We start from the raw sequence: 109,698 nt of genomic DNA on the forward strand, positions 1-109,698 counted from the left end.
GCAATCGTGCCAGACATCATAAATGAACGTCGCGTGACCATTTCGATCGACTCCAATGGTTTGCACCATCATGGCCGAAGGACAATCAACATCAATGATGTTTCGGTAACGTGCACGTAACATTCTCGCCGGAATCTTAAGGTTCTATGAAAAAAGTCCTTCCAATAGGAACCAAATCAGTTTAGACGCCTACTGGTGATCTGCGTTGACGCCGGACCTTTGGACAGGGAACACTCGCCGGGCGCATGGGAAGAGCTTCACGGCTTCCCGCCATGGAAAACTATTCACCAAATTCAGATGTCAACAGAGCTTAGTTCGTCCTCGATCTTCTTTCGATTACCGTTATGTTTTTTGACGAGATCCTGAGCACGATTCCTACTGATATCGAATTTCTTCATGAGATGCTCGATCTCATAGTCTTCGCTCCCGGAAACCCTCGATCGGTCCCGATTGTCTCGCTTGGACTTATCGTCTGTCATTGTGTTACCTCCCTGTTCTGGAGATAATAAAAACTTCAATGATTGGTTCCCGGTCGTACTATTGGTTCAAACTTCAGTTTCGCAGGGTGGCGCAGTTCGGTAGCGCGCTTGGCTCATAACCAAGAGGCAGTCTGTTCGAATCCGGCTCCTGCAACCAAACAGGCGGAACTCTCGGCCAAACGATCAATTGAGCAAAGCCTGGCGCAGGTCGTCCAGCATTGCCAGGGTCATTGGGCTCGCCTTTTCTCTAGCCAGTTCCATGTAGCTATGCAGCGCGGCTGGATACTGACCAGGTTCAAGAGCCCCGTTGGTTTGAAGGCAAAGTACAAGTGTCTGGAAAGCTGCTGTAACGGCATGCATGTGAGCAGCAATGACTTCGTGATCCGGTGAAATATCGGGCTTCGGCATGACGTTTTCTCCGTGCTTGACCGCCACACTATCATAGTCCCAGAGGCTCATTATGAACATCGCTCTTGCTCGCGAGATGATGGTCTATGCTGCCGATCTGCTGAAATACCGCTGCCCGAATGATCCGCCTGAGATTAGGGTCGAGCCTGACCTCAAATGCCTGGGGCAGATACGTTGGTCGTGGCTACGCCCGCCGGTCATAACACTACGCCATTGGCGAGACGGCAACCTGAAGGATCAAGGCGTTCTCGTGCATGAGCTAGCGCACCACGTGCAGCGTGAAAACGGCGTCGATATGACCGACAACGTCTCCTACCAGTACGACAAGACAGAGGTGGAAGCGATCACAGCGCAATGCCGCTGGCTGCAATCGAAAGGTGAAAACCCGCGAGACCAACTGTCCGAAGCCTCCATCTTCAAGATGACAGGCGATCGTGAGTTCGCGAAGATGGAATGGCTGGACAGTCAACCGATCGGAGCGCGCTTTAACACACGTCGGATTAGCGGCGATTTCGCTCTGCGCTGACTTGGCCATCATTGAAACTTCTAACGAGCGGTATGAACTGCCAAAGGGCCGAAAGACCAACAAGCACATAGACTAGTCGAGCCAAGGCGGAGTTTTGCCCACCAAAGATCGCGGCAACAAGGTCAAATTGAAATAGGCCCACAAGTCCCCAATTCAAACCGCCGACTATGATCAAGAGCAATGTGATGATGTTCAGTGCACGCATGCCGTGTTCCCCCAAGCGTCAGATCGCCCCGAACGCCGTGGGACGTCGTTCGTTCCTCACTTGCAACGTGTCATCTTTATAAAGAGGAATTCTGTTTGACTGCTTCCCGCCACTGGCTTGCAACAGCCTCAGGTTCTTCTTTCACCAGGATACAGAAATGGCTCGGACTTTGTGGTCCTAAAGTGTGAATGGTTGTGTGTTCCGCATCGCCATATTTCTGAACCGCTACGATTGCGAACGGATTGACGTAAACAGGCTGCCCTTCGGCGGACATGAATTTGAGCATTTCCTAGTCTCCTGATTTCTGCGTCTCAGCAGTAAGCAACTCAAGCATGACAATTAGGTTAAGCAACTGCAGGACATACGAAACTGTGATCATGTCGCGCCGCCCGATGCCTCCGGAGAGCATCACATCCATAGATGCCAAGATATGCTTTGCTCCGGCTCCGGAGTTGGTTGAGTGGGCAATGGCTACATTCATCGAGGATGATGGCGAGCTACACAACCCGGATCACTTCCATTTGCAGTCTGCCTCGATCGGCATGCTCTGGACCAATGTCAGCAACAGCCGCAAGGGACGTCGCATCGTCGGTCAGTGTGAAGAGGGCCAGCCTTCGGGCATGATGGGGAAGTGGGGCAAGGCCCGGGCAGAAGAGCAGATCGTCGGGTGGTTCGGCCACGTGCCGAATTTTATCCTGACATTCGAGGCCGAGTACGCCATGTCCTGTAGCGACGCTGAATTCTGCGCATTGGTCGAGCACGAGCTCTATCACGCCGCACAAGAGACCGATCCTTTCGGCGCTCCGAAGTTCCATAAGTCGACAGGATTGCCGGCATTCACTCTACGCGAACACGACATCGAAGAGTTCATAGGTGTTGTCCGCCGCTATGGGGCAGATGCTTCACATGTCCGCGCGCTAGTTGATGCTGGCAACGCAGGTCCTGAGATCGCGAATGTCCGTATCGCTCATGCATGCGGTACCTGTCAGCTGCATGCTGCTTAGCGTTCCAAGTCGGCGATCAGAAGATCCAGTTCTGTCAATAATGCCGGCGTAGCGCCATTAGACCAGAACAATCGAGCTTCCTTGGCAAGCCGCAAAACGGTGCTCCGCTTTGTCCGCAGTCCGTGCATCTCGACCACCGCAGCGATTTGCGACCAATAGCCGTGCTTATTGTCCTTGTTGTTAAGTATAACCAGAAGCTCTCCTAGACGTGCCCACTCACGCTGTGCCTGTTCTCGACGAAGCGTTAACGCTCGATCCACCGCAGCCCATGCCCAAGCAACCGCCGAGCCAATCAGCGGAACCACCGTCAACCAGTTACTGAACAGCCAATCCATCTTTTCATCCCTGACCGGACCCTGACATAGCAATGGCAAAAGGCAAGCTCAAAAACGACGTTCAAACCTTCATCGTGCAAAGCCTCGCATGCTTCGATACACCATCGGTCGTCGTAGATGCAGTCAGGAAGGAATTTGGGGAGACTATCACTCGCCAGTCGGTTGAGGGGTACGACCCGAACAAGAAGGCTGGCAGCAACCTAGCTGAGAAATGGAAGGCCTTGTTCGAAGAGACGCGTAAGACTTTCCTCGAGGATACGGCGACCATTGCGATCTCTCATCGCGCCGTCCGCCTTCGCGCTCTTCAGCGCATGGCTGAGAAGGCAGAGAACCAAGGCAACATGGTGCTTGCCGCCAACCTGATGGAACAGGCTGCCAAGGAAGTCGGGGACAGCTTTACGAACCGGCGCGCTCTTGTTGGCGCAGACGGTGGCGCCATCGAGGTTCGGACACTTGCAGACTTCTACGGCAACATTAAATCCGGTACTTCGTGACTTCTGGCTGACACCGGCGCGCAACCGGGTTCTGTATGGCGGTCGCTCAAGTTCGAAGTCATGGGATGCTGCCGGCTTTGCAGTGTTCCTTGCCACCCAATGCAGGATCCGCGTTCTTTGCGCCCGTCAGTTTCAGAACAAGATTGCGGAATCAGTCTACACGTTGTTGAAAATCCAGATTGGGCGGTTTGGGCTCACCAACCAGTTCATCATTACCGAAAACTCGATCAAGCATAAGCTGACCGGTTCGGAGTTCATGTTCTATGGCCTCTGGCGGCACATCGATGAAATCAAGTCGCTCGAAGGTATCGACATCTGCTGGATCGAGGAAGCTCACAACCTCACGCAAGAACAATGGGACATCCTTGAGCCGACGCTGCGCAAGGAAGGCTCGCAGTTCTGGATTATTTTCAATCCGCGCCTTGTAACTGATTTCGTCTATCGCCGGTTCATCTCAAATACGCCTCCGGACACGATCAAGAAGCAGATCAACTACGTCGACAACCCGTTTCTGTCCGCGACCATCCTCAAGGTCATTGAGGCGAAACGGAAAGAGGACGAGGAAGAGTTCCGGCATATCTACCTGGGCGAGCCGTTAACGGACGATGATGCCGTTATCATCAAGCGGTCCTGGATTCTTGCCGCCGTTGATGCGCACAAGAAGCTCAAGATCGAGCCCACAGGCGTTAAGCGTGTCGGGTTCGACGTTGCGGACAGAGGCGACGACAAGTGCGCTACCGTGGCAAATCATGGCTTTCTTGCCACACATGTTGATGAGTGGAAGGCGAAAGAGGACGAACTTCTGAAATCAGCGGGCAGGGTGCATGCCATTGCCCGTATGCTTGAAGCCTCGATCGATTATGACAGCATTGGTGTCGGAGCTTTCGCCGGCGCACACTTCCAGGCGCTCAACCAGGAGCACAAGGTCAAGATACCGTACTTCCGGTTCAATGCTGGCGGCGCGGTTCTCAATCCCGAGCGGCGCATTGATCCCAAGGATCCGAAGTCACCGCTGAACAAGGACTTCTATTCGAACATCAAAGCACAATCGTGGTGGGAAGTCTCACGCCGCTTCCGCAATACCTTCAACGCGGTGGAGCGTGGCGAGCAGTTCGCACCAGATGAGCTGATTTCGATATCGAGCGAATGCGATCATCTCGACAGGCTCATCGATGAGCTTTCGACCCCTCGCAAGGACTATGACAACAGCGGTAAATCGAAGGTCGAAAGCAAGAAGGACCTGGACAAGCGGGACATCCCGTCTCCGAACCTTGCCGACGCCTTCGTAATGGCCTTCGCGCCGCGCACCTCGCACACCTTCACGCTCGCGAACATTGGTTAGGACCATCATGGGAAATGTGATCACTATGGCTCGCGATAGCCTGGTCAGTTTTGTTTCCCGCCTGGGTACCGAGCGTGACAAGGCAGCGACTGTTTTTTACACCCAGCCGATCCTGAGCGATGACCAGATCGTTGCGGCGTATCGTGGTTCATGGTTGCCCAGGAAGATCATTGACATTCCCGCGCTGGATAGCTGCCGCAAATGGCGCGATTGGCAGGCTGATGATAAGCTGATTGAACTAATCGAAAAGGAAGAAAAGCGGCTTAACGTCAAGGGCAAGCTCCTTGAAGCATCGAAGAAGGGCCGCTTATTCGGTGGCGCTGCGCTTTACATTGGGACTGGTGATGAGGATCCGTCGCGGCCGCTCGACCCTGAGAAGATGGGCAAGGCTGGCCTCAAGCACCTGACGGTATTGACGCGTCGACAGCTGAAGGCAGGAAGGATCGACCGAGACCCTGAATCGGAATGGTTTAACAAGCCCCAGAACTACTACCTGACCGGTCTGAACGGCAAGCAGCTGATTATCCATCCGTCGCGCCTGGTGCTCTTCAATGGAGCAATGGCTCCTGACGACGATATCAGCGGCATGACGCAAGGCTGGGGCGAGAGCATCCTGACTGCCACTCTCGACGCAATCAAGAATGCCGACAGCACCGCCGGAAACATCGCCAGCCTCATCTTCGAAGCCAAGATCGATATCATCAAGATACCTGGTTTCACGGAGAACATCGGCAACAAGGAATACGAGAACGCCATTCTTCAGCGCTATACGCTGGCAAACACAATCAAGGGCATCAATGGTACGCTTATCCTGGATGCCGAAGAAGAATATGAGAGCAAGAGCGCTCAGCTTGCCGGGCTCACAGACATCCTCATGGCCTTCATGCAGATCGTTTCAGGTGCGGCTGATATCCCAGTTACGCGCCTTCTTGGCCAGTCTCCAGCCGGAATGAACGCCACTGGCACAAGCGATATGAAGAACTATCATGATCGCATCCAGTCCATTCAGGAGCTTGAGCTGACGCCAGCAATGGCACGTCTTGATGAATGCCTCATCCGATCCGCTACTGGTGCACGCGATGAAGCCATCTACTACGAATGGGCGCCGCTCGAGCAAATGTCCGAAAAGGAACGGGCGGACATCTTCAAGACCAAGTCGGACGCCGCACGCGCATTGATCGGTTCATCGTCGGGGCAGGAGATTATCACCCGAGAGGCGCTGTCTGACGCTTTGGTGAATACCTTCACCGAAGACGGCAGCTTACCTGGACTTGATGGCTTTATCGACGAATACGGGAAGCTGTCCGAGCAGGAACCTGATGAAGTGGAAATTCTGGCGGCGGCGGGAGTGGTACCTGCAACTCGACTGGAGCGGAAATGAGGTCCCACTCTTATTCGACGGCATCTATTTCGAGACGGAAGTTTGCCTTATCGCCGAAATACCTAGTGAATGCGGTGTTCAGGTCTTTCATCAGGCTCTGTGCATCCGCTAGATCGCGTGCGCAGAACTCGGCCATCTGAAGTATGAGGCGATTGAGCGTGTCCATCCGGTATTTGGCGGGCGTCTGAAGGTTAGGCGGAATGGCACTGGACATAGCACCACTTGTAAACGAGCTCAATGGCAGGAGGAACTGCTCTAGTTCAACGCGTCTTCTACTGTACTCCGCGAATGCTGCTTCAAGAGAATCTAGGCGTTCAGCAAGCAGAAGCGACCGATGAACAACGTCCGCACTCTTCGCTTTGATGAAGGGGGTAAATTCTCTAGGAGAATAGCGAAGCGGCGGACTGCCCGGACCCGCAGAGGCCTGCAAGATTTGCCACGGCTGTATGCCGTTGAGTGGCGTTGAAGCTCTTTTTAAGTCTTTGTCGAGCGTGAAGAGCCGGTTGGCGGCTTGCATGGTTGTCACCATACAACTTAATGCTTGGGCATGTTCATTCGCCAGCAGTGTTTCCTTTTCACGCGCTGCTGTTTCGCGCGAAGCCTGTTTGGCAATGAAATAAGAGATCAAGCCCCCGGCCGCCGCACCACCTAAAGCAGACAAAAGAGTTACGAAATTCGCTGAAATTAGTACGCTTTCGAAAGCGCTCCCCCATCTTTCAACGACACCCGATCCAAAGATTGCGCCCATACCTATTCCCCCGAGGCTGAGCCAAACTCGTTCAACACGGTGATCCATTTTTTGTCCCCACAGTCGGTCGCTGGAGCGGCTGATTCGTACACGTTATTACGACACTTCAGCTAGTAAAACCCGAGGTCTTAGCGATGCAATTCACAGATGCTGTAACTGTCGCGGGAACGCGTCGGCGTGATGACGGCTACCTTGTTGCCGATGCTCGTATCGCGCGTACTGGTATCCAGAACTATCACGGCTCGGAAGTCGGCAAGCCCGACATGGCCCTGGTTCGTGTCTATCGCCCCGGATCGGAAGTGTTCAGCGATGAGACGCTGCGGAGCGCCGCACATCGTCCTGTGACGAACGATCATCCTGACGAGCATGTCACCTCCAAGAATTGGAAAGATTATGCAGTCGGACAAACCGGCGATGAAGTAACGGGTGAGGGCATCTTCATCCGTGTCCCGCTCATGGTCAGCGACGAAAGCGCGATCAGCGACATCGAGGCGGGCAAACAGGAGTTGAGCGCCGGATACACCTGCGATCTCGATTGGACTGCTGGCACCACGCCGACCGGCGAGGCCTACGACGCCATTCAGAAGAATATCCGTCTCAACCACGTTGCCATCGTGCAGCAGGGCAGGGCCGGAAACGAGGTTCGCATCGGTGATGCGAACGCATGGGGCGTCGCCCCGATCACCAATGATCAGACACCAGAAAAGGAAAAGATCATGACCTTGAAGACGGTTACCGTCGATGGCATCCCGGTTGAAGTAACCGATCAGGGCGCCACGGTGATCGGCACGCTGCAGACGCGGCTTGCCGATGCCAACACGAAGCTTTCGGACGCAGAGAAGGCACACCAGACCGCCCTCGCTGCCAAGGATGCTGAAATCGCGAGGAAAGACGCCGAGATCGATGCGACGAAAGCCAAGGTGCTTTCGGATGCCGATCTCGACAAGCGCGTCCAGGCTCGCGCCGATCTGATCACCGTGGCGAAGGCGATCGCCCAGGATGTTAAGACGGAAGGCCTGACAGATGCGGCCATCCGCAAAGCTGCCGTTGTTGCCAAGCTTGGCGATGAAGCAGTGAAAGATAAGGCTGACGCTTATATCGACGCTCGCTTCGACATTCTTGCAGAAGACGCAAAGAAGGTTTCGGACCCATTCCGCACCGTTGTGCAGAACGGCATCCAGAACAACGACAGCGCGCAGAATTCCAATGACGCCTACACGGCGATGCTCGCTCGCGATGCAGCCGCATGGCAGGGCAAGAAGGAGTCCGCATAATGGCTTTCCCAACCGTATCCTATTCGCGTGATACTCCAGCGGGTTATCCCGGCATGATCGCGACCACGGAACCGCATCACATCATTTCGATGATTGTGAATGCGACTTCCGGCAACATCCCTTTCGGTAGCGGCGTCCTGTTCGATACCGTTGAGGACACAGTGAAGCTCCCAACGGCTATCGGCAAGTTTGCCGGCGTGGCTGTTGTTGATCGTACGCTGCCCTTTGCCAATGGCGAGGTTTACAAGCCTTACGATCAGATCAGCGTCATGAAGAACGGCTCCATCTGGGTTACTGCGCTCGTCGCTGTTGCTCAGGGTGATCCAGTCTACATGACACCGACCGGCGGTTTCACCAACGTTGCGAACTCTGCCGCAAACCAACTCATCGAAAATGCCGAATGGGCAAGCGTCACGTCTGGTACCAACCAGCTTGCACGTCTCCGCCTTGGCGTCACCAAGTAAGGAGAACGAGCATGTTCACCACAGACGCGCCTGCGCTGGCGCTGAACTTCCTGCGTACCGCGCAGAACTACATCGAGCCGGGTATCTATGCCCGTCAATATCCGGATTTCCAATATCGTGAACTCGTTCCGGTCGATAACTCGGCGCCGGACTGGACTACGGCTATCGACTTCTTCTCGATGGGCGATGATGTTGGTCAGGCTCGCGAAGTTTCGGCTGATGGCGATGACATCCCGTTCGTCGACTTCAAGCTCGACAGCGGCAACAGCCGTGTGTTCATGGCCGGGATCGGCTACCGGTATAACCTCCAGGAGCTTGCCCACGCACAGGCCTACGGCATTCGACTGGAGAGCGACCGAGCTGACGCCGCTCGCCGCAAGTACGAGCTGTTCGTCGACAACGTTGCTTTCCTGGGGCGTCCGAAGCTCGGCATGACGGGGTTGCTCAACGCCACCAACGTGACCGCGTTGACCGCAGCGAACGGTGCGTCCGGTACAGCCACGTGGACGACGAAGACCGCCGACGAGATCCTCGCGGACGTCAACAGCGTCCTAAGTGTCATCTTCACGGCGTCAAACGGTATTGAACAGGCGAATACAGTCCTGCTCGATCAGGATCGTTATGCCCTGATCGCGACCAAGCGCCTCGATGCGACCATGACGACGACGGTACTCGAGCACATCCAGCGTGCGAACATTTATACGCAACGCACTGGATTGCCTTTGACAATCCGCGCAGTGTTCGGACTGGAAACTGCTGGTGCCGGCAGCACACATCGGCTCGCCGCATATCGCCGCTCGCCAGACGTCGTCAAAATCCACATCCCGATGCCACTACGTTGGCTGCAGGCCGAGCAGCGGCTGCTGAAGTTCGAGGTACCTGGTATTTTCCGGCTTGGAAGCGTTGAGATCCGCCGTCCCGGTGCCGTTCGCTACCTTGATGGAATCTGAGGAGAAACACATGTCCAAGATCACAATCACGAACAACCGTCCCGGAGGCTTCGGCCTTCCGGGTGGTCCGGTCATCGCTGGCAACGGTGGCAGCCTTGAAGTCGAGCAGAAGGATTGGGACGGTGTCAAAGACAGTCCGGTCGTCAAAGCTTGGCTTGACGCCAATCATCTGAGCGTCTCGGGCGCAAAGGCAGAGAATAAGAAGGACGGTGGTAATGGTACAGAGGAACCTAAGGCGGCTCTGGAGGTGCTTGCCATGGCAACCGGAACCGATGTGCCATTCATGGCCTTCAAAGCTGCTGCGACCAAGCTACTCGGCGACAAGACGCCTGCGAAGAAAGACGAGATCATCGCTGCTCTCGAAGAGCTCGCAACCCAGCCATAACAATCTGCCCGGCGGGAAACTGCCGGGCACCTCATTTGATCGGAGATGACTATGGCCGCATACGGCACAAAAGAAGCGTTCCTGCAATACGCAGAGGACCACGGCTATGTGATTTCCGGTGGAACAACCGATGCGCAGATCGTAGCCGCCATGTTGCGCGGCTCTCTCTTCATTGATCGATATGAACCCAAGTTCTCGGGTACCCGGACCGGCGGATTTGACCAGGAGCGTGCATGGCCACGAACCGGCGCCGTCACCTATTATGGTCAGGCGATCCCATCTGACGTCGTGCCCCAAGCCCTCATTAAAGCCTCATATGAGGCTTCATTTCTTGAGTTGATCAATCCGGGCATCCTTTCGCCTGTCGTCACCGGTAACTCGGTCACCAAGCGTGAGAAGGTCGGCGAGCTCGAAGTGGAGTATGCGGTGTCCGGCAACAGCTCATCGGCTGAGGCGGTGGCAGCTGCCACGCCGGTCGTGACCATGATCGAGGGCTTGCTCTGGCAGTTCATGCGCGTGCGCATTCCTGGCATCCTGGCGGTGTAAATCTAAGGAACGTCATCCTGTGCAACGACACCGCCTTCGTTTTCCAGTGTTGCTATGCGTCTGGTATCCGACCTGTTGAACTTCAGGCGAACACCAATCCCGCCGCTGTCACCATCTGGAATGAAAACGGCTCCAGCTTTTTCAAGTGCCGCCTGTAGAGCGTTGACGTCCACACCCGTGGCGTTCTCGAGACTACGCTCGAACTTCTCAATGATCTCCGGGCTTACGCCAGAGGAGATTGCGAGCCGTTCTCTGCTGTATTCAACCAGAGCTCGAGCGGCACAACACTGAGAACTAGTGATCATATTGGATCTCCGTTTGCAGACAGGATCGTTCAATGGTTGCACAGGGTCAATCGTTCAATTATGCCCGCGCTCAGACAACGGCGCTGCGTCTGCTCGAGAAGTTCGGTCAGTTCGGCGAGATATGGCGCGACGTTCCCGGCAGCGGTCCTGTCTGGGATCCGGGGGAAACAACGATCCAGAAGACGCCTTGCACACTTGCGGTCCTCCGGTTCGACAACAGGGACATCGACGGCTCGCTGATCAAAGCGAGTGACAAGAAGGTCTATATCGCTGCCAAAGGCTTAGCGATTGTTCCTGTCACCACAGATAAACTGATGATTGGCGGCCTGTCTCATTCACTTGTTCGTGTTTGGCCCCTTAATCCGGCCGGAACCAACGTCTATTTCGAAGTGCAGGCCCGAAACTAAAATCGGTTCATGCCCTGTTAACAGTCAAAGGCGCACCTCTCACCGCACTGTTAACAGGAGCTACTATGAAAAAAATCGTTTCTACATTTATCGCCGGAATCATGGCCGTCTTCATGGGCGTGACATCGCTTGGTACGGCATCGGCAGCGCCGTTTGCCGCACAGGTTCCTGTTGCTTCGAACATCGTGCAGGTACAGCACAATGATAATCGTCGCTACGAACATCGGAATGACAGAAAGAAGCGTTGGGACCGTCATGATCGGCGCCACGATCGGTATGAGAACCGTCGCGACCGCCGTGGGTACTGGAACGGTCATCGTGGTTACCGCGAGCATCGCCGCGGCTACCGCCGTCACAGTGACGGATATTGGTACCCATTGGCTATCTTCCGCCTCTGAAAATTAGTCTACTGCTCTGAGTAGCTGAAGGCGGTCCTTGCGGGCCGCCTTTTGTATGGGAGAGACCGATGCTCAAATATCCTCCCATATCTAAGAAGTTCAAATGATGGCAAGCAACCGCAGCATCTTCGAGCAGCTGCTCGACAAGTACGACACAGCCCTTGCCAAAGCCTTCTTTAAGGGCCTTGATGCGATCAAGTCTGATGTGACGCTTCGCATCGTGGTTGAACGGCTCGAGCGTGGTGATATTCCCGGGGCGGTCGCGGCTATTCAGGTTGAGCGCGAAGCGTTCTCGGGCTTGGAAATGGTTTTGGCAGAGGCTTACAACGCCGGCGGCATCAGCCTGGTAGAGAACCTGCCAAGGCTGAAAGACCCTGAAGGCAACCGGGTTATTTTCCGCTTCGGTGTGCGTGACTACGCGAGCGAAGCATTCCTTCGTGACCATTCGGCGGAACTGGTCACCCGGATCGTAGAGGATCAGAAGGTCGCCATTCGTCAGGCACTGGAAACCGGCCTATCGGAAGGTCGCAACCCTCGGTCCACGGCTCTAGACGTGATCGGGCGGATTAACCGCGCTAGTGGCAAGCGGGAAGGTGGCATACTCGGCCTCACCAGCTCTCAAGAGCGATTTGTAGCGTCGGCCCGCGAAGAGCTGCTTTCGGGTGATCCGAAGCTACTGCGCCACTATCTGAGCAGACAGCGCCGGGACAAGCGCTTCGACAAGACGATCGCTAAGGCCATTCGGGAAGAGAAGCCGTTGACGGCAGAGACGGTGACACGGATGGTGGGCCGCTATTCAGATCGTCTGCTTGAGCTCCGCGGCGAGATGTTGGCCCGCACAGAGACGATGATAGCGCTCGGAACGTCCCGAGATAACGCAATGCGCCAGCAAATCGATAACGGCAAAGTCGGTGCTTCTGACGTCAAGAAGATATGGCGATCGGCAGGCGATGGGCGGGTGAGGCACACACATCGAGTACTGAACGGCAAGGCAGTCGAGATCGATGGCGTTTTTCACAGCGCGTCTGGTGCTGTTCTTCGCTATCCCGGCGATCCGCAGGCACCTGCCAGCGAGATATCCGGCTGCCGCTGCCACATGGAATACAAGGTCGACTATCTTGCTTCAGTCGTTCGCAGGGCAGCATAATGGTTAAGCTCTCGTTCAGTGCCCAGGTTGCAGCCTTCGCCGAGAAGATACCCGGTGCAGTCGAAGCCGTGTTCAAGGAATCAGTGCAGGAACTCGTTGCCGAGATGCAAACGCCCATCGGGCAGGGCGGGCGGATGCGAGTAGACACGGGCTTCCTTCGTGCCTCTCTCATGGCATCGACTGCGGCCATGCCTGCGATCAGTCCGAACAGAAAGCCGGTTGACGGCCAGTCATATGGCTATGATGCCGGTCAGATCGAAGCGGTCATCCTTGGTTCGGACATCAACGACACTTTGTTCTTTGGGTATTCGGCCGCTTACGCCGGTCATCGCGAATATGGATCGAACGGTCAAACGCCGGATGCTTTCGTCCGGTCAGCGGCGCAAAGATGGGATTCGATTGTCGAGATGAAAGCGAGAGAACTTAAATCTCGGTTGGGGCTTTGATCGCAACATTCTTGTCACTGGCGTCATCCATCGCCTTGAGCAGTCCCAACTGCAGCAGTGCCAAGGCCTGACGAGCAGCTTTCAGGCTGGTATCGCCGCGAACGGTCTGACCTTCCTCCTTGCCGAGGGCGAGAAGGGCGGAATGCAACCGGTCGTAGGCTTGCTCATCATTCAGTTTATCGGCCATTGCCGGAAGGATTATCACGATGGCCGCTACTGTTGAAGCCACAATCGCCGAGCTGCTGTTCGCCAGGCTTACCTCATTGGTACTATCGCCAGTACTGCTCGTCTCCTATCCCGGCCTGGCATTCACGGCTCCGGTGGAAACGGCTGAACCAAACCAGGGCAAGCCTGCCCCGTACCTTCGCGCCGATTTCATTCCCAACCGTACCGATAACCTCGGGCTCGCGAACGATGCCAGTGCAAGGCATCAGGGCATTCTGCAGGTCATGACGATCTATCCGGTCGGGCAGGGCGTGATCAAACCAACGAACACTGCAGGGCTTATCGGCGCGCACTTTGCCAAGGGAACGATCCTCTATGGCTCGGGCGTCAGTGTGAAGGTCTACGCGAAGCCCTCTGTCGGCGCTCCCATCATCGAACCTGACAAGATCAGCGTCCCGGTTACCATCCTCTATCGCAGCTTCAACTGAACCCCGGACACTCCGGTATAACCCGCCCCGTTCCGGGGTTTTCATGAAAGGAAAAACCCATGGCCATCACCACGGCAACAGGTGCGAAATATTATATCGGCGGGACAACCGCTATCAGCTATGCGTCGGATGCGATTGCTATCGCTGCTTTCGAGGCCCTGACGTGGGTCGAGATCAAGGAAGTCGAAGACGGCGGCGAAGTCGGTGACGAGTCCGCCGATGTGACGTTCCAATCTCTTGGAGACGGTCGCGTCCGTCACCTCAAAGGCGCACGCGATGCCGGCACCATTGCCATGGTGGTTGGCGATGATCCGCTTGATCCCGGCCAGATTGCCATGCGCGCGGCGGAAAGAACGAAGTTCCAGCACAACTTCAAGATCGAGTACGAAGACGCGCCGAGCGAGCTCTACGAGAACAGCGTCGACTACTTCCGCGGGCTGGTCATGTCAGCACGCAAGAACATCGGCACAGGCGACAATGTGCTTCGCCGCACCTTCAATGTCGGCATTTCTACGGAAATCCTCACCGTCGATACCGCGCTCCTCCCATAAGCTTCAACGGCCGGTCTGACGCCGACCATCCTTTCCCTTGGAGTACTCCACATGACATTTGAACTGTCGCAGTTCGACGGCATTGCTGCAAAGCTTGAAGAAGGCTTTGACCTCGATATTGTGCATCCTTCTACGGGCGAGAAGACCGGCCTAGTGATCAAGGTCGCATCGTATCGCTCGGAGCGGGTGAAGCGTGTTCAGCGCCGCCTTGCCAATGCCGCCATACGTGAGGGCAAGAAAAATCCGAAGAAAGTCGGCACGGTCGAAGAGATCGAAGAGAAAACAAACGAGATCGTTGCTGCTTCCGTCATCTCCTGGAACCTGACGAATGGCGGCAAGCCGGTCGAATGCACCCCGGAGAGCGTGTTGAAGGTCATTTCCAACCCGGATTATTTCTTCATCTCAGAGCAGATCGACAAAGCCGCGGATGAAGACGCGCATTTCGTGATGCCCTCGCTGAAGAGCTGATCGGCTTCGCGAGGGCGCATTTCACTCCGCGCCGCAAGAACGATCCTGTCCCGGAAGCTCCGGAATATACCGATTACATCTGGGACTGGTTCGTTCAACTCCATAATTCCCGTGAGACAGGCTTCAGCGCCAATCCGATCAGTTTCCTTGAAGTCGAGGCGTTCTGCCGGCTGACGGGCGCTCTCATTGATCCGTGGGAGCTCTCGGTCATTCGCAGGATGGATCAGGCGGTACTCGCGATAATCAACAAGACCGGCAAGCACGAACCGAGCGAAAGCCAAGCCACAGCGGCAGACGTACAGGAAGCCAAGCTCCGGATCAGGGGAGCGGCAACCAACCGGCGCGTCGTGGAACGCAATAAAGGATAGACATGCCAGACATTGCATCACTCGGTGTTGAAGCCAGGGCATCAGGCGTCGATCAGACAGCCAAGGCTCTCGATCGGTTGACCGGCGCTGCCAAGCGTGCCGAAGCTGCGACGGAAGCCATAGGACCGGTTTCCAGCAAAGCCGGAGCAATGGCATCACAGGCGGCCAACGCCCATGCAACAGCGCTCAATGCAGAAGCCGCGGCTGCTATGCGCGCTTCCAGTGCGATGAAGGCACATGCAACGGCTGTCAGCGCCAGCGGACGCCAGCTAATCGGCGCGAACGCCAACGTTGCCAATCTGGCTGCGCAGTTTCAGGACATCGGCGTCTCGGCTGCCATGTCGATGAACCCGCTCCAGATTGCTTTGCAGCAGGGTACACAGATCGGCGCCGTCCTCGGACCAATGGGCGCGGCTGGCGCATTGAAAAGCCTCGGCTCGGCCTTTCTGTCGATTATCTCACCAGTCAGCCTTGCCACTATTGGATTGGTTGCCGCGGTTGCCGCCGGTCTGCAACTCGTGAACTGGGCAAAGCTCGGCGCCGCCGCTCTCGTCGGTCTTGCCGACTCGCTTCAGGTCGTTGCACCCTATGCGATAGGAGCAGCCGCGGCGCTCGCGCTGCTTTATTCGCCGGCGATTATCGTTGGCATTGTGCAGGTCATTGCGCTGCTCGGGCGATTGGCTGTAGCAGCGACCATTGCCGCAGCGGACATGATTGCAGCCAACCCAGGGCTTGCCTTCATCCTCGGCATTGCCGCTGCTGTTGCCGCAGCAAACGTTTTCCGGGACGAACTCACCAAAATTTTCGGTGTCGATATCGTCAAGGCTGCGAAAGACGGCGTCAACGCGCTCATTGCAACGTTTGTTGGTGCCTATCAGGGCATCAAGGCTACCTGGCGGCAGTTGCCGGCTGCGATCAAGTCGCTTTCGCTCAAGAATGCTATGGCCAATCAGGTGTTCTCGGTCGGTGATCTTCTCTCATTCGATTACGGTTCCAACCCGGTGCGCCGGGCCATGCACCGCATCGTCGAGGCCTCAGTTGCCAGCGGTGCAGGCGTAACGCCGGTATTCGAAGTTCGCCCGCATTTCCGCGTGGGTGTGGCCATCGACATCGTCGTCACGGTCATCAAGCCAGCCGTCAAAATGCGGATTGTGCCGGGGACCTTGGATGAGGGAAGCGACACGGAAGTCACGACGACGCTTTCGTTCCAGGCGAGACAGACAATATGAAGAACCTTGATACCGCCACGCGTGACTATCTGCGCGGCCGCAAGGCCTTTATCCGGCATAACCTGTTCTGGATTACTGCCAAGAACCGGGAGACCGGTGCCGAAGAGAGCATGGGTTTCTGGGACGGGTATGACAATCTGAACATAGCAGTCCTCTCCAGCATCACGGGAACGGTCATCAACCGGGATTACTTCGCCTTTGGTTCACTGCTCGGTGTCAGTCCCATCCCGCTTGTGTCTGATCTGACAATCCGCAACGTGACGGTCTCCCTCAGCCATTTGAGCCCGGAAGTGCAGGTTGCATTCCGGCTCTATGATCCGCGCCTTGCTCCCGTTGAGATACACCGGGTTTTGTTGCACGAGGATACGATGCTTCCGGTGGGCCCGGCGCATCCGCGCTTCATCGGCTATGTCAACGAGGCGCCGATCGAGCGCCCGGCCGTTGGCGGTGAGGGCGGCATTTCGGTCACCTGCGTTTCCCACACCCGGCAGTTGACCAAAACCAATCCGGGCAAGCGCTCGGATGAAACCCAAAAGCTGCGCGGCGGCGATCGCTTTCGCAGGTATTCGACCATCGCAGGCGACGTCTCATTCTGGTGGGGAGAGAAGAAGGGCAGCACTGCCGGCACTGCCATCAAGGCCATCAACGAAATCTACCGGCGCGGATAATCTCTTTCATGATCAAGCTTTCTTACTGGCGTCCGTCGCTGACGGCGTACCTGGTGCAATCTCGCGCGCGTCCCTTCAAGTGGGGTGAGCACGATTGCGCCCTGTTCGTCTGTGGCGCGATCGAGGCGATGACCGGGGAAGATTTGGCCAAGCCCTATCGTGGTCGCTACAAGAGCGCCGCGCGCGGTCTGAAGCTTATCAAAAAGGATGGCTACAAGGATCATGCCGAGTTCGCCGCGGCGTTCCTGACCGAGCTCGATCATCCTTCGCAAGCCGCTGCCGGTGACATCATCGCCTATCAGGTCGAAGGCGGTACCGGCATTGCGCTCGGCATTGTCAACAATGACCGCTCCTATGTGTTGGCGCCGGATGGCATCACGACCGTTCCGACCTTGAGTGCAATTCGCCTGTTCAGGATCCCATAATGAAAAAGACGCTTGGTATCCTGTTCGATGCGGCGACGATCTTTCTCAGTTCGACTGCGATCGCGGTCGCTGATCCGATCAGTGGTCTCATCGTTGGCCTTTCGTCAACGCTGGCCGCCGGTGGCATCGGTGCAGCCGTTCTCAAGGTCGGCATCTTCGTTGCCCTCTCGGTCGGCAAAAGCCTTCTCACCAAGGCTCTGACGAAGAAACAGACGGTACCCGGCATCAATGGCCAGATGAAGATTGGCGGCGATAATCCGCTCTCCTTCATTGTCGGCACCTATGCGACTGCCGGAACGCTTGAATACGTCAACACGTCGGGCAAGGCTGGCAAGACGCCCAACGCCTATCTTACGCAGGTCATCAGCCTGTCTGACTTTCCGGTCGACAGTCTTTCCAGCATCCTTTGGGTGAACGGTCAAAAATGTGAGATCGACTTCGCCGGCGGCCTCGATGGTGCTGATCAGGTTGGCTACAAAGTCAATGAGTTCATCGACAATGGCCAACCCTACCTCTGGGTTCGGTTCCACGACGGCCATTCCAACGTCGGCGACACCTTCCTTTATAACAAGTTCAATTCGGACAGCGTTCGGCCCTGGTCGAATGACATGATCGGCGAGGGCATCGCCTATGCGGTGATCACGGCGCGCGTGAACCGCGAGCTGCTGCCCGGTGTGCCGCAGTGCCGGTTCGGCATCCGCGGTGCTCGGCTTTACGATCCGCGCAAGGATTCGACCAATGGCGGGTCAGGCGCGCATCGTTGGGACAATCAGGCGACTTGGGAATGGACCGATAACCCAGTCGTCATCATCTACAACATCCTGCGCGGCATCTATTATGATGGCGAGTGGTTCTATGGCTTGCAGAAGATGATCGCCAGCCGGTTGCCCGTTGGCAACTGGTTCGCCGGCATGAATGAATGCGATCGCCTCATCACCAATGCGGACGGCTCGACTGAGAAGCAGTACCGGTGCGGCACCGAGATTTCCTGCGATCAGGAACCGTTGCAGATCATTGATGAACTGCGCAAGTCATGCAACGCCCGCATCGCGGAGATTGGCGGCGTCTATAAGATCCTCGTCGGCGCTGCTGCCATGCCTGTCTACGCGATGACGGATGAAACCGTTGCCGTGACCGAAGGGCAGAACTTCACGCCGTTTCCAGGCTTAGAAAGCCTATATAACGGCGTCCACGCCACCTATCCGGAGCCGGAAGAGAACTGGGGAACGAAGGATGCTCCGCCCATCTATCGCTCCGATCTCGAAGCGCAAGACGATAACCGACGTCTCATGGCGGATGCGACCTTCCCGTACGTGCCTTTCTCCCGCCAGGTGCAGCGGCTTTCCAAGGCCATGATCGAAACGGAGCGGCGTTTCCGCACTTTGAAATGGACGCTACCGCCCGAGCTCTATGAATATGAGCCGCTGGACACGATATCGGTCACCAGTGCCGAGAACGGCTTTGATGACAAGTATTTCCTGATCGAGTCCATGGATGACGGCGATAATGGCAATCAGGGCGTTGCCGTGCGCGAAGTTGATCCGGCGGATTATGACTGGAACGCCGGCACCGATGAGCGTCCGACAGTCATCGGCTCGCTCGATCCAATCCGACCCGCTCCGCAGTACGTGCAGGATTTTCAGGTGTTCCCCTACACACAGGTGGACAGCGGCGGAAAGTCCCGCCGTCCTGCCATCCTTCTGGTTTGGAACGGAGAAGAGCAGGACGAGGTGATCGGCGTTCAATATCGCATCCGAAAATCGTCATCGCTTGTCTTCGATTACATGGGACAAACCTTGGATGTGCCGAAAGGCGATCACATTATCTCCGAGTTCGTGCTTGCCAGCCAGCCTTATATCGTCAATGCCCGCTGGATCGGTGCAGAGCCCAATCGTGAGTTCCAATGGGGTGATGCTCTTCCCGTCACTGCACCCAATGTTTTGCTTGGCTCGCAGGACATCATCGTAGAACTTCAGGCTGTGCAGAATGACATGCGCAACGTCCTGGAGGGGCTTCGCGACGACCTCCAGCACGTCCAGGACAAGATTGAGCGTGTTGCGACCGATGCAGCAACCGGTACCGGGCAGAACATCGTTGATCGCAAAGTCATCGCGAAGGCGGTTGCCAATGCGACGTCGAGCATTATCGAGGAAAGCAGACAGCGTGTTGAAGAGAACCTTGCGATGTCCGAGCGCACGACGTTGCTCCAGTCGAAGGTCACTGATCCTGTCACGGGCAACGATGCTCTTTCGACGGCATTGTTTACCCTCAACACGGTTGTCGACGGGCAGGGCGAGGATATTACCGCTCTTGCGGAGGCCATCCTCGATGTCGAAGCTAGCGTCGGCGATATCTCTGCCGGCGGGCTGATAAGCTTCAAAGTGCAGATACCGCCACCGGCCGGGGTGCTTTCCCAGATCAACATCCTTGCCCGCGCAAACACCGCATCTGCCTTCATCCAATCCGGGATGGTCATTCAGGTTTATGATTCCGGCGGAGGCGTGCTCAAGAGCAAAATACTGATGCTGACTGATCAGTTTGTCATCTGGGATGGGACAACGCAGAACCTGCCGTTTGTCTATGCAGGTGGCGTCCTCAAGCTGGCGGTCGCAAATATCGGCCTGGTCACAGCGGGCATGATCCAGTCTGCCAACGGCAAGTTGCAGATCGATCTCGATAACGTTCGCATCCTTATGTCGGATTGATAAAGCATGGTAACTCGCACACTTATCGGATCATATCCCACGCTTGGCGGCGGGGCGCCGCGCATCCGTATATCGAAACCGCTGAAGGACGTTTTGTCGGCAGGGCTCAATGTGGAGGACCTGGCCTTTGACAGTTCGTGGAACGATGCGGCCGTCGTCTACAGGACCGGGATTGTAAACGTTGTTGCCCCTAAACCAGTGTACGTCAATTTCGGGGAGACATTGCCGACCGCGCCATTTTGCATCGTCTTCAGAGTGTTGAGTTCGGGCGAGTTCTGGATGGGTTCGACGGACGACACAGGCCCGAACAGTTTTAACTGGCACGCCGAATGCACGACAAGCTATCTAAGGTTCCACGGCTACCATTCCCTGGCTAACGACTACATAGGCGGGTATGTAATATTGCGGGGTCCACTGTAATGGTCCGGCGGCTTCTTATTGGCAATCATCCGACGCACGGCTTGGGCGGGTATGTCTCTGTCCCCGGCATTGACGTCTTCGCCGCGACCAAGTTCCAAATGATGTGGTCGACGCAGCAAGAACAGCTTCAAATCGTGCAGTCGGGATCGTTCTTCATAAATGGCAATGGTGAATTTGATGCTCCGGTATGGCAACCTATCTCGTGGCCGGCCATGTCGTTCATCCCCTTCGTCATGGTTGGTTCCGACCGTTATGAAATTGTCTTCCAATATCTTTCAGCGACGTCAGGGCGAGCGAGTCGCGTTCGTATTCAGGACGCTATGGTCACGGATTATCCGTCAGGAGAAACGACGGGCTATTACATGATCACAAAGACACCAAAGCCGTTTTGAGGAAGAATGAATGACCAGACGACTTTTGCTTTCTGCCGGGGTGTTCAATCTGTCCCGGGAAGGGTTCGACGTCCTTACGGCTAACGACGCGCAGTTGCTTTTTTCGTCGGACAGAGGGACACCGGCCCGCTTCGTTCGCGGCCAGTACGCCGGCAGCGTCGGCAGTGGCGGCGATGATGACGATCACACCGTATTTTTCGGCAAGACTTTCTCGGTTGTCCCCTTTGTCATTACGTCACTCTATGGGGGAGCCGGAACGTCGCGCCCGGGCAACTTTGTTCCGCAAAAGGGTTTCGGCGGTTCCCATCAGCCTTATGGCGATTTTGCCTTCAGCTTCACGCGCTTCGACGTCGATGTTTATGTGGATCACATGTATCTGCAGATGACGAGTTTGTCCTCTGCGTTCGATTATGCCGTGGACTATCTTGTATTCGATTACAGATTGGGGTTTTGAATGCTTTACCAAGTCAACAAGGATGGCAGAATTGTCCATATCACAAGCGAGCCTTCTGGCGACGGCGCAGAGGAAGCCGTAGCCAGAATCAAAAGCGATACGAGGAATGGCGAATGGTTCCAAATCTTGCCTATCCCGTATCCCGAAGAGCCCGTCATTCGCCCAGACGGCCAATATGAACTCGATCCCGATGGCAATGTCCGCATGCACGTTCCGGGCTACAGCCATCCGGACGTCTCGCTCTTTACGCACTATCACAACAAGAGAGGCGAGCTTGCGGAGCGGCCGAAAATACCGGAGCTGGTGAAAACGCAAATCCGCGCGGATGGAAAAGACTTCGTGCCGATCATCGGTCTGCCCGAACCGGTCACGATCTACGTGGATGGCGAGCCCTACGAAGTAACGGGCGGACGTCTCGACTTCACCGCGGAAGAGCCAGGGCGCTACAAGATCGAGTTCCGCTGGCCGGTGCAGGATTTCCATGGGGAGATCGTCGCGAAATGAAGATGACGTTCAGCAAGTCGATCGACAAGGAACGACTGCGGGGCAGGGCCTCCATTGACCGGTTCTTCGTGCCGCTGATCAACAATATCCTCGGTGACAAGCACGTCCTTTATGCAGCGAAATACACAGCAGCTCTTGCGCATCTATCCGGTACGCCAAGCTCTCTCATCACGGATGATCAGGAAGCCCGCGAAATCATCGTTCGCCACACCGCATCATTGGATGCCGTCGCTTCGGTCGAACAGCGCCGCCAGGCGCTTCAGTCCCGCATTGATGCGTGCAACACCGCCGCAGAGATTGACGCTCTTCTGGCCCGCGTTCTGACCACAAAGAACTAACCTCCCTTCTCATTTCTCTGCCTGCAAGACAGGTTTCAACCATTGAGGTCTCTCCATGGCACTATCCGACTATTTCTATTCGGACGGCACAATCACGGTCACCAATGGTTCAAAGGTGATAACAGGCGTGGGCACTGCTTGGCAGCTGCGCCATGCTGTGGGAGCGATCCTGTTCGTCGGTTCAAACTTTGGGTTTGTCGAAAGCGTCTCTGCTGAAGGCGCAGCTCTGCTTAAAGATAATTGGGTTGGTGCAACGTCCGCCGGCGCTGCCTACACGATGTGGCTGGTGCCGTCAGAAGCCTCGCAAAATCTTGCGAATAATCAGCGGCTTTCGGAAATCATTCAGTCGCTCGCGGCTGCCCAGGCGGAGAGCGATATTCTGACGGCTATCGGCAATCTGGTGTTTGAGGTAGACGACCTAATTGTTGCCACCGGGGCAAACACGTTCCGAGTGGCAAGTAAGCTCGAATTCACAAACGGTGCGCAGTACAACAAGCTGGTCAATACCCTTGCGGCCCGGGCGGCCTTTGATCTTCAGGTTGCCGGATATTCAGTCCTGGTTGCAGACGTTGGCGACGGACGCTCAGCGATCTATTCCAAGAACTCGGCAACTTCCGCTGATTGGTCTAATCCTGCCTATCTGACTGGTCCAGTTGGTCTTACACCTGATCTGACGATCGGCACGACGACAACGCTAGCGCCTGGCGCAGCGGCTACCGCAACCCTTACCGGAACGGATGACGATCCTGTTTTGAACCTCGGCATTCCAGCCGGTCGAGGTCCAGTTATAAAAGGGGCCTACAATCCAGCCACGGCTTATGTCTTGGACGACCAGGTTACATATCTTGGCTCTTCGTGGATAGCGCGCGGTCCGACCACTGGAAACGCGCCACCTGCTTTGCCGACGGAGGTAAATACATGGTGGCAGCTTGTCGCCAAGAAGGGCACTGACGGCTCGGGTACCGGCGATGTCGTGGGGCCTGCTGTGGCTGTTGATGGTCGCATAGCGGCGTTCGACACAACCACTGGCAAGCTCATTAAGGATGGCGGAAAGCTGGTCGCGGATGTTGTTACAGGCCCTGCGTCATCCGTTGATAGCCGCATGGCTGAATTCAGCGGAACCACAGGGAAGCTCTTGAAGGATGGCGGAGTCGTTGTTTCTGCCTACGCCAAGACATTGCTTGACGATGCGAATGCGGGGGCAGCACAAACAACGCTGGGTATATCGGCTTTCGTAAAAACGTTACTGGACGATGCCGATGCGGCCACCGCGAGAACGACGCTCGGCGCCCAGGTAGGGGGAAGCTATCAGCCAGCAGGCAGCTATCAGGCAGACCTGGGATACACGCCGGTGAACAAGGCCGGCGACACCATGACGGGAGCGCTTGGGCTGCGGACGGCGGGAACTAACACCTACCAACTTGACGCTAGCGCTTCGGTTTTGATCGCCAACGCCGCAGGAATTACCTTTAGTTCCGGTTCCGGGCTACTCATCTTACACGACAATAACAATGGCATGGTGGCAATCTTTATGCTGGGCGGGGGAGTCGTGACGTTGGTTAGCCAAACCGGGACGTCATACACCACAGTCGCGAACACGTCCGGAACGGTGAACGTGTTCTACGAAGGAGGCTTAGGCCGATATCAGGTGCAGAACGTCCGCGGCGGACCCATATTCTTGTCGACCTGCTTCATACGCACGCGAACCACAACATAAGGATGCATAATGACATACAATATCGGGGGATTTACCACCGTCGCTGGTGAGAACAGCCAATGGATTGACGCCGCTGGTACTCTGTTCATTGGCCGCGAAGGCCAAACCCTTGCCTCACTTGTGGACGAACTGAACACGCCTTGGGAGGACACAGCTCCTGAGAGCGTTATTCCTACTGTCGTGTCCCGTCGTCAGTTCAAAATGCAACTGGCGATCGCAGGATTCTCAACTCAGGTAAACGCATGGATTTCTGCGCAACCGGAGCTCGTCCAGATAGCTTTCAACGAGTCAGGTTCGTTCAATCGAACTGACGAAATGCTGGTGCTCGGCTTCGATGCACTCGGTTTCACTGTCGAGCAGGTGGATCAGTTCTTTACGGCTGCTTCTCGTATTTAAAGGCGCGCGCCTGACGATTTGCAATCGGTAGTTGCGTTTCAGTCATTCCATAATCCTAAGATCTGCGTTAAGCGGGTCTTCTTAGAGGGGTGGGGTGGGATGACTGACGCCAATTCTGTGCGCAATGTGTCGCGTTTGAAATTCAGCTACAGGCCACACATAGATGGCCTGCGGGCCATTGCTGTGCTGGGTGTGGTGCTCTTCCATTTTGGTTTGGAAGAACTGCCCGGTGGATTCATAGGAGTCGATATATTCTTCGTGATTTCGGGGTTCCTTATCTCGAAATCAATCTACAAGGAGGTGGAGTCGAGGCGTTTTTCCTTTTATTCCTTTTACGAAAGACGGGCGCGCCGAATACTTCCAGCATTCATCGTTGTGTCTTTATCTACAGCCTTGGCGGGATACTTTATTCTGTTCCCTCAAGAGCTGGCGGAATTATCCAAATCGTTAATTGCCGCTACCCTTTTTTCTGGGAATATCCACTTCTACGCGACATCCGACTACTTCTCGCCTGGCGCCAGCCAGACACCACTGCTGCATCTTTGGTCACTTGGGGTTGAGGAGCAATTTTATATCGTCTTCCCCGCCCTCGTGCTCGCAGTACACAAATGGTGGCCAAGGGCTATGGCCAGCGTAATCGTCGGTCTGATCGTAGCATCTGTGGTCGCGTCACAGATTATGTTGAGTTTGAGCCCTTCAGCCTCCTTTTATTTACTCCCATTTAGGGCTTTCGAGATACTCATCGGGAGTTGGCTCGCATTGCCGCGGCGAACCTTTCCATCTGGAAATTTGGCTCGAGTGGCCGCATATGGTGGTCTCGCCCTCATTTGCGGAGGGATGCTCTTCATAACTGCTAAGTTCCCGTTTCCTGGATTGCTTGCTTTGGTGCCTTGTGTAGGAACAGCCCTAGTAATATGGGGATGCGAGAGTACCGTGGGTTCTGTTTCCAGAGTTATGGGCAGTGGACCTATGAAGTTTTTCGGCAAAATATCTTATTCTCTGTATTTGGTGCACTGGCCCATTGCTGTGTTCGCGATCTACATTTTTCGCGACATCAATAGGTGGGAATATTTAATCTATGGAGTGGCTTCATCAACCATCTTAGCGTGGCTTTCTTACCGATACATCGAACAGCCAGTAAGGCTTCGGAAGGACTTTTGGTTTCCGTCTAGATTGATAGCTACCAGTGGTTGCGCTTTGGCTGCGTTTCTAGTGGTCTTTTCCGGTATCAACGCCGCTCAAGGATTCCCTGGAAGGGTTGTCGGAAGCGTAAATGACGTTCTGGCTTATCTAAAATACGGTGGTTCGGAAGAGATGTTCCAAAAGGGCACATGCTTCATGAATCCAGAACAAACTGCTAAAGACTACAAGGCTGATAAATGCCTCCCAAAGGGGCGTCCTAGCGTGATCTTGTGGGGTAATAGCCATATCTCACAATTTCACTGGGGCTTAAGGGCACCACTCGCCAAGCGTGGGTATGAATTAGGACAAATAACATCTTCAGGTTGTCCGCCCATAATCGGCTTGGAAGTCGTGGCGAGACCAAATTGCGGCGCATTTAACGACTTCGCAATCGCAGAAATAATGAAAACCAAGCCCGATCTACTTGTAATCGGAGGGGTATGGAATTCGTCGCCGGATGATATGGCAGTGTTCGACAAGACACTTTCAAGGCTTCACGCGCAAAACATCAAGGTCGTCGTGTTGGGTCCGCCTGCGCTTTTCAAGCGACCGGTGCCAATTATAATTGCCGATAGGCTAACCAAGGGAATCGATCTTGCATCAGATGATGACCTTGAGCGATCTCTGATTTTTAGTCGCGATGAAGCTTTGGCAAAACACTTCGCGGGCAGCTCAATGGCAACGTATGTATCGATCCTGAACACCGTTTGCAAAGACAAACAGTGTCCTCTTTCCTACTTCGGAATTCCACTGCATTTCGATATTGTGCACTTAACGAAGGAAGGCTCCGTGTACTACGGAGAGGCCCTTGCGGACAAAATCTTTCCGACGGACTAAACGATAGGTGAGGCCCGCCTCATGGGCCGCAATCCCGACGAAACGAGCCTCGCGCTGAAGGTTGAGCTCTCCGACCCGCACCAAACCTTGACGTCGGCTTAATGTTCCGGCACTCGAACCCATAATTCACACCAAGGAAATCACAAATGAAACCCGTCCGTAACTGGCGCGCGGTGCTTCGCTATGCGTGGAGCATCCGACTGATGCTGCTTGCCGGTCTGCTGTCCGGCATCGAAGCCATCCTGCCGCTACTCGACGGCGTTCTCCCTGTCCCGCCGCGGCTGTTTGCTGTGCTGACCTTTCTCACGGTTGGCCTTGCCTTCGTTGCCCGGCTCATTGCCCAGAAAGGCATCTCAGATGAAAAGTAGAATTCGCAACGCCCTTGTTGGCATCACAGCTCTTGGTGCGGTCGCGGTCGGCTATGTCGGCGGCAAGGAAGGCCTCAAGCTCTACAGCTATCCGGACATCATTGGTGTGTGGACCGGCTGCTATGGCGAGACCAATGGCATGCACAAGGGCATGAAGTTCACCAAGGGCCAGTGCGATTCGATGCTCGTTGACAGCCTGGTCGACCACGAGACGGGCATGCGCAAGTGCCTCAAAAACCCCGACGCCATTCCTGACAAGTCGTATCTCGCCTTTCTCTCCGGAACTTACAACATCGGAGTAGGGGCATTCTGCCGATCGAGCATGGCGCGCCTGGCGAACCTCGGGGATCTACGCGGCGCATGCAATGCGCTGATGCTTCACGTCAACGCGGGCGCAAAGAAGAAGGTGCGCGGCTTGGTTCTGCGCCGAACAGATGAAAGGGCGATGTGCCTTGAGGGACTGAAATGACCGTCGTGGCTATTTTACGTGCGCTCGGCATTCCGCTCTGCATCTTCCTCGTGATGCTTGGCTACTACGAAGGTGTGCCGGTTCTCCGTGACATACCCTTTGCCGATCGCGTCCCGGTTGTGCGCGAGCTGATCGCCGGCCGCGTGCCTTCCGAGCGAGCAAAAGCTGCGGACGCGGCTAGACAGGGCTATGTGACGGAGGCGCGCGCTACCGCAGCAGAAGCCAAGACAGCCGAACTGCAGCGCCAGGTCAATGCCGGTCAACTCGTCATCTCCAGCTATCAGAAAATTGCCAAGAACGATCGAGCTAGAGACGAGCAGATCGCGGCGGACACCGAAACAAGGATTCGAGACCATGAAAAACTCCTACGCTCTGCTGGTCGCAACTGCGATCTCAATGCTGATGATATCCGGATGTACGAGTCTCGATAAGCAATTGAGGACTGCCGCCACTCAGACCGGCACAGCTCAGGCGCGCGTCACTCTGCCTGCCTATCCCGATGATTGCCGGGTGAAGGAAGCCCATGCAGCGCTTGTCGTGGGTTCCGAGGTGCGATCGGTCCTCAAACGGGAAAGGCTTGCCCTCGACCGACAGAACAGTCGCACAGACCGATGCGCTGGCTTTTACGACAATATCAGCAAGACGATTCAATAGCGTTGCAGGAAAGACGGGCAGGGAATGGCACTAGGAAACATGGACATGCCAAATGGAAACGGAATGCTCAGCGAGGAAGCGAGGTTCGCGGCACTCTCGCAACGGGTTACAGGCATTGAGACCAGTGTCAGCGGTCTTGCTCAGCAACTGTCGCAGTTTGTCGCCAAGTTCGATGAGCGGCAGAGAACGCCTTGGGGGCTGCTTGTTTCAATAGCGTTGGCAATCCTCGCGTACGTGACCACGATCGGCGGTTTGGCCTATGCTCCGGTCTGGTCTGCCATTTCCCGGATCGAAACAACCCAGTCGCAGAGCCAGCAGCGGCTTGAGACGGCGCTCACCAGATTCAGCGAAAGCGCGGTTTCCCTCGGGTCATTCACCGATTTTAAAAACACCTATGAGAACAACCGGATTATCTCGCGCAATGAGAACATCGATAAATTCGGCGTAATCAAGCAGGATATCGACAAGATCAAAGACGACCAGGTACCACGCAAGGAGCATGAGCGGGTTTGGCTCTCCTACGATGCGCAGCTCGCGGCCGATCGGGAAGCCCGCATGGCTGCAAGCCAGAACCTCCAGCGTCAGATTGACGAGATCAAGCAGACGCAATCTGGCTTCTTCGGTCAGCGAGATCTGAACATGCAGGTACTCGACAGACTGGAGCGCATCGAGAGAGACCGGCGTGCCGCCAGCCCTTGAATAGAAACTGAATATATGATGATCGTTTTACAAATGAGCCCCACTGTCCTTCGGGATGGTGGGGCTTTTTGCGTTTCTGGCGGAACCGATTGCTAGCCCAATTGTTCAGTAGAGGACAATTCAAGGAAAATGAGATGACTGAGAAGCCAGGGCAGGTGGTAAGGCTGGAAGCATTCAGGCCAGAATACCGGTTCGCTCTTCGTTTTCGTTTCCGCGTGTGGTGGGACTTCAAGTTTTTGCCGCTGCTGGACCGCCTGAAAACCATAGAGAACCAACCTCAAGCCCGCCGTCGCGGCTTTCGTTTATGCCACCGGAAGGGCTTGCCAACCCGCGGCCCACGCTCCGGCTCATCAACGTAATTGCCGTGCTGCCTGGTTGAAAGCGAAGCGTGCTGCGCCGGGTGACAGTTCTCCCTCAAGGCTTTGAGCTGCGCGTGCTGGGAGCAATCTGCATCTCGCAAGTCCAAGGCGCTCTAGGATATTGCATTAATTGCGCTTTCGATGTTCCACAGATATTCTTCCGTTGCTGCCTGCCCATCCACCCCAATACTTATGGCAGCACTAGGCCGAAGCCGACGAAGCAGACGCGTACTGTACCGCTTTTGCTTTGGCGCTTCGGCCACTTTTTCCACAAGCTCGACCGGGCCGAACGAAGAGGCCCTTCTGTTTTATCGTTGAGCTTGTCCGGCAGGTGAAGTCTCGAACGAGATCGGTATGCCGTCGGGATCGCTGAGGGCTTTCTTGATCGCATTGAGAAATGCCTCGGGATCATCGATCACCACCCGCACAGTTTTGGGCTTCTTGAAGGCATTCAGCCCAGAAAACCTTAAGGTGGCCGTGCGTTCGTCATATCGGATCGTTTGGAGTTCGCGCATACGCATGGCCCGGTTCCTCAGTTGGCAGACACCACCGGGATTCCAAACTCTTCTGTCATAATCAAGTGTGCTGAATGTCCAAAGCGACGATTGATGAGGCCCGACGCTCATCAAAGGGGCTTTGCTTCAACGTCGGGCCTCGTGGCGAGGAACTGGCTTTCCTCGCTGATGCCGCAGCGAAATAAGTGTTCCGGCCGTCCTCAATTCTAAGTCCGCCCGCGGACAGTGCCCTGTCGTTGGAACAATTTTCAGCTCGTGATGGTTGGCAAATTCGACCTACCGCATACGAGAGCTATTCTTTGCCACTGATGCTTTTCCAGAAATTGCGGCGTTTAGCGTGGCATGGTGGAGATATCTAAGATTCTGCCTCGTTTGTTTCGAGGTCAGACGCAGTTATCGCGGCTGCCAATTGTTCCGGGCCCCCGTTTGCCAATTCGTGCACCTGAAGCGGATCCTGATCGATCCCTTCGATTTGGCCATTGTCCAGTCGAAATGCGCCGTTCAACCCCCCTTGTGAGAAGAAATCGGCTTCCAGCTCGCTCCAAGACCCCAGGTACTCGCTGCAGCTGGTGCAGTGGATAGGCGTGTAGGCAGTTACGTCTTCTGGGATTTTCAAATAGATCGTTTTACAGTTCGGACAGTCCAACTTGTGGTCCAGTTCCTGAGACATGTTGGGACCCTGTGAAAAGAAGCATTCTTGAGGATGAAGATATTCCCATCCATAAACTTTGCTACCGATGGTCGCACCTCAAATGATATCGCCAGATGGTGCGCATTTCCGCCTATGTCACAAAAAGCCCGATCAGCAGGAAGGGTGTGATCAGCTGATCGGGCTCTTGGCCCTCACAAGGACCTGCCGACGGAGGTCGGACCAAAAAGATAACATCCATTCCGAGACGGACAATCAGACTGATGGCGCAAGAGGTGGTGGCAAAGGTCTTACAGACGCTTTCTTCGACGACGCATTAGGAGATAGTTGCAAAACAGTGTACACTGATTGCTTCAGGGAAGCGACTCAAGACGATTGAGCTCAATTATATTGTCCGACCTTTCTGTGGCGATAACGTATTCCAATGACTGCGACATGTCCCAGGATCGATGTTCGGTCCTGAAGCACCGGGTCCATATTGCCTGGTGGAAAGTTTTTCATGACCATTCGACAAACGGCGACTACCAACAAATTACTCAATGGACTTACCACTACTGATTTCGCTCTGTTGAGCCCACACCTGCAACAACGTAATTTTGCACTAAAAGAATATCTCGAACGCGCGAGCCAGCCTATAAGCTGTGCGGTCTTCCTTGACTCTGCCATCGCGTCAACGGTTGCGAGCAGCCCAGCTGGTGAAGATGTGGAGGTCGGCTTGAGCGGCCTTGAGGGAATGACCGGTACGGCGCTGGTGTTGCAAGGAGAAACGGCTCCGCTCGACATCTATATTCGATGTGCGGGTTTCGGTTATGCCCTGCCAGCATGCGTCCTTGTAGCGGCGTTGAAGCAGAGCCGCACTCTGGAGACCAGACTGCTGAGTTACGTGCAAACCATGATCGTCCAGGCGGCCTCGACGGCTTTGGTCAATGGCGTAGCCGATGCCGAGACGCGGCTTGCCAGGTGGCTGCTGATGCTGCACGACCGCAGCGCCGGCTCGAATATTTCGGTCACTCACAAGTTCATGGCGGTGATGCTTGCGATGCACCGGCCATGGGTTACCGAGACGCTGCACGTGCTTGAGGGCAAGCGTTTGATCCGGTCCACGCGCGGAAATGTGCACATACTTGACCGAGCCGGTTTGATCGCTGCGGCGAAGGGCTTTTATGGCATGGCGGAGAAAGAATACGAGAGGATCATGGCCCGGGCAAATGCGGGCCTGACCTGCGGCTCGTGAAAGGATAGCTCTGTCCGCCAGAGGACAGCAACCTTTCAAACTGTCGCTGGTTCGGGGCGAATGGACGAACTCGCATTTCTAAATGTCTCGATTTTGGGTCCGCGCTCGGGAGAGCATCGGGTGATCAATTCCGTGTCTGCAGCTCTCGCGTTCATGCTGGAGCGTTGGCCGGGTGAAACAGGACCCAAACGCCAGATCGCCCTTGAAGCCTTGGAAAGCGCTATTGCCGGGGACACGTCTGCCGAAGACGCAAGAACCGCCTTCGTCTATGCAGCTGACGAGGCGGGAATTCTAAAACCTTTAGATAACCGCAGAGCCCCTGCATAGGACACTAGCAGGCGATACTGTCCCGCTGGCTGCCGATAGCCGAAACCAGCGTCTCCTGATCTGCCGCAGCAACGGCGATCTCCTTTGGATCGCGCAGCCCTTGATCGAATAGCTTCATGACCATCCGGGCAAGTCTGTCTGCGTTCTCGTGGGTGGTCGGATCGCGCTGAAGTATTGCAGAGGCCATCATGTGGGCTGTCTGCATCGTCATCCAGTCGTCGTTGGAGTAGGTGAGACTATCAACTATGCCTAACATCCTAGTCCTCCTCATTCGAAAAGGCAGAGAGCACAAACTTTGTGACACTCACGATCCCGGCAGCTTCGAGCACTCTCCCGTGGTTGGGCTTTCTGCTCATTGGTCAACGGATTGGCGCCGCGCCACTCTCTCGCGGCTGCCTTGGATTTGCCAGCGGCCTTGATCGTATAATCGTCTCCGTTTATTTGTGCAACGCAGCAACCTTCTCGCACGTGCAGCATTTCAGCTGATACTGGGGTTGTATTGCGAAGGAGCGTCTGATGAGGAATATCGCCGACACGATCCGACGACTGAAGGTGAAGCAACTTGTCAATGACTCCGGGCGCATCAGCACGAACACCCGCCTGAGTATCCTCCCGGATTTTGGCTTGAACCCAGGAAGATTACGCGCGTGGAAGTATATACCGGCTGTTCTTCCTGCCAATGCTCCGCTCGTGGTCATCCTCCATGGCTGCACGCAGACGGCAGCGGAGTATGATCTCGGCTCGGGCTGGTCAGCACTTGCCGACAGATTTGGATTTGCCTTGCTTTTCCCAGAACAACAGCGGGTCAACAATCCCAACCTTTGCTTCAACTGGTTCTCCCCGTCACAAACCACTCGGGGTCATGGAGAGGTGTTGTCCATCAGGCAGATGATAGAAACCGTTATTGCGGAACACTCGCTGGATAGCCAGAGGACTTTTATCACCGGCTTGTCCGCGGGGGGCGCTATGACCTCGGCCATGCTGGCTACCTACCCCGAAACATTCAAAGCGGGTGCGATCATCGCCGGATTGCCCTACGGAACTGCATCAACCATTCCCGAAGCTTTCGATCGCATGCGAGGACACGGTCTGGAAGATAGTAAGACACTTGCAGACCGTGTCAGACAGGCCTCCGATCATAAGGGACCTTGGCCCTCTGTATCTGTTTGGCACGGGAACGCAGTAAAACCGTTGTGCCCGTCAACATGGAGGCAATCATTGCGCAGTGGCATTGCGTACATGCGATTGCCGAAAGACCGGTGGTCAGGATCGTCGATGGTCACACTCTTCGCCAGTGGAGGGATAGCAACGGGACCATTGCTATCGACGCGTATACGATAGCGGGGATGGGACACGGAACGCCTATCAGCGTCTCGGGGCCAAACAGTTGCGGAAGAGCTCAACCCTTCATGCTTGACGCGAATATTTCGTCAACTTGGCACATCGCCAAGACTTGGCGTCTGCTGGATATGGAGCGAGAAACGACGGAAGTGCCCGAGCCTCAACAAACAAGCGAGTTGGCTTCCCAAATTCCACCCGTGAAAAGTCGCTCCGCGGAAACCATAGAATATGCACTGCGAGCCGCAGGTCTGATGAAATAGTGTGAGATAATTTCCAGCGCACCTAGTTGCCGTTCAACCGGTAGGCGCGGGTCAGATGAACGATCTTTCAGGACCGAATGTGGTAGAACTTGTCGTCAGCAGTCGGTGCCGACTGCGGGAGTGGCAGTCTGGGAGATCATCAGCGGGAAATCTTGCGTGGCGCTTTTTACGAACTTGCCGCGGCTTGCCTAGAGCTTTCTATCGGGGAAATCGATCTGGCCATAGAACAATACCTCGAGCGACGGCTCCGCAGTCCAAGGCTGTCCTCTGGATTGAAGTTTTCGGTTAGCTACTGTCGTGCCCGACCAATAATGGTCGCAGATTGACCCAAAGGTTTCCCGATCCAGACTGTGGTCCAAACGAAGAAAATCGATCCAAGATGTGTCATGCAGTGAAAATCGATATTTTCCGGCCGTTCTGCCAACCTTCAATATCCTTCCTCGAACGTGTTCGGGGTGAGATCTGGCGTACTGCTCCGCGTCATATTCAGAATTGAGCAGATATAGCGCGTGAAGCCTTGAAGGGAGATTTCTGTCCCTGTGCCAACGATGCACATCGAGCTCATACTCAATCGCATAATGCTTCATTACATTCGTATGGAAGGGTGTCAGCATGATTTCATGCTTTATGGGGTTTGGCTGGTACGGTAGCTTTGATGGGTCGTCGTCAGCAGGATCCAGCGGTCCGCCGATGAAACAACCAACGCGCACAAGGTTGTGTTGAACCAAAGGGTTTTCCGGCGGTACCCACACAAAAAAGTCCCTCGGGTCTTCAGCCACAACTACCGGCATAGCTGCACCTTGGGTGCAGGATTGATTGTTCCGGCACTTGAAACCATCCGAAAGTGGGCGCGGTGCCCCGCCACGCGTAGAGCGTCCGGTTGATGCTGTTGCCGGCACGCCGTCAGGGTTCCCATTGCTCCCGATCCTTGAAATCTTATCGGTGTTTGCGCTTGGAAACCTCTTGCTCGATCCTTTGCCGGTTGCCGTTGTATTTGAGAATGAGCTGCTCCGCGTCGTCACGGCCAAGCTTCAGCGCTTGCATCAGGTAATTAACCTCGTATTTCTCTTCTGCGGCAACCGTGCTGCGGTCGCGTGCACCTCGTTTGGTCTTGTCGTCAGCCATCGCCTTCCTCCTTGGCAGTTAGATCAAACACCTTCGCATGGTCGGCGACTTCCCGCAGTCCCTTGAAGGACGTGTGTCGGAGCTTGCCGTCATGTGCGCCGAACGTAACTTCGGCAACGAGTCTTGGTTCCGTGAAGACGAGTGTTTTGCCTTTGACTGGTGCTTACTGGCTGCCAGCAACAGGCTGGCGATCGAGCCGCGCACCTTGATTGAAGGCTCATAACCGATGACGGCAAAGCTCTCGCTCGTGTTGCATTTGATCTTGAGCCAGTCGCCCCAACGGCCGGAGCGGTATATCTTGTTTCTGTCCTTGGCGATAATGCCTTCAAGCCCGAGCTTGCACGCATGCTTCAGCAAGGCCTCGCCATCTCCCTCGATCTCTTCCGACAACCGGATCGCGCCATCTGCATTCTCTAGAAGACTGTTCAGCAGGTGTCGGCGCGTCGATAGCTCGGTGCCGGTCAGGTCGTGACCGTCGAAATACAGAAGGTCGAAGGCATAGAGGAGGGCATTTCATACGATGCGCAGCTCGCGGCCGATCGCGAAGCACGAACGGCAGCAAACCAAAACCTCCAGCGTCAGATCGATGAGATCAAGCAGACGCAATCCGGGTTCTTTGGACAGCGCGAGCTGAACATGCAGGTGCTGGCCGGAGCGATAGAGAGAGACCGACGACAATCACTGCCACCACCCTGAAACCTTAGTTATAAGTCAACCAAGCGTACCGTCCGTAGGGATAGTGCGGCGCTTTTCTGCGTTTTACGCCCTGCGACGCGGCTTGACAAAGCTCGGACGCTTCAGGAGTCGAGAGGATCGCGTCCGGTACGGAGAAGGCTGGCGATGGCTCGTAGCGTCCGTTCTGCAATAATTTTTGCATTGACAAATTCCCCGAACCCTAGTGGAAAGGCATAATGCAGAGGTTCATAATCCACTTTTTGGGTAGCCGTTCAGCGCCGTTTAAGGTTCTGCTTGCTCTCACATTGCTTATCATGACCTCAATGCAGTTTGCGGCCTACGCGCAAAACAGTGCAGATATTTTGCAAGCATATAGCTCTGATCAAACGCGAATGGACGGGCATTCTCATGCCGTTGGACATCATTTTGCAGATATAGATGAACCTGCAGTCTCGAAATCCGGCTTGTCTGTCGAAAAGCATTCACCCAATCATCCTTCCGCAGACACGGACTGTGAAGTTTATTGTTCACCGCTTGCCGCATCTGCTCAGAGCTATTTTCGGCCATTGCTTCAGCCCAAGCGCAGTTTCGAGCCTGTTTCGCATCGTGTCCTCACATCGAGCGCCTACGACGATCAGTCTCGCCCCCCCAAACACCTGATCTGACCCTTCCGTCTGTCGACGGTGAACTCTGCGCCAACGTCTGTTCGCGCGGCTTCAAGACCTCGTTCAATTCAGGTTTGAGCATGAAAATCGCTGCATTACTTGCGGTGGCATCGGCGCTGGTTGGCGCTGGATGCGCTGCAACACCACGGCTTGCTGATATGGCCGCCGAGCCAGCCGCCAACCCGTCATTTGGCACTGCATCAGTCAACTATCGATCGGTGTTGGGTTCTTATCAGCACCGCGAGCCCGTCGATCCGAAGAACTGGAGACAGCTCAACGAAGATCTTGCTCCGAAGGGAGAAGATTCGTGAGGTGGCCGACTTTGAAAAACATCGTCGCTGTCGCAGCGTCTCTGGTGGTCTCGGGCTGTGTGACGTCGGGCACCAGGCCCGATGTTTCAGATCCCGCCGCCGGGTTCAGCAAGGTTCAAGCCCGGACTTCGGGCGCGATTGGCAAACAGGCGGTCTGGGCACAATCACAGGCAGAAACTCGGGCGCTTGCGGATCGGACTCGCAGTCTCGTCTACAAGAAGACCATCGGCCCCGATACGGCTGTTCAGGTGGCGTTGCTGAACAATCGGGGACTGCAGGCGGCCTACGCCGAGGTGGGACTGTCAGCCGCTGACGTCTGGCAGGAAACAATGCCCGTCAATCCGACCGCTTCCGTCAGTTATAGCTCCATCGGCATCGGCCGCATCATCGAAACGGCGATTACGGGCAACATCCTTGCATTGATGACACAATCCAGACGCGTCGGCGTAGCCGATGCACGTTTCCGCCAAGCGCAATTGAAGGCGGCGGAGGAGACCCTGCGGATTGCTGCCGACACGCGGCGAGCCTGGATCAATGCCGTGTCGGCGTGGGAAACGGTTTCCTATCTCAACCGTTCACAAGTGGCGGCCGATGCTGCATCGGAACTTGCGCAAAAACTCGGAGAAACCGGAGCGTTTTCCAAATCCGGGCAAGCGCGAGAACACGTATTCAATGCCGAGCTTGCGGGCGAAACTGCAAAAGCGCGTCTGAATGCAAGGCTCGCCAAGGAAGAGCTGACCCGCCTAATGGGGTTGTGGGGGCAGGACGTGGACTACAGCATCCCCAACGCGCTCCCCGCGTTGCCGAAGGGACCGAGGAACAAATCGGGCATCGAGGCGGAAGCGCTCCGCAACCGGGTCGATCTTGATGTGGCGAAACTTGAACTTGAAGCAACCGCGAAATCGTACGGTCTCACCAACGCCACCCGCTACGTCAGTGATCTCCAGCTAATGGGCGGCGTCGAAGTCGAGCGCGAAGAGGAAGAAGGCGAAAAGAGGGACGTGGTTTCCGGTGCCGCCGAACTGGAATTCACGATCCCGATCTTCGACACCGGAAAGGCGCGCATGCGGAAGGCCGAGCTCTCGTACATGCGGGCGGCAAACCTTCTGGCCGAAAAAGCTGTGAACGCCCGGTCTGAGGTACGTTCCGCTTACCAGGCCTATCGTTCCAACTATGACATTGCCCGCCATTACCGCAGCAGCGTCCTGCCGCTCAGGGCAAAAATCGAAGAAGAGTCGGTGCTCACCTATAATGGCATGATCACGAATACCTTCGAACTTCTGGCCGACACCCGCGCCAAGATCAGCTCCAATATCCTCGCCCTAAACGCCAAACGCGAATTCTATCTTGCCGAAGTCAACCTCGGGACCGCCATTTACGGTGGTGGTTCGTCTGGCGGTGGCGGCGAAACCGAAGTCGCTTCTGCCGAAGCAGAGACAGGTGAAGAATGAACAAGGAACCGATAATGCTATCAAGACGCCAACTATTGGGCGCGGGTGCTGTTCTTGCAGGTGCCACCGCTTGGACCAAGACTTCGGCCATGGGCCTGCCCGATGCTCCGACGATGGAAGCGCCCGAAACCCAGCCGCCGCTGTTTCCGGTTTCGGGTCCGGATTATCAACCCGTCGCCACCATCAACGGCTGGACCTTGCCGCACCGCATGAACAACGGCGTGAAGGAGTTCCATCTGGTGGCGGAACCCGTGGAGCGGGAGTTCGCGCCCGGCATGACGGGTTATCTATGGGGCTATAACGGCCAGTCACCAGGTCCCACGATTGAAGCCGTCGAAGGCGACCGCGTCCGGGTTTTCGTGACCAACAAGCTGCCGGAACACACGAGCGTGCACTGGCATGGGATGATCCTTCCATCCGGCATGGATGGTGTAGTCGGACTGACCCAGCCAGGCATCCCGTCAGGGAAGACCTTCGTCTACGAGTTCGATCTCGTGAAGAGCGGCACCTTCATGTACCACCCGCACGCCGACGAGATGGTGCAGATGGCCATGGGCATGATGGGTTTCTTCGTCATTCATCCAAAAGACCCGAAATACATGCGCGTCGACCGGGACTTCGTGTTCCTGCTTAATGCCTACGATATCGACCCCGGCTCTTACGTTCCCCGCGTCATGGAAATGACCGATTTCAACATCTGGAGCTGGAACAGCCGGATATTCCCGGCGATCGATCCCCTGGTGGTGTCGATGAATGACCGGGTACGGGTGCGTGTCGGCAACCTCACGATGACCAATCATCCGATCCACATGCACGGATATGATTTCGAGGTCACCTGTACGGACGGAGGGTGGGTCCGCCCCGAAGCCCGATGGCCGGAAGTATCGATCGACATCCCGGTCGGTGCCATGCGAGCCTATGAATTCGATGCGGCTTATGCGGGCGACTGGGCCATCCACTGCCACAAGTCACACCACACCATGAACGCGATGGGGCACGACGTGCCGACGTTCATCGGCGTCGACAAATCAAAACTCGCCGACAAGATTCGCAAGGTGCAGCCGGAATATATGCCGATGGGGAACCGCGGCATGGCGGACATGGGCGAGATGGAAATGCCTCTGCCCGACAATACGATCCCGATGATGACGGGGACGGGTCAGTTCGGTCCGATCGAGATGGGCGGCATGTTCTCTGTCGTCAAGGTCCGTGAGGGCATCTCTGCCAAAGATTACGCGGACCCGGGATGGTATCAGCACCCGAAAGGTACTGTTGCCTACGAGTGGACTGGTGATCTGCCAACTCCCGAAAAAGCTGCTGGGCCTGAAACTCAAACTCCCGACGCCACCAAGCACTCCCAACGGCACAAAGGATGAGGAACTGCATCAACAACCACACGGAGACCGAAGCATGATGATTGAATTGAAATTGGTATTCGCCTTGATGGCGGCAATTGCCGTCACTCCCGCATTCGCTGCCGGCAATCACGCCGGAGGCCATGATGTCATGGAAATCGGCAAGCCCGGCACCAAGGCAGCGATAAAACGTACCGTCGTCATCTCAATGAAGGAGAAAGACGACGGCTCGATGGTATTCGAGCCGTCGGTATTGAAGGTCAAAAAGGGAGAAACCATTCGCCTCAAGTTCAACAACATGGGGGAAACCGACCATGAGTTCGTCATGGACCGCCACGAAGGCATTCAGGAGCACAAGGCTCTCATGCAGAAGTTCCCGGAGATGGAACATGCCGACCCCAACTCCATCCGCCTTGCCGCCGGAGGCAGCGGCGAAATCATCTGGACTTTCGCCAAGGCCGGTGATTTTGGCTTCGCTTGCCTCCTTCCCGGTCATTACGAGTCTGGCATGAAGGGCGAAATTACCGTCGCTCCATAACCCCCACTCCCAAATCAAACATGAACGAAGGAAACGGATATGAAGTTCGTCATAAAAATTGCATTGATCGCCGTTGCTGCAGCTGCCATTTCGACAGCATCAATGGCAGCCGAATTCACCAAAGGCGAAGTCAAGAAGATTGATCTGAAACAAAAGAAGATCACCATCAAGCATGAGGAACTGAAGAAACTCGAAATGCCGGCAATGACCATGGTTTTCGTCATCAGCGACGAAGCACTGCTTTCAAAGGCCAAAAAGGGTCAAACGATAGAGTTTGTAGCAGAGAAGGTGAATGGCAAGCTCACCGTTATTGACATCAAGTAAGTTGTCACCACCCGGCATCCGCATCTCAAAAAGCGGGCCGGTGTTGGGAATCCCTGGCCCTGAAGCTGGGATTTTGCACGTCGTGGCAACATCGCTGATAGCAATCTCACCTGCGGTTCGGTTTAGCTGCATGCAAAAATAGTAACCTTGGGGCTGCCTTCGTCTTGCGCTTGCTGCTGGTCACCCTCCGAGCAGTATGAGGCCTGTCATTCTGCTGGTCGTAGCTATTGATGGCAGCCCTATGACTGGTGGTCATTGTTGTCGAGCACCGAGGGTTTTACTCCAGGCGGGACTTTGAAATTGCCATAACCGCGCGCTGACACGTCGGTGCAGCAGTTTCACGAGACTGCTGCGCCAACTACCGCTAGGTGGTTTCCTATCCTGGAACCGGCCGCCGTTTTTTAGCTCTAGCCATGAGCGTCCAGCCGAGATCGAGCGATTCAACGAAACGTTCAAAGCGCCTTCCGACAAAAGCGCGGATTGGCCGGTTGACCGTGCGTGAATGCAATATTCGCAAAATCCCTTTGTTAGCTCGCGGTGTCACTGAGAATAGCTCCATGACTTCAAAGTCTTTCGACAACAACGTCGTCAACTCGTCTCTATCTACCCATAGTCGCAGCTGCCCCGGACCGGGCGGGGGGATGCGGTTATATCTTCGCAGAACAGGTCCGTTCTGGGTTGCCAGCATGAGTTGGCCGCCTTTCCGTAGGAGCGCCGCAATTTTGGCGACGAAGGCTGCCTGATCCTCCACGTGCGATAGAACTTCAAGTGTGACAATCACATCGAATTCTTCCAGGCCAAAGTCCAGCTGCATGAAGTCGCCGGCAACAAACTTGACGGATGGCAAGCGCGTTCGCGCTCGTCCGAGAACCTGGTCTGACAGATCTGTCGCCGTTACGTTGCCATATGCGGCCAGTTGCCCGCAGAACCAACCCGATCCACAACCAACCTCCAGAATCCTGAGATTGGTGCTATCTATTTGCGACAGCCAACTAGTCACGACCGCCGCTTGGCGGAAAGACACCTCATCAAGGTGCACCTCCCGGGTGGTTGCATTCCAATGGTTCCAAAAGTTCTGCTGTAGCGAGAGAGGGGGTTTCATGTCTGGGCCTTCCGAGTTCCGACGGCGGCCAAGGATGGAGTTTCCTTACAGGTTCCTTCTTGACTGTAAACATGCAAGTCTCCTTCGTCGTCGTAAGGCGTGCCATTGAAGCTTTGCTGGTGCGAAGGGATGTCCCGCCCGGGCTGCTTGGCAACAACCGGATACATTTTCGCAAACTGGTTCAGCAAAAGGTGTTGCTGCTCCTCAAGTTGTACTTGAACCAAAGCGTTTGTTCTGGCGAGTTGCGCAGTGATTTCATCGCTGTTGCCAAGAACCGCATTGGTATGCTGTTTTAGCACTTCGAAGTCGAAGCTCTCGATGTGCTGGCAGTAGTGCTGCCCGAACTGCGCCAGCAGGTAGTCATTCTTCATGTTGTAGCTCAGGGATATTGTGGGGCGGTCGAGTTTCAGCGCACAGACGACGTTGTGATAACGCGATACAACAACGGCGTCAGTCTGTGCGATTTCGGCCATTAACTCGTGGAGCGAACCACCGCACCCGACAGTGATCCGTTGCCGTTCGACATCTGGCCACTGCTCGACCACCATTTTAAGAACATCGTCTACCGCCGTCATGTCATGAACGTCTCCAGTAAGGAGCCGGACATCGTGTCCCTGTTCGATTAGCCAGCAGATGTAGGAAGACAATTTGCCCAAGTAGGACAGGTAAATGCTATCGCCCTCGGCGTTGTCCTTTGACCAACCGTGATAATCCATCACGCCAACGCCTACCACCTTGCGCTTATTTGCGATTGGCGACAGCTGCGATGGAAGCGGCAACCCAAAGGCGAGATCCGGGAAGCGACGGTCAAGGCTGACATCGACGCCATTATCTTTGAGGTATTGGTACGAGTAGTCGTCCCGGTAAGACCGATACTTCGCCAACCGCACAGCAGATTTGAGGAACCAACGGCTCAAGGAATTTTTGATTGGTCCTGCCCCGATACTGACAAAAGCGACTTGCACGCCTCTCAGGCGAGCCGCCAGACACCATCGGAACACGACAAAGGGCCAGCCGAATGCGGTTTCCTGGAAGTCATCCAATATGCCAGTTCCGGGAATGACAAGCACCCGCACGCCACGCAGTGTCGCAAAAAGATGGATGATGCTGAGCATGTTTCGGGGGAGGTCCCCCAGCATTCGGCTCATCCGGGCAGCACGATGGCCAGTAATGTCTACCCGGCCCTGCCTGACTGCGGCAACGCCATACCGGCTTGTGACGGTTTCCGGATTCGGACAGATACACAGCAGTTCGGCATCGGGTCGTGCCTCGCGAAGGAAACTTACCATCGCCTCGAGCGAGCCGTCATTGCCGGTGTTGCCGCTACCGAACATTCCCAGCATAGCAATCTTTGGCTCTTTCGTCTGAGCATTCTGAACGGCTGCGGGGTTTTTGACCGATGATGATGTAGTGCTGCTTTCCGCGTGGCGGACGCGATCGACGACTGTTGTGTGTTCAGTACTGGCCCCGCAAACTGTCTGCTCGCGTGTTAGCGGATTTGTATCGAGGGCGCGGCTGGATGAGGCTGGGGACCGCTGAGAAATTCTTCTCAACGCCCCTGTCATAGCTGGTAAGGCTTTCATTGATCTGATCCGTATCGTTGATGCTTGGGGCGACTTATCGACAGCTACGGTCTTGGTGGCCGATCAATGTTAAGGAAAGAATCGAAGCTTAAAACAGCCTGTGGCTTGGCAAACCAGGCCTGAGAGACGGGAAATAGGATCAGATTGAAAGACTGAGCCTGAGATGGCATCTCGTGAGATTGGAATGGTGAATGAGCATGATCGGCGCCCGGTAAACTACAGTCCGCATGGCAATGGGCCCGAACCTCTTGATGTTCGTCTTCACCCGAAATCGTGTGTTCAGCGGAATTACTGACGACGAATGAAGGCACTATCGAAGCCAATTGAAACATTGCCATGCCGATGCATAGCACAAACAGTACTAGCATTCGCGGGTAAGAAATGGCCGACCTTTTGGTCATCGAGTCGAAGTCCCTGAACAAGGCTGAACTATGGAACCATCTGCCGGTGACATCCATCCGCCACAAGGGCTGATATTTCACCATATCTAATTAGGAGAGGAGTTTTTCGTCCCTCGAATTTCTTAATCCGGTGCAACTGGAGACCGACACAATCACCCGGCTCGGCTCCCTTTCCGTTCGGGGAGATAAAGGCACCCGCCATTGCCGTCTATGTGTTATCGGCCGTTACCAGAACCTATGGCCGCATGATGATTGGACGTTGTGGTGCCGATCGCCAATTGGTGCGGAGTGACTCTCGGCTTTGCTCAGCGCGTTTGCAGTCAACCGAAGTTGGACGGCGTGAGCCGCCCTTCATTCCATTCTTATCGGTGTTTGCGCTTGGAAACCTCTTGCTCGATCCTTTGCCGGTTGCCGTTATATTTGAGAATAAGCTGCTCGGCGTCGTCCCGGCCAATCTTCAGCGCTTGCATCAGGTAATTGACCTCATATTTCTCCTCTGCGGAAACCGTGCTGCGGTCGCGTGCGCCTCGTTTGGTTTTGTCGTCAGCCATCGCCGTCCTCCTCGGCGGTTAGATCAAACACCTGCGCATGGTCGGCGACTTCCCGAAGTCCCTTGAAGGACGTGTGCCGTAGTTTGCCGTCATGCGTCCAGGCGCCGAACGTAACTTCGGCAACGAGTCTTGGTTCCGTGAAGACGAGGGTTTTGCCCTTGACTGGTGCGGCGGGCTTATCGGTACGAATGCCATCCAGTTGCCGTTTGAGGTCTCTGGCGAGTTTTGCCGAGAAGCCGGTTCCGACTGATCCGACATAGACAAGGTCATCGCCCTTACGGGCAGCGAGCAGCAGGCTGGCAATCGATCCTCGCACCTTGATTGAAGGCTCATAACCGATGACGGCAAAGCTCTCGCTCGTGTTGCATTTGATCTTGAGCCAGTCGCCCAAGCGACCGGATCTATAGATCTTGTTCTTGTCCTTCGCGATGATGCCTTCAAGCCCGAGCTTGCACGCATGCTTGAGCAGGGCTTCGCCATCTCCCTCGATCTCTTCCGACAACCGGATCGCGCCATCTGCATTCTCCAGAAGACCGTTGAGCAGGTGCCTTCGGGTCGATAGCTCGACGCCGGTCAGATCGTGACCGTCGAAATACAGAAGGTCAAAGGCATAGAGGATGGCGTTCCTTGCAGCGCGTGTCGCTCGGCGGCCGCCGAGGTCCTGTTGCAGCAGGCCGAAGTTCGGCAGGCCTTTCTCGTCGAGTACAACCGCCTCGCCATCGAGGATCATGGTCGCAGGTCCAAGTTCCTTCGCAGCGGCCACAATGGCCGGGAAATACGATGTCCAGTCGTGACCGCCTCGGGTGATGATCCGTATGCGCCTCGGTTCAATGTGTACGGCAAGCCTATAGCCGTCCCATTTCACCTCGTAGAGCCACTGATCGCCACTTGGTGGCTTCTTGACGAGCAGGGCGAGGGCGGGTTCGATCCGCACCGGCATGGGATCGAACGCAAGTTGGGCCTGGCGCTTGTCGCGCGGTTTAGCCGGTTTGCTCTTGAGTGCGCCATCGGCCTCGGAGAGAAGGCCTATTGTTTTAGGCTTTCGAGATGAGCTTCTTGCCATGCCTCTATTGAGGCAGAATTGAAGAGCAACGTAAATTACTCATAGTTCTTAGGGTTTCCAGAAGGTTTCGGGTGTGGTGAGGCCCGACGGGGTTGTGGTGGGCGGTCTACGCCGGGCCTCTTGCCGGAGTTGTCAACGCCCCGGCGGAAAACCAACCCGTCCTTCTGACCCACGTTCCGGGATTAGTACTAAGTGGTTAGCTGAGATGCCGCCCTTGGCTCCCGCCAAGCAGCAACTTCTTCATCTGGTGCGCGTTTAAAGCTTCGGGAGGAACTGCATGCAAATCTAGACACCGGTGACAAACTCAGTTCGCTACAACCGGGCGATCCTGTCAAAGTGCTCCGAGAAGAGGTGCAGGCAACTGTCCTCTCAAGCTCCGAAGCTGGCGTGAGCGTGACATACTCGGATGATGATCAAGAGGTGATACCTTGGGATTCCGGCCGCATTTGCGGACCGGAAAGCAAACCGTTCGCATAAGCCCAGATCGGGCTGTATTCAGTCACGGATCGCCATGGGACGTGGCGGACGGAGCGACCGGGCATTCCACCCCCCTTCCGGATAGCGTCACGGTTCCCAACTTGTTGTGGTGTAAATCTGCACGTTGACGGTCGCGGTCCCGTGGTCAAATTGGGAGGCGTTTTCAACCATCCAAATGAATGGAGCGACTATGGCTACGAAACTTGCAGATTTGAAATTGACGACTGGGCTTCTCATCGAGCTCAACCAGTGCGGGTATGAAACCGCTCAAGACCTAGCCGCGATGCGCTCTGCAGAGATACTTCGCCTTCCGGGGGATGGGCGGGGCCAACTTTCGACGAGATTGCTTCTGCTCTTGGCCGGCATCCTCGAAAATGGGATGAGCACCTGTAAAGGGCCGCACTTGCGCTATGTAGCCGCCGCCGGTGATCCGGTTGGCGGGCGGGTTCAGGGAACGTAAGCTGCCACGCGTTCCAGATGTAATAAAAACCAACCGATCGCTATAGCGATGGCAAGTGCAGCAAGGAATACCGAGCCGTAGAGGAAGTAGGGCGGGTCGCTTCGCCCATTTTCCGGATCGTCCTCAAAATGTGTTCGCATTGGATCACCCCTTTCGAATGATCTGACCATCATGCCAACAATACCATGCTGTCCGCATTGCTGGTTAAAATCTTTCGAGCTCATCCCAGCGGCCAAGGAGAACCCCAACATAAAGTGCAATAAATCGGAGTGTGGCTCTCAACGCCTTCTGCGAGTGCATTATTATCGTTGCTATACCCCGGCTCTCACCGCTGATACTCCGGAATATAGCTAGGCCGAGCTTACTCGGCAGTGGCTTGCTCTTGTTCCAGCGGAAGGGCTTGTTCACCGTGGACCACGTTCCGGCTCGTCAACGTAGTTGCACGCTTCCATGGCTGCTTGATGAATGCGAACCGCCCGCCTGAGAGGTATCCATCTAGGCACTTGAGGAGAACGTGGTGCTTAGCCGCCAGTACTCGGCTTTACACTAGAGCAGGTCAACGCGTTCTTTACTGCGGCATCCCCACTGTAAGCGGGTCCGTGAAAAACGTCACCAAGGCGAAGTAAACGACCGCAATCAGAATGATGACGAGTATGCAGGCGACCAGGGCAAACATTCTCATAACGGCTCGTCCTCCAGAAAGTGAGGCCCGCCGCCTGCGGTACACTACAGGTGCGGGGAGGGTGACGGCGAGCCTCTGTCGGAGGTGTGGGCGTTCCGACCGGCATCGAACTGTGGCCCCGGATTAATGTTCCGGCATTCTTTTGAGAAAGTGAGGCGACGCCGTCCTTGGGCTCGTCAGCGGACGACGCCTCGGCCCGAAGGGTTTAGCCTTGCACGATGGAGTTGACTTTAACGACATGCGTCGGAACTAATGCCGGTCTACAAAATGCTGCCAATTAACCCGAGCTCCAAGGCTTCCGGGGCGGTGATGTAGTAATTTCCCCTGGCGCGCTGATATAAGGTAGGCAGATCGATATTGCTGCCTTCAATCAGATTCTTGAAGCCCTGTTCCTCGATCCTTTGAGCCGTTTCCAGTACGGCCAGATGCTCACGTATGATCTGGATGTTGGCTTGCATGGGACCATCGAGCTGGATCGTTTCTTTCGTGCGGCGCTCGTGGACCAGTAGCGTGGTGTCATAGGTCAGGGCGCGATTTGCTATTGGGAATGCGGCCATAATTGTTATGCCCGCCGAATAGACGAAGGACTTACCGACAAAGTAAGCTTGCCGTCCGGAGTCGCGGATAAACAAGGAAATCTCCAGGGCAATCCTTCTTGCAGTATCGGCATCGCCGCCTTCAGTGGATAGTTCCAGCACCAGATCGTCTGGCCCAGAGCGAATCTGTTCCAGCTGGTTAACGACATCCCAAAACGTGCCAGTCCCGATAAGACCGAAAATTCGGATGTTGGGCTGGCTGAGTAATGCGTTTGGAGCGAGCATGCGTGTCGACTTCCTTTCGAGATTGCTGGATTCCTTTAGATGTTCAACTAATCAGGCGTACTATGTCTCGCGGAACGTGAACCCGCTTGCGGCGACAATGGACCGCGGCCGATACCATTCGCCTTTCTTTTGGATTTCCTTTCGATGATATATTTTTTGTTCGCAGCCATGCCGGCAATTAGCTCGAAGTCGCGAAAGCCCTTCTCGAAAAGCGCCACTACCATCCGTCTAAGATGATCGGCGCGGGGATGATCCGTGTGGGGGTCGCGGCGCAACCGTCGTGATGCACGATCGAAAGCCAAATCTAGAATGCGCTGCTCGGTTTCGGTGTACCGCATCTGCCACCCGGGTTTTGTTACGGCACTGCGAAACCGGCGTGGTTGAAGTTTGTTCCATTCGCTACCTGAAACTGTGGTTGTAATTACTGTGGAGGGCGGCTGCTGTGATGGAACGGACTTGCTCGGCGGACATTCGGCGGACGCTGAATGTGACGAGCAATTCCTCATCTTTCAGGCGTCTGACTTGCTCGCTGTTCATGCTGATAGGCGACTTTCCCTCAGCGCCGCGATGTTTGCGAGTAATTCTTCCTGCTCCACTGCCGCAAATGCAATGACCTCTTCATCACGCAGACCCCGGTCGTAAAGCGTCATTATACGGCGCGCCAGCCGGTCGGTAAATTCGTGATTTGGGCCGCGTCCAAGCTGCCTTGAGGCCTTGAAGAGGGCGCTCTGCATGACGTTCCAGTCTTCACGCGTATACAGTAGTTTCGTTAAACGATGAGAATAGTAAACCTCCGCGATTGATGCGGCGGGAGCACTCAACATCTCTCAATCGCAGGTGTGCCATTGCAAAAAAGACCAGCGACCCAGTTATTAAAAAACTCATCGTCAAGAGCGTCAATGCTATGTCTGCCGGTGGACGAAGCCTAGGCATGCGCATCTCATAAAGAACAGCATCAACGCTCTGACATGGGTCTGTGCTTTGCATCTGTAGAGTTTAAAAGATTACTCAAATCCTCTGCCTGTTCGGGAGGCATATCGATGGTAAAGAAGCCATTTACCACAGCCGGCAGCCCAGTGGATACATCATAGATAGCCCACTTTCCGTCCAATTGCTGCCTTGGCTCGTATTTCTTCTCCGCCATGCGGTACGTTTATTCCGGTCGCCTGAGCGGTGCAACCCTCATGGTGGTGTCAGCGGGTGAGCGACTGCAATCTCGTTTCATCGGATCTTGTTGCCGTGCGGTTGATGATAGTACGTCCCTTAGCGTCTCTCATCAGGTAACGGCCATCCTTGATGCGTTCACTCATTCCGTTCACATGGCGAACCTCGATAGGTCGACTCTCTAGTGTTCCTGGCTGGCCGACAACTCCTGTGTTGCCCTTCTTACCCGCGTTTGCGCCTTTTCCGTTGGCTCCCTTGCCACCAGAATTCCCGCTGCCGCTGTTGCTACCAGAATTACCGCCACCATTTCCGGCGTTCCCACCAGCATTGCCGCCACCGTTGCCCCCGCCGTTATCCTTTGCCAAGGCCGCCTGTAGCTGCAATCGAAGGACGTCACCATCAAAGGTGATATTGATAGGCGCCATGACGAGGCCGAGCACAATCGTCACGTTGCCAAGAGCTGGAATAATTCTAATACGAGCCAGCGTCGTAACCATCGTGCCTCCTCTCATTGGCCATCAAGTAAATGCCAGTGTCGCGGGAGAGGGGCCTTTACAAGCCTGATCGACCATCGTGGCCAGCTTCATCAACGCGCCGCAGGCGAGCTTTGTTCCGAATCTAATGGTCCGGACCTAGGCCTTTTGGACGATAGCCGGATGGCCACACATACCGCAGGCCGGAACGGGTGTATCTTCTCCATCACTGATCGGATAATTTTCCCTCCGTTTTAAATAACGGTCAGCTTGCTTGGGAGAAGAACGGAGAGTTGTCTCAGTGCTCGCGCAAACATCTTCCTCTTCTCCCTCATTGATGTGGACTATTCTGCGCCCTTTTCGCCAGGCGGCGGCACTGCGGGTGCTCATAGACCTCGGGATAATGGTTTTCGCATGGACCACAACTTTGCTGTCTTTGCTGCGATAGTAGTTGGAAGGAAAAAAGCTCAGATCAAAGAGCATTTGGCATCAACCCAATAAGGCCCGTGCGCGCCACATGTCCTGAAATGCGGAGCGCTCGTGACAACGCTCGTACCATGCCACGACGTTTGAATTGGATCTGGTCAATACGTCTTCCGTAATCGCGTAGCGCAATATTTCCGCAACATTCAGATCGGCGACCGTGAAGCGATTTCCGACGAGATAATGTTGATCAGACAGATGCTGATTGAGGATTTGAAAAGGGCGCTCGAGCATGCGGGACGCAGAGGCAAGCGTTTCTTTTCCCGCGCGCGTATCCTGCTCACCGGCATCGTGAACGTAGACGATTTTGATTGCGTGCTGTTCAATTTCATTGACCGCCCAAAAAGACCACATTTCGATCAGCCCTTCTTCCTGCAGGTTCTGAGCGCTGATCGATCCGCGATGCTTTCGCGCGAGGTAGAGGTTAATTGCGATAGATTCCCACAATACCAGTCCATCGTCATCTACTGTCGGAATCTGGCCATTCGGATTGACCCGGAGAAACGCTGGAGAAAGACTGTTGAACTTTGCGTCGGAGGCATGTGGATCATCGAGCAATCTTGCCTGAATCACGGGTATGCCTTTGAAATCGATGCCTAGTTCCCTCACCATCCAATAATTGCGTGATGCACGCGATTTGTAGACGCCATAGATTGTCAGCATAGATCGAACCCCCATCAAAGCTGGTCAAAAGAAAAATTTACCAAATTCACCTCCAACGCAGATAGAACCGGCTCCGGACTAGAACCCTACAGCCGGCATGTGCCCGGCTCGAGGGGCGGCGGTCTTCCGACGCCGAACCTCAGCCTAATAACCGAGCCAGACGCGGTTACGAATGCCCTTGGATATGTCCGACAAGGCGTTCTGCTTCCTCGGCAATCGCCAGGATGATGCCCGACTTGCGTGTGGAGGCAAAGTCCAGGCCTGCGAAGTAGAGGCCCGGCAGGGAACCGATGCCATCCGTGTGAGCAGGTTGTCCCGCGCTGTCGAGCGCGCGGGGAATCCTTATCCAACCGAAATCGCCCTTGAAACCCGTGCACCAGACCACACTCGTTACGCCTGAGCGGAAGAGATCGAGCGAATTGATCTTGGGATTGGGCCGACGCAGCGCGACTGTCTCCGCTAAGTCAGGCTCCGCAACGGGTGCATCTATCCCGGTGCGGCTGATATAGTCGTCGATATGGCGTTTGACATTGTCAGAGGCGTCATCCGCAAAGCGGGCATTGGCTTCGAGATCATCAGCAAACAAGAGGCTGCCGCCATCCTCGATGCTAGTGAGACGCCCAAGAAGTATGACAGCCTGAGTGCTCAGCGACTGAAGACTTATGGTACGCACCGACCCGAGCACACCCCGCGGAGGGATGCGGCCCGCTAGGCGAATGATTTCCTGCCGAGGCACGTCGAGAAACCCGCTATCGAGCAGCCAGACCATGATATCTCGGCCCCGGTATCGCCGTGGGAGCCGTCCGACGCGACTGGTCGCGAGGAAGACCGTTCGACCCGCTTCCGCCAATTCCTCCGCGATCTGAGCACCCGATTGGCCGCTCCCGACCACCAGCACCGCTCCGTCGGGTAGGTCCGATGCGCGGCGGTAACCGGAAGCATCGATCTGGCTGAGAGTTGGCGGCAAGGCGGCGGCCAAGACCGGTCGCACCGGACAATTCAGGCTGCCGCTTGCCACGATGACGTTGCGCGCCCAAAGCCTGCCCTGTGAGATGGTGATTCGATAGGCGCCATTCTCATAAGCGAGTTCGTTTACTGCGGTATCCGGTTCGATCGGCAGCGCATTGCGAAGGGCGAAACTCTCGAGGAGATCCACGAACTGGTCACGCGTCAGAGCACCATCCGGATCCGGTCCGTCATAGCTGTCGCCCGGCATAATGGTCTGCACGTTGGGAGTATTCATCCGAAATGAATCCCACCGCTGGGTGCGCCAGGTCTCTCCTACGCGGCCCCGCTCCAACACGCTGTGGCGCAGGCCTCGTCGCGCCAGCCAGTAGCTGACACCCAGACCGGCCCAGCCGGCGCCGATGACGACAGCATCCAGAACATCGCCGTCATTACTTAATTGCTGCAGTGATCTCATAATCGCCCCGGCAATCTTGCCACCCCGCAGCATTAAGCCTTGTCCGCCGCAATGAGTCCAGCACTGCCGCTACTAAGGCAGGATTGGCGTGGACGGCCGGAGCTAACAGCGCATCTCCACTAAGACTCCGCTTAAGCGAGGGAGCTATTCCAGCCGACGCCGGAATGAGGCCCAGCGCCGCCCATTTAAGGACGTTCTTCTCGCGCCGGACCTCTGCCAGAGATGGTGAGCTCCTCAGGCGGGCACGAAACAATCTGACTAGTAGAATGTTCCAGTTATGAGGAGCTGACGTTTCAGCTCTGTCCGCTATAGGACAGCAACTTTTCCTACTGTCGCAAGTTGGCGTGCGAATGGACGAACTCGGATTTCCAGATGTGGTGGTTTTAGGTCCGCGCTCGGGAGAGCAGCGGTTGCTCACCTCAGTGCCTGCAGCGTTGGCATTCATGATGGAGAGATGGCCTGGCCACACGGGGCCGAATAGACAGATAGCTCTTGATGCGCTGAACCTTGCCCTTGCTGGCAAAGGTTCTGCTGAAGACGCAAGAACCGCCTTCGTGTGCGCAGCTGACGAAGCAGGAATTTTGGCGCCGCTTGTTTAACGTTGTGAACGCTTTGACGGACAGACGTAGACTGCTAGACGTCCGGTGCGACTTCCTTTTGAGGCTCAGACTCAATCAACGCCGCTCGAAGTTGCTCTGGGCCACCGCTCGCCAGTTCATGGGCGTGCATCGTGTCCTGATTGATTCTCGTAATTTGGCCCTCATCAAGACGAAAAGCGCCGTCCATTCCGCCTTGCGAGAAGAAGTCGGTTTCCAGCTCTTCCCAGGTGCCAAGGAACTCACCGCACGTCGTGCAGGTGATAGGCGAGTGGCCTGAAAGCATGTGGGGAATTCTAAGGTAGATCGTCTTGCAGTTGGGGCAGTCCAGCTTGTGGTCCAGTTCCTGAGACATCTTGATGATCCCATGAAAGAGGCACTGACTCGCATACGAATATTCTGAAACTTGCGGTTTGCAAGTATGTGTCTGCTACCAGACACTGCTCTATGACCCATTATGCCAACGACTCATCAATCACACCGGTTCCAGCTTCAAATTGCAGTCAAGCGGAGGGCATGTAAGCGCCCTACGCCTTTTGGAGGATGTCCGGATAGCTACACATACCTAGGGCGGCAATGGGTGTATCTTCTCCATCCACTGATCGTATAATTTCCCTCCAATCGAGATAACGGTCAGCTTACTTGGGAGAAGAAGGGAGAGTTGTCTCCGCGCCCCGCGCGAACCTTTTCCTCTTCTCCCTCTTTGCCAGGCGGTACTACGGGTGTTCATAGACCTCCAGATGATGGTTTTCGCATGGATCACAACTTTGCTGTCTTCGCTGCGATAGTGGTCGTTGCTTATTTCTTATTGGCGATCTATCTCCCACCCTGGCCTAGGTAGCTGTGCACCAAGCCTCTTTTATGATTTCGGGGATTGGAGAGCCGACGGAAACGGATGTACTCTGTCATTTCCTGGCCGACTTGCCCCTTTCATTCACCGGTCAGGCGCTTCGGGAGGGAGAGAAAGAGACTGCTGCGGTGGGGGGCCTCCGCTTGTCGTGTCTTCACTCCCCTCCCATCAAACGCCAACGGAGCATTGGGCCACGGCTCACGGTCCAATCCACCATGAAGCGGCGGCGTGCTCAAAAACACCTTTAAATTACAACGAACCCTCTCAAATGATTGTTCATCATTCTGTGCATTTAATGGTGAATGAGAAGATGGCGCTTTCGTCACATACAACGTCTCAAGGCCTTTCTGCAGCGTTTTGCTGAGGAGGATGGCAACGTAGCTATTATCTTTGCGCTTTGCCTGCCACTCGTTATCGGTGGTGCGGGATTGGGTGTCGAAACATCTTACTGGTTTTACAGCGATTTGAAATTGCAAGCGGCGGCAGATGCATCTGCATATGCCGGTGCCCTAGAAAAGGCATCAGGATCGGGCACGCCCGCCATAGTTGCCGCCGCCACGTCTTCTGCGACGTCAAACTATTTCGAGACCTCGACAGGCGAGATCGAGGTCTTTACCCCTCCGTCGACTGGGCCGAATACGACAAAGCGCGCCGTAGAAGTGATCCTACACCAAAGGCTGGGCCGGTTCTTTACGTCGATCTATTCTCAAACCCCTGTCCTCACGCAGGCCAGAGCCGTCGCACTTATTGCTGAGGCGTCCAAGGCCTGCATTCTCGCACTTGATCCGTCCGCTTCCAATGCGGCCCTTTTTTCCGGCAGTTCAGACGTTAAGCTGAAGGGCTGTTCGGTAATAGCTAACTCGATAGATCCGAACGCGATCAAGGTACAAGGTTCCGCCAAACTCGAAGTGGATTGCCTCATCTCAGCCGGAGGCGTGGACACGGGCAACGGCGCTGTCAAGACTGTTTGTGCAGCGCCTATTACAAAAGCATCGATAGCGTCTGATCCCTTTGCCGGCATCGCCGCACCGCAAGCCTCGGCAACATGTCAGAACGCCAAGGCCAATTCGCTCAAGCCCGGGACATACTGCAGTGGACTTGCGCTCAGCGGCAACGTAAGCCTTTCTCCCGGCGTTTATGTCATCAAGGGCGGTGATTTCAAGATAAATGCAAATGCACGTGTCCAGGGGGACGGGGTCACAATTTACCTGGCGGAAGGTTCGCGTGTGAGCATGAACGGTAACGCAACCGTTCAACTTAGCGCTCCAACGTCCGGGGTTTATTCGGGCATATTGTTCTTTGGCGATCGATCGAGCGTCGGAGGATCCAACACGTTCAATGGAACGGCGGATTCACTACTTACCGGGGCGCTCTATTTTGCCGTGCAACAGGTCCGGTATCTCGGAAACTTTTCAGGAGAGGGCGGGTGCTCGCAAGTTGTCGCCGGAACCATCGAGTGGACAGGAAACACAGGCATCAACCAGGATTGTAGCAGCCTCGGAATGCGGGATATTCCGGCGGCGCAGTCCATCCAGCTGGTGGAGTAAAATGAAAACGCGCACGCCGCGGAAGTTTGGATGCGAGTCGGGCGTTGCGGCAATAGAGTTTGCCTTGATTGCTCCCATCCTTTGTCTGTTGTCACTCGGCATCATTGATGGCTGGTCCCTGGCATCAAGCGCATTGTCCATGCGCGCAGGCGTAAAAACAGCGGCCAATATGGTGATGCAAGGTGCTTCGGATGATGCGGCGATCGAACGGGTCGCGCTTGCAAGCTGGGACAGCCGTCCCGCGGATGCGCAGGTTCTGTTAACCCGTATATACATGTGCGGCGACAGCGTAGTCACGTCATCGATGTTGTGTGAAGGCTCAAAGACACCCTCAATCTTAATCCGCATTCAGGCGCAGGCGATGTGGACCGCACCGTACGACCTCGACATATATCCGGTTTCACGCGAGCTAAGTCATGAACAGGTGATACGTGTCCGGTAACCTTTCCTTCAAAGACGATGAGAGGGGAGGAACCGCGGTCGAGTTCGCACTCGTAGCGCCATTGCTGATGATGTTTTTGCTGGGCATTATTGTGTTCGGGTGGAGCATGAACGCAATGTCCAGCGTCCGGTACGCCCTCGAGGAGACCTCTCGGGCACTCCAGCTAAAAAATTCGCTGAGCCAAAATGAAGTCGAGGCGCTAGTGCGGGAACATGTAAGCCAGTTACGATTGCAAAATATCTCGGTGTCGTTGGCATTTGACCAACCTGACGGCGGGTTCAGAATGGCGCACGTTACTGCCACATACGCCTTTGTGGTTGAGATACCTTTGATCGACCAATATCCAGTGAGTTATGCTGCCTCTATAACAGTGCCCATGATTGCGCCGTAGGAGGCCGTCTGATCGATACCTTCAAAGGCCTGGTCGGCCACTGAGCCCTCTTTTGGCGAATAGAGTCTCGGAGGCCCGCAGGTGTTTCCCGGAGTTAGCGACCGTTTTTTTAGCGCTCCAAAGGAAACTGACACAGGGATTGCAGTGATTTAACCGCGTCGGACCTCCTACTCGTGTTTTCACCGCTCGTTGTTAAGAAAGCGATAGACGATGAGGCCAAAAGCCGATAGCGCCTGTATGGGCGTGACTTCAAGGCGCAAAGCAAAAAACCTAGCGGATCTAGGCAGGCAGTTTAAGCGTGAACCGAGTCGAGGCGTGATCAGATGATGCAGATAACGTTCCGCCATGTGCCTGAGCAATTTGCGCACAAATGTATAGGCCAAGGCCAAGACCTTGGTGACTTGCCCTTTCAGCCTCACGTTTGAATGGTTGGAACAGGTTTTGGAGTACGGAAGGTGGGATCGGAAGCCCGGTGTTTGCGACTGTTAATTCAAAACCCGATGCGTTCTGTGTAGCGGTTATGGAAACGGGCCCATCGTGCGCACCATGGGTCAAAGCGTTTGCGACCAAGTTGGACACGAGCTGCGACAATCGCCCGGGATCGCATAGTGCCGGGAGAGGAAGATCAAGCTGAGTTTTGATCTGCCTGTCAGGGTTCGAGATCCGAAGTTCTTCAATTGCGTGTAAAAGAACTGGTTCGAGAAGCACCGGATGCAGGTCGAGCGAAATCCCGCCACCAAGTCTCCCCCGTGCGAAATCCAGAATGTCATCAATCAACGCTGCCATGCGTATCGTGCTCGATCTGACAAGATCAACGATAGCAACTGCCCTTCGATCGAGCGGTCTCTTGGCGAGCAGCCGGATGCCAGCATCGATGGATGCCAAAGGGTTGCGGAGATCGTGGCCCAGAACAGCGATGAACTGCTCGCGCAAGGCGGACACCTCTTGCTCCGATCGAAGGCCTTTGACGGCCTGTGCTCGTTCCTCACGAAGGTTCTGCTCATATTTTCGTCGATCAACCGCGCGAAAGAATGTGAAGCGGACGAACATGACAGAGCCCTGTTCGTCCTTTCGCTCCATGGCGTTGGCAATCACCGGAAGTCGCTTGCCGTGACTGCCAATCAACTCGAGCGCCACCTCGTCGAACATTCCCTGCATGTGGAGCAAGGGACGCAGGTGTGTCTCGAAAAAGATCTTACCTCCTATACTGAGAAGGTCGGTTACGTTCATTTTTGTGAGGTCTTCAGGGTTATAGCCCAACCAGGCACCCACACGGGCGTTCGCCCGCAATATCACGCCCGTGGGTGATGCTATTACATACCCGTTGAGCGACCGATCAAAGAAGTCTTCGAAGTCGTCTATAAGGCTGTCATCTGCCTGTTGAGAGTTCATCCAGATATTCTTTGATATGTGCTATGGTTTCCTCAGGTGCGCTTAGATTCGGACAATGGCCAGTCGCTTTCATAACTACAAGCCTGCTGCCGGGAATATTCCGGTGGACGTATTCGCCCACCGCTTCCGGCGCAATCACATCATTCGAGCATTGGAGAACAAGAACCGGGATGTCGATCCCCGAAATCTCCGGTCGCGTGTCGGATAGAAACGTCGTGTGGGCAAAGTGCTTGGCGATGGCAGGATCGGTCCGGCAGAAGCTGTTGGTCAGTTCCTCAACCAGTTCAGTTCGATCTGGATTGCCCATAATTACGGGTGCCATTGCTGCGGACCAACCAAGATGGTTGGTATCGAGAAACTCCAGCAGTTCTTCCATTTGCGGCAGCGTAAAGCCGCCAACATAGCCGTCATCGTTGATATAGCACGGGGACGGTCCAACCAGGACAAGCGCCTTGAACATTTCACGGGCTTTCTTGGCAGCAATAATACCGATCATTGCACTGACCGAGTGGCCTACGAAAACGGCGTCCTTTATTGCAAGTTCACGACCGATCTCGACAATGTCGTCGGCATATCCCTCAAGCGAACCATACTTCTCGTAAGAATATGCTGACAGATCCGATCCGCCAGCGCCGACATTATCAAACAATACCGTCTTATATTGGTCTTCGAAGGCTGGAGACACATAGCGCCACATGGCCTTATCGCAGCCAAAGCCATGCGCAAACATGATCGTACCAGGACCTTCCCCGTACACAGACACGTTGTTCCGTTCAAGGATACCCATCAAAGCTCTCGCGTTACTGCATTAGGAAACATAGCGTATTGAAGAGGATAACATACGTCATCGCGCAACTGCTGCAATACTCCTGTTGATCACGGCGGCATCGTCGAACAATCGGGCCTCTTAATGTCGTTGCAATAATTCTGATTGCGATTGGGCTCGCTTTGGCCATCTCCCAGCTACGTGAGCGCTTACGGGGACCTTGTTAGCCTCCCCCTACGTCTGAGATCTTGGTTATTAAGAAGGTCGACCAGGTCGTTCGCTTCCTCGGCGCTCATGCCGACACCGAACATTTCCAACACCAGCGTAGGCGAACCTGTGAACACGTCATAGACCGTCCAAGTGCCATCGACTTCTTGTCCAAGGTCATACCTTAGAGTTGCCATTGATTCACCCGTCAACTCAATGTGGCTCGCGGCATCGAACGTTCGCTCACGAGGAACAACTTAGTTGCTCGACACTTTCCAACGTCAAGGCGCTGTCCGATGCTGGAACCATGCTCACGCCGCTGTCAGTTGGGGCGATGTAGGCTGTGCGGGTGGAGCAACTTTCGGAATGCTCGGCTGATCGGTCTCCGCGAGCCAGCCATACGCCGTCTGTATTTCATTCTAAGAAAGTTACCAAGCTTTGCACCACTGTTTTTCATGACACCCTCTATTCGCCAGCATCTCCCTTGTGCTCGCTGCAATACCACTCCAGGCCATAGCGCTTGTCAAATCCGAATGCGCCCCACGACTTGCAGCCCGGATGCATGCAGTAGTGTTCGAACAAACCGGCTGGAGCTTTCTCCATATGTGAGGGGTAGAAAGGTTTGGACGGAGTTTCGGTCATCAAAAGGGTTTCGATAGAATTGGATCAAAGTGGAATGCGATGCCGATGAGGGTGAGGAAAAACATACTCAGCAAGACAACTCCAATCACTTGGCATAATGAACCGCGCGGGCATCGCGACACTTGAGATTTGTCAGCCCATTCCGCTTCCGTCTCAAGCGGCTCTTTTTTGTCGTTTGGGAAGCTCATAGCAGCAGCGGCTCTTCCTCGGCAGGGTCTGGCTGCGGCAAAACGATCAAACCCTCATCAGGCAGCGGCCTTTGCAGCTGCAGCGCTTCTTCGGCCGGCGCATTCATCCAGATATCGATTTCCTCGGCAGTCGTCAGAATGACAGGCATGGCCCTTTCGTGGATCGGCTTGACCACCGCGTTCGGCTCCGTCGTCAGGAAGGCAAAAATGTCGGCCTGCACCGGTCCCTCTTTTTTCTTTCTTATACTGTACCAGGGCGTCCAGATGCCGGCGAACCAGAACAGCGGCTTTTCTTCGTTGAGGGCAAACCAATAGAGCGGCTTCTTCTTCGTCATCGGATCCGGCTGCGGACCATATTCGGAAAAGCTCGTTGCCGGAACAACACAGCGGCTTTCCGGTCCGATCCAGCGCCGCCAATGCGGTGACCGCGGATTGCGGATATTGGTCACGCCGTAATCGACATCGCCTTTGATGAACTGCGGCGGCGTCGGCATGCCCCATCTGGCAATTGCCAATTCCCGCTCGCCGCTTGCATCCTTGCGGCCGATCGGGGCAGGATAGTCGGGAAAGACGTCCATCTGCGGGGTCAGCCGGTTGGTCAGGTCATTGACCGGCAGGAACAGCTGCCGCATCGCTTCGTGGGTGGTGCTGGCGTTATACAAGTTGCACATGGTTCGGATGATAAGCGATCGATGCATGTTCACAAGCCGTCTGTTGCCGACGGCGAAACGTTGGTAGATATAGCCTCGTTTAATCCACCGGTTCGCCTTCGGGATCACCTCGACCGAGTTTGTTGGGAAGTGGTTGCCCGTTGGGTGTGAACGCGAGAGATCCTGAGTTTATGCAAAAGCGCTCGCCGGTCGGAGGCGGGCCGTCTGGAAAGACATGTCCTTGGTGCGCACCGCAACGGGCACAAACGATTTCCGTTCTGGTCATCCCGTATCGGGTATCCTGGACCCTACGCAGGTGACTGCGAGCGACCGGCGCGGTGAAACTTGGCCAGCCGGTGCCACTCTCGAACTTTGATACCGCCTTAAACAGCGGCAGCCCGCACAACCGGCAAGTGTACAGACCCTTGCGCTTCTCATCTAGGAAAACACCGCAGAACGGTGCCTCTTCTCCATGTTCGAGCAGGAGTCGCCGCTCGTCCTGGCTGAGGTCGGCTACCAGCTCCCGCATTTGCTCCTGAGTGGGAGGCGTCAAGTCGAACAGCAGATCCAGTGTATCGCCCATTTTGATGTCTCCTTGCTCCTGAATAGGACCGCGCGCGCATTTTCGCGCGCCGCCCAATTGAATCTCAGCGCAGCGAACGGAACGCTGCCCAGAGGTCTTTTGACAATAGCATCGGCTGTTCCCAGGCGGCAAAGTGACCGCCTTTATCAACCTTGTTGTAGTGGATCAGATTGGGAAATGCCTTTTCTGCCCAACTGCGCGGCGTCTGATAGAGTTCGTTTGGAAATGCGGTCACAGCGACCGGAACTTTCACGCCCTTGGGGGTGAAGAACGGAAGCTTGTTCTCCCAATAGAGGCGTGCCGCCGATACGCCGGTATTGGTCAGCCAGAACAGGGTGCAGTTGTCGAGAACATCGTCAGGGGACATACCCTCAGGCTGGCCGTCGAACGAGCGCGCAATCATCGCCAAGCTCTCGTGATCATGGTCGATCAGAAAAGTGGCCAGACCAATGGGCGAGTCCGCAAACGCGACCCCTGTTTGTGGGCGTGTTCCCATCCAAAATGCGTAATAAACCTTCTTGTAGAAGGAAACTAGCTGGTCATATGTGCTTTTTTCTTCATCCGTGAGACCAGCCGGTGACGGTGCTCCACCGAAAGCTGGTCCATTGATATCTTCAGGTACTGCTCCAGGCATGTTGACGTGAATGCCGGCCAATTCCGGGGGACCTCGCACACCAATCATTTCGGTCACGAGTGCGCCCCAATCGCCACCCTGCGCCACATACTTCTTGTAGCCGAGCCGCTGCATCAAGGTTATCCAAGCATCGGCGATGCGCTCTGGCCCCCAACCAGTCGTGGTTGGTTTGCCGGAGAAGCCATAGCCGGGCATCGAGGGAATGACCACATGGAAGGCATCCTCGGCACGCCCGCCATGTGCGGTTGGATCAGTGAGTGGCCCGATGATCTTCAATTGCTCGATGATGGAACCCGGCCATCCATGCGTTACAATGATTGGCAGTGCATCTTCATGCTTCGAGCGGACATGGATAAAATGAATATCCAGGCCGTCAATCTCCGTGAGGTAGTTTGGCACTGCATTAAGCCGAGCTTCGACCTTACGCCAGTCATACTTGTCACGCCAATGCTCCAGAACTTGCCGGACAGTCTTGAGAGGAACGCCTTGGGAAAAATCGTCAACAGGTTCCTCCTCTGGTAGTCGAGCGTGGGACAAGCGCCGTTTTAAGTCCGCGAGGGCCTCGTCGGAGAAATTGATTTCAAACGGTCGAAGAGCGTCTATTACTGCTTGGTCTGCCATTGCAATGCTCCCGTTGGTTAAGCCAAAAGCAGAGAGACATATTCCTCAGTATAGCAACCGCAGCATCTCGTGTGCTCGGTGGATTTGGCTGTGAAGGTGAGCGCCGTGATGCTGGTAACAGGGCCGGAGCGACGCGGGCGGCAACCTGCTCTCGAAACTTGGAAAGGGCAAGCTTGTTACGGTAACATCCGCACTTGTAGGCCGACATCCCTGCCTACAAGCATGCGCACGTTCTTTGATCGCCATGTACCCTTCTTCCGCTCTGCCGGAGTGATCCACTCACCATCGAAGGCCTTCAGGAAGCACTCAGCACCCTCCTGCCTTGAGAAGCGATAGATGATGAAACCCTCACCATCTACAGACAGACTCCTGTGCAGTCTCCAAGATCCCAGCTTTTCAGCAAGGAACATCACGTTCTCAAATCGCCAGGATACCTCGCAGGCAAGCACTGCGATCTGAAAGGGGTACTCCCGGTCAATCAATCCCTCAGGTGGTTCGCCTCGGCTTCTGCTCATGCGTGATTTTGCTCACATTGGGTAACTTAAGGAACTTGGATGTTCCATATTTGTTCCGGGTCGAGCATGGAGTCAATGATGGCTTATTTGACTGAACTGAGCAGACGGGAACAGCATCAGAAACTTCTCGCAAACCTGAATATTATTGGCGTACCAAAGGCAGGACCAGTTCGCAGTTGCCATCCGATCGCGCTCGCCATTCCCCGATCTCTATCGACTTGCCGTTATCGTCTTCCAATTCAATAAATCTAGCACCCTTGGGCGAGGGGAGGCTATCAAAGACGAGATGATATGACGAACCAGGCGCATCGAGGATTGCACGAAACACAGTGTCTACCTCATCGAGATACGACATCCAGAGGGGCTTACCCTCAAACTTCGCCATTTCGACATTGCCTGCTTTCCGGCACAACGCCCGTGCGGCACGCTCTCGTGCATCAACCATGATCATCCTCCCCAAGATTACCCCCGCGTTTAGCGGTGGCTAGGTGTGGCCGAGCGTATTGTCCATTCCGGGCGAGGCCTCCACAGGAACCCCCAGTGGCCACCATTGATTGGAACATCGTATCAGTCATTATGGCCCTGGCAAATCTGTCAGCAGCACGGGGATATTCGGGTGGGGTAATGGCATATAAGACGACCATTGTGAATGAGAGTAATGCTTACGAGTATGTGTGGCGGCGACTGAGGCAATTCCACGATATCGAAACAACAGTTTCCCGCCTTTCGTCAGAGCGCTCGATCGGAAAAGACCAGCACAAAAACCTCCTTAAACAGATGGCGCAATTGTCATACTGTTTGACCCAGGCTTACGAGTTCGCTCAATCGGCAAAAACAAGCGGATCAACTACCAGAGCGCTGCAGGCCTATTATAGCGTGACGGCACTTGCCAATGCCGAGATATTATGGCGCGGTGATGGAAATGTCAGTCTTGACCGGCGAGATAAAAGATATCACCGTCACGGGTTTGATCTCCGTATCGGTAGCTCGGTAGAAGATTTTTTAGCTGTTCCGCAAGTTCACGAGGACGGCAAGATTGATGGGTTGTTCGGCCTTTGGCGTGACCATTCGAGACACGTCCCCCAGTATGCGGAAGAAACGATAATGTACCCAGGTGGCACAGCTAGCACTTCACGTCGAGTAATCTCATCCATCACGCCATTGTCCGACATTCCAATTAAAACTAACGGATTCAGCATGATGGACTGCTTCAAGCATACGCCACTCATGTACCAACACCTTTATTCTATTGGCATAGTTCCCGAATTGGCGAGAGGGGTAATAACGTCCACTGTTGATGCTGGCGATGAGCAGAATAGAACATCCAGCCGATTGACGACGATCATTCACCCTTGCAATGATCGAGTTCGCGAGGAGGTCCTTGAATTCTTCATGTATCACCCAAATGATTGGGAACAGTTGGAAATCAATTCACTGCCCGGAGGCGCGATTTTTTCCGTCAATCGTGAGTTTTCCGGTGATTTTAATCATCGCAACGGGCATTCAAATTCTTCGCCCGAGTCTTTTTCTCTCCTTAAGAATGAGATGTATTTTGTTGGCGCGGGCGCCCTCCTCAATGAATACGGATACTATTTTTTAGGGCTGTATATTATGGGTATGATCTCGCGCTATCATCCTCAAAAATGGATAAAGGAAATTCAGAGAAACTCGGCGATCACGCATTTGGTAGATCAGTTCATAGATATTGCACTGCTTAGAACACCTCTGTTGATCTTGGGGCAAATGGAAGATGAAGTTCTCCTTTTTGACTAACGAGATATCCGATTTAGGTTTCAAATTTTGCAGCTTTTACCGCGGGTTATTACGCGCGGATATTTAAAACTTTTGTCGATTTAACACTATCGGCCTGTCACACCGGAAGTTTTAAGGCGAGATGGACAACAACCGTTTACGGTTACCCAACTGCCTGGGGCAGCACTGCGGCGCGTCACGGAACGACTTTGACCGGCAGACGTTGCGCCTAGGGCACCAGTACGGAGAACGACATGAACACGCGCTTTTTCGCGCTGGGTCTCGTCGGCGGGCTGACGTGCCTGACGTGCCCTCTCGCGCTTGCCCAGGACGATGGTCAGACCGCTTTCAACAACAGCTGCCGTACTTGCCATACGGTGAAGGAAGGCGACAACCGGCAAGGTCCGAACCTCGCCGGCATCGTCGGCCGCAAGGCCGGCTCATTGCCGGACTACAACTACTCGTCGTCGATGAAGCAGTCCGGCATCACCTGGGACGAGGCAAATCTCGACCAGTTCATCGCCAATCCCGACCAGGTGGTAAAAGGCAACAGCATGAAACCCTATGGCGGCATTACCGATGCCGCGCAACGCAAGACGATCATCGAGTTCCTGAAGTCGGGCGACTAATCTGTTCGGCATGAAAACGTTTGGCACACCACATTTCGTTCCACATTTCGCGCCACCTAGCATAGGAGAGAGGCGGGAAAATACGGCAAAAACAATAAACACGCTTTCCCTCAGAAGCCACCCGTCCGTACCATCACTGAAAGCTGGCTGGTTTGGGTTCCATTTTCCGCGCACTTTGGGCCACATAATGCGCCACATAATGCGCCACAAGAATGGTGCGTTAAACGGAAACCATCAATGATTTCAGTAGTGCGGTGAAAAGGATGGTGCCCTCTATCCGCACCACAAGTTTCCGGATTTTTTTGACCAAAGTAATCCTATGCCTTCGTCGCGGCGTATGCGCTACCCCTATCTTCGCCAGGCAATGAGGCGCGACAAATTGAAAACCTTGTTGTTCCACGCAGCGCGCCAGATACTTTCTTGACGTAAGTTCAGAAGGTGTCATACTTCGCATTCTAGGCATCTACTTGAGGGGGTACTGCCATGGAACATGTATCAAACAAGATGGTGAATGCTCTTACGCAGATTAGTGAACGTGAGAGGCAATTCTCCTCATATCTCAGTCACCGCTGGTCTGCAGTCAAGGCCGCTTCCGTTGCCGTCTATTGTAGGATAGTCGACTCTTTATATTGATGCTGACATTCCGCTTGAAAGTTTATGGCCGGTACCAACCAAAACTGCGTAGCCCTGCAGGGTGGTGGTGAATGTTCGTTTCAGTCGAGAAGAACTTCATCTTCGTCCATGTGGCCAAAACCGGCGGCCAAGCGTTAAAGCGGGCTTTGCGCCCTTATGCCGTTAAGAAGGCTTCCGGCCAATGGCGGCGGTTGCTCTCACATCTGCCGGTTGAAGAGGGTTTCGACGTTCAGTTTGGACCTCACGCTTCGATACGCTGGGCAAGGTTGAAATTGCCCCGCGCCTTCTTTGAAGGCGCCTTCAAATTTGGGCTCGTGCGCAACCCGTACGACCTCGCCGTTTCCCGATATGCGTTCGTCAGCGGCAACTGCAAGCACCACCGACACAAAGACGCGCAGACGCAGAGCTTTGCCGATTTCCTTCATCAGGAGCGGCGTCGCGCCTTGTGGCGCCCGCGGGATCAAACCTCAATGTTGTGCGATTTCGGCGGAAAGCTGCTGGTCGACCGGGTCTACCGCTTCGAGCAGATGGAAGAGGCGTTCACCGACATCGTCACCCGGCTGGGCCTGCCTGAGAGCCCCGAGCTGACCCGCAAGAATGCCAGCCGGCGCGGTGCCTACCAGGATTATTACACCCCGGTCGAGCGCAAGCTGGTCGAGAAGATATGGGCCCGGGATCTCGAAAAATTCGGTTACGAGTTCTAAAAGCCTGCGCCAGGCGATAACAGGCGTCGAACTAAGCGCACATGCTGCTCTTTGTCATGTCACAGACGCCTCCCGCTGCCGCACATCGTCCATACCTTCGAGGACGCATTCGACAGCCTAGTGGCCACCCAATACCAAAGTCTGGACCGGCAGCATCAGCGCCTGCATTCGCAGGATCATCGCATGCACGATCGCGACCGCATCCACGACGTGCAGGAATAGCCAGCGTGAGGTGCTGATGTCGGGAGCAGCGAGAGCATCGTGGTTGTTGGTGTAGGCGTTCGCGATGCAGCTGCTGCCCGGCGGAATGCCTGCAAGTTGCCCAGGATAAAGCGCCTCCAGGAAGACCGTGAGAGTGCCGGGCCGCGCCATCTGCTGCACATCGATCAACTGGTCCGTCGGTCGAAGCTGTCCGGCAGCGATCACATCCTGAACCTCGGTCACCACCATTGGAATGATCGCGAAGGGGTTCCCGATACATGTTGCTTCAGCAATCATGCCCTTCTTCATCACCTGTGCTTCGATTTGTCCGAAACCCGCAATGAGAGCTACACGTCCAGCTTCTTGCGGGACCAGGATGCCTGCGGGCCGGATCATAGTGTTTACAATGTCACCGGGGCGAAGGGCGAACTGCTGAACGGTTCCCGCCACACCGGCCCGGACCACGGTCTTGTTCAACTCCACCTGAGCCTGCTTGAGGGCGGCTTCTGCACTCGCTTTCCGGGCAGGGAGGAGCGTGGACAGTTTCGTTTCTATGGTCCGCTTGTTGGCGATCGCGGCGTCGAGCGCTCCCTTCCGGCCGTCAGCGGTGATTTGCAATCGCTCTACCTCTCGAACCGAGACGTCTGCCCTGCGCCGCAACAGTTCTTGCCTGGTTGCGAGTTCATCGAGAGCTTGCTGGTATGCACCTTGCGCCTGCTGAATGAGCCCATCCGCCCCCGCCAATTCCGTTTGCGCCACCGCGGTCTCGGCAATTGTCTCATCGATTTGGCGTTGTGCCGTTTCGTGCGCCGCCTCCTGTTGTGAACTATCGAGCCGGAAGAGCGGTGCACCCGCTTCGACCTTTGAATTGATCCCGACGAATACTTCGGCAACGCGGCCGGTGGTTTCCGGGAGAATGGTTACGGTCCGGAAAACCGCGCTGACGTTTTTAGTCGAAGGATGGTAGTAGAAGATGAGCGTTATCAACGCTACGGTCAGTAGCAAGCACGCGGTGATACCCCAGCGCAGCTCATACCAAACCGTATACAGAGTAATCTCCCGGCCGATACGTCGCCCTTGTACATAACGCCGGTAAAGGTAGTCTGGAAAGACTGTTAGCAGCGAACAGAGAAGCAGCTCAAACATAACTCAGATACCCCCGCCTGCGATGTAAGTTTTCGGCTGCGGTTCGGGCGGCGAGACTACTGCCTCATCCTCACTGGTTCTGTCGCGCCCGGAAAGTTTCTCGAGCGACTGTGCAATTGAAGCCATTGGCGAGGAGAAATCCGGGAAATCAATCAAAGCCAGCAACAGGCCGGCGATCCAGAAGATATGGTTGTGGGTGAAAAGGGAAATGAGCGCTAGGACGGCCACAATCTCCATTTGCACCTTTTTTCCCCGATGCGCCATTTGCTCCGGTAGGGCATGCAGTCGGAAATAGAAATTGCCCAGGACGAGTACCATCGCCAACAAAACGATGACGACTGCGTTGAACAGCCAGTCGGTTTGGTTTGGGCCGGTGATAAAAACCGGCAAGTGTTCTATCGCTGCCGGATGGATTGAATCGGCCATAGTTCATTTCCCCAGACGACTGATTTACCGCGCCAGCTACTCATCTGCCGGCAGTGTCCGGTTGAACATGCATGCTGACTTGTGTTCGATAAAGTACGTAACAGTAACTATGACGGCATGATCTCCGGGCGGAGCTACGGCCATCCGATAGTCGGGCTAAATGACGCGAGGCCCGTAAGCCTCGCGTCCTTCGTTATTGAGCAGGAACTTCCTCGACCGCCGGCTTGCGCTTGTATCCGAACGACCGCAACGCGACGTAGAATACCGGTGTCAGGAAAAGGCCGAAGAATGTGACCCCGAGCATGCCGGAGAAGACCGCAGTGCCGAGCGACTGACGCATTTCCGCACCGGGGCCTTCAGCGATCATCAATGGCACGACGCCGAAAATAAAGGCGAAGGCCGTCATCAATATCGGACGCAGGCGCAGACGGCTGGCCTCGATTGCCGCTTCAACTGGTGTCGCACCTTCCTCTTGATGCTGTCGCGCAAACTCCACGATCAGAATCGCGTTCTTGGCCGCCAGACCAATCAACACCACAAGACCAATCTGAGTCAGAATGTTGTTGTCCATGCCGCGCAGGTGCACGCCGATGAGCGCGGCCAGCACCGCCAGGGGAACGATGAGAACAATTGCCAGCGGCAGAACCCAACTTTCATATTGCGCCGATAGGGCCAGGAAGACGAAGACCACCGATAGAGCGAAAATGAGGATCGCAGTGTTGCCGGTGCTTCGTTCCTGCAACGCAAGTTCGGTCCATTCGAAGGTCGTGCCAGACGGGAGCGTCTTGGCGGCAAGCTCCTCCATCTTGTCCAGGCCCGCCCCCGTCGAAACACCGGGGGCGGAGTTTCCCTGCAGGGGCACGGACACGTACATATTGTAGCGTTGCACAAGAGATGGACCCGTCGTGTCCCTGATCTGAACGAGGGTACCCAGCGGGACGAGCGCGCCGGTAGCCGATCGCACCTTCAAGGCAAGAATGTCCGCCCGATCGACGCGGAACTGCTGATCGGCCTGCGCCCGCACTTGATAAACACGGCCGAACGCATTGAAATCATTCACGTAGGATGTGCCGAGGTTTATCGACAGGGCCTCGAAGATATTGGGAATGGGTACGTTAAGCGCCCGTGCCTTGTCGCGGTCGATCTCGAGGAAATATTGCGGGCTCGACGCCGAGAAGGTGGTGTAGACGCCAGTAAGGCCCGGTGTCTGGTTGGCCTCGCCCATCATCTGCTGCGCCAATGCCAAAACCCGTCGCATATCGGAGCTGTCGCGATCGAGGATCTGCATCTTGAAGCCGCCAGCATTGCCTACGCCGCGAATGGAGGGTGGTGGCACGGCAATGATGAAGGCTTCCTGTATGCTTTGCAGGCTTCCATAGATCTGGCCAATGATGGACGTTGCCGACTGGCCATTCTTGATGCGTTCGTCGAATGAATCGAACGGTGCAAAGACAACGCCCGCATTTGACGCATTGGTAAATGTAGCGCCGCTGAATCCCGCGAAAGCTACCGAATTTCTGACGCCCGGAATTTCGCGTATGATCTTCGAGGCTCTTTGTATTACCGCATCGGTGCGGGCGAGGGAGGCTCCCTCCGGAAGTTGAACGACGACGATTGCATAGCCCTGGTCCATTTGCGGGATAAAGCCGCGCGGCACGATGGTCGACATGTACCACGTGGCGCCCAACAGTCCGACGAACACGACCAATGATGCGATGAGGCCCACCGCCGATCCGACAAGGCGCCTGACGATCCAGGAGTATCCGGATGCCATCTTGTCGAACCCCGTGTTGAAGCCATTGGCGAGACTTCGTCCGAAACGGGCCACCGGGTTGTTCGAGCGCGCGTGGTCGTGGGGTCGAAGCACAATGGCGGCCAGTGCCGGCGAAAGCGTCAATGAGTTGAGCGCCGAGATCGCGGTTGCCGCCGAGATCGTCACGGCAAACTGCAGATAGAACTGACCTGAAATGCCGGGAATAAAGGCAGTCGGCGCGAACACCGCAATCAAGACCAGCGATATGGCTATGACGGCGGTGCCTACCTCGTCCATGGTGACATGCGCTGCCTGTTTCGGCGTCATTCCCGCGGCCAAGTTGCGCTCGACGTTTTCCACGACGACGATCGCGTCATCGACCACGATGCCGATGGCGAGAACCAGACCGAAGAGGGTCAACATGTTCAGCGAGAAGCCGAATGCCAGAAGCACGGCAAATGTGCCGATGAGTGAGACGGGAATGGCAACGATGGGGATGATCGCGGTTCGCCATGATTGCAGGAAGACCAGCACCACCAACGCCACCAGAATGACGGCCTCGAAGATCGTGGTGTAAACGTCGTTGATCGACTCGGAGATGAATTCCGTCGGATCGTAGACGATGTCGTATTTCAATCCGGGCGGGAAATCCTTGGCGAGTTCCTGCATGGTGGATTTGATCGTCGCCGCTGCGGCGAGCGCATTGGTGCCGGGCCTGCTGAAAATACCGAGAGCGACGGCAGGACTACCATCGAGATAGCTGTTCGTCACATAATCTCGCGCGCCAAGCTCTATACGCGCCACATCCTGCAATTGCACAAGGCGTCCGTCAGTGCCGGTCTTTACAATCACATAGCGAAATTGCCTTGCATCGGCGAAACGGCCCTGCATGGTGACGGTGTACTGGAAGGCATTCGTGCCTGAGGTGGGCGGACCGCCGATTGCGCCGCCATTGACCTGGACGTTCTGGTCACGCAAAGCCTGAACGACATCGCCCGACGTCATGCCATAAGCGGCCAGCTTCTGCGGGTCGAGCCAGATACGCATGGAATACTGGCGCTCGCCGAAAATCGTTATGTCGCCGACGCCGTCGAGCCGCAACAGCACGTCGCGAATACGAGTATTGGCATAGTTGGAAGCGTAGAGCTGATCGTATCGGTTATCCGGCGAAAGCACGTGGACGACCATCATCAGATCCGGCGAGCTCTTCGTCGTGGTTATGCCATTGCGCTGAACGTCTTCGGGCAATTGTGGTACAGCGATTGCCACCCGGTTCTGTACGAGAACCTGTGCCTTGTCGAGGTCGGTACCAAGCTTGAAAGTGATGGTCAGCGCCATCGAACCATCGGCGGTCGAATAGGAAGACATGTAAAGCATGTCCTCGACGCCGTTGATCTGCTGTTCGATAGGAGTAGCCACCGTGTTGGCGATAGTTTCGGCGTCGGCTCCCGGATAGGCTGTTCGCACGACGATGGTCGGCGGGGCGATTTCCGGATATTGGGCGACGGGAAGCTGCGTATAAGCGATGCTGCCGACAAGCAGAAGGACTATCGAGAGGACGGATGCAAAGATCGGCCTGTCGATGAAGAAATGCGCAAACCTCATTGACTGGCCTCCGTCGTCGGCGCTTCCTGCGGAAGCTGCACGAGTTCGGGATTGACCTTGATACCGGGACGAACGCGCATCAGTCCGTTGACGACGATTGTCTCATCGCCGTTCAGACCTTCTCGAATGACGCGATAACCGTAGAGCTTGGGCCCCGGGCGAACCGGTTTCGTGCTCACAGTGCCATCTTCGCCGACCACATAGACTACTCTTTCGTTCTGGTCCGAACCGACAGCCTCGTCAGGCACGAGGATGCCCTTGTATTTATTCGACGCGGCTACATCGACGCGGCCGAAGAGACCGGGTTGCAGAACGAAGTTGGGGTTGGGAAAGCGCGCACGGACGCGCATCGTTCCCGTTGCCTCGTCGAGGCGGTTTTCGGCGAAATCGAGCTTGCCCTTGAACGGCGGCTCGTTTGAATCCGCGAGGCGGACCGTTACCTCAAGTCCGCCGCCGCCCTCCTGCAGGTTCTTCCCATTCTCCCGCGCTGTCTTCGCATAGGCAAGCAGGTTGCGCTCGTCGACGTCGAAATAGAAATCGATCGGATCGAGCGATACGATCGTGGTCAGGATCGTATCATTTGCGTTGACCAGGTTTCCAACCGAAATCAGGCGTCGCCCGATACGGCCTGCTTGAGGCGCAGTGATTTGCGTATAGGTGAGATTGAGCTGGGCGCCGTCTACCGCTGCCTGAGCACCAACTACGTTCGCTTGACCGGCCAAATAGGCACGCCGCTGGTCGTCCAGCGTCGACACGGATAGCGTGCCGCTGCCGGTGAGCGATTCAGTGCGCTTGAACTGCGCTTCCGCGTAGGTGAGCGTTGTCCTGGCCACCTCGAGCGCCGATTTTGCCTGGTCGAGCGCAGTCACAAATGGCCGCTGGTCGATGGTGAATAGCGGATCGCCCTTCTTCACCAGTGCGCCATCGGTGAAATGAACCGAATCCAGATAGCCATCCACACGGGAACGGACAGCGACCTGGTCGACTGCTTCGAATCTTCCAATGAATTCGTCGCTATCCACCACATCGCGCACAACCGGCTTTGCAACCGTCACGGTGGGCGGCGGGGGCGGCGCAGCCGCTTCCTGGGCGAGTGCCGCAGATGCTGATAGGACAGCGGCAGTAAAACCTAGCTTGAATGCTGTAATCAACGCTCGTGACAAGGGCGGGACTCCATAGCAGTGAGACTTCCAGGCCATGCGGAGATAGATGCCCTCAATCGATTTGAAAAGCTCGAAGCCATGTCCCCGCGGACGATTCATCTGTTGTTGCAAGTCAACCGGAGAGCTTCGACGCGATGCACATATGGCGCCTTTCAGACAAGACGCCGCCATAGTCAATCTGTCTCACAACCCCGAGGAAGGCAGATTTGCACAGTTCGATTTGGTTGTCACCCTGCAATCGCAGGTGGCAATTGGCAGGCAAAATCCAATTTCGTCCCGTGCGAAGCTACCATTGATTTTTACCCATAAGGCAAGTAAAGGGAGCGACCAGTCGGTTAGGGTGCAATTTCTTCCGCAACTTTGTGTCACATTCTGTGCTACAATATGTGCCGCGAATTGAAGGTTGAGTTAGAGATAAAGCAATAAAATCAACGTGGATGGCAGGGCATTGCTCGCTCCATCCGCACCAGAAGCCACAATGGCAGCAGTTTTTCTCCCGCAATGAGGCTAACGAGCCGGCAACGGCGGGACCAATGTTAAAAAAGTGAAGGTTTGACATGCAGGTTACTGAAACGCTCAATGAAGGGCTGAAGCGCGAGATCAAGGTCGTTGTTCCGGCCAAGGATCTGGAAGCGAAGCTTTCCGAACGCCTCCAAGGCGCCAGCGCAAAAGCGCGCATCAATGGTTTCCGGCCGGGCAAAGTGCCGATGAGCCACCTGCGCAAGATGTATGGCAAGTCGTTCATGGCCGAAGTCGTCAACGAGATCCTGAGTGATTCTTCACGCACCATTCTTGCCGAGCGCAACGAAAAATCCGCGACCCAGCCAGAAGTGGTCATGACTGAAGACGAGAAGGAAGCCGACAAGGTCCTGAGCGGCCAGGCCGATTTCGAATTCTCGCTCAACTACGAGGTTCTGCCTGCCATCGAGCTGAAGGACACGTCGAAGATCAGCGTTACGCGCGAAGTGGTCGACGTTTCCGACGAGGAAGTCGAGGAGCAGGTCAAGCGCGTTGCAAGTTCTGCCCAGACCTTCGAAACGAAGAAGGGCAAGTCTGAAAGCGGCGACCGCATCACCATGGACTACGTCGGCAAGGTCGATGGCGTTCCCTTTGATGGCGGTGCTGACACCGACGCGACGCTGGTTCTTGGTTCCGGACAGTTCATCCCGGGCTTCGAAGATCAGCTGATCGGCTCCAAGGCCGGCGATGAAAAACAGATCAAGGTTACGTTTCCTGCAGAATACCAGGCCGCGCATCTAGCGGGCAAGGATGCGACCTTCGATGTGACCGTCAAGGAAGTTGCCAAGCCTGGCGCACTCGAAATCAATGACGAGACCGCCAAGAAGCTCGGCATCGAAAGCGCCGACCGTCTGCGCCAGGTTATCCGCGAGCAGATCGAAAGCCAGTATGGCAAGTTTACCCGTCAAAAGGTGAAGCGCCAGATTCTGGACGCGCTCGACAGCGAATACCAGTTCGAGTCGCCGGAACGTCTCGTTAACGCCGAGTTCAACAACATTTGGGCGCAGATCGGCCATGACCTGCAGGAAGCCGGCAAGACGTTCGAAGACGAGGACACGACAGAAGAAGAGGCTCGCGACGAATATCGCAAGCTCGCCGAGCGCCGTGTCCGTCTCGGTCTGGTTCTTTCCGAGATCGGCAACAAGGCCGGTATTGAAGTGACCGAAGAGGAATTGCAGCGAGCGGTTTACGATCAGGTTCGTCAGTATCCGGGCCAGGAACAGCAGATCTATGAGTTCTTCCGCAAGACGCCGGAAGCAGTCAACAACCTGCGCGCTCCGATATTCGAGGAAAAGGTGGTCGACCACCTTCTGTCGAATATCAACGTCACTGACAAGAAAGTGACCAAGGAAGCGCTGATGGCCGACGACGAGGCCGACGGCAAGTCGGACGAAGCCAAGAAGCCTGCCAAGAAGGCAGCGCCGAAAAAGGCCGCCAAGAAGAAGACCGACGACGAGGCATAAGCTTCAATCAATGATCTGAAAAAGGCCGCTTCGAGCGGCCTTTTTTGTTGCGGATGCCGTTAGTCAACTGCTCCAACTCAATGATCGGGATTGAACCCGCACGTAGCAGAGACCGGCACCGCGTTCGATCGGCTTTGCGGTACAGCTAGAAAAGCTTCAATCCCTTGAGACTGGCATGACCGTTCTTGCCGATGATGATGTGGTCATGCACGACGATTCCCATCTGCGCACCGATATTCGCGATCGTCTTGGTCATGTCGATATCGGCTTTGGATGGCGTCGGATCACCGGAAGGATGATTGTGCGCCAAAATGATGGCGCTTGCCGCAAGCTGCAGCGCCCGGGCAATAACCTCGCGCGGGTAAACCGGCGTGTGGTCGACCGTGCCGACCTGTTGCACCTCGTCGGCGATCAGGGCATTCTTCTTGTCAAGGAAGAGGATGCGGAACTGCTCGCGTGGCTCGTAGGCCATTGCCGCGACGCAATAGTCCATCACCTTGCTCCAAGAGCTTAGCACTGTCTTTTCACGTATGTCGCTACGGATCACGCGGTGAGTCAGTGCGGCAACGAGCTTCAGGTCGAATGTCACAGCCGGGCCGCACCCCTTTACCTCGCGCAGAAGATGTTCCGGAGCCCCCAATATTTCCGCAAGCGAGCCAAAACGCGCCATCAGGGCCTTGGCCAAGGGCTTGGTATCACCTTGCCTTATCGATCGATAAAGCAGCATCTCCAGCATCTCGTAATCGGCGAAACCCGCATGGCCGACATTCTGGAAGCGTTCCTTCATGCGCTCGCGATGGCCAAGGTAGTGGGGTGTCTCTTCGTCGGGTTCGTTCTTCTGCTCCGCGTTGCGGATAACACCATCGGTCGCAACGGTGGGTTGTTTCGTTGAAAGTTTTTGGGAGGTTTCGTTGAGGAAGAAAGTCGGTTCTGGCTTTTCTTCGCTCATGCGCGTTCCGTCCCTATTCGAATTTCAGGCCAGGGGCGAACAAACCGGCTGGCGAAAGGGTGAAGATTTCACAACCGTCCCTGGTTACACCAACCGTGTGTTCATATTGCGCGCTCAGCGAGCGATCGCGTGTCACGGCCGTCCAGCCATCTGCGAGGACCTTCACGTGCGGCCGGCCGAGATTGATCATCGGCTCGATGGTGAAGATCATACCTTCGCGCAACTCGACCCCTTCGTTAGACGTGCCGTAATGCAAGATGTTCGGCGCATCGTGGAAGAGTTGACCGACGCCATGGCCGCAGAAGTCTCGCACCACAGAGCAGCGCTCCGATTCCGCATAGGTCTGGATGGCTGCACCGATAGCGCCGGTTCGCACGCCAGGCCGCACCGCCGCGATACCGCGCATGAGGCTTTCATGGGTAACTTCCATCAGTCGCTCGGCAGCACGCTTGATTTCACCAATCGGGTACATCCGGCTGGAATCTCCGTGCCAGCCATCGACAATGTAGGTCACGTCAATATTGACGATGTCACCTTCCCGAAGTGGCTTGTCGTCGGGAATGCCATGGCAGACAACGTGATTGATCGACGTGCAGCTAGACTTGGTATAGCCCCGATAATTGAGCGTTGCGGGCAGGGCACCATGGTCAGCGCCGAACTCGAAGACAAAGCGGTCGATAGCATTGGTCGTAACGCCCGGCGCAACGATAGACGCGAGTTCATCCAGGCAATTTGCCGTCAGCAGGCAAGCCTTGCGCATGGCTTCAAACCCTTCCGGGCTGTGAAGCCTGATTTGCCCCGTATTTTTCAGGGGCGCACTCTGCGCGTCGAGATAGCTTACCATGTTCTTTCCGGTGTCAATCGATAATCGGCATCGTGCTGATCGCGGCGATACCCTCGGGTGTGATGTGGCATTTTACAGCATAAGCTTCAACCCCGCGCCGCATTGCACGTTCGAACGCCGCCGCATAAACAGGGTCCAAATCGCCGCAAATCCTTAAACGTTCGCAGTCTCCACGCTGAATGACATAAAGCATGATACCACGATGACCGTTTTCGATCATGTTGCCAAGCTCTTCCAGGTGTTTTGCGCCCCGTGCGGTCGGAGAATCCGGAAATTCTGCTAAACCGGGGGACCTTGAAAAATGCACGTTCTTGACCTCCACATAGGCGTCCGGGCGCTCAGTGCCTCGCAGCAGGATGTCGATGCGCGAATTCGAGCCGTATCTTTGTTCGCGCCTCAACTCCGCGTAGCCGCGCAAGGAGGGCAGCAGGCCCGAAAGGATGGCTTCTTCGGCGATGCGGTTCGGCAAGCCGGTATTGATCCCGACCATGGTTCCTTGCGCCTCGACCAGCTGCAAGGTGTGTGGGTATTTGCGTTTCAGCCCGTCCGAATGCGACAGCCACACTCTGATTCCCGGATCCGTCAGGCCCAGCATCGATCCGGTATTGGGAACAGAACTGGTGATCGGGCTGCCGTCATCCAGAACGATATCAGCGAGAAAACGCTTGTACCGCTGAACGAGCCGGCCAGTGATGAGAGGCGAAGCGAATATCATGCTGAGGCTTTAGACGACCTGATGGAGAGCGACAATATTGGGGCTGCATAGCTGATAAAAAAACCTGCCTTTGAAAGGCAGGTTGAAGTTGCTCTGGGGTGGGAGAATTCGGGGCCAGTCTGGAGGTTGAAACCGGTCCCTGCTGCCCAGATACCTGTGGCAGTTCCTCAATAATAGGTCAGGTACTGATTCGGGTCGCATAACTTTGTCTAACACGTGGTGACAAAGCTTGAAAAAACCGCCCTGTTCTAATGAGCAAGAGTATCACATGCTATTTGGAGGGACGAAACTCATCAGGAGGAGACGTGATGAAATTCAAGTTTATCCTACCGCTTGCTGTCCTCGCTGCATTGGGCCTTGCAGCGTGCGACAACAAACCCTCAGAAGGCACGACCGCACCGGCAACGACGCCAGAGCCAGCAACTCCGGCTCCAGCACCGGCAACGCCCGAGCCTGCAAAGCCGGCGCCAGGCTAAACATCCCGAACGAATCAAAAGCGGCCGGCTCTCAAGGAGTCGGCCGTTTCAGTTCTAAGGCTATGCACTTGCGCGCATAGCCTGTGTTGCTCCTCACATCAAATCAACTGACAGGCTGTGCGGCGCGCGTTGCAATCCGCTTGTAAGCGTCCTGGATCGGATCGCGCAGTTGAATAAATGGCGATACACCAAGAAGCAGCAGCGCCTTCAGATGCTCCCGTCCGCTCTCGTAGCCGGCGAATGGCGCGAAAGGGGCCATTGGCGTGCGGGAATGGGCGGGATATAGCCGTTCATACTCGGCGAAATTTTCGAAAGCCTCGTGGTTGCTTTCCCGCATCAGGAAGCTCTCGGCGGGAGCGCCTTCGGCGAAGATCACCTCATGTTTATCCAACACGACGTGGAAATACTCGACATTCTTCTGCCCCGCGGGAAGGGTGCGCGTAATCGACATGCCGTTGACAAGTTCCTTCACCCGGATCAGGACGCCGTCGATCAAGAGTGCGTGGTTGGGGGAAAGGTAAAGGTCTTTTTCAGGTGTTTTGTCATCTAGCGCGTGGCGTGCAATACGAATCGGCGTGATGTTCTCACTCACGGAAGGACCGGCTATCGTGTAGGTGCGGCGACCGATCCACTTGATTGCGACGGCTTGCCCGCGCACGGTTTCAACCAGATCGCCGATCTTGAGATCTTCGATGCGGGTCTCGCCTTCCGGGGTCCTGATCGACGTGCCGCGCAGGAAGCAATTCCCGCCATCGCCATCACCGGAACCCTTGTCGCCACCGGGTCTGTTCCACCATTTGTTGCCCATGGCTTGCGCCGGTAGCGAGTGAAGCGCCGTTGCCGCGGCACTCAGCGCCGCAACTCGACCGCCTGTGGCAAGTACCACTCCTAGGAAGTGACGCCTTGCCCGGCTGGATGGCAAGGGTTTTTCTGGCTCTGATGACATAGTTTTCTCCTTGTTGTTCGCGTTACGCCGTTTCACTCAAAGATTACTATGTATCATCGTACATTATATTGAAATATAGGGAAGTCCCTAGATAAGTGCTTGAAGTGTACTGCAATAGGCGTAGATTAATTCTTTAAAATATGCACCATAGGATGAGCCTTACCTCTTCTGGTGGAGGTTCGAACTTGCCGGAGAATTTGTGGAGGAGTTAAGTCATAACGACAGGTGCACTACCATCGTGGGTGGCGCTACGGTGCTTGCCTGAAAGGCACTGCACGGAGTGGTCAACTGAATGAGGTGCTTGAAAAACCTGGTACGCCCAAGGGGAATCGAACCCCTGTTTGCGCCGTGAAAGGGCGACATATTTACAGCTTCTAAGAGTGGTTTAGAGGAAAATCATCTTTAGAAACAATATTGAATGCGCAACGCGCTCTATGCTTGTCTAACTCACTCCAAGGCAGTATATTGGACAAAGATTGGACACGGGGCACACAATGGCAAGGCGCGCAAAAAACTCAAAACTGGATAGCAGCACCGCTCGTGACAAGTTGGAACGACGGGGAAAGCCGCACTACCACAACGTGAAATCAGGAATCCATCTAGGATATCGACGCGATAAATCCGACGTTGGTAAATGGGTCATGCGGTACATGTTGGACGGTGCGTATGTGGTCGAAACACTTGACCAGTTGCCGGACGATGTTGAGGACGCCAACGGCAAAACGATCCTCGATTTCGATCAGGCTTGTGACTTTGTCCGCACGACTGCAACCAATCGCCAAAATCCTAATGCCTCAAAACGAGTCGGTCCCTACACAGTTAGCGATGCACTCGACGACTATCTGGAAGAACGCACAGAAAAAGGTAAATCCGTATCGGACAGCAAGAACCGAATTGAAGTGCTGATAAAGCCTGTCTTGGGGAAGATCGTCGCAGAAAAACTAACCGCCGATCAAATCAAGAAATGGCATCGCGATCTTGCGAAGCAACCGACGCGCCGTCGGACACGGAAGGGTGAGGAACAGAAGTTCGGCACGGTGCCTAACGATGAAGAGGCGATCCGTCGTCGTCGCGCTACGTCGAACCGTACCTTGACTGTGTTGAAAGCCGCATTGAACCACGCCTTCAAAGATAGCAAGCTTTCCAGCGACGTCGCTTGGCGTCGTGTCGAACCATTTGAAGCGGTCGAGGTCGCGCGTATTCGCTACCTGACAACCAAAGAGTCAAAGGCACTGATTGACGCCTGTGAAGGTGATTTCAAGAACCTTGTCATTGCTGCGTTGCAGACAGGCGCGCGGTATTCGGAACTTGCACGCTTGGTTGTTTCGGATTTCAACCCTGACACCGGAACGCTTTCAATCGCCAAATCCAAAAGCGGGAAATCGCGTCACATCGTGCTGCCTGACGAAGGCGTGACGTTCTTCAAATCGCTGACGGACGGAAAACACGCACGCGACATTCTGTTGTCGAAAGCGGGTGAGGGAACTTGGAAGGACTCGCACCAAATGCGGCCGATCGCTGAAGCGTGTGAACGTGCCAAGATCACACCGGCGATTAGTTTCCATATCCTGCGTCACACATGGGCGTCACTCGCTGTGATGAACGGTGTCCCGCTTCTGGTCGTTGCAAAGAACCTTGGTCACGCTGACACACGTATGGTCGAAAAGCACTACGGACACATGTCAAAAGATCACTTTGCCGATGCTATCCGTACCGGTGCCCCGACGTTTGGTGTGAACGCATGAGGTACAGTTGGTACGATATCGACTGGCTGATCGCCACACGGTCGGAAATGGATATCGAGGCGGAAGCGCTTAGCCTGACTGAAGAGTTCTATCCCGGTCATCGCGCCGACCTTGCTGAAGCGTTGCGGCGCATAGACGGCCTAGTCGATGCGGGAACTTACGTCGAACCGAAACCGCGCGAATTGACCGATGATGAACGCCAGATTATTGATCAGATGAAAGTGGTCGAAAACATGATCGCGTTGAAAAAAAGTCCCGATCCTGGCCAAGCGGCACGGATGAAACGCCTATGGGAAAAGGAGGATTTTGATAATAGCCCGACCAGTGAGATTTGGCACATCATGGACGTGTTGCTGACCGTTACCGGTCAGAAAGGACGTGTGCCAATAAATCCACCGTGGCGTAAGGCGACTGTGAACAATCAGTTGCACGCTATGCGACGGTTAGTGGACGAGGACGGTATCACACCACGTCAGGCGGCTTTGAGTGTGGCGACCGGTGCAGGTCGCGAGAATCAAGTTAAGACCTTGTGGAAGCACTACCGTCAGAAACAGAAGCTTCGGGGAAAGAAATAACGTCCATTTCTTTTCCAATGACCATCACTCTAATTTGCTTCATCGTCATCTTACGAACAACGGAAAGGATGACGACACCATGAACATTCAATCTCAAGTCTACAGTATCAAAGAGTTTTGTAAGGCCTTCGGGATCAGCGAACCCACGTTCTATAATTGGCGTAAGAAGGGTCTTGCTCCCAAAGTGATGCAAGTTGGCGGTCGCACATTGATCGCTATCGACGCCGTCAATGAATGGCGTCGCGAGCGTGAAAACGCCGCCTGAGATAAAAGACACCAAACCGCAAGACGACGGAACGCAACACCGATCTTAAACGGAAAAACCAGCCCGTCACGGCTGGTTTCCATAAATATGCGGAGCTTTCGATATGCGGTATTTAGATACCACCATTGCGCTTTTCGCGCAATATCTGCCGTTTGCCATGACGATCCTCTTGATCGTAGGCGGCGCGTGATGAGCAAGACAATCTTCGATCTTCGTCAGTTCGTGAACTGGAGGATGGTCACGGACGATCTGACCGGCCGCGGTCGGAAAGTCCCATTCAACCCGCAAACCGGCCGTTCGATCGACCCGCACCATGAACTGAATTGGAAGTCATACGACGAAGCGGTTGCCGCAAGTCAGAATGTCGGTTTCGTCCTGACGGCAAAAGACCCTTACTATCTGTTCGACATTGACGACGCGATCGGTGCGGACGGTCAGTGGATACCGGAAGCCGTTACGCTCTATCAACAGTTTGTCGCGGCCGGTGCGGCGGCGGAAGTCTCACAGTCTGGAAAGGGAATGCACCTTGTCGGCAAGTGCGACCAGTTGTTGACGTCGAACCGGCGGAACAAATTCGGCAAGGAACTACGCGGCAAGAACTGGTTGGAATTCTATACGCAAAAGCGGTTCATGGCATTGGGTCAAGGCTTCACGGGACCGTTCGCCGACACAACGGGGTTGATCCTGTCCGTGGTTCCTGAACGCGCACCTGACGAACCTGACACGTACGACACCAGCGGTCCGCGACCGGATTACACCGGACCAACTGACGACGACGAATTGATTCGCCGACTGTGTTCGTCACGTGGTTCGATGAACGCCATGTTTGGCGCTACAGCGACGCCGGGACAGTTGTTCGAGGGAAATCTAGCGGTACTGTCAAAACTCTTTCCATCGCCTTCAGGTGATGCGTTTGACCGGTCCAGTGCCGACGCCGCGTTGTTGGGTCACTTGGCGTTCTGGACCGGCTGTGACGCCGAACGAATGGACAGGATATTCCGTCGGTCCGCGTTGGTCCGTGACAAGTGGCTGAAGCGTGAAGACTACCGGCGCGACTCGATAGAGTTCGCCTGCAAGGGTTGCAAACAGGTGCATAACACGCCGCCGATCGAATGCGCCACTGTGGTTGCGCTTGACGGTGATGTGATAGTTCCGATCGCTGCCAACGAAGCGTCAGCCGCGACGGAGTCTTCAATAGCATCTAATACTTGTCGAACGGTTCGGCGCGCGGTTGCGGTATGTGGCCAAGTGGGGATCGTGGTTGCAGTTCGACGGTCAGCGATGGGAAACCGAGCACACATTACTTGCATCGCATCTGGCAAGATCGATCTGCAACGAATTCGCCTCGAAGCTTGAAGCGTCTTCATCCTTGTACCGCAAGCTTGAATCGAAAAACACCATAACGTCGGTTGAAATTCTAGCGCGTGCTGATCGCAGGATTGCCGCGTTGGTCGATCAATGGGACGCCGACACCATGCTGTTGAATACTCCTGACGGTGTGGTCGACCTTCGTACTGGTCTGTTGAAGCCCCACGATCCGGAGCATTACTTGACGAAGATCACCGCTGTCGGACCATCGTCTGTCGTTCATTGCCCTGTGTGGTTGGCATTCCTGCATCGCACGTTTGCCGGTGACGTCACCATGTTGTCCTACGTCCAACGTGCCTTTGGGTATTGTCTGACGGGAAGCACGAAAGAACATGCGTTGTTCTTCGGTCATGGGACAGGCGGGAACGGCAAGTCAGTCCTGTTGAATGTCCTGACGGGCATTCTTGGAGATTACGCCAAAATCGCTTCCATGGCGACTTTTGAGGCGACGTCAGGCAATCGTCACTCAGCTGAACTCGCGATGCTTCACGGTGCACGTCTTGTCACCGCAAGCGAGACGGAAAGCGGTAAGAAATGGGCAGAAAGCCGGATCAAGACTATCACTGGTGGTGACCCGATCACCGCACAGTTCATGCGACAGGATTACTTCACGTACACCCCGCAATTTAAGCTGTTGTTGGTTGGCAATCATCGTCCAGGATTCCGCGACGTTGACGAAGCGTTGCGTCGGCGCATTCACCTTTGGCCGTTCGACGTGACGATACCAGCGCACGAACGCGATCCTGAACTAAGCGACAGGTTGCGTGTTGAATGGTCCGGTATACTGCGATGGGCTATCGAAGGTTGTCTAGCATGGCAGCGCGAAGGTTTGAGTGCTCCTGTGATGTTCAGAAAGGCGACGACGGAATATCTCGACAGTGAAGACGCATACGAAGCATGGATCAGTGATCGTTGTGTCCGTGACGTCAACAGCTTCGAGAAGTCATCAGACCTGTACGCTGATTGGAAACGATGGGCCGAACAAACCGGTGAACAGGTCGTCAGTCAGATAATGTTTTCTAAATCGACAACGGACCACGGCTTCAGACAAGCGCGGTCGGAAGGTGGATCAAGGGGGTTCACTGGATTGAGGTTAATAGAACCAGTCTCGCAAAGGAGATTTGATGAGGCGTTTAATGGATCACCACCGGGTGCCAATCCATTCTGACAAATGTGCCCCGCTTCGTGCGGGGTTTTTGTATCCATGACGCATTTGACGCATTTGACAGGTTTTCAAATTGATCCTCCATATACGTGTCACCCGCGTATTATACATATAGAAGGTCATTACAAAATCGGGTCAAAAGCGTCAGAAGCGTCAAATGCCCTGTTCTGTGATGGTCAACAGTGGTGAATTCGAGACGTCATCGATACGGTTCGAAACTCTAAAAATTAAACCCAACTTTTCGCGTATTTTTCCGTCCGACCGCCTTCAGAGTCGTGTCGAAAATTGGCGTTGACGCTCCGACAAGGCGATAACGACAGCAATATACAGGAACTTACAGTAACATATACAACGACTTAGGTTGAGCTTTCTGCTATCTGTCTAATATCCTGTCCAATTAAGGGCATTTTTAGACGAAAACTACCCGGTAAATCTATGTCCGACACCGTCCGATTGCCTCCCATTCTACCACCCAAACCACGCGGTCCAAAGGCGTCCTTGTTGCGCATCGACCAATTGGACGGTCGTACCACGACCGCACGCAATGTCCGTGCGCTCTTGAACTCCATTACATCAGACCTTGGCGGACATGACGCACTATCGGAGGCGCAACGCATCCTTGTCCAACGTGCCGCTGTCTTGTCAGCGGTGTGTGAGGATTTCGAGATGGCTTACCTTTCAGGACAGAAGGCCGACATGCAGTCTTACAACGCTACGGTCAACGTCCTGCGTCGCGTGCTGGACACGCTAGGATTGGAACGCAAGGCGAAAGACCTCGTCGACCTTCAGACCTATATTAAGGGTTGACCACGATGGATATTCTAACCGCGTGCAACGATCCTAAGCTCTTCAAGAGGTGGTTCAAAGACCCGTCGACCTATGAACGGTGGTTCGTCTTCCTAAAGGCGACATTCGGTCTTCCGATGTTACCTCATGAGGTAACGATCTATCAGCACCATACTGGCCGCACCACTTTACCCACAGGTCAATTCAATGACGTGACGTTGGTGGTCGGTCGTCGTGGTGGCAAGTCGTTCATATCGGCACTCACAGCCGTCTATCTCGCCGCGTTCCACGAATACCATCAGTACCTCGCACCGGGTGAACGCGCGACCGTGATGATCATCGCGGCTGATCGTCGTCAGGCACGGGTCATCATGCGCTACATCGGTGCGATGCTGAACGGCATACCCATGCTCAAGGCCATGGTCACGAACCAAACGACGGAAGGTTTCGACCTATCCAATGCGACGCGTATCGAAGTCGGCACTGCATCGTTCCGTGCGACCCGTGGTTACACGTTCGCAGCGGTCCTCTGTGATGAGATAGCGTTTTGGCGTTCGGACGAAGCGTCTGCAAATCCCGACAGTGAAATCATCGCCGCGTTGCGTCCCGGTATGGCGACGATACCGAACTCACTCATGATCGCCATGTCATCACCGTACGCCAAACGTGGCGTGCTGTGGAACAATTACAAACGGCATTATGCTAAGGACGACAGTCGTCATCTGGTCTGGAAAGCTTCGACGAAGGAAATGAACCCCGTCGTTCGTCAATCGTACATCGATGAAGCATACCAAGATGACCCGGCCGCTGCGTCTGCGGAATATGGCGGTGAATTCCGTTCTGATCTTGAAGCATTCGTTCCGCTTGAAGTCGTCCAGGCATGTGTTGATCGTGGTGTGATAGAACGTGGCTACATCAGCACCAACACCTATCGTGCCTTCGTCGATCCGTCCGGCGGTAGTGTAGACAGCATGACGTTGGCTGTCGGTCACAGGGAAGGCGACAGAACGATCATTGACGCCGTTCGTGAGCGCAAGCCTCCATTCTCACCGGAAGCTGTCGTTGATGACTTCTGCGACCTCCTGAAGCTGTATCACGTCGCACGCGTCACAGGTGATCGATACGCCGGTGAATGGCCTCGTGAACAGTTTCGCAAACGTGGTATCGCGTACGATCTGTCCGAACTGGTGCGATCCGACCTTTATCGCGATCTATTGCCGGTCCTGAATTCCGGTCAAATTTCGTTGGTGGACAACGAAAAGATGGTGAACCAGATCGCGAACCTTGAACGTCGCACGGGCAGGGGAAAAGACATTATCGACCACGCACCGGGTCAGCACGACGACTTAGCGAACAGCCTCGCCGGTGTAGTCAGCCTGACAACCAAGCGTCGTATGACCTACAACATCGACGCGTGGGGAGATTAAAGTAAAAGTTGATGTATATTGCTATACACTCCTATAACCAGCAACAAATGCGGATTATATACGCGAACATGCCGTTGACTCCTCAGTATTACCAAGTAAGCTGTTCGTATGAAAACCGGACACACTATCACTGTCAAACTAACCGAAGCGGAATATTGTCTTTATCTTGACGCCGTTGCCGTCATAGGGGGCGACATTTCAACTCTAGTACGTCGAAGCGTTCGAACGTTCATCAAGAACACCGAGGTGAAGAACAATGATCTATAAGCGAAGAGACGGCACGTCATGCGACGAAACTGAGGCATTATTGCCGGGCACAACTGCGATGCGTGACGGGTACTCTATAACCGTTCCCCTTCAATTCAGAGATAATCGAACAGTACATGATGGACCGCTCATCAGATCAATTCAACCACAGGGAACTAAACCAATGGATATCACAGACACGATGCTGCGTGATGCGCGTCAGCGCATGGCAGCGGCACGCCAACGCATGATTGATCGTGACGCATATGCTCCGGACAACGGCCACATTTCGACACCAGTGTTCGTCGACGCCAAAGACGGCCGTGCACGTCAGGACACCGCATACAACAAAATGAAAAGGGGTTCCTAAGATGAACATGATGACAAATCACATTCAGGCGGCACTCACAGGTCAGTCGCGTCCGAATATTACAACACTGACGAAGCTGGTCGCCGAACAGAAAGCCATCACCGAACGCGCTGAAAAGCTTCTTGCCGATGCGAGAAAGACAGCGACCGATCCTCTCGAATGGGAAGTCGCGGTATCCGACGCACAGCGACTGATTCCGCATCTGGAGATGGATTTGGAGCGCAACAAGAAAGCGCTTGTCATCCTTGAACAGAAGCTTGCCGCCAAGAAAGCGGCGTTGCCAGCTTTGCAAAAGGATTATCAATCGGCGCTTGTCGAACGTTCCAACTTGGCTGGACGATTTAATGAAACCATTCAGCCGCGCCTCATCGACATTTACAACTTCGTCGCAGATGCACAGCGGAACCGGCAAAGGCTTGTTGCTGTGGCGGCAAAGGGTGAATTCGAAGTCGATACTACGCAGGGTAATTTTCCTGTCGCCTTCATCGAAGCGGCAATCGAGTTTTTCGCCGCGATTGGCATCAGTGCACCTGTTGCAGCAGTTCCAACAGATGGCGATTTGCCGTTGACGTTCGAGGTCACCAACAAGGGCAACGGTCCCCATCGTCTATATGATGCTCAAGACCGCGCGATTATCATAATGGTCGGCGAGACCAAGGTTGTCACGCTTTCGGAAGGTGGTGCGAAGGCTGCACGGTCACACCCTGACCTTGTGATCAAGGAGGTAAGCGGTCCGAAGCTGATACCAGAAGAGGACGCCTGAAATGGCGACCGCGCATCATCATTTCAAAGTATCACGCGCGTGCCCGGTCGAGCCAGAATACGAACGGGCACGCGCAAAGCGTGACGCAGTCCGCGCGGCGTTAGAAACGGAATACGTGAGTCACGCGATGGCTATTGCCAAAATCCTGGAGCGTCTGGACGCTTCCGATCGGGCGAACGATATCGGCAATGCCTGTCGCGGCCGGTCACCTGTGATTGTGTCGGCGGAAGCATTGGCACGTGGCATATCGCCTACGTTTCAGTCAGCGCGGACCGGCGTCAAGATCGCACGATTGCGCGATATCGTTCGGTTGCCGCGTTTGGATGGTGGATGGTTTTTGTGAATTTCCTAACTTGCAGAATGCATCCGTCACCGGCTAGGCTGATCAAATGGTGGGCTTCTACAAATTCTTGGACAAGGCAGCGGTGCATTACCTCCTTGAAGGCAGCTTCAAGTTTGGCAGGTTGAAGAAGTATCGGCTGATGGAGGCCATCACTGGGGACCAGTGGATAGGCGATAAGAATGAGGGAGTGCAGACCACCGTCATCAACGTGGTCATAGGCGATGAGCCGAACTCAGAGCTTGCAGACGCGCTGTCGGCAAGCGGTCATATCAGGATTGATGGTCAAGCAACAAACGTGAGCGTCTCGGAAACTTGCATAATCGAGGAGTTCGACTGCTTTGCGTTTTGCTTCTCGCATGGCGACCTGTCCGCGCTTTGCTCAAGTATGAGTGATCCCAAGCGTGGTGACTTTAGCTATGACGGTTGCGTGGAGATATTGGACCCTGACGCGTTGGTACAGCTAATACTGTCTCATGGGATTTGTTTAGGTAAGCCCGTCTCTGAACTGTTTGTGGTCGACGCAAAACACGTGACTTATGAGGATGAAGTTGAGCACGACTTCAGAACAGATCTGAAGATTTCCCCGGGCAACCCATTTCAAAAGAGCCTTCTATATAAGGATCAATGTGAAGTAAGGATTGTTCTTGTTCCCAAGGAAGGGCCCATACTGAAAGATGACATTGTTGTTAGCATAGTCGGAGCGCTGTGCCCCGTAGCGTCTATCGATATATCGGGCAACGTGAACGCCGCTAGCTTGGAGAAGACGCAGGAAGTACTGAACCCTAATGAGCAGGACTGCATTGCCAGCCTCAAGTCGCTCATCTCAGATTGGAATAAGGTGAAGGGCGAAATCCGCGCGAGTGCATCTCCTCCCTTGTATCCATATTCAGCCGACCCTGAGAGTTGGCGAGCGGAGGCCCATAGGCAAATTGATTTTGAAAGTAGGGCTATAACTGAGGCTTTTGAGGTTTACCGCAAACCGTTGATTGATGCTTACTGGGGCATAAGAAGGCTGCCGAGTTGCGATAGAGTGGACGACATGGTGCTAGTGTCGGCTCCATGGTTGGTGCTGACAACAACCCTCCAAAGATATCTAGCAGAGCACTTGGGTTTGCCTATCGGTGGTTGGAATGATCAATGGTGAAAAAAGGACGACCATGGAAATGATCGCCCCCATCGGTGGCAGGCCTTCAGCGTATAACACTGGCGTTGCAGCAGAATATTTCGTTCTTTCGCAGCTTTATAGGATGGGATTTGAAGCTTACATAACTTTTGGTAACCGAAAATCGATCGATATCAGAATCATTTCTTCCACCGGTGCGGCGGCGACCATCGATGTTAAGGCGGTCAAAGGTTTTTCGTCGGTCATCATCAATAACGTTGTACCAATCCAAAATCATTTCATTGTAGCTGTCATATACAATGATCAATTAGCGAACCTTCAAACCTATCCTGAAACTTTCATTATTCCGAGCCAAGAAATTGAATCCGTGGAAAGCCGATGGGGCACCCAACGCCGATTGCTCAAGCGTAATCTTGGATTGTTCAAAGATGCGTGGGAACTACTGAACGTTGTTTAGACCAACCTTTCGCTTCAGTCTTTGATTTTTCGCCGTGGAGCGCGCTCCTGTCTAGCAGTATTCGTGCGCTCAGGAAGGGACGGCGGCGGAAGTTGTGTGATTGGGGGGCCATCCATGGGAGGAAACGATAGTTGGGATGCTATCTCCCACAGCTTCAGCTTCCCTTCTGATTCAGACAGAGTCTCTCCGTCAGCGAGCGTTGTTGTTGTAGGAGGGATCATCTTGATCTCGATTGCCCATCCTCGCTCGACCCTCGACAATATGGCTTCCAATGCCCAATGAACATGGTTGCGTTGCTCGTTTTTTCGAGGCGTCTCCTTAAGGTCTCCGACCAGCTTTTCCGTTTGAGACGTGATCTCGGCGGCGATAAACGTCTTAATTTTCTCTTCCAGCTGACCTTGAATATTTCCGTCATCCAACGCCGCAATTTTTGCGGCATCAGAACGTAGCTTTCGGATTTGTTCCACTTGTTTCCAAGTGTTAAGCGCCCACGTCACAGCAGCACCAATGACAATAATTGTTTCCTGTGCTAGTCCGAAAAAAAAGAGCGGATCTGATGTGGAAATTTGTTTCACTTCGATCGGTTCGGCTGAACCTGTGGTTAATTCTGAAAAGGCGCGGATGATACTCTGTACCGCACTTAACTCGCGTATAAGATTAGACAATTCATTATCAAAAAGAGTTCGAGGGAGAAGAAAACCTATTTCCGGATTTCCATCCGTTAGCTCATGTGACTCGATCCCCAAGACAACAAAGTCATCTTGAATCTGCTGAAGTCGATTGAGGTAAGATTCACGCTCGGCCAAAAGGGCTTTCAGGTGATTTAATGCGACAGCCGGTGCGGCAGGATTAACGGCTATTAGATCGCTAGTTTCTTTTGCCAGGTCCAATGAGAAAATATTTGAGCGCATTTATTTCTTGCAGCTGCTTTTTCTGCGCCGGTTGAATATCCTCTTCCAATCTTCTTAAAGCGTTAGACAACGAGTCCATTGCAGACGTATAGGACTGCTGAAACGACGCGTCTGTCGGAGAGCTAACCAAGTTTGTCAGAGCATTATAAAGATCAGTTAGCAGTTGTTGGATTTGGTCTTCAGCTTCTTTCGAGATCAGAAAATCTACGATCTCACGCAAACGCGTTGTATTCATGTGCTATCCCCCCGGCAGACGTTATCACCTATAGTCTTTTAAGCCTCTCAGATAGTTTTTGAAGCCCTCTAGATCACCTACCTTTCTAGACGAAAGGTCATTGAAAGCTACTTTATTCAACTTTCTGAGTGCCTTGTCTTCAAAACCATCGTATCCAATTTGCTCATGCGCGCTTACAGCTAAATTTTGGCACCACTGCCGTATTTCATCTGCTAGGTTAATTAGCTGTTGGGTGTCGTAGCGGCTGTCGGAAATCTGGCCATGGAAAACCTTGTCTCGTAGCGTTTTTCCATTTTCGATGGCTCGGTTGAGGTTGTTATAATTTGGCCCGACCAGAGCTTGCAAGGTAAGGCCTGACAAGTCTTCAATACCAACGCGGAAACCTCCAAGATACACGCGTGCGCTCCTTAAATGATCTTCCATGAGCGTTTTCTCGGTAGGACTATCTAGTGCACTGATTAGGTCCGACTGATAGGCCAAACACATAAAAAGTTTTCGCATTTGCCTCTCTGCTTTGATCCAAGATAAGCAGAAAATATCGACCCCTAGTTTTGACGACTTTGAATTCTTGAGCAGAAGGTCGATGTTAGAGAACTCTTCGTTGTATCCAGTTGTAAATTTTGGCGTTTCCTTTCCGTTTTCACTGTTGTCCAGCATTCTTTTAATTCTCCTTGATTAACCGACGTTGGAAGACGAGTTAGTGCTTCGCTTTTTTGTCGGTGAGGCCGATCGCTTCGTCAATCATTTGCCGCAGTGCCGGTAGGTCACCGGTGGGCATCGCCAAGGTAATGCTAAAGTCACCCTCGAAGGAAAGAATCAAACCGACGCCCCCTTCATCATTCATCGCCAGAGTTATGCTCTTCGTATCCAAAACCTGAGGATTCGGGCGCTCGTCTTCCGGTATTGCTGGCATTAGCTTGCCCATCATGCCCGTGAGAACTGTAATCAATGCAGGGACAACCGACGCCGCAAACTCAAGACCAAATCTCTTTTTATCTCCTGTGCCCATTAATACGGCGACGGATTTATTTGCTGGTCGGACTTCCGAACTCAAAATCACGTCGAATCTTGGCGCTGTATTTACTAGCTCTGCCATGTGCAATGCCCTCTACGCGCGGGATCGGAATCCATTTACGACCCATCCTAGCGCTAAACCGATCAGAAGGACTGCTATCGGTATGCTCAGCGACATGGCAATGGTGTCTGTGACGTTACGCCAACGTTTTGCTTCGGCGGCGTTCTTTTCTTCTGCCATTGCGATGGGATGAATACGGTCGACATACGTGTTGATTGTATCTGTGGTGCTGCCAAAGGGTACGTAGATTTCAGCCCAACTTAGCCCCTCCATTTTTACCACCTGCAATTTGCCAGCATTCTTGTCTCTGACTAGGAGTGGGTATTCCTTTGACGTAACCTCAAAGGTTCCAAGTTCCTGTGTGTTGGGATTTATGAGATAACCCGTGGTGGAAATATCAGCATGAGGTTGATTGATTTCGGGGTACATGATCAAGACAAAGGATGCGGCCCATACCACTGAAAAGGCGATCCAAGCTCGAAAAAAACCCTTGCGCCAATTCATGATACCCCCCGGTTTGAAATCTTATACCACAATAGATACGTAAGTTTCAGAGGCTGTCAGAATTGTTCTACGGCGCGATCGCGCATTTGGACAGAATTTGGACAAGCGCCAAATCATCAAATGGGAAGCAGTCAAATTGTCAAGAAAAACAAGTAGTTCCGATGGTACGCCCAAGGGGAATCGAACCCCTGTTTGCGCCGTGAAAGGGCGCCGTCCTAACCGCTAGACGATGGGCGCCGCTCGGTTAAGCGGCTTATAGTGAAACAGTTTTTGCGCCGCAACCCCTAAAGCATTCTTTTTCCGAAAAAGTGCAGTTTGTACCGCTCGCGGCATTTGCATGTGCCGCGGCAGCGGTCAAGATTTTTGGTTGCTCAGCCTGCCCTGCGCGAACAGCGCCAGTTCCAATCCCTGGTGGGCCCGATGTCGACATGTACCGATTCGGTATGACAATAGGTGCCCACGCCGCCACGCCCGGGCATGGACCGGGCAAAATTGGCGAGTTCCCACTTGGATATCCCGGGAATCTGTATATCGGCGGCAGCACAGGACATGTGCAGCGACGCCTTGGCGCCGTTGACGAGCCGGTTGTAAGGCGGGCTGCGATAGCCGGACGTCACAATGACCGCCTTGCCGTATCTGCGTTCGATCGCTTTCAGGATGCCTACCAGCTGCGGTTTAAGGCATGCGACCTGGACGCTCTCGCGTTGCACTTTGAGGCCGTTCGGCGCAAGCCGCGCCAGACCTGCGGCAGAGGCAAGAATGACGGGCGCAGCAGCGGCCTCGACGTCATCGTCGTCATAAAGACTATCGCGCTGCATGATCTGGATGCCGGCATTGGGCCTGACACCGGGAAGCGACGACACATATTGCGTCTGGCCGGCGAAGGTACTTGCTGCCGGGGGTGCCGACGCCGTCTGGACAGGCGTATCGACCGCACGAAGCTTGGGTTGCGATTTGGGTTCGATCACGGCAACGAGCCGCTTGCCGGCCGGCTTCGAAAGATTGTTGGAGAACAGCCGCACGAGTGCGCCATTGCTTTTTGCCGCACCAGCCGGCCGCGTCGTTTCTGCCGATGTATCGGCGTCTGCAGTTTGAGCAGATGTGGCGGTTTCCGACTTGGTAGCCGTGGCGCTGGCGGACGGCGTTTCACTCGCCGGTGCCTCTGGCGCAGGGGCAGGCTCTGCTTTTGCGGAACGGCCAAACAGCGATGTTCTTACCTGCGGTGCGGCGACGGCTGCAGCGCTTGCTACTTGTGTTTCTTCAGTCGTTGCTAGAGTGCTCGACCCGAACAGAGACGTCTTGACCGCTGGTTTTGCCTCGGCGGCAGGTTGTTGACGCGTGGTGGGCGTAGTCGCGTCTGCTACTTGAACGGCTTTGCCATCCGCAGCTGTGGCCGCCGCATTGATTGCCTGAAGTGCATTTGTTTCGGTACTGCCTGCCAAGGCCAGAGCCTCTGGGCTCACTGTCTGCGTTTCGCTCGATGGCATGTTGTTTTCGGCTGTCTGCTTAGCATCGCCCTCTGGCGTCAAAGCCGCGGTGACGCCGGGGCTTGAGACTGTCGATGTACACGATGTAGCCGCAACGGCGGATAGTACGATGACGCACGCGATCGTACTTGCCCGCAGGGCTGAAACAGAAGCTGGCAGTAATTTCAACGATTCCCCCGTCTCGTCTTTTCCGGTCCTGTAGTGGTAGTCCGGTCCGCTTTTGTAAGAGCAGAAAGCTCGCGAAGTTCTATTGAAGTGCGAATAACACCGGTCGAGAATCGCCAGAGTTAATGAGTTTTCACTGTTCGCACAAGCTCTCCAGTATAGCTAGAATGAGGCGAAAACGTGATAGGCCACTTTCTCGCCATGGTCTTCAAGTCTTTCCACCCGCTCTTGCACGTGCCTTAAACTCTGACGCGAACATAGTTTCCCGGCGCTTCTGCGAGTATTTCGATGTTGTTTTCACCAGGCCGGCGCGCCGGCACGCGCTCTGGATCCTGCGCTTCGATCCACTTCCCCCAGTGTTTCCACCAGGAGCCTGGATGTTCTGCCGCTTTCGCCAGCCATTCGTCGAATGCACTGTTTGGCTTGCCGCCGGTCCAATACTGATACTTGTTCTTGGCTGGAGGGTTGACGACGCCTGCGATATGGCCGGAGCCCGACAAGACATAGGTCACGTCACCGCCGAAATAGCGGCAGCCTTCGAAGACCGACAACGCGGGAGCGATGTGGTCTTCCTTGGCGGCCAGATTGTAGATCGGGATTTTTACGTCTGCGAGGGAGAGGTTCTCTCCGGCAAGCTTCATCATTCCCCGGACCAGGTTGTTGTCGAGATAACAGTTGCGCAAGTAGTAGGAGTGATTCGCCGCGCTCATTCTGGTGCCATCGGCGTTCCAGTAAAGCAGGTCAAACGGCACGGGATCGCGCCCACGCATGTAATTGTTGACCACGTAGGGCCAGATCAGGTCGCCGGAGCGTAGCATGTTGAACGCCGTCGCCATGCGCGTCCCGTCCAGATAGCCTTCCGCCGACATGGCCTTTTCCAGCGCCTGGATCTGGTCTTCGTCAACAAAGACCTTGAGGTCGCCGGCATGGGTAAAATCCACTTGCGTCGTGAAAAGCGTCGCGCTCTTGATCCGTTCGTCGCCTTCTTTGGCGAATAGCGCCAGTGCTGCGCTCAGCAGGGTTCCGCCAACGCAATATCCGATGGCGTTGATTGATTTTTCTCCGGTGGCCTTTTCAACGGTGTCCATCCCGAAGCGCAGGCCCTCGTTGATATAGGCGCTCCAGTCCTTGGTGGCGTGCCGCTGATCGGGATTGACCCATGATATGACAAAAACCGTGTGGCCGTGGTCGACCGCCCATTTGATGAAGGACTTCTCCGGATTCAGGTCGAGGATGTAGAATTTATTGATCCATGGCGGGCAGATCAGGAGAGGGCGCCTGAAAACCTCCTTAGTCGTTGGCTCATACTGAATGATTTCCGCGACTTCGCTGCGGCCGACAACCTTGCCGGGGGTGGTAGCGACATTTTCCCCGAGCGAAAACTTCGTAAGATCGGACTGACGCAGGCGAAGGTCGCCGCCGCCGGCGACAATGTCTTCGGCCAGCATCTTCATACCCCGAACCAGGTTCTCGCCGTTGCTCGCAACTGTTTCCTTGTAGAGCTCCGGGTTGGTCAGCAGGAAATTGCTCGGCGATGCCGCGGTGGTGATCTGCTTGACGTAGAACGCAGCCTTGTGCCGCGTGTGATCGTCCAGCCCTTCCGCATTTTCGACGAGATCACCCGCCCAGCGAGCAGTAACGAGATAAGCCTGCTTGAGAAAATCGAAGAAAGCGTTCTTGCCCCAGTCCTCATCAGCGAAGCGCTTGTCACCCTTGTCGGGCTTCACGACGTCCTCCACTTCTTCACCGCTTATGCGGCGAATGGAGTTCGACCAGATCACCATGTAGCTCGAGAAAAGCTTGGTTTGTGCTTCAAGCGCCCTGGCAGGCTCGGAAAGCCAATATTCGGAAACCTTGGAGAGTGTCTTCACCACGTCCGTGACAGGGTCGGCGAGCGTGTCGCGCTTCAGGCCTTTCTCGCGCGGTTCGACCCAGGCGGAAGCCGCCTTGCCGGCCTGTTCAATCATGTGCGCGACATTGCGTGCAAAGGCCTCCGGGTCCTTGACTACATAATTATCAAGGTTGGGGGTTTTGCCGCTCTTGTCGCCCTGATTGTCCATACAGTCGCTTCTCCCGTCGATGCACGATATTGACATCATATCACAAATCGGTGCTATCCCTCTAAAGTGCAATTGTTACGACAATGATGAAACGATTTTCGCAGTCAGGACACATAATGAGCATTTCGGTCAAAAACATTATGCGCTTGTCTGGTGGCGCCATTCTCATTGCCAGCCTCGGTGCCTGCGCCAGTCAGCAGACGGCACCCATGTCCAACTCGCCGCTGACGGGTCCGGTGAATACTGGCACCTATCCCCATTTCACGCCCGATCCAAAAGGTGAGACGACGCAGTTCACGCCAGAAGAGAAAGATGCGCTGCGTTCAAGAACTTCTGTCGCCAAATCCGGACAGGCCGGACCCTCATCCGATCCAGCCGTCGCCGCTCGCAGGCAGGCCGAATTGCAACTCTTGAAGAAACAGCAGGAAGCCGATCTGAAGGAAATCGAGGGAAAATCGTCGTCCACGCCCCAGTAATCTTGCGGCTTGCACGGTCGCGCCGACTATGCGGAATGGCAAATCTACGCCCCCAGATCCTGAGCTATCCTTCCAGTTACGCGCAATGATTGCTCGACCAGTGTAGCGTTTGAGTGTATAGCGCACGCCATATGAAGCCATTGCTCCAAACCCTTTTCAACCGGACCCAGCCCTATGGAAGAATTTCATAAAGTTCGCCGCCTGCCACCTTATGTTTTTGAACAGGTTAATCGCCTGAAGGCGAGCGCGCGAGCGGCGGGGGCGGATATTATCGATCTCGGAATGGGTAATCCGGATTTGCCGACACCACAGGGTATAGTGGACAAGTTGTGCGAGGCCGTTCAGGATCCCCGCACCCATCGGTACTCCTCCTCGAAGGGTATCCCGGGTTTGCGCCGCGCGCAGGCAGCCTATTACGACCGCCGCTTCGGGGTGAAGCTCAACCCCGATACGCAGGTCGTGGCGACGCTTGGCTCCAAAGAAGGGTTCGCCAACATGGCGCAGGCCATCACCGCGCCGGGCGATGTGGTGCTTTGCCCGGACCCTACCTATCCTATCCATGCTTTCGGCTTCATCATGTCAGGCGGTGTGGTCCGCTCGATTCCGGCGATGCCCGATGACCAGTTCATTCCAGCGTTGGAGCGCGGCGTTCGTCATTCCATTCCCAAGCCTCTGGCGCTCATTCTTAACTATCCCTCCAATCCGACCGCCCATGTTGCATCGCTGGATTTCTACAAGGACGTGGTGGCTTTTGCGCGCAAGAATGAAATCATCATTCTCTCGGATCTGGCCTATTCGGAAATCTATTTCGACGATGCGCCGCCTCCCTCCGTCCTGCAGGTTCCCGGTGCGATAGATGTCGCGGTTGAATTCACCTCGATGTCCAAGACCTTCTCGATGCCCGGATGGCGGATGGGTTTCGCGGTTGGCAACGAACGGCTGATTTCGGCACTGACCCGTGTGAAATCCTATCTCGACTATGGCGCGTTCACTCCGATCCAGGTGGCCGCTGCCGCAGCGCTGAATGGTGATGGTTCGGATATTGCGGAGGTGCGCAACATCTACAAGCATCGGCGCGACGTTCTGGTGGAGAGCTTTGGCCGTGCCGGCTGGGATATACCCGCACCTGCGGCGACGATGTTTGCCTGGGCACCGATCCCGGAGAAGTTCCGCAGCCTCGGTTCGCTGGAGTTCTCCAAGCTATTGATCGAACATGCCGATGTCGCGGTCGCGCCTGGCATTGGCTTCGGCGAACATGGCGACGACTTTATCCGCGTCGCGCTGGTCGAGAATGAACACCGCATCCGTCAGGCAGCCCGCAATCTGAAGCGGTTTCTTTCAACCGCGGAAGAGAAATTGCATAACGTCATTTCGTTGAATGCGCACCGCTAAGAACCCGTGTTGAAACTCTACTGCGGCAGCCATCTGACGCGATTTTCTGTGCTTCCGGTGCTCACGTACTTTATGTACGCTGCGCTCCGGATCCCGAAAATCACGCCACCTGACTCGCCGCGGCGACTTTCAAACGAGTTCCAAGCGGCAGTGCTGGCACTGAAATTAGCGGCGCCTCCCGGCGCCGTCTCAATGAACTCAGGGATTTGAATAATGAGTGAAGCGCTGCGCGTGGGAATCGCCGGACTGGGGACTGTTGGTGCCTCGGTTCTGAAAATATTGAGCGACAAGGGTGAAATGCTCACCCGCCAGTGCGGCAAGGAAATCATTCTGACTGCCGTGTCGGCACGCGATAAAAATCGAGATCGCGGCGTGGATTTCTCGTATGCAACCTGGTTCGACGATCCTGTGGCGCTGGCAAAGTCCAACGATATCGATGTCTTTATTGAACTCATCGGCGGGGACGAGGGCTCGGCACGAGCCTCGGTCGAGGCCGCTTTGCGGTCGGGCCGTCACGTTGTCACGGCCAATAAGGCGCTTCTCGCCAAGCATGGTGTCTCGCTCGCGAGAATCGCCGAAGACAAGGGTGTTCTTCTGAACTTCGAAGCGGCAGTCGCTGGAGGTATTCCAGTGATCAAGGCACTACGCGAGTCCCTTACCGGCAATACGGTTTCACGGGTCTATGGCATCATGAACGGCACCTGCAATTATATCCTGACGCGCATGTGGGACGAGGGGATCTCGTTCGAGGATTGTCTCGCCGATGCCCAGCGCCTCGGCTACGCGGAGGCTGATCCGACGTTCGACATCGAAGGCAATGACACAGCTCACAAGCTCGCGATCCTGACCAGCCTTGCCTTCGGTACGCAAATCAGTGCGGACGATATCTATCTCGAAGGCATAAGCAATATCTCGCTCGCCGACATTAAAGCGGCCGATGAACTTGGCTACCGCATCAAGCTTTTGGGCGTCGCGCTCAAGACCGAGAGTGGCATCGAACAGCGCGTACATCCAACGATGGTTCCGGTCGAATCCGTGATCGCGCAGGTGCATGGCGTCACCAATGCCGTCGCGATCGAGACAGATCTCCTGGGGGAGCTTCTACTGTCCGGTCCAGGCGCGGGCGGCGCTGCGACTGCCTCGGCTGTGATAGGAGATCTGGCGGACATTGCCAAAAGCCGCCCAGGCTTTCAGCATGGGCCGGTATTTGGAACGCCGGCCAGGGCGCTCGCGCCTTACAAGCGCGCCAAGATGCGTGCACATGAGGGCGGTTACTTTATCCGCCTCACCGTTCATGACCGCGCAGGTGTTTTCGCTGCTATCGCCAAACGCATGGCCGATAACGACATTTCGCTGGAGTCCATCGTTCAGCGACAGAGCGCGACCGACCAACCCGAAGCGACCAAGACGGTTATTCTCGTGACGCACGAAACGACCGAGGCAGCTGTGAAGAAGGCGCTCGAAGGCATCGTCAAGGACGGGCATGCGACCGACAACCCGCAGATGATCCGGATTGAACGAGCCGGCTGAACACCAGGAAAACACCAGCTATAGCGTTTAATCGATTAGCTTTTTTGACGAGGCGGTTTTCTTGGCCGTCTGCTCTTGCCGCTGCGTTTCGACTTTGACAAAAGGTTTGCATAGCAATGCTATGGAAGGTCGCATTCATCCGGAATGCGGCACGTCCACACCAACGCAGGGATTACTATGCTCAAAACTTCCGACCACAACGAAGCAGGTCTCGACCGCATTTTGACGCTCGAACTCGTGCGCGTAACCGAGCGGGCAGCCGTTGCCGCGGCGCGATTGCGGGGGCGCGGCGATGAGATGGCAGCGGATCAGGCGGCGGTTGATGCGATGCGCCAGGAACTCAATCGCCTGCCGATATCAGGCACAGTCGTAATCGGCGAGGGCGAGCGCGACGAAGCGCCGATGCTCTACATTGGCGAGGAAGTCGGTACACGCAACGGACCGGAAGTCGATATCGCGCTCGATCCGCTGGAAGGCACAACCATTTGCGCCAAGAACCTGCCCAATTCGCTCGCCGTTATTGCCATTGCCGAAAAGGGTAACCTTCTCTACGCACCCGATGTTTACATGGAAAAAATCGCCGTGGGACCCGGCTACCCTGCCGGGATCATCAATCTGGACGCGCCTGCCATCGAGAACATCATGGCTGTGGCCAAGGCCAAGGGCGTGCCAGTCAATGAAATCACCGCCTGCATCATGGATCGTCCCCGTCATGCCCGGCTGATCGAGGAAGTGCGCGCAACCGGCGCCGCCATCCGCCTGATCGGCGATGGCGACGTGGCTGGCGTCATCCACACGACCGATCCTGACGAAACCGGCATCGACATCTATATCGGCATCGGTGGTGCACCGGAGGGCGTACTTGCGGCTGCTGCATTGCGTTGCATCGGTGGTCAGATGCAAGGCCGCCTGCAGTTGAACAGCGACGACAAGATTGCCCGCGCCGCCAAGATGGGTATAAGCAATCCGAAGAAGATCTACACCATGGAAGAGATGGCAAAGGGCGATGTGCTGTTTGCCGCAACGGGCGTTACGGATGGCAACCTGTTATCCGGTGTGAAATTCGCCCGGGATTACATCGAGACCCATACGGTGGTCATGCGGTCTCATTCCCAAACGGTCCGGGAGATCAAGGCAAAACATCAGGATATGGCGAAGTTCCAATAGGAAAATCGTTCCGGACGACCTGGAGCATCCAAGCTGCCGGTTCAAAGACCGGCAGCTTTTTTAATCCTGTTTACTGACAAATGCTGCTGTACCCTATTGGAACGACAGTATTTTTGCTATTTTGGTTTCAGAGGGATTTATTCAGTCGGAACAGCCATGAATATGCAACGAAGAATAGCCAGTTGCGCATTGTCAGGGGTTTTGGGTCTGGTCCAGATCCCGGCGTCGCATGCGCAGGAGGTAGACCCTGATCTCATTCAAGGCTATCGCTCCGGGGATATTCTGAATAGCTTGCCCGACACATCCGGTCCATTCACCGTCATCAGCCGCAACAGCGATCCCCAGAACTTCAGCGCGACCGTCGAATATGGCGGCGTCGATGCACGCGCGATCGTGTCGATCAACGGCGTCAGGGCAAGCAACGTGCCCGGCATCTATCCGGTCAGGGATGGGCCAGACGACCCCGTCGTGCGCAGCCTTCTCGACCAGGCTTTTCAGTATCACAGCACCCAGCCCGGCCAGATAGCGCAGCGGACGAATGTGAGCTATGGCAACCGCGCCATGGCCTGCGTCAGTTCCGATGATCCGCAGAAGAAAGACGACTTCCTGGTTTGCGCCACAGGCGTCCTCGGAAGATACCTGCTTATCCAGCCCGTCATCAATTACAGGCTGAGTTCCAAGGAGGTCGTTGATCGCCAGCTTACGGACTTCGCGTCGTCAGTCGCTTCCACGGTGAGTGCTCTCGCTCTATCGCCCGGAAACTGAGCGTTTGCAGCAAATGCCGTTGGATAGGCCCTTCGGAGGATTGCAATCATTGCCGCCGAATGATTAACCGGAGCGATGATAGCTGAACGGCTTTTTCTCGGCGTTGAACAATCCGCAACTGGTCTGAGATGGATCGACCGGCTTGGCCAACGCGAGGCCAATGTAGCGCTCGCCATGGCTCAGAACCACGGTTTCCCCGATCTGGTAACACGGGTCCTGGCGGGAAGGGGCGTCGGTCTGGATGACGCCTCGGCCTTCATGGAGCCGACGATCAAGAGCCTGATGCCTGACCCCGAGTCGCTGACCGACATGAGCAAGGCGGCGGAACGCATTGCCAAGGCAGTCGCGAATCGGGAAAAGGTCGCTATCTTCGGCGATTATGATGTCGATGGCGCCTGTTCTTCTGCGATCCTGTCGCGCTTTCTCGGCCACTATGGCATTGCCAACCGGATTTACATCCCTGACCGGATTTTCGAAGGCTACGGCCCCAATCCTGCTGCCATGCAGGAACTGGCGGGGCAGGCGTCCCTGATCGTGACCGTGGACTGCGGTACCAATAGCGCAGCGGCAATCGTGGCGGCCAGAGACGCCGGTGCCGATGTGGTGGTGCTAGATCATCATCAGGTCGGCGGCGAATTGCCCGAAGCGGCGCACGCGGTGGTCAATCCCAATCGTGAGGACGACTTGTCAGGACAAGGTCATCTATGCGCCGCTGGCGTCGTATTCCTGACGTTGGTGCAGATTTCGCGGGTGCTGCGCGAACAGCACGCAGGCACAGTTGGACCGGGTCCGGACCTCTTGTCGTTACTCGACCTCGTGGCCCTTGCCACCGTGTGCGATGTGGTGCCGCTGAAGGAGCTCAACCGTGCTTTCGTGGTGAAAGGTATCCTCGTTGCGCGAGCCCAGCAGAACGCCGGACTTGCGGCGCTGGCCCGGGTATCGCGCATCGGTGAGCCGCTAAATGCCTTTCATTTCGCATACTTAGTCGGTCCACGCATCAATGCTGGCGGGCGGATCGGCGATGCGGGGCTCGGCGCCAGGCTACTGACGCTGGATGATCCGAACGAGGCGATGCGCATTGCCGAAGAGCTCGACCGGCTGAACCAGGAACGCCAGGCGATGGAAACGATCATGCTGGAACAGGCGGAAGCGGAGGCAATGGCGGAGCTTTCGACGGCGACCGGACCGGCCATTCTGGTGACCGCCAATGACGAGTGGCACCCCGGCATCGTCGGGTTGATTGCGGCGCGGCTGAAAGAGAGGACGCGCCGCCCGACCTTCGCCATCGCATTCAACGCCAGTGGAACGGGCAGCGGCTCCGGCCGCTCGATCAACGGTTTCGACCTTGGAAAACTGGTACGGAGCGCCGTAGAACAGGGACTCCTGATCAAGGGCGGCGGTCATGCGATGGCAGCGGGAATCACCGTAGAACGCAGTAAAATGGGCGCTTTGCGGGCGTTTTTCGAGGAAAGCGCCAGTGAAATGGTCGGTCATCTGCGCGGCAACGCATCCCTTGCCATAGACGGCGCGCTGAGCGCTGCCGGCGCTACGGTTCCGCTCTACGAAACCATGGAAAGGGCGGGTCCTTTCGGATCCGGGCACCCCCAGCCAGTGCTGGTTCTGCCGCATCACAGGCTCGTAGACGCGAGGACTGTCGGCACGAGCCATGTGAAGGTCACGCTGGAAGGCGCGGATGGCAAACGCATCAACGCGATAGCGTTCCGGGCCGTCGGAAGTCCGCTCGGAGACTTCCTTTTCCGGGAACTCGGCCAGTCGCTGCACGTGGCTGGGAACCTTGCGCTCAACCATTGGAACGGGTCGACAAGCACGCAATTTCGCATCCTGGACGCTGCCAAAGCACTTTGAAAATCGCAGATTACCGGCCATTCTTGTGCGAGATCGGGACATTCTTGTGCAAGAATTGGAGAAACTTATCCTCATTTCCCAAAAATCCTGTTCCAATTTTCCGCTATCCATGTTCTAGTTTTGTTCTCAGATGAGAACTTTGAAAATGCGTAAACCGACCCATACCGAGAAACTGTATCTGGATTTCGACAGCTTCTTTGCAAGCGCCGAGCAACAGCTCGATCCGGCGCTGCGAGGACGTCCGGTTGCAGTTGTGCCGCTTGACTCGCCTCATACGAGTGTCATCGCCGCGAGCCGCCAGGCGAAGCCCTTCGGTGTCAAGACAGGCACGTCGGTGAAGGAGGCCAGGGAAAAATGTCCCGATATCGTCTTTGTCGAGGCACGACCGGACGTATACGTAAAGTTGCATAATCGTATACTCGAGACGATCGAGCGCTGCGTGCCAATCGCCGCCGTCCGCTCCATAGACGAGGTGGCTTGCAACCTCTTGCAATCGGAAGCACGTGACGCGCCCGGCCTTGCGGCGCGTATCAAGCGGGCCTTGCATGGCGAGATAGGTCCGGTCCTTACCTGTTCGATCGGCATTTCAGTCAACGAGTTGCTCGCCAAGATCGCAGCGGAGATGGAGAAGCCGGACGGTTTCGTGCGTCTGGATCACGAGGACTTGCCCGGTCGGCTGCTCGATCTGGGGCTGCGCGATTTGCCGGGGATTTCCAAGGGCATGGAGACGCGCTTGAGCGAGGCCGGCGTGAGCGACATTGCCGGTCTGTGGAGCCTCGCACCTAAACATGCCCGCGCCATCTGGAACAGCGTCGAGGGTGAGCGCTTCGTCGCGGCGCTGCATGGTTACGCGGTGGAAAAAGCGGACACGGTCAAGCGCATGTTCGGCCACGGCCGCAACCTGCCGCCCGACTGGCGTGCGCCGGAAAAGGTGTTGCAATGCGCAAGGCTTCTGAGCTTGAGCGCCGCTCGACGCCTGCGCCGCTCGCATTATCGCGCGGGCGCCATGAGCTACACTGTCGGCGTTCGGCGCGACAGCCGCGTGACGCTGGAGGGCCAGTTCCGCCCGGCGCGCGACGACCACACTTTTCTCAAGTGCCTCAATGATTTGCACGCGAAGATGATAGCGCAAGGTGAGATGCGCAATATCAGCTCGGTGACCGTGGTGCTGCACGATCTTTCGTCGGAAGAGGAGGCGAGCCGGGACCTTTTCGATACGCGGACAAGCGTGAATCAGCGCGGCCAGTGGGAGCGTGTGTCGGACGTTCTCGACAAGATACGCGTGCAGCACGGTTCGAAGGCGCTCAATCTCGGTTTGACCAATGGGCCGGGGAATTATATCGGCTCCAAGATCGCATTTGGCCGGATCCCCGAGGCGGAGGATTTCTGAGGGTGTGGCGTTTATCGCCCGCCTTGTCGGGAGAAAGGGTTTTCAGCATCTTAGCCCTCGCTAAGTGCTAAAATTGCCAGAGAGGGATTTGCCTCACTGAGCTACCCCCTCACTTGGATTTTCCCTGGATTTAGCAAAGAGGCTAGATCCAGGGAAATCCTTTCTCTCCCACAAGGGAGATAGCCATTGGGACCGCGGCAAAGCGGATGTCAAAGCGCGGTCACCGTGCTAAGGCGGTGCTGAACCGAACCGCACAGGAGGAGACAGAGATGCGAATCGTCAAGCTTGCCGTCCTTGTGGCCCTTTCCTTGCCTGCCGGCTGCAGCAGCACGGGTAGCAGCGCGAGCAATAGCTGGCAGCGCGTGGAGAATTATTTCATGAACCCGGCACGCTCCTGTGCCTCCGGCTACTACGACTGCAGCCTGCGCACCAGCAACAGGGCGCGCGATGAAAGCAGACGCCACTGAATCACTGCGGCGCGGTCTGGCCTGGCGGCGGCAAGGCGGCGATCTGTTCCAGCAGCCGCAGGAACGGACCGGGGCTGAGTTCCGCCGGCTGGATGTAGGGGTTGGAGAAGGCGTAGATCAGAAACAGGATAACGCCGGTATAGGCGCCGAAAAGCGAGATCAGAATGATATTGCGGTGCGTCGGCGGATAAGAATAATAGGCTACCGCGATGAAGATCACCCCGGAAATGGCGGCGAACCAGAATATCCCGTTGAGGGCATCGGCAACTGTGCTCTCGCGCTTGGTGCGGCTTTCCGAGACAAGATAGATCCGGTCGAGCATGTGACCGCGCAAGCTTTGCTGGCGCGGGTTGGTGGGCACCAGATCAAGTATCGCGCGATAGGATTCATCCCACTGTGCCCAGGCTTCCGGCGAAAGCCGGTTGGTCTCGCCCAGTCCACGCCACTCCTTTTCGATGACGACGCGGACATAGTCGGAGAGCTCCTTCTGAATATTCACCTTCTCGGTGTCGCCATAGCGCCCGGCATCGAAATAGATGTCGGCGATGGCATTGGCCTCGGTAGCGGTCTGCAGCCGGAGTTGCTGATAGCTGAACATTTCCTGCGCAAAGACCAGCGCCAGGATCAGCCCGTGCATGGCAGAGACTCGGAAGACGACTGAACTTGCGAGGTCCCTTTCATGGCTCTCGTGCTCATTGCCACTCATCCAGCGCATGAGAAAATAACAGGCGAGGGTGAGCGCAATCGTTGCGCCGACGAAAATGGCACCGATAAGAATTCCCAACACCATACATGTCTCCCGCCAGACGGTTCGTTCGGTGAGTTGTCGCGCGCTGAAAGCGGCGAGCACAGCGAAACCGCTACAACCGTGGTATCCCCAGGGTAGCAATGTACGGGGTTTTTGCGGAAAGGCTACCTGGGACTCATCTGAGCGTGTAGCCCCTGATCAGCCCTTTGGGCCCCAAGCCTGCCGCTTCGAGGATGAGTGCTGCCACGGCCTCTGCTTGCGAGATCATGAGACGTTTTGTCTGCTTGCTCGGACACATCGCCCACGAAGTCGGCGGGTCCGTTGTCAAGCTGCGACCCGGTCATTCAATACGTTGATCGGAGTTTCTGAGACACGGCACGTTAGATCAGCGACGCGACTTTTTTCCGTGTAGATTATAGTTCAGGTGAGCTATCGCCGAAAACGGGATTCTTTACGGGAGGGAAGAGATCGATGGAATTGTTCGACCTTAAGGGACAGGTTGCGATGGTGACGGGCTCGGGCAGTGGCATCGGCCAGGCTATCGCGATTGGTTTGGCCGAGGCCGGGGCCGACGTAGCCTGTTTTGGCCATCTCTCAAGCGGCGGTTTGAATGGAACAGCGGATAGGATTCGCGCTCTTGGCCGCCGAGCCTTAACATTCGAAGGCTCCGTAACCTCTGCCGCGGACCTAATGGAAGCGGTCGATTTGACGGAAAAGGAGCTTGGCTCTTTGGGGATTGCTGTCAATAACGCAGGTATCGGCGCCGGCGGCGATGCCGAGACGCTTCCACTGGAGAACTGGCAACGCGTTTATGATGTAAATGTAACGGGTGTTTTTTTGTCCTGCCAGGCGCAGGCACGCGTAATGCTTCCCCGGAAGAGGGGCTCCATCATCAACATTGCTTCAATGTCAGGTTCGATAGTCAATCGTGACTTGAAACAAGCCGACTACAACTCATCCAAGGCCGCGGTTATCCACCTGTCAAAAAGCTTGGCAATGGAATGGATCGACCGCGGTGTCCGGGTCAATTCGATAAGCCCGGGCTACACGCTGACGCCGATGAACCGGCGGGCTGAAGTCGCGGATCAGGTGAAAATATTCGAACGGGACACCCCCATGGGCCGCCTTGCGGCACCTGAAGAAATGGTCGGTCCTGCCGTATTTCTTTCAAGCCGCGCTTCGTCATTCGTAACTGGTATCGATCTCGTCGTGGATGGCGGATTCGTGTGTTGGTAGTCGCAACTTAACCGTTACGTACTTGCTGTTTGCGCCTGCCGCGCGTTCAACTGCTTCAAGCATTGTAGAGCATCCAGATTGTCATGCAATGCAGCGCTGCCGCTGGGCCGGCAAGGACGAGCGCTACAAGAAACGGTCACGCCTGCGGTAGCTGTCTATGCCCCGGGATTTGCATGAAGACGTTCAGGCGTGTCGCCGGAAACCTTGTGGCCGACGTCAATGCCGTTATTTCCAACCTGAATTTCACAAAGGACCTCCATCATGTCGGACAAGCCTATAGAAGGCCTCGATCGCCGCGACTTCATGATCGCATCCATTGCCACGGTCGGCGTGTCGGCGGCCTTCGCTATCAACGCTGGTGCCGCGAATGCCCAGGACGCAGCGGCACCCGCTTCGCAGGCAACCGTCTATACTGGCGATGTGGTGCAGGGAAAGAAAGTTGTCAGTACACTCGACGTCAACGACCTCGAACCCGGCAAGAAGCATCTGTTGTATTTTCAGGGTGTACAGATGCCAACGGGCCAGCAGCGGTATGCCTCTGTGATCGTCGCCAAGGGCGCAAAGCCGGGCAAGCGGGTCGTGCTGGTCAGCGGCGTCCATGGCGACGAGATGAGTTCGGTGCACACGGTCCAGACCGTGATGAACCAGCTCGATCCGCGCGAAATGTCCGGCACGGTGATGGGGGTCACTGACGTGTCCGGCCCGGCGATCGAGGCCATGCAGCGGCGATGGCCGAATTCGGGCCGGGGCATCGATCTCATCGACATGAATCGGGAATGGCCCGGAAACGAGAATGGTGTCACCCCGACCAGCCGGCACGCCGGACTGCTGTTCAACCGGCTTCTTCGACCCAACGCCGACGTCGCTATCGACTTCCACACCGGGACAACCGGTTTCGAGGTTTCGGCTTTCAATATTGCCAGCATGGATGTACCCGAGATCAAGGCAATCGTTGAGCTTTATCCCGTCGCGCAGATTTTCGACAATCACACCTATCCCGGCGTGCTGCACAACGCGTTTGTAGACGCGGGCATCCCGTCTTTCTGCCCGGAGGTTGGCGCTGCGCGGGTCCTGGATCTCGAATTGATCGCCCAGTTCGTGGAAGGCACGATGAATGTTCTCAAGCATCATGGCATCCTTGCCGGCCCAATGGGACGCACCGGCAAGGACGCGGGCGTCTTTGTCGGCAACAGTGCGTTTCCGATCCTCGCGACGCAGGGCGGGTTCGTCGAGCATCTGGTCAAGCTCAACGACAAGGTCGAAGCCGGACAGAAGATATGCATCCAACGCAACAGCTTCGGCGAGGTGGTTGCGGAATATACCAGCGGCGTGGCCGGAGAGGTGGCGGGCCTGCGCAGCGATGTAACGAGCGAAGCCGGCAACCCCCTCGCATTCATCCTGTACCAGAAGGCGCCGCCGGAGGGTGCCGAGACCTATCCCGAGTAGTTCACCGATCAAACGAGGGGAAATGCGATGAGAAGGCTTTTCACGACGCTTGCGGCAGTCACGCTTTGGTTCCTGGTTGTCGCCGTTGGCGGTGCGCTGCCGCCCGTACTTGCAGGGAGCCCCCAGGCAGCCGAAGACACCTCCATAAGGCCGTTCAGCGTCGAGGTGCCCGAGGAGGAACTCACCCGACTGCGCCGCCGTATCCAGGAGACGCGCTGGCCCGACCGCGAGACGGTGACTGATCAATCCCAGGGCATACAGCTCGAGAAGCTCAAGCCGCTCGTCGAATATTGGGGCAGCGACTACGACTGGCGCAAGATCGAGGCGAAGCTGAATTCCTTGCCGCAATTCGTCACCAATATCGACGGGATCGACATCTATTTCATCCATGTCCGCTCGAAACAGAAAGACGCCTTGCCTGTGATCATCACCCATGGCTGGCCCGGATCGGTGTTCGAGCAGCTCAAGATCATCGACCCGCTCACCGATCCTGTTGCCCATGGCGGGCAGCCGGAGGACGCGTTCGACGTGATCATTCCGTCAATGCCCGGCTATGGCTTTTCCGGCAAGCCGACGGACACCGGGTGGGGTCCGGACCGCACCGCCAAGGTCTGGGCAGTGCTGATGAAGCGCCTCGGCTATACGCGCTATGTCGCCCAGGGTGGCGATTGGGGTTCGCCGGTATCGAGCGCCATGGCGCGCCAGGCTCCGGAAGGCCTGCTCGGCATCCACATCAACTTGCCGGCCATCGTTCCGCCCGAGATTGCGGCAGTGCTTGCCGTCGGCGGGCCCGCGCCTGAGGGATTGACCGAAAAGGAACGCAAGACATTCGACGCGCTTGCCGCGGCCGGCAAAATGGGGAACCGGTCCTATGCGACGATGATGGGCACGCGGCCGCAGACAATCGGCTATGCCATAACGGACTCGCCAGCCGGCCTCGCTGCATGGATGCTCGGACATCCGGGTTTTTCCAGATGGACATACAGCAATGACGATCCGGAGAAATCCGTCGACGAGGTGCTGGACGACGTCACGCTTTACTGGCTGACGAACAGCGCAACATCATCCGGTCGGCTCTACTGGGAATATGGCGGTGGACGCAGTCCCGCGCTGTCGGCGGTCGAGATGACGTCCGAGATATCGCTGCCGGTGGCAATCACGGTATTTCCGTGGGAAAACTATCGCGCTCCGGAGACATGGGCCCGGCGCGCCTATCGCAACCTGATCTACTTCCACGAGGTCGACAAGGGCGGGCATTTCGCCGCGTGGGAGCAGCCGGAGCTTTTCAGCGCCGAGCTTCGCGCCGCGTTCAAATCATTGCGCCAGTAGATATCCAGAAGAGCCGAGGCGGTTCTTCAATTGCAACAGGCATCAGGAGGACCTTGCCATGAGTGCAGAGATAAACAAATCAGGGACAGTGGACATGAAGCTCGAGATTGTCGTCATTCCCGTTTCGGATCCCGACCGCGCCAAGGAATTCTACGCGAAGCTCGGGTGGAGGCTGGACGCCGATTTCTCCGGCACAGACTACCGAGTGATGCAGTTCACGCCGCCGGGCTCCGGTTGCTCGGTAATCTTTGGCAAGAATGTCACCGCTGCGGCCCCGGGCTCCGCCCAGGGGCTGTATCTGATCGTGTCCGACATCGAGGCGGCCCGCAGGGATCTCATCGGACGCGGCGTCACGATCAGTGAAATCTTCCACTCTGAAGGCGAGACCTATACCGGCCCCGACGAGCCCTACCTGTTTGGACGGGTACGGGTCAATGGACCGGACCCGCAGCGCGGCACCTATCGCTCGTTCGCATCGTTCAACGATCCCGATGGCAATGGCTGGCTATTCCAGGAGATCACGGCGCGACTGCCCGGACGCATAGATGCGAGCGAGACGACCTTCGCCTCGGTAAACGACCTTGCGGCCGCGCTGCGCCGTGCAGGCGCGGCGCATGGCGAACACGAGAAACGGACTGGCGGCGAGTACGATGTGAACTGGCCCGACTGGTATGCGGAATACATGGTCAAGGAGCAGTCCGGCCAACCGCTGCCTGACTGAGCGGAATAAACGCGTCAGGCTGTCTCGTTCGGCTCGAGTGGCGCTCCCGGGCGATAGAGCAGGATCGGCCTGATTTCATAAACGGCGGTCGGATTGGCACGCCGCAGTTCGCGCGCGGCGGCGATGGCGTCTTCGATCGCCGGGCAATCGACGATGTAGAAGCCGAGCAACTGCTCCTTGGTTTCGGCGAACGGGCCATCGATGACCATGCCGGCATCCTTGCCGCGCAGGGTCACGGCGCGCCCGGTCGGGCCAAGGCGTGCGGCCGGGCCGAGGCGTTTCTGCCGGACGAGACGATCATTGACCTCGAGCAGATCGGCCATCAATGCCGCATCCTCGTCCTTGGTCCATGATTCGACCACTGCCTCCTCGTGGTAGGCAAGAATGGCATAGTGCATGACTGAAACTCCCCGTTGTTCAATGACGCTCGTTCGGTCCGCCACTGCGCACCAGTTCCGCCATCGCATGTGCTCCGGCTGTGTCGCGCTCGGCTGCGAGGCCATCCGCAACACCTGTGCGGTCGCTTTCCGGGCGGTTCTGGCTGACCTTCCACTTGCCTTCGATCGCAGCGATTTCGATCTCGATTCCGACGATGCCCTTGAGCTGCGCTTCGATATAGGTTTCGGGTGCGTCATCCACCGCCCAAGGCATGGCGCGGGGCGCCTCGTTGCTGACCGTCAGCTCTGAGACATGCTGTCTCAGCCACTCCCGATCCTCGATCACCCTTGCTGTGCCGCGCACCTGCACGATCGCATAGTTCCACGTCGGCACCACCTTGCCGGTCTCCTGCTTGGTCGCATACCAGGAGGGCGTCACATAGCTCTGGGGACCCTGGAAGACGATGAGCACGCGGCCATCGCCGGCGAGCTGGCGCCATTGCGGATTGGCACGTGCGAGATGGGCGTGGAGCGTGCCTTGCGGCGAGGCATGC

At 55.5% G+C, this 109,698-nt stretch carries 127 protein-coding genes, 2 tRNA genes and 3 pseudogenes (2 of these 132 running past the window's edge); 79 read left to right on the forward strand and 53 right to left on the reverse strand.

The window, feature by feature from the left end:
* Both CU100_RS09570 and CU100_RS09575 read right to left on the reverse strand, forming a co-directional pair.
* Positions 1–41, reverse strand: the 5' end (the start) of a protein-coding gene (locus CU100_RS09570) for a DUF1254 domain-containing protein (protein WP_170113790.1). The gene continues 1,375 nt to the left of window position 1, outside the view; the window shows 41 of its 1,416 coding nt (coding positions 1–41); its start codon is at positions 39–41; its stop codon lies off the left edge, out of view.
* A gap of 252 nt (positions 42–293) precedes the next feature.
* The gene (locus CU100_RS09575; RefSeq protein WP_106716373.1) at positions 294–479 is read right to left on the reverse strand and encodes a DUF3606 domain-containing protein; all 186 of its coding nucleotides are present in this window, start codon (positions 477–479) and stop codon (positions 294–296) included.
* An 80-nt stretch (positions 480–559) separates the two neighbouring features.
* Here CU100_RS09575 and CU100_RS09580 point away from each other — a divergent pair.
* Positions 560–636 (forward strand) — tRNA-Met (locus CU100_RS09580).
* A gap of 26 nt (positions 637–662) precedes the next feature.
* On the opposite strand, the gene CU100_RS09585 is transcribed toward CU100_RS09580, so the two are convergent.
* On the reverse strand, positions 663–938 hold the full coding sequence (locus CU100_RS09585; RefSeq protein WP_106716374.1) for a hypothetical protein: 276 nt from the start codon (positions 936–938) through the stop codon (positions 663–665).
* Position 939: 1 nt separating this feature from the next.
* Here CU100_RS09585 and CU100_RS09590 point away from each other — a divergent pair, with 1 nt between their 5' ends.
* Entirely contained in the window at positions 940–1,413 is a 474-nt protein-coding gene (locus CU100_RS09590; RefSeq protein ID WP_106716375.1) for a hypothetical protein, read from the forward strand.
* Here CU100_RS09590 and CU100_RS09595 read toward each other — a convergent pair.
* Complete coding sequence (locus tag CU100_RS09595) at positions 1,388–1,618, reverse strand: DUF378 domain-containing protein (RefSeq protein ID WP_106716376.1); 231 nt, start codon at positions 1,616–1,618, stop codon at positions 1,388–1,390. The genes CU100_RS09590 and CU100_RS09595 overlap by 26 nt on opposite strands.
* A gap of 76 nt (positions 1,619–1,694) precedes the next feature.
* The gene (locus CU100_RS09600) at positions 1,695–1,904 is read right to left on the reverse strand and encodes a hypothetical protein (protein WP_106716377.1); all 210 of its coding nucleotides are present in this window, start codon (positions 1,902–1,904) and stop codon (positions 1,695–1,697) included.
* A 91-nt stretch (positions 1,905–1,995) separates the two neighbouring features.
* Between CU100_RS09600 and CU100_RS09605 the strand changes: the two genes are divergently transcribed.
* Positions 1,996–2,622 (forward strand): putative metallopeptidase, encoded by a 627-nt coding sequence (locus CU100_RS09605; protein ID WP_170113791.1) that lies wholly within the window; start codon positions 1,996–1,998, stop codon positions 2,620–2,622.
* Here CU100_RS09605 and CU100_RS09610 read toward each other — a convergent pair.
* Complete coding sequence (locus tag CU100_RS09610; RefSeq protein ID WP_106716378.1) at positions 2,619–2,957, reverse strand: hypothetical protein; 339 nt, start codon at positions 2,955–2,957, stop codon at positions 2,619–2,621. The two genes, CU100_RS09605 and CU100_RS09610, sit on opposite strands and share 4 nt — an antisense overlap.
* Positions 2,958–2,989: 32 nt before the next feature.
* On the opposite strand from CU100_RS09610, the gene CU100_RS09615 reads away from it, so the two are divergent.
* Genes CU100_RS09615 through CU100_RS09625 form a run of 3 tightly spaced genes read left to right on the forward strand, consistent with a single transcriptional unit; the run spans position 2,990 to position 6,174 of the window.
* On the forward strand, positions 2,990–3,451 hold the full coding sequence (locus tag CU100_RS09615) for a DUF2280 domain-containing protein (RefSeq protein WP_106716379.1): 462 nt from the start codon (positions 2,990–2,992) through the stop codon (positions 3,449–3,451).
* Positions 3,411–4,793: a PBSX family phage terminase large subunit gene (locus CU100_RS09620; protein WP_245418981.1), complete on the forward strand. Its 1,383-nt coding sequence runs from the start codon at positions 3,411–3,413 to the stop codon at positions 4,791–4,793. The genes CU100_RS09615 and CU100_RS09620 overlap by 41 nt, the downstream gene beginning before the upstream one ends.
* A gap of 7 nt (positions 4,794–4,800) precedes the next feature.
* Positions 4,801–6,174: a DUF1073 domain-containing protein gene (locus CU100_RS09625; RefSeq protein ID WP_106716380.1), complete on the forward strand. Its 1,374-nt coding sequence runs from the start codon at positions 4,801–4,803 to the stop codon at positions 6,172–6,174.
* A gap of 10 nt (positions 6,175–6,184) precedes the next feature.
* Here the strand turns inward: CU100_RS09625 and CU100_RS09630 are convergent, their stop codons facing one another.
* Positions 6,185–6,970: a hypothetical protein gene (locus CU100_RS09630; RefSeq protein WP_146141825.1), complete on the reverse strand. Its 786-nt coding sequence runs from the start codon at positions 6,968–6,970 to the stop codon at positions 6,185–6,187.
* Between the two features lie 86 nt (positions 6,971–7,056).
* On the opposite strand from CU100_RS09630, the gene CU100_RS09635 reads away from it, so the two are divergent.
* Genes CU100_RS09635 through CU100_RS09655 form a run of 5 tightly spaced genes read left to right on the forward strand, consistent with a single transcriptional unit; the run spans position 7,057 to position 10,541 of the window.
* The gene (locus CU100_RS09635) at positions 7,057–8,196 is read left to right on the forward strand and encodes a DUF2213 domain-containing protein (RefSeq protein ID WP_106716382.1); all 1,140 of its coding nucleotides are present in this window, start codon (positions 7,057–7,059) and stop codon (positions 8,194–8,196) included.
* The gene (locus CU100_RS09640; RefSeq protein ID WP_106716383.1) at positions 8,196–8,660 is read left to right on the forward strand and encodes a structural cement protein Gp24; all 465 of its coding nucleotides are present in this window, start codon (positions 8,196–8,198) and stop codon (positions 8,658–8,660) included. Before CU100_RS09635 ends, CU100_RS09640 begins: the two co-directional genes overlap by 1 nt.
* Before the next feature lie 11 nt (positions 8,661–8,671).
* On the forward strand, positions 8,672–9,610 hold the full coding sequence (locus tag CU100_RS09645) for a DUF2184 domain-containing protein (protein WP_106716384.1): 939 nt from the start codon (positions 8,672–8,674) through the stop codon (positions 9,608–9,610).
* Positions 9,611–9,620: 10 nt separating this feature from the next.
* The gene (locus CU100_RS09650; RefSeq protein WP_106716385.1) at positions 9,621–9,995 is read left to right on the forward strand and encodes a hypothetical protein; all 375 of its coding nucleotides are present in this window, start codon (positions 9,621–9,623) and stop codon (positions 9,993–9,995) included.
* Between the two features lie 51 nt (positions 9,996–10,046).
* Complete coding sequence (locus CU100_RS09655) at positions 10,047–10,541, forward strand: DnaT-like ssDNA-binding protein (protein WP_106716386.1); 495 nt, start codon at positions 10,047–10,049, stop codon at positions 10,539–10,541.
* A gap of 2 nt (positions 10,542–10,543) precedes the next feature.
* Here CU100_RS09655 and CU100_RS09660 read toward each other — a convergent pair whose 3' ends face one another.
* Entirely contained in the window at positions 10,544–10,846 is a 303-nt protein-coding gene (locus CU100_RS09660; protein WP_106716387.1) for a hypothetical protein, read from the reverse strand.
* A 32-nt stretch (positions 10,847–10,878) separates the two neighbouring features.
* Between CU100_RS09660 and CU100_RS09665 the strand changes: the two genes are divergently transcribed.
* From CU100_RS09665 to CU100_RS09680, 4 genes and pseudogenes are all read left to right on the forward strand, one after another.
* Complete coding sequence (locus CU100_RS09665; RefSeq protein WP_106716388.1) at positions 10,879–11,253, forward strand: hypothetical protein; 375 nt, start codon at positions 10,879–10,881, stop codon at positions 11,251–11,253.
* Positions 11,254–11,546: 293 nt separating this feature from the next.
* A pseudogene (locus tag CU100_RS27645) lies at positions 11,547–11,642 on the forward strand (BA14K family protein); the annotation flags it as partial.
* 112 nt (positions 11,643–11,754) lie between these two features.
* Complete coding sequence (locus tag CU100_RS09675) at positions 11,755–12,798, forward strand: phage minor head protein (RefSeq protein WP_245418982.1); 1,044 nt, start codon at positions 11,755–11,757, stop codon at positions 12,796–12,798.
* Positions 12,798–13,244: a hypothetical protein gene (locus CU100_RS09680; protein WP_106716389.1), complete on the forward strand. Its 447-nt coding sequence runs from the start codon at positions 12,798–12,800 to the stop codon at positions 13,242–13,244. Before CU100_RS09675 ends, CU100_RS09680 begins: the two co-directional genes overlap by 1 nt.
* Here CU100_RS09680 and CU100_RS09685 read toward each other — a convergent pair.
* Complete coding sequence (locus CU100_RS09685) at positions 13,222–13,431, reverse strand: hypothetical protein (RefSeq protein ID WP_106716390.1); 210 nt, start codon at positions 13,429–13,431, stop codon at positions 13,222–13,224. The two genes, CU100_RS09680 and CU100_RS09685, sit on opposite strands and share 23 nt — an antisense overlap.
* Positions 13,432–13,450: 19 nt before the next feature.
* Between CU100_RS09685 and CU100_RS09690 the strand changes: the two genes are divergently transcribed.
* The 20 genes from CU100_RS09690 (at position 13,451) to CU100_RS09785 (ending at position 28,741) form a co-directional block, all read left to right on the forward strand.
* The gene (locus CU100_RS09690; protein ID WP_106716391.1) at positions 13,451–13,897 is read left to right on the forward strand and encodes a phage tail terminator-like protein; all 447 of its coding nucleotides are present in this window, start codon (positions 13,451–13,453) and stop codon (positions 13,895–13,897) included.
* 59 nt (positions 13,898–13,956) lie between these two features.
* Positions 13,957–14,448 carry a phage tail tube protein gene (locus tag CU100_RS09695; protein ID WP_106716392.1) on the forward strand — a complete coding sequence of 164 codons (492 nt, stop codon included), beginning with the start codon at positions 13,957–13,959 and terminating at the stop codon, positions 14,446–14,448.
* A 51-nt stretch (positions 14,449–14,499) separates the two neighbouring features.
* Entirely contained in the window at positions 14,500–14,916 is a 417-nt protein-coding gene (locus tag CU100_RS09700) for a hypothetical protein (protein WP_106716393.1), read from the forward strand.
* The gene (locus CU100_RS27770) at positions 14,916–15,284 is read left to right on the forward strand and encodes a phage tail assembly chaperone (protein WP_425468453.1); all 369 of its coding nucleotides are present in this window, start codon (positions 14,916–14,918) and stop codon (positions 15,282–15,284) included. The genes CU100_RS09700 and CU100_RS27770 overlap by 1 nt, the downstream gene beginning before the upstream one ends.
* A gap of 2 nt (positions 15,285–15,286) precedes the next feature.
* Positions 15,287–16,513 carry a phage tail length tape measure family protein gene (locus tag CU100_RS09705; protein WP_106716394.1) on the forward strand — a complete coding sequence of 409 codons (1,227 nt, stop codon included), beginning with the start codon at positions 15,287–15,289 and terminating at the stop codon, positions 16,511–16,513.
* Positions 16,510–17,181, forward strand: a complete 672-nt coding sequence (locus tag CU100_RS09710) for a hypothetical protein (RefSeq protein WP_183635442.1) — start codon at positions 16,510–16,512, stop codon at positions 17,179–17,181. The genes CU100_RS09705 and CU100_RS09710 overlap by 4 nt, the downstream gene beginning before the upstream one ends.
* Positions 17,182–17,189: 8 nt before the next feature.
* Complete coding sequence (locus CU100_RS09715; RefSeq protein ID WP_106716395.1) at positions 17,190–17,606, forward strand: DUF6950 family protein; 417 nt, start codon at positions 17,190–17,192, stop codon at positions 17,604–17,606.
* A complete protein-coding gene (locus CU100_RS09720; protein WP_106716396.1) occupies positions 17,606–20,311 on the forward strand; it encodes a phage tail protein in 2,706 nt (901 codons plus the stop codon). Before CU100_RS09715 ends, CU100_RS09720 begins: the two co-directional genes overlap by 1 nt.
* 6 nt (positions 20,312–20,317) lie before the next feature.
* Positions 20,318–20,731 (forward strand): hypothetical protein, encoded by a 414-nt coding sequence (locus CU100_RS09725; protein ID WP_106716397.1) that lies wholly within the window; start codon positions 20,318–20,320, stop codon positions 20,729–20,731.
* Between the two features lie 41 nt (positions 20,732–20,772).
* Positions 20,773–21,123, forward strand: coding sequence for a hypothetical protein (locus CU100_RS09730; protein ID WP_146141826.1), 351 nt, complete (start codon positions 20,773–20,775; stop codon positions 21,121–21,123).
* A 10-nt stretch (positions 21,124–21,133) separates the two neighbouring features.
* Positions 21,134–21,577, forward strand: a complete 444-nt coding sequence (locus tag CU100_RS09735; protein ID WP_106716399.1) for a hypothetical protein — start codon at positions 21,134–21,136, stop codon at positions 21,575–21,577.
* The gene (locus CU100_RS09740; protein ID WP_106716400.1) at positions 21,578–22,081 is read left to right on the forward strand and encodes a hypothetical protein; all 504 of its coding nucleotides are present in this window, start codon (positions 21,578–21,580) and stop codon (positions 22,079–22,081) included.
* Positions 22,078–22,419 carry a hypothetical protein gene (locus CU100_RS09745; RefSeq protein WP_106716401.1) on the forward strand — a complete coding sequence of 114 codons (342 nt, stop codon included), beginning with the start codon at positions 22,078–22,080 and terminating at the stop codon, positions 22,417–22,419. The genes CU100_RS09740 and CU100_RS09745 overlap by 4 nt, the downstream gene beginning before the upstream one ends.
* A 55-nt stretch (positions 22,420–22,474) precedes the next feature.
* The gene (locus CU100_RS26815) at positions 22,475–24,136 is read left to right on the forward strand and encodes a hypothetical protein (protein WP_106716402.1); all 1,662 of its coding nucleotides are present in this window, start codon (positions 22,475–22,477) and stop codon (positions 24,134–24,136) included.
* A gap of 9 nt (positions 24,137–24,145) precedes the next feature.
* Positions 24,146–24,532, forward strand: a complete 387-nt coding sequence (locus tag CU100_RS09755; protein ID WP_245418983.1) for a hypothetical protein — start codon at positions 24,146–24,148, stop codon at positions 24,530–24,532.
* A gap of 99 nt (positions 24,533–24,631) precedes the next feature.
* Positions 24,632–26,551, forward strand: coding sequence for an acyltransferase family protein (locus CU100_RS09760; protein WP_106716403.1), 1,920 nt, complete (start codon positions 24,632–24,634; stop codon positions 26,549–26,551).
* 146 nt (positions 26,552–26,697) lie between these two features.
* The gene (locus CU100_RS09765; protein WP_106716404.1) at positions 26,698–26,919 is read left to right on the forward strand and encodes a DUF7940 domain-containing protein; all 222 of its coding nucleotides are present in this window, start codon (positions 26,698–26,700) and stop codon (positions 26,917–26,919) included.
* A complete protein-coding gene (locus CU100_RS09770; RefSeq protein ID WP_106716405.1) occupies positions 26,909–27,388 on the forward strand; it encodes a lysozyme in 480 nt (159 codons plus the stop codon). Before CU100_RS09765 ends, CU100_RS09770 begins: the two co-directional genes overlap by 11 nt.
* Positions 27,385–27,819, forward strand: a complete 435-nt coding sequence (locus CU100_RS09775) for a hypothetical protein (protein ID WP_106716406.1) — start codon at positions 27,385–27,387, stop codon at positions 27,817–27,819. The genes CU100_RS09770 and CU100_RS09775 overlap by 4 nt, the downstream gene beginning before the upstream one ends.
* A 268-nt stretch (positions 27,820–28,087) precedes the next feature.
* On the forward strand, positions 28,088–28,741 hold the full coding sequence (locus CU100_RS09785) for a hypothetical protein (RefSeq protein ID WP_146141827.1): 654 nt from the start codon (positions 28,088–28,090) through the stop codon (positions 28,739–28,741).
* A 667-nt stretch (positions 28,742–29,408) separates the two neighbouring features.
* Here the strand turns inward: CU100_RS09785 and CU100_RS09790 are convergent.
* Both CU100_RS09790 and CU100_RS26820 read right to left on the reverse strand, forming a co-directional pair.
* A complete protein-coding gene (locus CU100_RS09790) occupies positions 29,409–29,621 on the reverse strand; it encodes a hypothetical protein (protein ID WP_106716409.1) in 213 nt (70 codons plus the stop codon).
* A 349-nt stretch (positions 29,622–29,970) separates the two neighbouring features.
* Positions 29,971–30,285, reverse strand: a complete 315-nt coding sequence (locus tag CU100_RS26820; protein WP_170113772.1) for a hypothetical protein — start codon at positions 30,283–30,285, stop codon at positions 29,971–29,973.
* Positions 30,286–30,763: 478 nt separating this feature from the next.
* Here CU100_RS26820 and CU100_RS09805 point away from each other — a divergent pair, with 478 nt between their 5' ends.
* Both CU100_RS09805 and CU100_RS09810 read left to right on the forward strand, forming a co-directional pair.
* The gene (locus CU100_RS09805; protein WP_106716411.1) at positions 30,764–31,498 is read left to right on the forward strand and encodes a Crp/Fnr family transcriptional regulator; all 735 of its coding nucleotides are present in this window, start codon (positions 30,764–30,766) and stop codon (positions 31,496–31,498) included.
* Positions 31,499–31,558: 60 nt separating this feature from the next.
* Complete coding sequence (locus CU100_RS09810; RefSeq protein ID WP_106716412.1) at positions 31,559–31,825, forward strand: DUF982 domain-containing protein; 267 nt, start codon at positions 31,559–31,561, stop codon at positions 31,823–31,825.
* Positions 31,826–31,829: 4 nt separating this feature from the next.
* On the opposite strand, the gene CU100_RS09815 is transcribed toward CU100_RS09810, so the two are convergent.
* Positions 31,830–32,081: a hypothetical protein gene (locus CU100_RS09815; protein ID WP_106716413.1), complete on the reverse strand. Its 252-nt coding sequence runs from the start codon at positions 32,079–32,081 to the stop codon at positions 31,830–31,832.
* Between the two features lie 260 nt (positions 32,082–32,341).
* Here CU100_RS09815 and CU100_RS09820 point away from each other — a divergent pair.
* A pseudogene (locus CU100_RS09820) lies at positions 32,342–33,426 on the forward strand (extracellular catalytic domain type 1 short-chain-length polyhydroxyalkanoate depolymerase).
* A gap of 188 nt (positions 33,427–33,614) precedes the next feature.
* Here CU100_RS09820 and CU100_RS09825 read toward each other — a convergent pair.
* The 3 genes and pseudogenes from CU100_RS09825 to CU100_RS09835 form a co-directional block, all read right to left on the reverse strand.
* The gene (locus tag CU100_RS09825) at positions 33,615–34,217 is read right to left on the reverse strand and encodes a hypothetical protein (protein ID WP_106716414.1); all 603 of its coding nucleotides are present in this window, start codon (positions 34,215–34,217) and stop codon (positions 33,615–33,617) included.
* A gap of 145 nt (positions 34,218–34,362) precedes the next feature.
* Positions 34,363–34,551, reverse strand: a complete 189-nt coding sequence (locus CU100_RS09830; RefSeq protein WP_106716415.1) for a DUF3606 domain-containing protein — start codon at positions 34,549–34,551, stop codon at positions 34,363–34,365.
* Positions 34,544–35,061, reverse strand: a pseudogene (locus tag CU100_RS09835) (ATP-dependent DNA ligase); the annotation flags it as partial. The gene CU100_RS09830 and the pseudogene CU100_RS09835, both read right to left, overlap by 8 nt.
* Between CU100_RS09835 and CU100_RS09840 the strand changes: the two are divergent.
* From CU100_RS09840 to CU100_RS09870, 7 genes are all read left to right on the forward strand, one after another.
* Entirely contained in the window at positions 35,020–35,247 is a 228-nt protein-coding gene (locus CU100_RS09840; protein WP_106716416.1) for a hypothetical protein, read from the forward strand. The pseudogene CU100_RS09835 and the gene CU100_RS09840 sit on opposite strands and share 42 nt — an antisense overlap.
* A gap of 215 nt (positions 35,248–35,462) precedes the next feature.
* A complete protein-coding gene (locus CU100_RS09845; protein WP_106716417.1) occupies positions 35,463–35,891 on the forward strand; it encodes a hypothetical protein in 429 nt (142 codons plus the stop codon).
* Between the two features lie 80 nt (positions 35,892–35,971).
* Positions 35,972–36,202, forward strand: a complete 231-nt coding sequence (locus CU100_RS09850; protein ID WP_106716418.1) for a hypothetical protein — start codon at positions 35,972–35,974, stop codon at positions 36,200–36,202.
* Positions 36,199–37,653 (forward strand): TolC family protein, encoded by a 1,455-nt coding sequence (locus CU100_RS09855; RefSeq protein ID WP_106716419.1) that lies wholly within the window; start codon positions 36,199–36,201, stop codon positions 37,651–37,653. Before CU100_RS09850 ends, CU100_RS09855 begins: the two co-directional genes overlap by 4 nt.
* A gap of 14 nt (positions 37,654–37,667) precedes the next feature.
* Positions 37,668–39,029, forward strand: a complete 1,362-nt coding sequence (locus CU100_RS09860; RefSeq protein WP_106717205.1) for a multicopper oxidase family protein — start codon at positions 37,668–37,670, stop codon at positions 39,027–39,029.
* Positions 39,030–39,063: 34 nt separating this feature from the next.
* Positions 39,064–39,546, forward strand: coding sequence for a cupredoxin domain-containing protein (locus CU100_RS09865; protein ID WP_245418984.1), 483 nt, complete (start codon positions 39,064–39,066; stop codon positions 39,544–39,546).
* 39 nt (positions 39,547–39,585) lie between these two features.
* The gene (locus CU100_RS09870) at positions 39,586–39,870 is read left to right on the forward strand and encodes a copper-binding protein (RefSeq protein WP_106716420.1); all 285 of its coding nucleotides are present in this window, start codon (positions 39,586–39,588) and stop codon (positions 39,868–39,870) included.
* 376 nt (positions 39,871–40,246) lie between these two features.
* Here the strand turns inward: CU100_RS09870 and CU100_RS09875 are convergent, their stop codons facing one another.
* The 4 genes from CU100_RS09875 to ligD form a co-directional block, all read right to left on the reverse strand.
* Positions 40,247–40,972 (reverse strand): class I SAM-dependent methyltransferase, encoded by a 726-nt coding sequence (locus CU100_RS09875; protein ID WP_106716421.1) that lies wholly within the window; start codon positions 40,970–40,972, stop codon positions 40,247–40,249.
* The gene (locus CU100_RS09880; RefSeq protein WP_106716422.1) at positions 40,969–42,555 is read right to left on the reverse strand and encodes a polysaccharide pyruvyl transferase family protein; all 1,587 of its coding nucleotides are present in this window, start codon (positions 42,553–42,555) and stop codon (positions 40,969–40,971) included. Before CU100_RS09880 ends, CU100_RS09875 begins: the two co-directional genes overlap by 4 nt.
* Before the next feature lie 763 nt (positions 42,556–43,318).
* A complete protein-coding gene (locus CU100_RS09890) occupies positions 43,319–43,507 on the reverse strand; it encodes a DUF3606 domain-containing protein (RefSeq protein WP_106716424.1) in 189 nt (62 codons plus the stop codon).
* Complete coding sequence (gene ligD / locus CU100_RS09895) at positions 43,500–44,570, reverse strand: non-homologous end-joining DNA ligase (RefSeq protein WP_106716425.1); 1,071 nt, start codon at positions 44,568–44,570, stop codon at positions 43,500–43,502. Before ligD ends, CU100_RS09890 begins: the two co-directional genes overlap by 8 nt.
* A gap of 667 nt (positions 44,571–45,237) precedes the next feature.
* Here ligD and CU100_RS09900 point away from each other — a divergent pair.
* Positions 45,238–45,507, forward strand: a complete 270-nt coding sequence (locus CU100_RS09900) for a hypothetical protein (RefSeq protein ID WP_342588303.1) — start codon at positions 45,238–45,240, stop codon at positions 45,505–45,507.
* Here the strand turns inward: CU100_RS09900 and CU100_RS26825 are convergent.
* From CU100_RS26825 to CU100_RS09935, 7 genes are all read right to left on the reverse strand, one after another.
* Positions 45,495–45,647, reverse strand: coding sequence for a hypothetical protein (locus tag CU100_RS26825; protein ID WP_170113792.1), 153 nt, complete (start codon positions 45,645–45,647; stop codon positions 45,495–45,497). The genes CU100_RS09900 and CU100_RS26825 overlap by 13 nt on opposite strands.
* Positions 45,648–46,449: 802 nt before the next feature.
* Positions 46,450–47,010 (reverse strand): Clp protease/crotonase-like domain-containing protein, encoded by a 561-nt coding sequence (locus tag CU100_RS09910; protein WP_106716427.1) that lies wholly within the window; start codon positions 47,008–47,010, stop codon positions 46,450–46,452.
* A gap of 533 nt (positions 47,011–47,543) precedes the next feature.
* Positions 47,544–47,744 carry a hypothetical protein gene (locus CU100_RS09915; RefSeq protein ID WP_106716428.1) on the reverse strand — a complete coding sequence of 67 codons (201 nt, stop codon included), beginning with the start codon at positions 47,742–47,744 and terminating at the stop codon, positions 47,544–47,546.
* A gap of 459 nt (positions 47,745–48,203) precedes the next feature.
* Positions 48,204–48,671, reverse strand: coding sequence for a hypothetical protein (locus tag CU100_RS09925; protein ID WP_106716430.1), 468 nt, complete (start codon positions 48,669–48,671; stop codon positions 48,204–48,206).
* A 135-nt stretch (positions 48,672–48,806) separates the two neighbouring features.
* A complete protein-coding gene (locus tag CU100_RS27070) occupies positions 48,807–49,130 on the reverse strand; it encodes a hypothetical protein (RefSeq protein WP_183635445.1) in 324 nt (107 codons plus the stop codon).
* A gap of 6 nt (positions 49,131–49,136) precedes the next feature.
* Positions 49,137–49,793 (reverse strand): glutathione S-transferase family protein, encoded by a 657-nt coding sequence (locus CU100_RS09930; protein WP_106717207.1) that lies wholly within the window; start codon positions 49,791–49,793, stop codon positions 49,137–49,139.
* Positions 49,794–49,959: 166 nt separating this feature from the next.
* On the reverse strand, positions 49,960–51,249 hold the full coding sequence (locus CU100_RS09935; RefSeq protein ID WP_106716431.1) for a flavin-containing monooxygenase: 1,290 nt from the start codon (positions 51,247–51,249) through the stop codon (positions 49,960–49,962).
* Positions 51,250–51,566: 317 nt separating this feature from the next.
* On the opposite strand from CU100_RS09935, the gene CU100_RS09940 reads away from it, so the two are divergent.
* Entirely contained in the window at positions 51,567–51,815 is a 249-nt protein-coding gene (locus tag CU100_RS09940) for a DUF982 domain-containing protein (protein WP_106716432.1), read from the forward strand.
* Between the two features lie 34 nt (positions 51,816–51,849).
* Here the strand turns inward: CU100_RS09940 and CU100_RS09945 are convergent, their stop codons facing one another.
* Positions 51,850–52,167, reverse strand: a complete 318-nt coding sequence (locus CU100_RS09945; RefSeq protein WP_183635447.1) for a hypothetical protein — start codon at positions 52,165–52,167, stop codon at positions 51,850–51,852.
* 797 nt (positions 52,168–52,964) lie between these two features.
* On the opposite strand from CU100_RS09945, the gene CU100_RS09950 reads away from it, so the two are divergent.
* The 3 genes from CU100_RS09950 to CU100_RS09960 are packed head-to-tail and all read left to right on the forward strand — an operon-like array spanning position 52,965 to position 55,042.
* Entirely contained in the window at positions 52,965–54,209 is a 1,245-nt protein-coding gene (locus tag CU100_RS09950) for a pilus assembly protein TadG-related protein (protein ID WP_106716433.1), read from the forward strand.
* Between the two features lies 1 nt (position 54,210).
* On the forward strand, positions 54,211–54,651 hold the full coding sequence (locus CU100_RS09955) for a TadE/TadG family type IV pilus assembly protein (RefSeq protein WP_106716434.1): 441 nt from the start codon (positions 54,211–54,213) through the stop codon (positions 54,649–54,651).
* Positions 54,641–55,042: a TadE/TadG family type IV pilus assembly protein gene (locus tag CU100_RS09960; protein ID WP_280951592.1), complete on the forward strand. Its 402-nt coding sequence runs from the start codon at positions 54,641–54,643 to the stop codon at positions 55,040–55,042. The genes CU100_RS09955 and CU100_RS09960 overlap by 11 nt, the downstream gene beginning before the upstream one ends.
* A 279-nt stretch (positions 55,043–55,321) precedes the next feature.
* On the opposite strand, the gene CU100_RS09965 is transcribed toward CU100_RS09960, so the two are convergent.
* The 7 genes from CU100_RS09965 to CU100_RS10005 form a co-directional block, all read right to left on the reverse strand.
* Entirely contained in the window at positions 55,322–56,434 is a 1,113-nt protein-coding gene (locus tag CU100_RS09965) for a PAS domain-containing sensor histidine kinase (RefSeq protein WP_106716435.1), read from the reverse strand.
* Complete coding sequence (locus CU100_RS09970; protein WP_106716436.1) at positions 56,412–57,221, reverse strand: alpha/beta fold hydrolase; 810 nt, start codon at positions 57,219–57,221, stop codon at positions 56,412–56,414. Before CU100_RS09970 ends, CU100_RS09965 begins: the two co-directional genes overlap by 23 nt.
* A gap of 1,012 nt (positions 57,222–58,233) precedes the next feature.
* On the reverse strand, positions 58,234–58,908 hold the full coding sequence (locus CU100_RS09985) for an SOS response-associated peptidase (protein ID WP_106716439.1): 675 nt from the start codon (positions 58,906–58,908) through the stop codon (positions 58,234–58,236).
* Between the two features lie 79 nt (positions 58,909–58,987).
* Complete coding sequence (gene msrB, locus CU100_RS09990; protein ID WP_106716440.1) at positions 58,988–59,470, reverse strand: peptide-methionine (R)-S-oxide reductase MsrB; 483 nt, start codon at positions 59,468–59,470, stop codon at positions 58,988–58,990.
* Positions 59,471–59,534: 64 nt separating this feature from the next.
* On the reverse strand, positions 59,535–60,767 hold the full coding sequence (locus tag CU100_RS09995; RefSeq protein ID WP_407070327.1) for an epoxide hydrolase family protein: 1,233 nt from the start codon (positions 60,765–60,767) through the stop codon (positions 59,535–59,537).
* Between the two features lie 134 nt (positions 60,768–60,901).
* A complete protein-coding gene (locus CU100_RS10000) occupies positions 60,902–61,240 on the reverse strand; it encodes a hypothetical protein (protein WP_106716442.1) in 339 nt (112 codons plus the stop codon).
* Positions 61,241–61,382: 142 nt separating this feature from the next.
* Entirely contained in the window at positions 61,383–61,685 is a 303-nt protein-coding gene (locus CU100_RS10005; protein WP_106716443.1) for a hypothetical protein, read from the reverse strand.
* 95 nt (positions 61,686–61,780) lie between these two features.
* On the opposite strand from CU100_RS10005, the gene CU100_RS10010 reads away from it, so the two are divergent.
* The 3 genes from CU100_RS10010 to CU100_RS10020 all read left to right on the forward strand — a co-directional run bounded on the left by CU100_RS10010 (position 61,781) and on the right by CU100_RS10020 (position 64,958).
* Positions 61,781–63,013, forward strand: coding sequence for a YaaC family protein (locus CU100_RS10010; RefSeq protein ID WP_146141828.1), 1,233 nt, complete (start codon positions 61,781–61,783; stop codon positions 63,011–63,013).
* A 233-nt stretch (positions 63,014–63,246) separates the two neighbouring features.
* Positions 63,247–63,621, forward strand: a complete 375-nt coding sequence (locus CU100_RS10015; protein WP_106716445.1) for a c-type cytochrome — start codon at positions 63,247–63,249, stop codon at positions 63,619–63,621.
* A 704-nt stretch (positions 63,622–64,325) separates the two neighbouring features.
* The gene (locus CU100_RS10020) at positions 64,326–64,958 is read left to right on the forward strand and encodes a sulfotransferase family 2 domain-containing protein (protein ID WP_106716446.1); all 633 of its coding nucleotides are present in this window, start codon (positions 64,326–64,328) and stop codon (positions 64,956–64,958) included.
* Positions 64,959–65,075: 117 nt separating this feature from the next.
* On the opposite strand, the gene CU100_RS10025 is transcribed toward CU100_RS10020, so the two are convergent.
* The 4 genes from CU100_RS10025 to CU100_RS10040 form a co-directional block, all read right to left on the reverse strand.
* Positions 65,076–66,305: an HlyD family secretion protein gene (locus CU100_RS10025; protein WP_106716447.1), complete on the reverse strand. Its 1,230-nt coding sequence runs from the start codon at positions 66,303–66,305 to the stop codon at positions 65,076–65,078.
* A 3-nt stretch (positions 66,306–66,308) separates the two neighbouring features.
* On the reverse strand, positions 66,309–66,731 hold the full coding sequence (locus CU100_RS10030) for a hypothetical protein (protein ID WP_245418985.1): 423 nt from the start codon (positions 66,729–66,731) through the stop codon (positions 66,309–66,311).
* A 193-nt stretch (positions 66,732–66,924) separates the two neighbouring features.
* A complete protein-coding gene (locus CU100_RS10035) occupies positions 66,925–70,089 on the reverse strand; it encodes an efflux RND transporter permease subunit (RefSeq protein ID WP_106716448.1) in 3,165 nt (1,054 codons plus the stop codon).
* Entirely contained in the window at positions 70,086–71,288 is a 1,203-nt protein-coding gene (locus CU100_RS10040) for an efflux RND transporter periplasmic adaptor subunit (RefSeq protein WP_106717209.1), read from the reverse strand. The genes CU100_RS10035 and CU100_RS10040 overlap by 4 nt, the downstream gene beginning before the upstream one ends.
* 521 nt (positions 71,289–71,809) lie before the next feature.
* Between CU100_RS10040 and tig the strand changes: the two genes are divergently transcribed.
* The gene (gene tig, locus CU100_RS10045) at positions 71,810–73,234 is read left to right on the forward strand and encodes a trigger factor (protein WP_106716449.1); all 1,425 of its coding nucleotides are present in this window, start codon (positions 71,810–71,812) and stop codon (positions 73,232–73,234) included.
* Positions 73,235–73,379: 145 nt separating this feature from the next.
* On the opposite strand, the gene radC is transcribed toward tig, so the two are convergent.
* The 3 genes from radC to sfsA are packed head-to-tail and all read right to left on the reverse strand — an operon-like array spanning position 73,380 to position 75,742.
* Entirely contained in the window at positions 73,380–74,183 is an 804-nt protein-coding gene (gene radC, locus CU100_RS10050) for a RadC family protein (protein WP_106716450.1), read from the reverse strand.
* Between the two features lie 13 nt (positions 74,184–74,196).
* A complete protein-coding gene (map, locus tag CU100_RS10055) occupies positions 74,197–75,027 on the reverse strand; it encodes a type I methionyl aminopeptidase (protein ID WP_106716451.1) in 831 nt (276 codons plus the stop codon).
* A gap of 13 nt (positions 75,028–75,040) precedes the next feature.
* Positions 75,041–75,742 (reverse strand): DNA/RNA nuclease SfsA, encoded by a 702-nt coding sequence (gene sfsA, locus CU100_RS10060; RefSeq protein ID WP_106716452.1) that lies wholly within the window; start codon positions 75,740–75,742, stop codon positions 75,041–75,043.
* Between the two features lie 308 nt (positions 75,743–76,050).
* On the opposite strand from sfsA, the gene CU100_RS26830 reads away from it, so the two are divergent.
* Entirely contained in the window at positions 76,051–76,218 is a 168-nt protein-coding gene (locus CU100_RS26830) for a hypothetical protein (protein ID WP_170113793.1), read from the forward strand.
* Between the two features lie 103 nt (positions 76,219–76,321).
* Here CU100_RS26830 and CU100_RS10065 read toward each other — a convergent pair whose 3' ends face one another.
* The gene (locus CU100_RS10065; protein ID WP_106716453.1) at positions 76,322–77,164 is read right to left on the reverse strand and encodes a Hint domain-containing protein; all 843 of its coding nucleotides are present in this window, start codon (positions 77,162–77,164) and stop codon (positions 76,322–76,324) included.
* A gap of 494 nt (positions 77,165–77,658) precedes the next feature.
* On the opposite strand from CU100_RS10065, the gene CU100_RS10075 reads away from it, so the two are divergent.
* The 12 genes from CU100_RS10075 to CU100_RS10125 all read left to right on the forward strand — a co-directional run bounded on the left by CU100_RS10075 (position 77,659) and on the right by CU100_RS10125 (position 87,797).
* Complete coding sequence (locus tag CU100_RS10075) at positions 77,659–78,909, forward strand: tyrosine-type recombinase/integrase (protein WP_106716454.1); 1,251 nt, start codon at positions 77,659–77,661, stop codon at positions 78,907–78,909.
* A 47-nt stretch (positions 78,910–78,956) separates the two neighbouring features.
* Positions 78,957–79,484 (forward strand): hypothetical protein, encoded by a 528-nt coding sequence (locus CU100_RS10080; RefSeq protein WP_146141829.1) that lies wholly within the window; start codon positions 78,957–78,959, stop codon positions 79,482–79,484.
* Between the two features lie 79 nt (positions 79,485–79,563).
* Complete coding sequence (locus CU100_RS10085) at positions 79,564–79,749, forward strand: helix-turn-helix transcriptional regulator (RefSeq protein WP_106716456.1); 186 nt, start codon at positions 79,564–79,566, stop codon at positions 79,747–79,749.
* Between the two features lie 189 nt (positions 79,750–79,938).
* A complete protein-coding gene (locus CU100_RS26835; protein WP_170113794.1) occupies positions 79,939–81,105 on the forward strand; it encodes a phage NrS-1 polymerase family protein in 1,167 nt (388 codons plus the stop codon).
* Positions 80,990–82,285: a phage/plasmid primase, P4 family gene (locus CU100_RS10090; RefSeq protein ID WP_245418986.1), complete on the forward strand. Its 1,296-nt coding sequence runs from the start codon at positions 80,990–80,992 to the stop codon at positions 82,283–82,285. Before CU100_RS26835 ends, CU100_RS10090 begins: the two co-directional genes overlap by 116 nt.
* Positions 82,286–82,717: 432 nt before the next feature.
* Positions 82,718–83,089 (forward strand): hypothetical protein, encoded by a 372-nt coding sequence (locus CU100_RS10095; RefSeq protein ID WP_106716458.1) that lies wholly within the window; start codon positions 82,718–82,720, stop codon positions 83,087–83,089.
* A gap of 5 nt (positions 83,090–83,094) precedes the next feature.
* Entirely contained in the window at positions 83,095–84,495 is a 1,401-nt protein-coding gene (locus tag CU100_RS10100) for a hypothetical protein (protein ID WP_106716459.1), read from the forward strand.
* Positions 84,496–84,925: 430 nt separating this feature from the next.
* Positions 84,926–85,111: a hypothetical protein gene (locus CU100_RS10105; protein WP_106716460.1), complete on the forward strand. Its 186-nt coding sequence runs from the start codon at positions 84,926–84,928 to the stop codon at positions 85,109–85,111.
* Between the two features lies 1 nt (position 85,112).
* Complete coding sequence (locus CU100_RS10110) at positions 85,113–85,874, forward strand: hypothetical protein (RefSeq protein ID WP_106716461.1); 762 nt, start codon at positions 85,113–85,115, stop codon at positions 85,872–85,874.
* 127 nt (positions 85,875–86,001) lie between these two features.
* A complete protein-coding gene (locus CU100_RS26565; protein WP_146141830.1) occupies positions 86,002–86,217 on the forward strand; it encodes a hypothetical protein in 216 nt (71 codons plus the stop codon).
* A 46-nt stretch (positions 86,218–86,263) separates the two neighbouring features.
* Entirely contained in the window at positions 86,264–87,361 is a 1,098-nt protein-coding gene (locus tag CU100_RS10120) for a hypothetical protein (RefSeq protein ID WP_106716463.1), read from the forward strand.
* Positions 87,348–87,797 (forward strand): hypothetical protein, encoded by a 450-nt coding sequence (locus CU100_RS10125; RefSeq protein WP_106716464.1) that lies wholly within the window; start codon positions 87,348–87,350, stop codon positions 87,795–87,797. Before CU100_RS10120 ends, CU100_RS10125 begins: the two co-directional genes overlap by 14 nt.
* A gap of 14 nt (positions 87,798–87,811) precedes the next feature.
* On the opposite strand, the gene CU100_RS10130 is transcribed toward CU100_RS10125, so the two are convergent.
* The 8 genes from CU100_RS10130 to phaC all read right to left on the reverse strand — a co-directional run bounded on the left by CU100_RS10130 (position 87,812) and on the right by phaC (position 94,234).
* On the reverse strand, positions 87,812–88,708 hold the full coding sequence (locus CU100_RS10130; RefSeq protein ID WP_146141831.1) for a hypothetical protein: 897 nt from the start codon (positions 88,706–88,708) through the stop codon (positions 87,812–87,814).
* Positions 88,665–88,943 carry a glutathione S-transferase family protein gene (locus CU100_RS26840; protein WP_106716466.1) on the reverse strand — a complete coding sequence of 93 codons (279 nt, stop codon included), beginning with the start codon at positions 88,941–88,943 and terminating at the stop codon, positions 88,665–88,667. The genes CU100_RS10130 and CU100_RS26840 overlap by 44 nt, the downstream gene beginning before the upstream one ends.
* A gap of 24 nt (positions 88,944–88,967) precedes the next feature.
* Complete coding sequence (locus tag CU100_RS10140; protein ID WP_106716467.1) at positions 88,968–89,600, reverse strand: hypothetical protein; 633 nt, start codon at positions 89,598–89,600, stop codon at positions 88,968–88,970.
* Positions 89,601–89,640: 40 nt separating this feature from the next.
* Complete coding sequence (locus CU100_RS10145; RefSeq protein ID WP_146141832.1) at positions 89,641–90,039, reverse strand: hypothetical protein; 399 nt, start codon at positions 90,037–90,039, stop codon at positions 89,641–89,643.
* Between the two features lie 12 nt (positions 90,040–90,051).
* Positions 90,052–90,522 carry a hypothetical protein gene (locus tag CU100_RS10150; RefSeq protein ID WP_106716469.1) on the reverse strand — a complete coding sequence of 157 codons (471 nt, stop codon included), beginning with the start codon at positions 90,520–90,522 and terminating at the stop codon, positions 90,052–90,054.
* A gap of 162 nt (positions 90,523–90,684) precedes the next feature.
* Positions 90,685–90,759: transfer RNA gene (locus CU100_RS10155), tRNA-Glu, on the reverse strand.
* 134 nt (positions 90,760–90,893) lie between these two features.
* Entirely contained in the window at positions 90,894–92,177 is a 1,284-nt protein-coding gene (locus CU100_RS10160) for a YcbK family protein (protein WP_245418987.1), read from the reverse strand.
* Between the two features lie 236 nt (positions 92,178–92,413).
* On the reverse strand, positions 92,414–94,234 hold the full coding sequence (phaC, locus tag CU100_RS10165) for a class I poly(R)-hydroxyalkanoic acid synthase (protein ID WP_106716471.1): 1,821 nt from the start codon (positions 94,232–94,234) through the stop codon (positions 92,414–92,416).
* A 116-nt stretch (positions 94,235–94,350) separates the two neighbouring features.
* Here phaC and CU100_RS10170 point away from each other — a divergent pair, with 116 nt between their 5' ends.
* From CU100_RS10170 to CU100_RS10205, 8 genes are all read left to right on the forward strand, one after another.
* Positions 94,351–94,710 carry a hypothetical protein gene (locus tag CU100_RS10170; protein ID WP_106716472.1) on the forward strand — a complete coding sequence of 120 codons (360 nt, stop codon included), beginning with the start codon at positions 94,351–94,353 and terminating at the stop codon, positions 94,708–94,710.
* Positions 94,711–94,884: 174 nt separating this feature from the next.
* Positions 94,885–96,102: an LL-diaminopimelate aminotransferase gene (locus tag CU100_RS10175; RefSeq protein ID WP_106716473.1), complete on the forward strand. Its 1,218-nt coding sequence runs from the start codon at positions 94,885–94,887 to the stop codon at positions 96,100–96,102.
* 213 nt (positions 96,103–96,315) lie between these two features.
* Complete coding sequence (locus tag CU100_RS10180) at positions 96,316–97,632, forward strand: homoserine dehydrogenase (protein ID WP_106716474.1); 1,317 nt, start codon at positions 96,316–96,318, stop codon at positions 97,630–97,632.
* 177 nt (positions 97,633–97,809) lie between these two features.
* Complete coding sequence (glpX, locus tag CU100_RS10185) at positions 97,810–98,799, forward strand: class II fructose-bisphosphatase (RefSeq protein ID WP_106716475.1); 990 nt, start codon at positions 97,810–97,812, stop codon at positions 98,797–98,799.
* Between the two features lie 156 nt (positions 98,800–98,955).
* Positions 98,956–99,564, forward strand: a complete 609-nt coding sequence (locus CU100_RS10190; RefSeq protein WP_106716476.1) for a hypothetical protein — start codon at positions 98,956–98,958, stop codon at positions 99,562–99,564.
* A 75-nt stretch (positions 99,565–99,639) separates the two neighbouring features.
* On the forward strand, positions 99,640–101,430 hold the full coding sequence (recJ, locus tag CU100_RS10195) for a single-stranded-DNA-specific exonuclease RecJ (RefSeq protein WP_106716477.1): 1,791 nt from the start codon (positions 99,640–99,642) through the stop codon (positions 101,428–101,430).
* Between the two features lie 145 nt (positions 101,431–101,575).
* Positions 101,576–102,820: a Y-family DNA polymerase gene (locus CU100_RS10200; RefSeq protein WP_106716478.1), complete on the forward strand. Its 1,245-nt coding sequence runs from the start codon at positions 101,576–101,578 to the stop codon at positions 102,818–102,820.
* Between the two features lie 269 nt (positions 102,821–103,089).
* Complete coding sequence (locus CU100_RS10205; protein WP_146141833.1) at positions 103,090–103,287, forward strand: hypothetical protein; 198 nt, start codon at positions 103,090–103,092, stop codon at positions 103,285–103,287.
* 1 nt (position 103,288) lies between these two features.
* Here the strand turns inward: CU100_RS10205 and CU100_RS10210 are convergent, their stop codons facing one another.
* Positions 103,289–104,077: a bestrophin-like domain gene (locus tag CU100_RS10210; protein WP_106716480.1), complete on the reverse strand. Its 789-nt coding sequence runs from the start codon at positions 104,075–104,077 to the stop codon at positions 103,289–103,291.
* A 429-nt stretch (positions 104,078–104,506) separates the two neighbouring features.
* Here CU100_RS10210 and CU100_RS10215 point away from each other — a divergent pair, with 429 nt between their 5' ends.
* From CU100_RS10215 to CU100_RS10230, 4 genes are all read left to right on the forward strand, one after another.
* Positions 104,507–105,271: an SDR family oxidoreductase gene (locus CU100_RS10215; RefSeq protein ID WP_106716481.1), complete on the forward strand. Its 765-nt coding sequence runs from the start codon at positions 104,507–104,509 to the stop codon at positions 105,269–105,271.
* A gap of 261 nt (positions 105,272–105,532) precedes the next feature.
* Entirely contained in the window at positions 105,533–106,717 is a 1,185-nt protein-coding gene (locus tag CU100_RS10220; RefSeq protein WP_106716482.1) for a M14 family metallopeptidase, read from the forward strand.
* Positions 106,718–106,744: 27 nt separating this feature from the next.
* Positions 106,745–108,046, forward strand: a complete 1,302-nt coding sequence (locus tag CU100_RS10225) for an epoxide hydrolase family protein (protein ID WP_106716483.1) — start codon at positions 106,745–106,747, stop codon at positions 108,044–108,046.
* Between the two features lie 58 nt (positions 108,047–108,104).
* Complete coding sequence (locus tag CU100_RS10230) at positions 108,105–108,767, forward strand: VOC family protein (protein WP_106716484.1); 663 nt, start codon at positions 108,105–108,107, stop codon at positions 108,765–108,767.
* Between the two features lie 14 nt (positions 108,768–108,781).
* Here CU100_RS10230 and CU100_RS10235 read toward each other — a convergent pair whose 3' ends face one another.
* Positions 108,782–109,165, reverse strand: a complete 384-nt coding sequence (locus CU100_RS10235) for a YciI family protein (protein ID WP_106716485.1) — start codon at positions 109,163–109,165, stop codon at positions 108,782–108,784.
* 19 nt (positions 109,166–109,184) lie between these two features.
* Positions 109,185–109,698 carry the 3' portion of an FMN-binding negative transcriptional regulator gene (locus tag CU100_RS10240; protein WP_106717210.1) on the reverse strand. It continues 137 nt past the right edge of the window, so 514 of the gene's 651 nt are visible here — the last part of the coding sequence; its start codon lies beyond the right edge, outside the window; it ends in the stop codon at positions 109,185–109,187.

The organism is Phyllobacterium endophyticum (genome assembly GCF_003010935.1).
Classification (GTDB): domain Bacteria; phylum Pseudomonadota; class Alphaproteobacteria; order Rhizobiales; family Rhizobiaceae; genus Phyllobacterium; species Phyllobacterium endophyticum.

Excerpts from the sequence above, each read along its gene's own strand:
- CU100_RS09940 (WP_106716432.1), top strand. The coding sequence starts at position 51,567 with ATGGACGAACTCGGATTTCCAGATGTGGTGGTTTTAGGTCCGCGCTCG.
- CU100_RS10230 (WP_106716484.1), top strand. The coding sequence starts at position 108,105 with ATGAGTGCAGAGATAAACAAATCAGGGACAGTGGACATGAAGCTCGAG.
- CU100_RS10110 (WP_106716461.1), top strand. The coding sequence starts at position 85,113 with ATGAACATGATGACAAATCACATTCAGGCGGCACTCACAGGTCAGTCG.
- CU100_RS09740 (WP_106716400.1), top strand. The coding sequence starts at position 21,578 with ATGCTTTACCAAGTCAACAAGGATGGCAGAATTGTCCATATCACAAGC.
- CU100_RS10225 (WP_106716483.1), top strand. The coding sequence starts at position 106,745 with ATGAGAAGGCTTTTCACGACGCTTGCGGCAGTCACGCTTTGGTTCCTG.
- CU100_RS10190 (WP_106716476.1), top strand. The coding sequence starts at position 98,956 with ATGAATATGCAACGAAGAATAGCCAGTTGCGCATTGTCAGGGGTTTTG.
- CU100_RS26835 (WP_170113794.1), top strand. The coding sequence starts at position 79,939 with ATGAGCAAGACAATCTTCGATCTTCGTCAGTTCGTGAACTGGAGGATG.
- recJ (WP_106716477.1), top strand. The coding sequence starts at position 99,640 with ATGATAGCTGAACGGCTTTTTCTCGGCGTTGAACAATCCGCAACTGGT.
- CU100_RS09655 (WP_106716386.1), top strand. The coding sequence starts at position 10,047 with ATGGCCGCATACGGCACAAAAGAAGCGTTCCTGCAATACGCAGAGGAC.
- CU100_RS10005 (WP_106716443.1), bottom strand. The coding sequence starts at position 61,685 with ATGGTTGATGCACGAGAGCGTGCCGCACGGGCGTTGTGCCGGAAAGCA.
- radC (WP_106716450.1), bottom strand. The coding sequence starts at position 74,183 with ATGAGCGAAGAAAAGCCAGAACCGACTTTCTTCCTCAACGAAACCTCC.
- CU100_RS09810 (WP_106716412.1), top strand. The coding sequence starts at position 31,559 with ATGGACGAACTCGCATTTCTAAATGTCTCGATTTTGGGTCCGCGCTCG.
- CU100_RS09945 (WP_183635447.1), bottom strand. The coding sequence starts at position 52,167 with ATGTCTCAGGAACTGGACCACAAGCTGGACTGCCCCAACTGCAAGACG.
- CU100_RS09985 (WP_106716439.1), bottom strand. The coding sequence starts at position 58,908 with ATGTGCAACTTGTATAACGCCAGCACCACCCACGAAGCGATGCGGCAG.
- CU100_RS09790 (WP_106716409.1), bottom strand. The coding sequence starts at position 29,621 with ATGCGTATGCGCGAACTCCAAACGATCCGATATGACGAACGCACGGCC.
- CU100_RS09675 (WP_245418982.1), top strand. The coding sequence starts at position 11,755 with ATGATGGCAAGCAACCGCAGCATCTTCGAGCAGCTGCTCGACAAGTAC.
- CU100_RS10220 (WP_106716482.1), top strand. The coding sequence starts at position 105,533 with ATGTCGGACAAGCCTATAGAAGGCCTCGATCGCCGCGACTTCATGATC.
- CU100_RS09610 (WP_106716378.1), bottom strand. The coding sequence starts at position 2,957 with ATGGATTGGCTGTTCAGTAACTGGTTGACGGTGGTTCCGCTGATTGGC.
- CU100_RS09715 (WP_106716395.1), top strand. The coding sequence starts at position 17,190 with ATGATCAAGCTTTCTTACTGGCGTCCGTCGCTGACGGCGTACCTGGTG.
- CU100_RS09660 (WP_106716387.1), bottom strand. The coding sequence starts at position 10,846 with ATGATCACTAGTTCTCAGTGTTGTGCCGCTCGAGCTCTGGTTGAATAC.
- CU100_RS26815 (WP_106716402.1), top strand. The coding sequence starts at position 22,475 with ATGGCACTATCCGACTATTTCTATTCGGACGGCACAATCACGGTCACC.
- CU100_RS10030 (WP_245418985.1), bottom strand. The coding sequence starts at position 66,731 with ATGGCCGATTCAATCCATCCGGCAGCGATAGAACACTTGCCGGTTTTT.
- CU100_RS27070 (WP_183635445.1), bottom strand. The coding sequence starts at position 49,130 with ATGCTCTTTGATCTGAGCTTTTTTCCTTCCAACTACTATCGCAGCAAA.
- CU100_RS10020 (WP_106716446.1), top strand. The coding sequence starts at position 64,326 with ATGTTCGTTTCAGTCGAGAAGAACTTCATCTTCGTCCATGTGGCCAAA.
- CU100_RS10175 (WP_106716473.1), top strand. The coding sequence starts at position 94,885 with ATGGAAGAATTTCATAAAGTTCGCCGCCTGCCACCTTATGTTTTTGAA.
- CU100_RS09600 (WP_106716377.1), bottom strand. The coding sequence starts at position 1,904 with ATGCTCAAATTCATGTCCGCCGAAGGGCAGCCTGTTTACGTCAATCCG.
- msrB (WP_106716440.1), bottom strand. The coding sequence starts at position 59,470 with ATGGGCGATACACTGGATCTGCTGTTCGACTTGACGCCTCCCACTCAG.
- CU100_RS09575 (WP_106716373.1), bottom strand. The coding sequence starts at position 479 with ATGACAGACGATAAGTCCAAGCGAGACAATCGGGACCGATCGAGGGTT.
- CU100_RS10210 (WP_106716480.1), bottom strand. The coding sequence starts at position 104,077 with ATGGTGTTGGGAATTCTTATCGGTGCCATTTTCGTCGGCGCAACGATT.
- CU100_RS09650 (WP_106716385.1), top strand. The coding sequence starts at position 9,621 with ATGTCCAAGATCACAATCACGAACAACCGTCCCGGAGGCTTCGGCCTT.
- CU100_RS09585 (WP_106716374.1), bottom strand. The coding sequence starts at position 938 with ATGAGCCTCTGGGACTATGATAGTGTGGCGGTCAAGCACGGAGAAAAC.
- CU100_RS09680 (WP_106716389.1), top strand. The coding sequence starts at position 12,798 with ATGGTTAAGCTCTCGTTCAGTGCCCAGGTTGCAGCCTTCGCCGAGAAG.
- CU100_RS10180 (WP_106716474.1), top strand. The coding sequence starts at position 96,316 with ATGAGTGAAGCGCTGCGCGTGGGAATCGCCGGACTGGGGACTGTTGGT.
- CU100_RS09605 (WP_170113791.1), top strand. The coding sequence starts at position 1,996 with ATGTCGCGCCGCCCGATGCCTCCGGAGAGCATCACATCCATAGATGCC.
- CU100_RS10100 (WP_106716459.1), top strand. The coding sequence starts at position 83,095 with ATGGATATTCTAACCGCGTGCAACGATCCTAAGCTCTTCAAGAGGTGG.
- CU100_RS09915 (WP_106716428.1), bottom strand. The coding sequence starts at position 47,744 with ATGCAGAGCGCCCTCTTCAAGGCCTCAAGGCAGCTTGGACGCGGCCCA.
- ligD (WP_106716425.1), bottom strand. The coding sequence starts at position 44,570 with ATGGCAAGAAGCTCATCTCGAAAGCCTAAAACAATAGGCCTTCTCTCC.
- sfsA (WP_106716452.1), bottom strand. The coding sequence starts at position 75,742 with ATGATATTCGCTTCGCCTCTCATCACTGGCCGGCTCGTTCAGCGGTAC.
- CU100_RS09690 (WP_106716391.1), top strand. The coding sequence starts at position 13,451 with ATGGCCGCTACTGTTGAAGCCACAATCGCCGAGCTGCTGTTCGCCAGG.
- CU100_RS09695 (WP_106716392.1), top strand. The coding sequence starts at position 13,957 with ATGGCCATCACCACGGCAACAGGTGCGAAATATTATATCGGCGGGACA.
- CU100_RS10000 (WP_106716442.1), bottom strand. The coding sequence starts at position 61,240 with ATGAGCAGAAGCCGAGGCGAACCACCTGAGGGATTGATTGACCGGGAG.
- CU100_RS09910 (WP_106716427.1), bottom strand. The coding sequence starts at position 47,010 with ATGCTCGCTCCAAACGCATTACTCAGCCAGCCCAACATCCGAATTTTC.
- CU100_RS09785 (WP_146141827.1), top strand. The coding sequence starts at position 28,088 with ATGCCAAATGGAAACGGAATGCTCAGCGAGGAAGCGAGGTTCGCGGCA.
- CU100_RS09830 (WP_106716415.1), bottom strand. The coding sequence starts at position 34,551 with ATGGCTGACGACAAGACCAAACGAGGTGCACGCGACCGCAGCACGGTT.
- CU100_RS09965 (WP_106716435.1), bottom strand. The coding sequence starts at position 56,434 with ATGAACTCTCAACAGGCAGATGACAGCCTTATAGACGACTTCGAAGAC.
- CU100_RS09815 (WP_106716413.1), bottom strand. The coding sequence starts at position 32,081 with ATGTTAGGCATAGTTGATAGTCTCACCTACTCCAACGACGACTGGATG.
- CU100_RS10145 (WP_146141832.1), bottom strand. The coding sequence starts at position 90,039 with ATGGCAGAGCTAGTAAATACAGCGCCAAGATTCGACGTGATTTTGAGT.
- CU100_RS09685 (WP_106716390.1), bottom strand. The coding sequence starts at position 13,431 with ATGGCCGATAAACTGAATGATGAGCAAGCCTACGACCGGTTGCATTCC.
- CU100_RS09890 (WP_106716424.1), bottom strand. The coding sequence starts at position 43,507 with ATGGCTGACGACAAAACCAAACGAGGCGCACGCGACCGCAGCACGGTT.
- CU100_RS10205 (WP_146141833.1), top strand. The coding sequence starts at position 103,090 with ATGCGAATCGTCAAGCTTGCCGTCCTTGTGGCCCTTTCCTTGCCTGCC.
- CU100_RS09720 (WP_106716396.1), top strand. The coding sequence starts at position 17,606 with ATGAAAAAGACGCTTGGTATCCTGTTCGATGCGGCGACGATCTTTCTC.
- CU100_RS09900 (WP_342588303.1), top strand. The coding sequence starts at position 45,238 with ATGGCTACGAAACTTGCAGATTTGAAATTGACGACTGGGCTTCTCATC.
- CU100_RS09775 (WP_106716406.1), top strand. The coding sequence starts at position 27,385 with ATGACCGTCGTGGCTATTTTACGTGCGCTCGGCATTCCGCTCTGCATC.
- CU100_RS09700 (WP_106716393.1), top strand. The coding sequence starts at position 14,500 with ATGACATTTGAACTGTCGCAGTTCGACGGCATTGCTGCAAAGCTTGAA.
- CU100_RS10085 (WP_106716456.1), top strand. The coding sequence starts at position 79,564 with ATGAACATTCAATCTCAAGTCTACAGTATCAAAGAGTTTTGTAAGGCC.
- CU100_RS10075 (WP_106716454.1), top strand. The coding sequence starts at position 77,659 with ATGGCAAGGCGCGCAAAAAACTCAAAACTGGATAGCAGCACCGCTCGT.
- CU100_RS09825 (WP_106716414.1), bottom strand. The coding sequence starts at position 34,217 with ATGCCGGTAGTTGTGGCTGAAGACCCGAGGGACTTTTTTGTGTGGGTA.
- tig (WP_106716449.1), top strand. The coding sequence starts at position 71,810 with ATGCAGGTTACTGAAACGCTCAATGAAGGGCTGAAGCGCGAGATCAAG.
- CU100_RS10080 (WP_146141829.1), top strand. The coding sequence starts at position 78,957 with ATGGATATCGAGGCGGAAGCGCTTAGCCTGACTGAAGAGTTCTATCCC.
- CU100_RS10150 (WP_106716469.1), bottom strand. The coding sequence starts at position 90,522 with ATGAATTGGCGCAAGGGTTTTTTTCGAGCTTGGATCGCCTTTTCAGTG.
- CU100_RS09665 (WP_106716388.1), top strand. The coding sequence starts at position 10,879 with ATGGTTGCACAGGGTCAATCGTTCAATTATGCCCGCGCTCAGACAACG.
- CU100_RS09760 (WP_106716403.1), top strand. The coding sequence starts at position 24,632 with ATGACTGACGCCAATTCTGTGCGCAATGTGTCGCGTTTGAAATTCAGC.
- CU100_RS10105 (WP_106716460.1), top strand. The coding sequence starts at position 84,926 with ATGGATATCACAGACACGATGCTGCGTGATGCGCGTCAGCGCATGGCA.
- CU100_RS09865 (WP_245418984.1), top strand. The coding sequence starts at position 39,064 with ATGATGATTGAATTGAAATTGGTATTCGCCTTGATGGCGGCAATTGCC.
- CU100_RS10035 (WP_106716448.1), bottom strand. The coding sequence starts at position 70,089 with ATGAGGTTTGCGCATTTCTTCATCGACAGGCCGATCTTTGCATCCGTC.
- CU100_RS10125 (WP_106716464.1), top strand. The coding sequence starts at position 87,348 with ATGATCAATGGTGAAAAAAGGACGACCATGGAAATGATCGCCCCCATC.
- CU100_RS09770 (WP_106716405.1), top strand. The coding sequence starts at position 26,909 with ATGAAAAGTAGAATTCGCAACGCCCTTGTTGGCATCACAGCTCTTGGT.
- CU100_RS09870 (WP_106716420.1), top strand. The coding sequence starts at position 39,586 with ATGAAGTTCGTCATAAAAATTGCATTGATCGCCGTTGCTGCAGCTGCC.
- CU100_RS09705 (WP_106716394.1), top strand. The coding sequence starts at position 15,287 with ATGCCAGACATTGCATCACTCGGTGTTGAAGCCAGGGCATCAGGCGTC.
- CU100_RS09625 (WP_106716380.1), top strand. The coding sequence starts at position 4,801 with ATGGGAAATGTGATCACTATGGCTCGCGATAGCCTGGTCAGTTTTGTT.
- CU100_RS09805 (WP_106716411.1), top strand. The coding sequence starts at position 30,764 with ATGACCATTCGACAAACGGCGACTACCAACAAATTACTCAATGGACTT.
- CU100_RS09880 (WP_106716422.1), bottom strand. The coding sequence starts at position 42,555 with ATGAAAGCCTTACCAGCTATGACAGGGGCGTTGAGAAGAATTTCTCAG.
- CU100_RS10215 (WP_106716481.1), top strand. The coding sequence starts at position 104,507 with ATGGAATTGTTCGACCTTAAGGGACAGGTTGCGATGGTGACGGGCTCG.
- CU100_RS09745 (WP_106716401.1), top strand. The coding sequence starts at position 22,078 with ATGAAGATGACGTTCAGCAAGTCGATCGACAAGGAACGACTGCGGGGC.
- map (WP_106716451.1), bottom strand. The coding sequence starts at position 75,027 with ATGGTAAGCTATCTCGACGCGCAGAGTGCGCCCCTGAAAAATACGGGG.
- CU100_RS26830 (WP_170113793.1), top strand. The coding sequence starts at position 76,051 with ATGAAATTCAAGTTTATCCTACCGCTTGCTGTCCTCGCTGCATTGGGC.
- CU100_RS09950 (WP_106716433.1), top strand. The coding sequence starts at position 52,965 with ATGAGAAGATGGCGCTTTCGTCACATACAACGTCTCAAGGCCTTTCTG.
- CU100_RS10200 (WP_106716478.1), top strand. The coding sequence starts at position 101,576 with ATGCGTAAACCGACCCATACCGAGAAACTGTATCTGGATTTCGACAGC.
- CU100_RS09590 (WP_106716375.1), top strand. The coding sequence starts at position 940 with ATGAACATCGCTCTTGCTCGCGAGATGATGGTCTATGCTGCCGATCTG.
- CU100_RS09875 (WP_106716421.1), bottom strand. The coding sequence starts at position 40,972 with ATGAAACCCCCTCTCTCGCTACAGCAGAACTTTTGGAACCATTGGAAT.
- CU100_RS10025 (WP_106716447.1), bottom strand. The coding sequence starts at position 66,305 with ATGTTTGAGCTGCTTCTCTGTTCGCTGCTAACAGTCTTTCCAGACTAC.
- CU100_RS09735 (WP_106716399.1), top strand. The coding sequence starts at position 21,134 with ATGACCAGACGACTTTTGCTTTCTGCCGGGGTGTTCAATCTGTCCCGG.
- CU100_RS09970 (WP_106716436.1), bottom strand. The coding sequence starts at position 57,221 with ATGGGTATCCTTGAACGGAACAACGTGTCTGTGTACGGGGAAGGTCCT.
- CU100_RS09640 (WP_106716383.1), top strand. The coding sequence starts at position 8,196 with ATGGCTTTCCCAACCGTATCCTATTCGCGTGATACTCCAGCGGGTTAT.
- CU100_RS09755 (WP_245418983.1), top strand. The coding sequence starts at position 24,146 with ATGACATACAATATCGGGGGATTTACCACCGTCGCTGGTGAGAACAGC.
- CU100_RS09845 (WP_106716417.1), top strand. The coding sequence starts at position 35,463 with ATGCAGAGGTTCATAATCCACTTTTTGGGTAGCCGTTCAGCGCCGTTT.
- CU100_RS09595 (WP_106716376.1), bottom strand. The coding sequence starts at position 1,618 with ATGCGTGCACTGAACATCATCACATTGCTCTTGATCATAGTCGGCGGT.
- CU100_RS09930 (WP_106717207.1), bottom strand. The coding sequence starts at position 49,793 with ATGCTGACAATCTATGGCGTCTACAAATCGCGTGCATCACGCAATTAT.
- CU100_RS10170 (WP_106716472.1), top strand. The coding sequence starts at position 94,351 with ATGAGCATTTCGGTCAAAAACATTATGCGCTTGTCTGGTGGCGCCATT.
- CU100_RS09765 (WP_106716404.1), top strand. The coding sequence starts at position 26,698 with ATGAAACCCGTCCGTAACTGGCGCGCGGTGCTTCGCTATGCGTGGAGC.
- CU100_RS10130 (WP_146141831.1), bottom strand. The coding sequence starts at position 88,708 with ATGCGCTCAAATATTTTCTCATTGGACCTGGCAAAAGAAACTAGCGAT.
- glpX (WP_106716475.1), top strand. The coding sequence starts at position 97,810 with ATGCTCAAAACTTCCGACCACAACGAAGCAGGTCTCGACCGCATTTTG.
- CU100_RS09635 (WP_106716382.1), top strand. The coding sequence starts at position 7,057 with ATGCAATTCACAGATGCTGTAACTGTCGCGGGAACGCGTCGGCGTGAT.
- CU100_RS09860 (WP_106717205.1), top strand. The coding sequence starts at position 37,668 with ATGCTATCAAGACGCCAACTATTGGGCGCGGGTGCTGTTCTTGCAGGT.
- CU100_RS09710 (WP_183635442.1), top strand. The coding sequence starts at position 16,510 with ATGAAGAACCTTGATACCGCCACGCGTGACTATCTGCGCGGCCGCAAG.
- CU100_RS10015 (WP_106716445.1), top strand. The coding sequence starts at position 63,247 with ATGAACACGCGCTTTTTCGCGCTGGGTCTCGTCGGCGGGCTGACGTGC.
- CU100_RS10120 (WP_106716463.1), top strand. The coding sequence starts at position 86,264 with ATGGTGGGCTTCTACAAATTCTTGGACAAGGCAGCGGTGCATTACCTC.
- CU100_RS10040 (WP_106717209.1), bottom strand. The coding sequence starts at position 71,288 with ATGGCCTGGAAGTCTCACTGCTATGGAGTCCCGCCCTTGTCACGAGCG.
- CU100_RS26565 (WP_146141830.1), top strand. The coding sequence starts at position 86,002 with ATGGCTATTGCCAAAATCCTGGAGCGTCTGGACGCTTCCGATCGGGCG.
- CU100_RS26825 (WP_170113792.1), bottom strand. The coding sequence starts at position 45,647 with ATGCGAACACATTTTGAGGACGATCCGGAAAATGGGCGAAGCGACCCG.
- CU100_RS09925 (WP_106716430.1), bottom strand. The coding sequence starts at position 48,671 with ATGGTTACGACGCTGGCTCGTATTAGAATTATTCCAGCTCTTGGCAAC.
- CU100_RS10140 (WP_106716467.1), bottom strand. The coding sequence starts at position 89,600 with ATGCTGGACAACAGTGAAAACGGAAAGGAAACGCCAAAATTTACAACT.
- CU100_RS09850 (WP_106716418.1), top strand. The coding sequence starts at position 35,972 with ATGAAAATCGCTGCATTACTTGCGGTGGCATCGGCGCTGGTTGGCGCT.
- CU100_RS09630 (WP_146141825.1), bottom strand. The coding sequence starts at position 6,970 with ATGGATCACCGTGTTGAACGAGTTTGGCTCAGCCTCGGGGGAATAGGT.
- CU100_RS10235 (WP_106716485.1), bottom strand. The coding sequence starts at position 109,165 with ATGCACTATGCCATTCTTGCCTACCACGAGGAGGCAGTGGTCGAATCA.
- CU100_RS09725 (WP_106716397.1), top strand. The coding sequence starts at position 20,318 with ATGGTAACTCGCACACTTATCGGATCATATCCCACGCTTGGCGGCGGG.
- CU100_RS09935 (WP_106716431.1), bottom strand. The coding sequence starts at position 51,249 with ATGCTGCGGGGTGGCAAGATTGCCGGGGCGATTATGAGATCACTGCAG.
- CU100_RS09955 (WP_106716434.1), top strand. The coding sequence starts at position 54,211 with ATGAAAACGCGCACGCCGCGGAAGTTTGGATGCGAGTCGGGCGTTGCG.
- phaC (WP_106716471.1), bottom strand. The coding sequence starts at position 94,234 with ATGGACAATCAGGGCGACAAGAGCGGCAAAACCCCCAACCTTGATAAT.
- CU100_RS09615 (WP_106716379.1), top strand. The coding sequence starts at position 2,990 with ATGGCAAAAGGCAAGCTCAAAAACGACGTTCAAACCTTCATCGTGCAA.
- CU100_RS09645 (WP_106716384.1), top strand. The coding sequence starts at position 8,672 with ATGTTCACCACAGACGCGCCTGCGCTGGCGCTGAACTTCCTGCGTACC.
- CU100_RS10065 (WP_106716453.1), bottom strand. The coding sequence starts at position 77,164 with ATGTCATCAGAGCCAGAAAAACCCTTGCCATCCAGCCGGGCAAGGCGT.
- CU100_RS26840 (WP_106716466.1), bottom strand. The coding sequence starts at position 88,943 with ATGAATACAACGCGTTTGCGTGAGATCGTAGATTTTCTGATCTCGAAA.
- CU100_RS26820 (WP_170113772.1), bottom strand. The coding sequence starts at position 30,285 with ATGTCTCAGGAACTGGACCACAAGTTGGACTGTCCGAACTGTAAAACG.
- CU100_RS10095 (WP_106716458.1), top strand. The coding sequence starts at position 82,718 with ATGTCCGACACCGTCCGATTGCCTCCCATTCTACCACCCAAACCACGC.